Here is a 114,727-nt window from a genome sequence, read left to right on the forward strand (position 1 = left end):
TCGGAAGAGCAACCTCATCGAAGCCTCCGACCTTATGGAACAAATCAACCGGGACGGCGAGGAACGCTCCCGTCACGGCAGCAGCCCCCCTACGAGAGCTCCACCTCTCATCTGGTCCATGGTCAGATCTAGGCGAAAACAAACCTTCATGTTTCGGGGCGCCGTTGTCGAATCCCAAAACAATTCCTGCATGCTGTTGCTGATCATCGGGATACCAAAGGCGCGCACCAACGACCCCCACTTTTTGATCGGAGAAATCATGCCTTAGCTGATCGTCCCATCCATCGGACAACATTACAGTATCATTGTTGCAAAACACGACAATGCCTTCTTGCACTCCCGCGCAAGCCGTGTTGTTTAGCAGAGACCAGTTAAACCCTGCGTCGTCCCTTATCGTCCTGATGCCATGGATGCGCTCCATTCGGTCAATCGCGACCTGTGTCTCTTGGAGTTCGCTTCTATTGTCGACTACAATGACGTCAAGGCGATCCTGACATCTGCTGCGGGCATGAAGACTCTCTATACACTCAACTAGCATAGCGGACTGGTCTTTCGTCGGTATTATCACCGTCACCAGATCTTTTGATAAGTCCTTATGCTTCAACATTTGCGTCGGGGTTACTTTCTCCGAGTCATCCATTAACGATGCCGCGTCAGGTAGCATTAGTCGGCTAGCTAAAGTCAGCGGTATGTGGGGAACTGGACAAACTCCTATCCGGCTTTGGAGGAGCTTGTAGTGAACGGCGTTAATGTCTGATAAAACGCCCTCAGTAGGGCTCACATATGACAATGCCAACTCTCTAAATATTACAAAGCTGCCTGCTAGGAGCACGGGCATCTGAGATCTAGAATCTATCAGTATCGGATCTGCCATTCCGTATAACGTAGGATCACTAAATATACGCCCACCAGACCACTGCTCTTTCAGACGGTCATGATCACAATACAATAGCTCGGCTCTGGTTTGGGTAAGACCCCAGCCGACCCAAGACAAAGCTCTGTCATCAAGAATAATACCTGCGGCCAGTGATACGATTACGTCATAGCTTTTTGCTTCGACAGATTCCAATAGGCTGGCGGCGTCCTCCTTAAAATCAATACGCTCATCCGTACGTTGAAATGACGTGACGCTGTGAGAAATATTTGGCATTCCCACGACGATTGCTTTCCAACTAGCAACCGATTGATCGATCAAACTCAAAAGTGTGCGCCGTAAGAGGGCAGGGTGCCCGATACTCGCGTTTACGATTATCAAGTATTTTTTCGCAGCAACTGACGGTGCTTCAGTTATCGGAAAGTCTCGCTTGAAAGCGTCCCAAGCACCTCTTGGATAAGTCGAATCGGCGTTCCATTGGTGCAATGCTGACTTAACGCTCTGAAGGCTGGTTTCAAGCCTTAAGAGGTCGGAATGCACGACATCCGGGCCGGCGAGAGTCTTTGTAACTCGTCCGTTAGCGCCCATTATCAGCAACATATAGCGTGCTTCGCGCGAATTCTCGTCGAGCTCTAATGCCTGAGCAAAGCTTTCTATGGCATCAGCAGACTTACCGGCCTGTCGGAGCGCATGACCAAGATGTATTAGAATGCTGGCTTTGGGGCCATTTTTAGCAATAATCTCACGATACCGAGCAATTGCATCTTCCGTCGCTCCCAAATCCTTCAGAGCGTTTGCGAGCTTTAGCGCGGGCCCCGCTCTTGCAGAGTCAAGCGTGCTTGCCATTTGATACGCGGCGATTGCAAGAGCCATGTCTCCTTCAGATGCCGCACGGTTTCCAATTCGCAAGGCGACATCAGCTTGTTTACGATCACCTCGGCGCGAGAGCCTGCTAAATCTCAAAATGGCTTTGCGTAGCTTGTCGATGGGGGTCACGCTGATGTACCATTCATATCCAAGGTCGCTTGGGGCTCGCTCGCATCAAGACTCTTCGATTTATCCAGCGCCTGAATCTTTGAACCTGCCATCGCGGCCCTTTTCTCGCTCGGCGCTGCCTTTCTAAGTTTAGGCTAGCTTCATGCGCCTGTGATTGTTCAGCTAAAGAACCAAGCACTCGATCCCGCGTGTGTACCAAGCCCTCTGCATAGCCGTTCAGAACGTTCGCCGCTGCTCTAAACTCTTCGACATCCAAGGGATTGTTAACCAAGCTTCGCGCAAGTGTTGACTTTAGCCAACCCGGTTCTAGTTCGGGCACATCATAATCAAGCTGGCTTGCCCTCAGTTCGAAAAAATGTGAAACTTCATGATGGCGATGAATAACAGCCATTCTGGCCGAATAGAACTCGGCCCGCGCTGTTATCGATGAATGGTCAGATTTTTTCAAAAAGTCATAACCATCCGGCTTCCTGGCGACCACCACGAAACTCGCGGCTAAAGCTCGCCTAGCGTACTCCGTCATATATTGATCAGGACACCCATCGTGATCGGACAGATGCGCAAGAAATTCGGTGACTGACCCAGTCTTGAGTGCAGTCGCCAATGAGGGAGGCAAGAAACCTAAATATCGCTCAACCTGAGTGTGTATAGCGTTAGATGGACCCGCATATTTTGGTACTTGCGAGTCTTCGAGAATGAAATCGTCGCAAAGAATAGTCTCAACTGCCTGGGGCGTTAGATTAAAGTAATGGCTAGGGAATCCATGGTACCCCTGCATAAAAGCCGTGTCGATAACAAGCCTGCCCCTATCCTTCAAGACTCTTCTTGCTTCTTTTACAGATTTTATTGGGTCACGTAAGTGCTCAAAAACCGCGCCAGAGACAACGAAATCTATGACTCCATCAGCAAAAGGCAGCGCTTCGGCTTCAGCGACGATATCAACATTCTCGTTTGGTAGGACGTCCATCGATATCACTCGGCGATCAGATGCCGGTACATTTCCCGAACCTAGGTGAAGACATACACCATCAGATGGAAGCCATTCAGGTGGATAGTAACTGTCAATATTTTGCGATATTACTTGTGCCGATGGCGCAGCCAGGTGAAACGGCTTAACGTCTCTGACAAGGATTGGACGGCCAGCGACGACGGGATAACGGTGATCGCCGCTAACCAACCAGTCGCCTTCGATCTTCAATTCACCTTTAGTGATAGGACAACGAAGTATTGGCAACATCTCTCCCAGACTTTTAGCCATCGGCTGTAACCTCTCTAAAAGTCTAAGATAGTTTCTTGGTGATACACAAAGTTAGCGAGTTCGGCACCGCTCACGCCACGTCTTCTCAATTCCTTGATCAAAATTGACCTTAGCGCTCCATCCCAAATGCGCGTGCGCCAGAGAGCAATCAAGGACATTTATAGGCACATCAGATTTTCGAGACGACTTGTAGATGACGTTAGCCTTTATTCCCGACACATTCTCAATCGCTAAGATGACTTCGTTTAACGTGCGGCCAATACCAGATCCAATATTGTAAGTTTCATAGTCACCGCTATCGTCCAAACATGTCGATATAGCCTCGACTACGTCATCTATGAATATGAAGTCTCTCACTATGCTACCGTCACCCCAAATCTCGATCGGCTCCCCGTTGCGGATGCGGTCAATGAATATGGGAATCACCCCCTGCGCCTTAGCGGTTGCTTGCGAAGGGCCAAAGGGATTAGCGAGGCGAAGGATCCGATGCTGTAAACCGAACTGATATTTATACACGGCGAGATAGCCCTCCAAAGAGGCTTTAACCGCACTGTACGCCGTCGTTGGACGAGGTAGCGCAGTCTCGGGCGTCGGCAGCAGATCAGGCGCTCCATAGATTGTTCCGCCAGATGACGTAAATATCACACGCTTAACAGACGCTTCGACGCACTTCTGAAAAAGCGCGACGCCGCCACGGAGATTCAGTTCCAGGTCGGCCAACACATCCCCATTGGAGCTTGCTGGTCCGCTGGATGACGCGAGATGGACGCAAACATCAGCATCTTTGACTAGGGCAGAGATGGCGTCGGACTCCTGAAGCGTCCCGACCAACACCTCGGCACCTTCGATGAATAATCCTGGCGCTCTTCGTAGACAGATGAGCGTATGGCCGTCGGCTATGAGACGGCGGCACAGCGCTTTCCCAATAAATCCTCCACCACCAGTCACTGCGATCCGCATGGTTAGGCGCTCGCCGTTCTAACGGGCATCGCCAAAGCCGTATCAAGCCTTTTGGCGAAGCTATCGACTGTGAACTTCTTGAGAAAGACTTTCCTTCCCGCTTTTCCGATCCGCGAACACGCTTCGTTGTCGGCCAGCAAACTCGTCAGCGCAGCGGCGATATCTTGGGGCGAGTTATGTTCTAGGATCACCGCAGATACGCCGTCCTTAAGGTATGCCGACGTTCCCGTTTGGCGGCTTACGACAAGCGTCTTTGCGAAGGACAAGGCGTCTAGAGAGACCAAAGGCAGCGTGTCATCTCGTGATGGCACCAGAACGACATCACACTCGCGCAGTGAGGCTAGATACTCGCCGTATGATAACTCACCCTTCAAAGCGACCGTGGCCAAGCCCTGCGCCTTCTTCCCAATTGCATCTCGGAACCCCGCGTCCAAGGTCCGCCCGTATGCAACGAAGTGAATTCTCGACTGAACTTCAGGAGGCAGCAGCAGCATAGCTTCGACAGCGAGATCCTGCCCCTTTCTTGGCTCGTACGAACCGAACAGTCCCACCCTGATTTTTACTTGTGCCAAAGCATCAGACGCATCTTCCACGCCATACTCAAGGACAAGAGGGTCCGCGCCGTAGGGCTCGAGCGCTTCAGCGGCTAGGCGGCTGCCGGACCAAATTGCGGCCGGCTTGAGCAGTGCCTCCTTGAAGCCAGGCTCGGCGGCAAAATGATCGACTAGGGCCGTCTCATGAGTGTACCAATATACAGGCACCAAATCGCTGATCGCACTAACCGTACGCCAACACACGATCGTGTTCGCAATCACGATGTCGAAGTGAGATAGCGGCGCGGTCGCTGCATCGTGCCCGGTTAAGATCAATTCATCCACGACAACCGCAATACCAGCATCAAGCAGGCGTTGCCGCATCGGCCCGTCAGTCGGAGAAAACACCACAACGAACATCCCACTGGACTTAAGCGTGACGGCCAAATCGAGCGCTACTTTTGGAGCTCCGCTTCCAGTCAAATCATGCGAAATGATCGCCACAGATCTCGAATCAGAAGAATCATACGGCTCATCGTCAGGGAGAAGGAGATCGAATTCTTCCTGAGAATCAATATAGATTAAGTCTCGCATAGCTGGAGTAAAGAACGGATCTCTTGCGATAAACTGGCTCCAACGCCGCAATAAAAATACATCGGCTGTATCTTTTTTCTTCGGCGTTTTGACGTAGCTCTCATCTCCAATAGACATATGACCAATATGCACCAACGTTGCGTGAGGGTTATAGACGCAGCTATAGCCAGCCTCTCGCGCCCTAAAGCATAGATCGACATCTGAGTGGTTTATCGGCGTGTTAAGGGCGTCATAACCGCCTATCTCGTTGAAGACATTGGCAGGCATCGCAAGCAACGCACCGATTATAACTGACACTTCCCTCACGCATTGCGCCATATTGAAGTGGGCTGAAGTGTTGGAAGGATATGTATGAAACGCCGTCCCCGTGAATCGCCGAACACCGGTGACTATGCCTGCATGTTGGATGGAGCCGTCCTCATACAGAAGCTTCGGCCCCACAACTCCCACACCAGGCAAAGCCAAATACTCTATGTGGCACTCAATCCAGTCAGGGGTTATGACACGGACGTCGTCGTTGAAAAATATCAGGTAGTCGCCAGAAGAGCTCGCTGCTCCGGCATTGCACTTCCCGGAAAAATTATAGGGCAAATCGTAAGCACACCATTTAACCGCAGCATTTGAAATCTCGCGCCTCAACTGATCGATAGTTTCCGACCTGGTGACAATGACTATTTCATAGTTCTTGTACGTGGACTTGCTCGTAATGGAGTCGATCGTGGTCTTGATGTTTTCAATGTTGTCAGATGGGATTATTATCGACACTAGCGGGTGATCAATTTCAGAGCGGACCAACCGATTGCATGTCGGAAGCCCGACCGCTTCTCCTCCCCACCCCCTTCTATCGGCAGCATCCTGCAGGGCCGCCAAATTGCTAATGCGGGCATGAGGCTTCCCACCGGCCGCGCCCGACCCTTCGATTGCACGCCACCCATAAAGATAGCGCTCGACGTGAGCCACCTTAAGGTCCATCTCCGCCATGCGCAGTGCCAGATCGTAGTCTTGCGAAAAGTCATACTGAGAACGGAAACCGCCAGCTTTCAAAACTGCCGAGCGCCGATAAAGCGTCAGGTGACCAGTATACATATAGTTCAAAAGAAACAGCGGCGACCAATCCGGCTTTGCAAAAAGCTCAGAAGGAACATTGTTCTCATCGACCTTAAATTCGTCGCTGTATAGCCAGTCTGGGTCAGTTCTGTTTATCTCACGAACCATCTCTTCGAGAGCGTCAGACGTTAGAATGTCATCGTTATCGACTAATGCGACATATCTTCCAGATGACATGGCCAATGCGTCATTAGATGCAGCCGATATCCCCCCGTTGTTTTGTCGCAACAGCACCTTGATACGTGGGTCGTGAGCTCCCAAACGCACCACAGCGTCTCTAGTCGATGCATTTGTGGAGCCGTCATCGACTAGACAAAGCTCCCAGTTTGCATACGTCTGGCGAAGAATTGAGTCCGCCATTTCAATAAGCCAACGCTCTTCAACGTTGTAGACGGGTGTCAAGATTGATATCAGCGGCCCGGTAAGGTCCACTGGCGGCATGTTGGCTAGCCTTGCCGAAATATCGGACATCTGCCGCGCCCGCTTTCGCTCCATCGGAGTCGCGTATACTGGCGCGGCAACGATGGCCGAGAGAGCCGCGGTATCAATTGCCTGCTCCGGCAAACTCGGTTGCGATTGATCCGGCTGATCTGCAGGAAGGATCGCGCGCGCCACATCGGCCGCAGCAAGAAGCGAACTAAGTTCGACATTTGCGTGCGTAGTTGCCCCGCTCTGGTGGGCCATCAAATAAAATTTTGAGGCCTGCGGCAGGTCTCCTGCTCTTTTTGCTAGGTGACCGCGTGACATCATTAGATCAGGATCGTCCGATCTCAGTTCGGCTGCTTTGGCATACGCAGAACTCGCCGGGCCGATCCGACCCGCTTCCTTGAGCATATGCCCGAGCTGCACCCAGATTGCGTAGTCGCGCGGCCTGCGAAGAAGATGGCGCTGGTAATGAGAAGCAGCAGCTAGCCAATTTTTTTCTCCGCGTGCGAGATCGCCCTTTCGTCGCGCGCTGCGCCCAATAGTTCCGCCGCTCAGACGAGAGATTAGCCTGCGACCACGCGGCGGGATGACGTTCAAGTTCATAAGTCTGTTTCTCCAGAGCGCACACAGCGCCGCGCACTCTGTGAAGGCTCTGCCATACACATTGACGCCGAAGTCGCATTTCGTTTATGCCGTTGCAACCGACTTTATATCAATTGCGAGCGTATATGCCCTGCCATATCAATAGCGAGCGTTTATGCCCTGCCGCGTAATTTTTCTTCAGCCTCGCCGGTTTGGTGACGAACGGGGATGGTTTATGGAAACTTACTCTGAAAGGTCTGCGGTTGCGGCGGGTATTGATTCTCGCTTCGTGCAAGACAACCAGTCGTTTTCTGCCGCCGAAGGCACGATACGGGGCCTGCATTTTCAACGACCCCCATACGCCCAAGCCAAGCTTGTTCGCTGCGTGCGGGGGTCAATCATGGACTACGCCGTGGATGTGCGGCGCGGGTCGCCTACCTACGGGCAGTACGTCGCCGCAAAACTGACCGCAGAGGGCGGAGAGCAGTTGTTCGTTCCCATTGGGTTCGCGCATGGCTTCGTCACGCTCCAACAGGATGTCGAAATCGCCTACAAGGTGTCTAACGTCTATGCGCCGGACTGCGATGGAGGCATCGTCTGGAACGATCCGACAGTCGGCATCGATTGGCCGTTGCCGGATTCGGGCGCAGTCTTGTCTGACAAGGACAAGATCCTCCCCACCCTGGCTGAATTCGACAGCCCCTTTGAGTATGACGGCTGGCCGCTTGAGCCGCTGCCCACACTCTAACAGAAAGATCCCCAATGCGTATTCTGGTCACCGGCGGCGCCGGCTTCATTGGCTCGGCCCTCGTTCGGCGCTTGATCGAACACACGGATCACCAAGTTCTAGTGTTCGACAAGCTGACCTATGCTGGCGTGCTGAGTTCGCTTCAGACGGCGGCGTCCAGCGAACGCTATTCCTTTGTTCAAGCCGACATCTGCGACGCCGAGGCCGTGTCAAAGGCCCTGCGTGAGTTCAAGCCCAATGTGGTCGCGCACCTGGCGGCCGAGAGCCATGTCGATCGTTCGATCGACGGCCCTGGCGAGTTCATCCAGACCAATATGGTCGGCACCTTTGTGATGCTAAACCAAACTCTCGGATACTGGCGAGAACTGGATGAAACGGGCAAGGCGGCATTCCGTTTCCACCATATATCGACTGATGAAGTATTCGGCTCTCTGAGCGAGGACGGCTTCTTCACAGAGACCACGCCCTATGATCCCCGATCACCCTATTCTGCATCCAAGGCAGGGTCAGACCATTTGGTGCGCGCTTGGGGTCATACCTACGGCTTGCCGGTATTGGTAACCAACTGCTCTAACAACTACGGCCCCTATCACTTCCCTGAAAAGCTGATCCCGCTGATCATCATCCGGGCCTTGAACGGGGAGCCCCTGCCGGTCTATGGTGACGGATCGAACGTGCGCGACTGGTTGTTCGTCGATGACCACGCCCGAGCACTGCAAGCCGTGTTTGAGACCGGCACTCCAGGCGAGACCTACAATGTCGGCGGAAACGCAGAGAAAAAGAACATCGATGTAGTCACAACCATCTGCTCCATCTTGGACCGGCTGCGGCCCAAGGCGGATGGTAAATACATCGACCAGATCACTTACGTGACGGACCGTCCAGGCCACGATCAGCGCTACGCTATCGACGCCTCGAAGATCCGATCAGAGCTTAACTGGACGCCGTCGGTGACCTTCGAGCAGGGTATCGAACAAACGGTAGCTTGGTACCTAGAGAACCAAGCCTGGTGGCAAGACATTCTGGACGCCCGCTATTCGACACAGCGTCTAGGCGTAGCCAATGCCTGATCCTGTACACATCCTAATCACAGGCGGCGCCGGCCAGGTGGGGCTCGAACTGCAGAGTGCCGACTGGCCTCAGGATGTGGTCCTCCACGCGCCGTCACGGGCCGAACTGGACTTGGGTGATGCCGGCTTAGTCCGCGCCGTTCTCGCCGCCACCCCATTCGCCGCCGTGATTAACTCCGGCGCTCACACCGCCGTAGATAAAGCCGAGACAGAGGTGGCGGTCACCTTCGCGGCCAACGCCATGGGGCCCGCCGTGCTGGCCGACGCGACGCGTGAGGCGGGCATCCCGTTGATCCAGGTCTCGACGGACTATGTTTTCGATGGGTCCAAGGATGGCCCGTATGTCGAGACGGATCCGGTGGGCCCGCTAGGCGTTTATGGCGCGTCCAAGTTGGCGGGCGAACTTGCAGTCCTCCAAGGCAATCCTCGGTCGGTCGTGTTGCGCACGGCTTGGGTTCTGAGCGTCCACAGAGCCAATTTCTTAAAAACCATGCTGCGCCTCGCTGCAGATCGGTCCGTATTGCGTGTCGTTGGCGACCAACACGGCTGCCCTACCTCGGCGCGCGACATTGCCGACGCCCTGAAGGCCGTCACATTAAAAATGATCGCTGACCCGCATGCGCCAACGGGAGTCTACCACTTCGTTAACAACGGCGATACGACCTGGGCGGGGCTAGCCTCTGAGATTTTTGCGCTCAGCGAAGCATCCGGCGGACCATCCGCGACCGTCGAAGCGATCGCCTCGCGCGAATACCCCACCCCGGCCAAGCGCCCGGCCAATTCGCGCTTGGCGACAGATAAATTGACCCGAGACTTCGCGATCACGCCTCGATCTTGGCAGGACGCCGTCGCAGAGATCGTCACCGAACTACACGCTGAAAGGACCTTGTCATGAAGGGAATCATCCTGGCCGGAGGTTCGGGCACGCGCCTGCACCCCATGACCTTGGTTACGTCAAAGCAGCTGATGCCGGTCTACGATAAGCCGATGATCTACTATCCGCTGTCAACCTTGATGCTGGCAGGCATCCGAGAGGTGCTCATTATCTCTACCCCCCGAGACATCCCTAGCTTCAAGACATTGCTCGGTGACGGATCGCAGTGGGGAATGGAAATTCAGTACGCCGTTCAGCCCAGCCCAGATGGGCTGGCCCAAGCTTACCTCATCGGCGCGGATTTCGTCGGAGCCAATCCCTCGGCGCTCATCTTGGGCGACAACATTTTCTACGGCCACGGCATAAATGACCTCTTCACCAGCGCCATGGATCGGCCTGATGGGGCTACGGTGTTCGCGTATCACGTCAATGATCCGGAACGCTACGGAGTGGTCGAGTTCGACGAACATATGCGCGCCCTGTCCATCGAAGAGAAGCCGGCCGCTCCGCGTTCTAGCTGGGCTGTTACCGGTCTCTACTTCTATGATTCCGACGTGGTGAACGTCGTTCGAGACATCAAACCTTCACCGCGCGGTGAACTGGAGATTACCGACGTCAATCGCGTCTACCTCGAACATGGCAAGCTGTCGGTCGAGATTATGGGACGCGGCTACGCTTGGCTCGATACAGGAACGCCGGACAGTCTTCTCGAAGCCGCTGAATTCGTACGGGTCTTGGAGAAACGCCAAGGCTTCAAGATCGCCTGTCCCGAAGAGGTGGCCTTCGAGAAAGGCTTCATCACTCAATCTGAGCTTGAGAAGATAGCCAATTTGGCTGGAAAAGGAACCTACGGCGAATACTTGAGAGCTTTGGTGTATCGCTGATTGCCGTTGACAGAAAAGACCACTCTACGTCCACCTTTTACTTTACTTAGAGTTGGGAGGACTCCTGATATAGCATCCGGCAAACACAACTTTGCCCTCGAATGCCGGATGCGTCAGAATTCTAAATTGTGCAGCGCCAATATTAGACCATTCCTTCCGTAACTTAACGTCATACCAACCTCGTTTTTTTATGACGCCACTCCACGAGACGATATCCACGCCCCCGACGCCCCAGTCAACTATCAGGTTAGCCTGAGAATTAAACGGGTCCACGAATATTTTTGCGTGAACTTCCCAGTATCCGGGTGGAAGATCTATATGTGGCCCATGGATTAGCCAGCGGCTGCGTCCTGTGAGATCAAACGCGACGCTGTTATCCAAGCGCTGGGCTGAGGAGTCAGTCTCAAATAGACTCACAGGCCACATAGTCTCCCCAGCAAACCCGGGTACATACATCGACAAAACGTCACAGCTTTGATTGGGCTCATCATTACGTTTTGGTTCAAACGTAAAACTTTCGAAGCCGTCAAGATATATAATGTCTTTTCGAACATCAAAACATGGCGCACCTAAAGACGACAGTAATGAAGATGCGGCGTGTTCGCTCGCCGTCCGCTGGATCGCTTCTTTTAAAGAGAGCCCATTTCTCTCAAAAAAGCCGACACCATTACCCGGGTCGTCGGAAACAACCATCCAAGGCGCTGGAGCAAAGGCATCTGCTGCATTCAAAAGATTGCAAATTAAAAAGTCAGGCCGCTCATCCTCGAAATCCGATTTATTGAGCGAGGTATTTAATCTTGTGTCTAAAACGTTGCACCCTGCTCCATTGGCCTTGGAGATGAACTCGTCTACCCAAGAATCAGTGAGGCCTGAGCTAACAATAAATATATTCATTAATTCTATGCTCGAAGCCAACTATAAACGTCAATCGCTTCGTCAATATCGTTAAACATTTTGGCTTGGCCGTTCTCAACGATCAACGCTCTGCTACAAAGGTTCCGAACCATAATCATGTCATGGGATGCCATTATAAATGCACGATTAGATCGGGTGTGAAAAAGCTCAGCATTACACTTGGCCTGAAACCGCGCATCACCAACGGAGACTAGCTCATCGATCAAGTAACAATCAAACTCGATGGCTAAGGATAAGCCGAATGCAAGCCTTGCCCTCATACCAGATGAGTAATGCTTCACGGGTTGCCGCAGGGCAGTTCCTAGCTCTGCAAAATCATCAACTCGGTCTCTAAGTTCGCTATATTCCCGGTCGTAAACTCGCGCCAAAAAGCGAATGTTGTCTAGGCCGGACAAACTGCCTTGGAATCCCCCTCCGAATCCGATCGGCCAAGATGAGGTCATGGACCAATCTACTCGGCCCTCGTCCGGATCCAATATGCCGCCCAAAATCCGAATGAGCGTCGACTTGCCTTGGCCGTTACGGCCCAGCAGCGCCAATCGTTCGCTTTTCTTGACCGTAAAGCTGAGCTTTTGGAAAACAGGACTGCCTTTTTTCCCCGCGAAAGAGTGGCTCAGTCCAGCAACCGCCAAGCCGACCTCATCGTCTCGAAGCATCAACTCTGTCCATGCTCGCGCACTCCCGCCCACACCAACCAGCCCACGCCGTAAGTTATCAGACACGATGCAAAAATGGTCAGCAGCCTGAGCCATCTCTTTGGCAGAGAGGGTTCATCGGGAAGATTTGGATTTACTACGCGCTCAAGGTAAAGCTTCTTTCTAGTGGAATCGAGCTGAGCGGTATTAAGCGCAATACTAGCAGCGGACAGCTCTCGCTCTGCGAGCTCCCTTTCCAAGACCAGGCTTTCGTACTCACTAATCTTCCCTGATAGTGATGAATTGTTGCCCGCAATTCGTCGCCGCTCTTCACTAACCTGCCCCTCAAACGCTGCAATTCGTCGATCTAGAGATGGCAACTGCGGGCTGTTGGGCGCTTCTTCGGCCAACTGCGATCGTTCTGCACGCAGGTTCGCCAGTGAAACCAGCAGTTCGCCAATAAGGTCTCCTCCCGCGAGTGCCTCACGCTGCGGATCTATAATTTGCTCGCGGTTCCGAAAGGCGCTCAGTTGAGTTTGCGCCGAGGTCAATCTATCACGCGCTTGCGCCTGCGCATCGACAGCGTTCGCGACTGCGTCCGTCCCTGCACGCGCATTAAGCCTATTTACTAAACCCTCACCACCCACGAGGAGCTGAGTGGCTGCCGCTCTAGCATCTTGAGGATTAAAGGCTCTTACCCGAATTGTGCTTATCCCAGTTGTGGAGTCGTAACCTACAGTCACAAAGCGTTGAAATGCCTCAAATGTCCCTTCTTTAGTGCGCTCCTCCCAAGGCGATGGATACCTCGAGATGAAATCGGCACCTCTTCTGGACAGAAACCCATCCACATCCACTACCTTCGATAACTCTGCTACTCCGTCCCGAGATCGAATGTACTCATGCACTGCGAATGCATCAGTTTGGGTCGATGACAAACCCACACCCTGAAGAGCCACCCCGAGGGAAGACGGTTGGGCTTGGTTCGACGATCGAACAATGAACCTTCCCTCAGAGACATAGATCGGGCTGGCGATGAGGAAATAGTAGAACGCTCCGAGCGCAGTGGGGGCAACGACCACCGATGCAAAGGCCCAAGGGAACCGTCGCCTTTGACGCCGGCTATCCGTTGATGAACTCAGCGAATCCATGTCGCCAGCATAGGTGACCTGCGAGCCGCTCTGAATTTGATCGTGGTCGTGACGGTTAGGCATCTACTCGATATCCACCAATCGCTTCGCGCGTGCTAGCAATAAAAGGCCTACGAGATTGAGGAGCGTTCCCCAGGCCAAGGGATACCACCATGTGTAATAGGTTTTCACAAACTCACCGAACACGCCCGCACGCACCATCTCCACAGTATGTGGGATCGGCACCCACAACAGTACTTCCCTGTATCCAGAAGGAATAAAAGAAAGCATAAAGAATGCTCCGGACAGCGGTATTAGGATATAAGTGATAACCGGGACTAGTCGCTCCACCACATCAGAATAAAGCGCCATACCGCTTAGCGTCAATGCCAGCCCCATGGAAAGCCAAGCCAGCGAGAACCAGCCAGCGTAAAGTATCATTGGGTCTGACGGCAGATGAACCTGACCCATACCAAACAGTATGACATAAACTATTATGAACGCGACTGTAGTACCTGCAAATTCTAATATATTACGAGAAAGATATATATGCAGTATGCGGACATTTCTATGATGAAGAAGACCTATGTTGGCTTGGAGCGCAGTTAAACTCATCGAAATGGCATGTCTAAGTAATAACAAACAAACGTACCCTGTCATTACAAATGGCCCGACACGTATTCCATGTTCGTATTCCGGCTTGATCGCCGACCAAAGAACGAGAACACCAATACAGAACAATAGGGGCTCGCCGACCAGCCAAAGAAATCCGATGCCCTCGCGACCATACCGGGTCACAATTTCGCGCATCATAAGCGCCCCGATAATACGCGCGTGGTTGGAAAGGGATTTAAACAGGTTCAAATCTCGCACTAGGGCAAAGAGATCGGCGCGTCTCCACAGGCGACGGCGCTGGCTAGGCTATTCCTGTTGCTTGTGCAACAGGCGATATTATGGCGCAGACTGAGCCGTGAACCGCAGCGTTAGCTATAGGTTCAGCAGCGCCGGATCCCCACCCTGCGCGGCGATGTTCACGCTGATCGCTTTTTCGGCCGCGTAGCGGATCAGGCTGTTAGGCCCGCCGGCCTTCGGCCCCGTGCCCGACAGGCCTTCCCCCCCAAAAGGCTGAACCCCGACAACCGCGCCGGTGATCGAGCGGTTGACGTAGACGTTGCCGGCGGGGACCAGATCGACGACTTCAGCGGCGAAGGCTTCGATACGGCTGTGGACGCCCAGGGTCAGGCCGTAGCCGCGGGCGGCCAGTTTGCCGGCGACCGACTTCAGGTCGGACGGGGCGTAGCGGTAGATGTGCAGGATCGGGCCGAAGACCTCGCGTTCGAGAAAGTCGGGCGTCGGGATTTCGGCGATGGTGGGGGCGAACAAATCCCCTTTGTCGGCACACATCGGCAGGTCGGCGCGGGCGATGATCTTCGCTTCCTTCGACAGGCGCTCGACATGGGCTTCGAGGGCCCGGCGGGATTCGGGATCGATAACCGGACCGATGTCGGTCTTTGGATCGGCGGGGTCGGCGACGGTCTGGACGGCCAAGGCGCCCTTCAGGCCCTCGATCAGAGCGTCGGCCGAATCCTTCGGCACATAGAGGACGCGAAGGGCCGAGCAGCGCTGACCGGCCGAGCCGAAGGCCGACAGGATCACGTCGTCGATGACCTGTTCCTTCAGCGCCGTCGTGTCGATGAACATGCCGTTCAGGCCGCCGGTCTCGGCGATGAAGGGGATGATGGCGCCGGGGCGGGCGGCGATGGAGCGGTTGATGGCGGCGGCCGTGTCGGTGCCGCCGGTGAAGGCGACGCCGTCGATGCCCAGATGGGTGACCAGGGCCGCGCCGACAGTCTCGCCACGCCCAGGGAACAAGGCCAACAGGTCAGGGTTCAGGCCGGCCTTGTGGTAGAGGCGGACGGCCTCGGCGGCGATCAACGGCGTCTGTTCGGCGGGCTTGGCCAGGACGGCGTTGCCGGCGGCGAGGGCGGCGGCGATCTGGCCGGTGAAGATGGCCAGGGGGAAGTTCCACGGCGAGATGCAGGCGAAGACGCCGCGTCCGTGCAGGAACAGCTGATTGGTCTCGCCGGTCGGGCCCTTCAGCGTTTCCGGGGCGGTGAAGTCGCGCTCGGCCAGTAGGGCGTAATAGCGGCAGAAGTCGGCGGCCTCGCGCACCTCGGCGACGCCATCGTTCAGGGTCTTGCCCGCCTCGCGGCTGAGCAGGGCGACCAACCGATCCAGATCGGCCTCCAGCGCATCAGCCATGGCGCGCAGGACGATGGCGCGCTTGGCGCCACCTTGGCGGTCCCATTTGACCTGAGCCTCGGCGGCGGCTTGGACGGCGGCGTCGATGTCAGCCGTCTCGGCTTCCGAGACATGGCCCAGCACCTGTGATCGATCGAAGGGATTGGTCACGTCCTGAGCGTTGATACCGGCGCGCAGCTTGCCGCCGATGATCGGACCGCTGGTCAACTTCTCGCGGTCGACCAGTTCCAGCGCCTTGGCGTGGGCTTCACGGTCGGCAGCCTGAGAGTAATCGCGGCCGAGGGAGTTCTGACGATCGCCGTACATGTCTTTCGGAACCGGAATCTTGGGGTGACGGTCGGGCTGGGCCTCGACCAGGGAAATGGGATCGGCCGCGACGGCCGAGGCGGGCACGCGCTCGTCCAGCAGGGCGTGGACGAAGGAGGAGTTGGCGCCGTTTTCAAGCAGGCGACGCACCAGATAGGGCAGCAGTTCCTCGTGCCCGCCAACGGGGGCGTAGGCGCGGACGATGACGGTTTCATCGGCCCAGGCTTCTTGAGCGGCGTCATAAAGCGCCTCGCCCATGCCGTGCAGCCGCTGGTGCTCGACCGTAACGCCGTGATCACGCGCCATACGCCGCACGGCCGCCAGGGTGTGGGCGTTGTGGCTGGCGAACTGGGAATAGATGGCCGGCGCGGCCTCGATCATGGCCTTGGCGCAGACCAGATAGTTCAGATCGGTCGCTGCCTTGGTCGTATAGACGGGATAGTCGGCGCGGCCGAACACCTGGGCGCGCTTGATCTCGGTGTCCCAATAGGCGCCCTTGACAAGGCGCACCATCAGACGACGGCCCGAGCGGCGGGCCAGATCGGCGACGCGTTCGATCGTCTCCAGACCGCGCTTCTGATAGGCCTGAACCGCCAGACCGAGGCCCGTCCAGCCGCCCAGCGACGGCTCGTGCGCCAGTCGGTCCAGCAGCTTCAGCGACAGGGCCAGACGGTCCGCCTCCTCGGCGTCCATCGTATAGTTGATCTCGTATTTCGCCGCGATCTGAGCCAGGCGCAGGATGCGGGGATACAGGGTCGCCCAGACGTCATCCTCATGCGTCGCCTCATAGCGGGGCGACAGGGCCGACAGTTTCACCGAGACGCCGTGGCCGTGTTCCGGCCCCTGGCCCTTGGACGTCTTGCCCACCGCCTCGATGGCGTCGGCGTAGATCTTCTCATAGCGGTCGGCGTCGGCCATGGTCCGGGCGCCCTCGCCCAGCATGTCGAAGCTGCACAGCCAGCCTTCCTTGTTCGACCGTTTGAGCGCGCCCTGAATGGTGCGGCCGACCACGAACTGCTCGCCCATGATCTTGACCGCCGTGGCCACGGCCTGGCGAATGACCGGCTCGCCCAGTCGACCGGCGATCCGCTTCAGGAAACCGGGCAGGTCGCTGCGCGCCTCGTCGTCCACATCGACCAGCTTGCCGGTCAGCATCAGGCCCCAGGTCGAGGCGTTGACGAACAGGCTGTCGGACTGACCCAGGTGGGCGGCCCAGTCTGCCGAGCCGATCTTCTCGGCAATCAACCGGTCGCGCGTCTCTTCGTCCGGCACGCGCAGCAGCGCCTCGGCCAGACACATCAGGGCCAGACCCTCGCGGGTGCCCAGCGAGAACTGCTGCAGGAAGCTTTCGACGACCCCCTGTTTTTTCTGACTGCGGCGGGCGTGTTCAACCAGGGCCGTCGCCTCGGCGACCACATCGTCCCGTTCGGTCGCATCCAGAGGCATGCGCGCCAGATTGGCGGCGACGGCCTCACGCTCGTCGCGGAACTTGTGCGTATCCAGACCGTCCCAGGCGGCCAGGCTCGAAGGCATGAAGGCGGGCGAGGTCATCGGCGACAAATCCTGTGGATTTCAGCCGTATATGCCGGAGTTCATTGAAGGTGCTTCGTATGATACAGGACTGAGCCGAAGATCATTCGGTGTGAGGCCGTGATTTCCGATGATCGATATCGACGCCATCGACCGCCGCATCCTGCGGGTGCTTCAGACCGAAGCCCGCATTTCCAACGCCGAACTGGCGCGGCGCTGCAACCTGTCGCCCGCCGCCTGTTTCGAACGGGTCAAACGGCTGCGCGAAAAAAAGATCATCACCGGCTACGCCGCCATGATCGACCCGGCTCAGGTCGGCCGAGACCTGCTGATCTTTGTCGAGGTCCTGCTGGACCGCACCACCGGCGACGTCTTCGAAGCCTTCGCCGCCGCCGTTCGCAGTCAGCCGGAGGTGTTGGAGTGCCACATGGTCGCCGGCGGCTTCGACTATCTGATCAAGGCCCGCGTCGGCGACATGGACGCCTACCGCGCTTTCCTGGGCGACGTTCTGGTGCGGATGCCGGGCGTGCGCGAAACTCGCACCTATGCGGTGCTGGAAGAGGTAAAATCGACGACGGTGCTGCCTCTATGAGACTAAGGAATACTTTTGATTGCGGTCTATCTACCTAGAGCTTTGCGGCAGGTGACGGACGCTCTCAGTTACCCTATGCCTGCACGCACAACAACAAGGTACGACGCCGTCGCCAATGCCGGTTATTTTCCCTGTCATCATGTGCGGCGGTTCCGGCACGCGTTTGTGGCCCGCGTCGCGACCGTCGCGCCCAAAGCAGTTCATTCCATTGTCAGGCAACCGGTCCCTGTTTCAGGAGACCGTCGAGCGCGTCATCGATTTGTCCGGCTCGGAGGGCAGGCTGATCGTCATTGGCGGCGCTGCGCATCGACAGGCGATTTGCGAACAGTTGAAAGAGCTGGGACGCGACGCAATCGTCCTTCTGGAACCTGAAGCACGCGAATCCGCCGCCGCCATGGCCGCCGCCGCTATCTGGACCAAACGACAGCATCCTGATGCGGTGAATTTGTTTGTCGCGTCCGATCACCACATCCCAGACGGCGACGCGTTTCGTGCCGCAGTTCTCATGGCAAGCGAGGCCGCACACGCCGGCCGCATCGTTACGTTTGGCGTCGTGCCCTCCGGCCCCTCGTCGGCCTATGGATATATTGCCCCCCGCGGCGAGGGGTTGGCGGAGGTTCAGGCCTTCGTCGAAAAGCCCGACCTCGTCACCGCGGAACGCTACATCGCCGAGGGATATCTGTGGAACAGCGGCAACTTCGTCGTCCGCGCCGATGTCCTTCAAGACGAACTGCGCCAGACCACCGCAGGCCTGATCGAGGCCGTTTCTGATGCGCTCGACTCTTCGCTCTCGGACGGCGGCGCGATCCTCTTGGGCCGCAGGTTCGGCGATGCGCCCAAGATCTCCATCGATTACGCCGTCATGGAAAAGACTCGGCGCGCCGCAGTCCTTCCGGTCGCGTTTGATTGGTCGGACCTCGGCGCCTGGGACTCCGTTCACCGGTCGGGAGAGGGCGACGTCGGCCTGCATGTATTCGAGGACGCAGAGAACTGCCTGGTTCGGGCCTGCGACGGCGTTCTGGTCGCCGCCGTCGGCGTGTCCGATCTTGCCATCGTGGTCGAACGGGACGCGGTATTGGTCACCGATCTGGCGCGAAGCCAGGACGTACGAAAGATCGTAAGTCGATTGGAAGGGCTGTCGCCGCGCCATCTCGACTTCCCCCAGACGCCTCAGGAGACACTTGAGCAGGCCGCGACGCGCTTCGCGGCGTGGATGCGGCAGACGGCGCTGCCGACCTGGTGCACCTTGGGTCAGAACGCCGAGGGCGGCTTCGAGGAGTTGCTGGCCCAGGACGGGCGGCGACTTCCGGCCTCACGACGCGCCGTCGTGCAGGCGCGCCAGCTCCAGGTCTATTCAGAGGCAGGCCGTCTTGGCTGGTCCGGGCCTTGGAGTGCTGCAGTCATATCGGGCCTGGCTTGGACTGAGCAGCGCCTCATGAAGGCTGACGGGCGGATGCGGACTCGGTTGTCTTTCTCCGGCGCGCCCGAAGAGGACACGACGACCATCTACGATCAGGCCTTCCTTCTCTTCGCCCTGGCCGACATTTCGGTCGCCATGCCTGCGGCGGGCGTCGAGGATCAGGCGGCCCAAATCCGCGATCAGGTGCTAGCTTCCATGGACGCTGATGGCGGCGTCGTGGAAACTGGCGACCATCCCTATCAAGCTAATGCGCACATGCATCTGCTAGAAGCGACGCTCGCGTGGGAGGACGCAGGAGGCGACTCGTCCTGGGCAGGGCTTTCGGATCGGATCGTCGCCTTGGCGCGCAAACGGTTCATCGATGCCGACACCGGCATGATCCGAGAATTCTTCTCTTCCGACTGGTCTCCGGCAGCCGGGGGCGACGGTTCGCTGATAGAGCCCGGGCATCAGTTTGAATGGGCTTGGCTTCTGGCTCGTTACGCCAGAGCCCGCCCCGACGCTGAGACACTCGAGGTGGCATGGCGTTTGTTTGAGGCTGGCCTGAAAGGTGTCGATCCCTCGCGGGGCGTGGCGATCGATGCGATGGACATCGACGGCTCAATCCGGAGCGCGCGCGCGCGCCTCTGGCCGCAGACGGAATGGCTGAAAGCCGCTCTCGTCCTGGCGTCGTCTCCAGACGACGGTCGACGCGATCTGTGCCTGATGGAGGCTGCCAAAGCCCAGCGCGCCCTCTGGCGTTATCTGACGCCCGTCGGTCTGTGGCGTGACAAAATGCTGGAGAGCGGCGATTTCATCGACGAGCCAGCGCCTGCCAGTTCCCTCTACCACATCATGGCCGCCTACAGTCAGGTAAGGGCCACGCTCGGCGCCCTGCGCCCCCATCTCGCCTCGGCGCTGGATTTATAAGGCTGCCGACATCCGTCTCGCCTTCGTCATTCTAACCGTCTAGAAGTTCGCCCCTTACTCAACGGCTCAGGGTCCGCCCGCCTCAATGCGCATCGTTCTGGCCACCGACGCCTGGGAACCCCAGGTCAATGGCGTCGTCCGCACCCTGACGCGCACCGTCGCGGAATGCCGCGGCATGGGCCATGAGGTCGAGGTCATCGAACCCAGCCTATTCAAGACCATCCCCTGCCCCACCTATCCAGAAATCCGGCTGGCGCTCGGAGCCGAGGAAGAAATCCGCGAGATGCTGCGGGCCTTCGAACCCGAGGCCGTCCATATCGCAACCGAGGGACCAATCGGCATCGCCACGCGCCGCATCTGCGTCGAGTGGAAGCTGCCGTTTACGACAAGCTACCACACAAAATTCCCCGAATATGTCTCGGCCCGTTTCCCGATCCCGGTCCAGGTCGGCTACGCCTATATGAAATGGTTCCATAAGCCGTCCGGACGGCTAATGGTGGCGACGCCAACCCTGCGCGACGAGCTGGTCGAGCATGGTTTCAAGAACGTCTCGCCTTGGTCGCGGGGCGTGGACACGGATGTTTTCAATCCCGACCTGGAGCGCATCTACGACCAGCTTGGCGGCAAGGACTGGCCGCGGCCCTTCTTCCTGAACGTCGGCCGTGTGGCGGTCGAGAAGAACATTGAGGCCTTCCTGCAACTGGACCTGCCCGGCACCAAGATTGTCGTCGGCGATGGCCCGGCCCGCGCCGAACTCGAAGAGAAATATCCGGACGCCAAATTCCTCGGCGCCAAGTTCGGCGACGACCTGGCCCGCTGTTTCCGCGACGCCGACGTCTTCGTCTTCCCCAGCTGGACCGACACCTTCGGCCTGGTGATTCTGGAAGCCATGGCCGCCGGAACGCCGGTCGCGGCCTATCCGGCTCACGGCCCGATCGACATCATTCCGGGATCGAACGCAGGCGCAATCGACAAGGACCTCAAGACCGCCTGCCTGCAGTGCCTTGAACTCGATCGCAAGGCTGTGCGCGCCTATGCGGAAAAGTTCAGCTGGCGCGCTTCGGCCGAGCAGTTTGTCGAGAACCTGCAACCCTACCCGGAACCCGAGCGCGGCCGCTTCTGGCGTCGCCTGCGGCGCATCGCTCGCATTCGCAAACGCGCCGCCGCCTGAGCCAATCAGAATGCTCAAGCCCAGGCAGGATCTGAAGCCAAACACCGCCGATTACGAAAACCTGGCCTTTATGAAACCGACAGGCTTTCGCGAATACGACGCGCGCTGGATCCTGGAAAAAGAGATCAACCTTCTTGGCATTCAGGCGCTGGGCCTTGGCCTGGCCACCTATGTCCACGAGATCGGCGTCGCGCCCAAGATCGTCACCGGCCATGACTTTCGTGGCTACAGCCTCAGCGTCAAACAGGCCCTGATCCTGGGGCTGCTGGAAGGCGGGATGGAGGTTCTGGATGTGGGCCTGGCCTTGTCGCCGATGGCCTATTTCGGCCAGTTCGAACTGGATGCGCCGTGCGTCGCCATGGTCACGGCCAGCCACAACGAGAATGGCTGGACCGGGGTGAAGATGGGGGCGAACAAGCCCCTGACCTTCGGCCCCGACGAGATGGGCCGCCTGAAAGAGATCGTTCTGAACGACGAGGGCGTGGCCCGCCCCGGCGGCAAGCTGGTGCGCGTCGATGACTTCCGCGAAACCTATGTCGCCGACGTGGCCTCCAAGGTGCAGATCAAGCGACCGCTGAAGGTCGTCTGCGCCTGCGGCAACGGCACAGCCGGCGCCTTCGCCCCCGACGCTCTGCGCCGGATGGGCGTCGAGGTGATCGAGATGGACACCGACCTCGACTACACCTTCCCGAAATACAATCCGAACCCGGAAGATCACGCCATGCTGGTGCAGATGACCCAACGGGTGCGTGAGACGGGCGCCGATCTGGCCCTTGGCTTCGACGGCGACGGCGACCGTTGCGGCGTGGTGGACGACACGGGCGAGGAAATCTTCGCCGACAAGATCGGCCTGATGCTGGCCCGCGACCTGTCCAAGGTCTATCCGGACAGCACCTTTGTCGTCGATGTGAAGTCGACCGGCCTCTACAAGACCGACGAGGTCCTGAAAGCCAATGGCGCCGAGGTCGTCTATTGGAAGACGGGCCACTCCTACATCAAGCGCAAGACCGCCGAACTGGGCGCCCTGGCCGGCTTCGAGAAGTCGGGCCACTTCTTCATGGCGGGCGATCTGGGCCACGGCTACGACGACGGTCTGGTCGCGGCCGGCGCAGTGCTGGCCATGCTGGATCGCAATCCGGACAAGAAGCTCAGCGAGCTGAAGACTGCCCTGCCGGACGCCTGGACCAGCCTGACCATGTCGCCCCATTGCGATGACGAGCTGAAATACGGCGTGCTGGAGCGGATCGTGAAAGAATATTCCGATCTGGCCGCAGCGGGCGGCGAAATCCTTGGCCGCAAGATCGTCGAGGCCATCACCGTCAACGGCGTCCGTGTGCACTTGGACGACGGCTCATGGGTCCTGGTCCGCGCCTCGTCCAACAAGCCGGAGTTGGTTGTGGTGGTCGAGAGCATGCGATCCGAAGACGACATGCGCGACCTCTTCCGCAAAGAGATCAAGCCGCGCCTCGCCGCCTATCCCGAAATCGGCGCCTTCAACCAGGAAATTTGAAACATCACAGCGGACTGAACCAATCGCGCCCGTGACCGCTTCCCTCTCGACTGAGGCCAGGAGGGAAGATTGCCGCGCTACTTTTTCCATACCCAGAACGGAGATTGCATCCGTGACGATCAGGGCGAGGAACTGAGGAGCGTTGATGCGGCCCGCGAGGAGGCCGTTGCCGTGCTGGGCGAAATCCTGCGCTATCGGGGCGCATCGTTCTGGACGACCCGCGCCTTCAGCGTCATCGTCACGGACACCGAGGGTCGAACGGTCGTCAGCGTCACGGCGGCTGCGTCTGATCAGGCGCCCGAGGGCTGGACATTGGCGGGGGACGCGTGATGACCAAGGCTGGCAGCGTCTCAAAGATCACCACGCTGGTCGACAAATTGTCGCTTCGAGACCGGCTCAATCCCGAAGAGATCGAGGCGTTAAGCGCTGTCCTCGATGCGCCCAAAACAGTCTCTGCCGGATCCGACATCGTGCGCGAGCACACCCGCCCGCTGCACAGCACCCTTCTAGTCTCGGGCTTTTCGGCACGTTACTCCACGCTGGAAGACGGCGGGCGCCAGATCACCGAAATCAATGTGTCGGGCGACTTCATCGACCTGCACAGCCTGCTGATGAAGCAGATGGATCATGGAGTCGTCGCCCTGACCGACTGCGTGATCGCAGAGGCGCCGCACAGCGGCTTGATCGACATCACCGAGCGACATCCACACCTGAGCCGACTGCTTTGGCTGGACACCATCATCGACGCCGCCATCCATCGACAATGGCTGGTGGCCATGGGCCGACGTAGCGGTCTGGGCCATCTGGCGCATCTGGTCTGCGAGCTTTACCTGCGCCTTCAGGCCGTCGGCCAGACGGGCGACCTGACCTTCGAACTCCCGCTGACGCAAACGACGCTGGGTGATGCGCTGGGCCTCTCGACCGTCCACGTCAGCCGCCTGATTTCCGAGCTCCGCAGCGAGGGTGTCGTCGCCTGGGCGGGCGGGCGGATCGATATCCTCGATTGGCGTCGCTTGGCCGAAATCGCCGAGTTCGACCCCACCTATCTGCGCCTGCAATCCGAGCCGGTCTGATCGCTTAACGCATGTTATCGCACCAAACGGCGATCGGCCGTCTAGACGAGGCATGTCCCAGCCGAACCTCGCGCACGCCCTATTGTCCGCCCTTGCGGTGCAGGGCCTGGACGAAGGCGACGCCTGCTTCGCCGAGGCTGGCGCGCGAACCTCAGCCACACGGAATGGCGAGGCTGTCGTCACGCTGATCTTGTCCGGTGTTCTGGCGCGGATCGGGCTCAACGGCGCTCTGTCGCATGGGCTGGCGTCCAGCGACGACGTGATCAGCTTCGACGCTGTATTGGGCGGCGGTGAGCCAGAGTCGGCCGTTTGGTTGACGGCCGGACGATACCTGACCGTCTCCGCTCGCAAGCTGGCGCAAAAGATCGATCGCGATAGTCTGGTCGAGATGGCGTTGATTGATCTTCGTCGACGCAACATCGCCCTTCAGGCTGAGCTTTCGCGCCACGCCACATTGAAAGTCAGCCAGCGTCTGGCCGCCCTATTGCTCGACGTTCACGACCGAAGGGGAGGCGACGTCCTTGCTCTGCGTCAAACCGAGCTGTCGCATCTGATGGCTGTGCGACGCGCCAGCATATCGACCGCCTGCACCGAACTGTGCGGCGCCGGCGCCGTGCGGCTGCGACGCGGCGCCATCCAGATCACCGATGCGGAAGCGCTGCGCCGGATGACGGACGAGGCCTATTCGACCGTGACGGACTTGGCCAGATTGCGGGGCTGATCCACATCGGTCCCCTTCTGAACGGCGGTGTAATAGGCCAAGAGCTGCACCGGCACGGCATAGACCAAGGGTGCGATCAGAGGGTGGCAGTCGGGGGCATGGATGCGGCGAATGCCGGCGCCGTGCGGATCGGGGGCCTTTTCCGGCGCGATCATGATGACCGGGCCGCCCCGCGCTGCGACTTCCTGCAGGTTGGACGCGGTCTTTTCGAACACATCGTCGAGCGGAGCCAGGGCGATGGTCGGGGTCTCTTCGTCGATCAGGGCGATGGGGCCGTGTTTCAACTCTCCGGCTGCATAGCCCTCGGCGTGGATATAGCTGATCTCCTTCAGCTTCAGCGCACCCTCCATCGCCAGCGGGAACATGGCGCCACGCCCCAGGAACAGGACGTCGTCCGCCTTTGACAGATCGTGGGTCACGGCGCGGATGCTGTCGCCCATCGTCAGGGCCTCGGCGATCAGGCGCGGGCTTTCGAACAGAGCCTTGACCAGTTCGGCCTCGGTCGCAGCATCGATCCGGCCGCGCGCCACGCCCGCCGCCACGGCCAAGGCCAACAGGGCCGCGACCTGGGCGGTGAAGGCCTTGGTCGAGGCGACGCCGATCTCGGGTCCGGCATGGGTGGGCCACAAGACGGCGGCCTCACGCGCCATCGACGACGAGTGGACGTTGACGACGGCGGCGGTCTGTAACCCCTGCGCCTTGCACCAGGTCAGGCTGGCCAGGGTGTCGGCGGTCTCGCCCGACTGGCTGACGGCGACGGCCAGGGTCGACTTCGATACGGCCGGCGAGCGATAGCGGAACTCCGACGCGATCTCGACGTCGCAGGGCAGGCCGGCCAGTTTCTCGAACGCGTAACGACCGATCTGACCGGCGTAAAAGGCGGTGCCGCAGGCGACGATCTGGATGCGATCAATGGCGGCGAAATCGACGGGATTGGTCTTGGCCTTGCCGGTCACCAGGTCGAGATATTCCGACAGGGTGTGCTGGACGCTGTCGGGCTGCTCATGGATTTCCTTTTCCATGAAGTGGCGATATTCGCCCTTCTCGACCATGGCCGAGGAGGCCGAAACCTGGACTACGGCGCGGTCGACCGGCTTGCCCGCCACGTCGAACATCTGGGCGCCGGCCTTGGTCACGGCGACGTAATCGCCCTCTTCCAGATAGGAAATCTTCTGCGTGAACGGACCGACCGCCAGCGCGTCCGAGCCCAGATACATCTCGTCCTCGCCCCAGCCGACCACCAAGGGGCTGCCGCGTCGCGCGCCCAAGATCAGGTCGTCCGTCCCGTCGATCAGCACCGCCAGCGCATAGGCGCCCGTCAGCCGGTCTAGGGTGATCTTGAAGGCCTCCAGCGGGCTGCGGCCCGTGTTCAGTTCGGCGTCCAGCAGGTGAGCGATGACCTCGGTGTCGGTCTGGCTTTCGAAGACATGGCCCTCGGCGGCCAGTTCGGCCTTCAACTCGGCGAAGTTCTCGATGATACCGTTGTGAACCAGGGTGACGCGACCGGCCTTGTGCGGGTGGGCGTTCTCCGTGGTCGGGGCGCCGTGAGTGGCCCAGCGCGTATGTCCGATGCCGACCGTCGCCGTCATCGGATCCTCGGCCAGGACGGCTTCCAGATTGCGGATCTTGCCCTTGGCGCGGCGGCGCTCGACCGACCCGTTCACGACTGCGGCGACGCCGGCGGAATCATAGCCGCGGTACTCCAGCCGTTTCAGGCTGTCGATCAGCCGGGGAACGACAGGACCATTGCCGGTGACGCCGATGATGCCGCACATGAGCGAAGGCTCCGAGAAGTCAGGAAAAGGGCGCCGCTTTGCACTGGCAGCGATCCGGGGCTAAGCCACACATCAAGCCCCATCGGCCGTCTATGCAATCTTAAGGCGGGCCGCATCAAAAAAGGGGTTTCGGAACGTTACCCGAAACAGAGGACCAAGCCTTGGGCGACAGAAAATATTTTGGCACCGACGGCATTCGCGGACGCGCCAACACCTATCCGATGACGGCCGAGGTCGCGTTGCGCGTGGGTCTGGCCGCCGGGAAACTGTTCCGCACCGACGACGATCGCCGCCATCTGGTGGTGATCGGCAAGGATACGCGCCTGTCGGGCTATACGATCGAGCCGGCCCTGGTCGCCGGCTTCGCCTCGGTCGGAATGGACGTGCGCACCTTCGGACCCGTGCCGACGCCGGGTGTGGCCATGCTGACCCGGTCGATGCGCGCCGATCTGGGCGTGATGATCTCGGCCTCGCACAACGACTATGCCGACAACGGGATCAAGCTGTTCGGGCCGGACGGCTACAAGCTGTCGGACGAGATCGAGCTGAAGATCGAGGCCATGATGGACCAAGGCCTGGACCAGGGCCTGGCGCCGTCGCACAAGCTGGGCCGGGTCAAGCGGATCGACGACGCCCAGGCCCGCTATATTGAGATCGCCAAACAGGCCTTCCCTAAACGGCTGACGCTGCAAGGCCTGCGCATCGCCGTCGATTGCGCCAACGGCGCCGGCTACAAGGTCGCGCCCACCACCCTGTTCGAACTGGGCGCCGAAGTCTTCCCCGTGGGCGTGACCCCGAACGGCACCAACATCAACGCCGAGTGCGGCTCGACCCATCCGGCGACCCTGGCCGATGCGGTCAAACGCTACCGCGCCGATATCGGCATCGCCCTGGACGGCGACGCCGACCGACTGATCATCTGCGACGAGACGGGTCGGGTCGTGGATGGCGATCAGATTATGGCCTTGGTCGGGCTGGACTGGGCCAGGCGCGGCCTCCTGACCGGAGGTGGCGTGGTGGCCACCGTCATGTCCAATCTGGGGCTGGAGCGTAAACTGAAAGCCGAAGGCCTGACGCTGGAGCGGACAACGGTCGGCGACCGCTATGTCATGGAACGGATGCGCGAAGGCGGTTTCAACATCGGCGGCGAGCAGTCGGGGCACATCATCCTGCACGACCACGCCACGACCGGCGACGGCCTGATGGCGGCGCTGCAGGTGTTGGCCGTCTTGGTCGAATCCGGCAAGCCGATGAGCGAACTGGCCCGCCAGTTCGATCCCGTTCCGCAAAAGCTGGAGAACGTCCGCTTCACCGCCGACAGGCCGCTGGAGACCGACACGGTCAAGGCCGCCATCGCCGAGGCCGAAGCGGCCCTGAGCGGTCAGGGACGGCTGCTGGTGCGTCCCTCGGGCACGGAAAAGCTGATCCGCGTCATGGCCGAGGGCGACGACGAGGCGCTGGTCAAGCGGGTGGTGGCCGATGTCGCGGGCGCGGTGCGCTCAGCCTAGGGCTTGCACGCCGCCGGCGGGTCGCCGTCGCGTTCCCACAGCTTGCAGGACCGATCGATCTCCCCCTGGATCAGGTCGCAAGGATTGGCGGCGTTGCAGGGCGGTCGGGTCGCCGGGCTGACCTGGATGCAGCGCTCAACCAGCCGGGCCGAGGCGGCGGCGCCGATGGCGTCGCGGCAGGGGACCTCGCTGACCGGCACCGGCTGAGCGGGCATGTCCGGTCCTTCGGGAATGCTGGCCTCGACGTCCTCGGCCGGTTTGGTCGCTTCCTTCTCCGCGGCCGCCGGCTTGGCGGGCGCGGCAGGCGGCGGAGCGTCCGGCGCCAATGGAACCGCGTCGATGACGTCGCTGCGTGCCGCAGTGTCTCCGGACGCAGGCTGATCGGCTGGATCAGCGCGCTGACATCCGGCCATCAGCAGAACGCAGGCGGCCATCGAAAGCCAGGGGGATCGACGCATCGACTTGTCTCCGGTCAGGACTGACACGACGAGGATGCCCGTCCGCGCCCCTAGGTGAAACCCCCTATCGCTTCACCGCCGCCAGGGCCGCCTTCTGCAAGGCGAACAGTTCGGTGCAGCCGGTCTCGGCCAGGGAGAAGAGCCGGTCGAACTCGGCGCGTGAGAAGCCGCGCTTCTCGCCGGTGGCCTGGACCTCTACGATCTGGCCCGAGCCGGTCAGGACGAAGTTCGAATCCGCCTCGGCCTCAGAATCCTCTTCGTAATCCAGGTCCAGCACCGGCACGCCGTCGCAGACGCCGCACGACACGGCCGCCACCTGATCCGTGATCGGGTCGGCCTTCAGCACGCCCTCGTCGCGCAGATAGTTCAGCGCCAAACTCATGGCGACCCAGGCGCCGGTGATCGACGCCGTGCGGGTGCCGCCGTCGGCCTGGATGACATCGCAGTCGATCAACACCTGGCGTTCCCCCAAGGCCTTGAGGTCCACCACGGCGCGCAGGGAGCGGCCGATCAATCGCTGGATCTCTTGTGTGCGGCCCGACTGTTTGCCGGCGGCGGCTTCACGACGGCCGCGCGTGTGGGTGGCGCGGGGCAGCATCCCGTATTCGGCGGTCACCCATCCCTGCCCCGAGTTGCGCATCCAGCCCGGCACCTTGTCCTCGATCGAGGCGGTCACCAGCACCTTGGTGTTGCCGAAGCTGATCAGGCAGGAACCCTCGGCATAGCGATTGACGCCGGTCTCGATGGCGACGGGACGCAGTTGATCGTCTGTGCGTTGCGAATGGCGCATGGGAGGGATCCTTGGAAGTCTGACCTTGGAAGCTGTGGCGGCGGTGCTTATCCTGAAACCGTGAGCCTGTATGCCCCGAAAAACCCGCCGTTCGACGCCGGCCAGTCCCTCGCGGGTCTGGCGGGGCTGGATGCACGGGCGCGCGACATCTTCCGTCGCATCGTGGAATCCTATCTGGAGACCGGCGAGCCGGTAGGGTCACGGACCCTGTCGTTAGGCGGCATCGCCCTGTCGCCCGCCTCGATCCGCAACACCATGCAGGATCTGACCCTCGCGGGCCTGCTGGCGGCGCCCCACACCTCGGCCGGGCGGATTCCCACCCACGCGGGCCTGCGCCTGTTCGTCGACGGCCTGCTGGAGGTCGGCGACCTGACCAAGGAAGAGCGTCGCGAGATCGACGGGCGGCTCGCCGGGCGCGGCCGGAACTTCGAGTCCGCCTTGGACGAGGCCTCCAACCTGCTGTCGGGCCTGGCCGGCGGCGCCGGCGTTGTCTCTACCCCAGTGCGCGATTCCGGCGTCAAACATGTCGAGTTTGTCGCCCTGGGCGGCGATCAGGCCCTGGCGGTCATCGTCGCTGACGACGGCACGGTCGAAAACCGTATCATGACCCTGTCGGCCGGCGTCACGCCTTCGACTCTTGTCGAGGCCTCCAACTTTCTGAACGCCCGCCTGCGCGGCCGCCCCTTCGCCGACGCCAAGCGGGAGATGACCCAGGAGCTGGAAATCGCATGGCGCGAACTGGACCAGACCGCCGCCCGCCTGGTCGAGGATGGTTTCGCTGCATGGTCAGGCGGGCACGATCGCGATCGCGCCCTGATCGTGCGGGGTCGCGCCAACCTGCTTCAGGACCGGGAAGGCCTGGCCGATCTGGAGCGGGTCCGCGTCCTGTTCGACGATCTGGAGCAGAAGGAACAGCTGATCGGCCTGCTGGACGGCGTCGATGCGGCCCAAGGCGTGCGCATTTTCATCGGCGCGGAGACACGGTTGTTTTCACTTTCGGGTTCCGCCGTGATCGCGGCGCCCTATATGAGCGGCCGACAGCGGGTTCTGGGCGCCATCGGCGTGATAGGCCCCGCAAGACTGAACTACGCCCGTGTCATTCCGTTGGTGGACTATACCGCCCGGGTGCTGGGCCGGATGCTGGACGGGAACGACAAGTGAGCGACAAGCCCCTTAACGACGAACTGAACGCCGTGGACGCCGACATGGCCGAAACCAACGCCGAACACGGCCTGGACGCCCATCCGTCAGACGATCTGGCGCCGCTGGACGCCGTGATCGCCGAGCGTGACGAATGGAAGGACCGCGCCTTGCGCGTCGCCGCCGAGATGGAGAACCTGAAGCGCCGTTCGGAGACGCAGCAGAACGACGCCCGCGCCTTCGCCATCCAGCGCTTCGCCAAGGACTTGCTGGGCGTCGCCGATAACCTAGAACGCGCCCTGATGGCTGCGCCCAAAGACGCCGAGGGCGCAACGGCCGGTCTGGTGACCGGGCTGGAGCTGACGCAGAAGGCCCTGCTGCAAGCCTTCGACGCCAACGGCCTGAAGCGCGTCGCGCCCCAGGCCGGCGAAGCCTTCAACCCGCACCTGCACCAAGCGATGATGGAACAGCCGTCCGAGACCGTGCCCGGCGGATCGGTGATCCAGACCATGCAGTCCGGTTTTGAACTGTTCGGCCGCACCGTCCGCCCCGCCATGGTGGTCGTCGCCGCCAAGGGATCCGGCGCCCAGGCTCCCAACCCCTACGGCGCCGCCCCCGCCGCCGACGGTCAGGCCTTCGACGGCAAGGCCTGATCCGCGGTCGTCAGGCGGCGTCGGTCAGAACTGACGCCGCCAGGCTCCGATCAAGGCGAACTCCGGCGGCGCGTCTGCGACATGGCGCGGCTCGCGGCTGGCGACGGCTTGCAGCGTCATGCTGGACCCGTCCCACAGCCGACGTTCGCCACCGAGGATGAAGTCGATCTGGCGGCCGCTGGGCGTCGCCGAGAAGCTGCGGCGCGAATAGGTCAGCGGATCGAAATATTCGACCGGAACGTCCGCCAGCAGAGCCGAGAAGGTGCCGCGCTCGATCCTGAGCGGCTGAGCCAGGGTGAAGCTGATCCGGTCGCAGATCATCGAACAGCCCGTCAGCAGGCCCAGCCGCCAGTTCGAACTGATCGCCGCCTGATCCATCGACAGGAACCGACCTTCGATCCGGGTCGACCCCATGCCCGCCTCGCCGATCAGGCGCAGGCCCGGCCGCAGGGTCCAGTCGCCGCCCAGCGCATAGAAGCTGGTCCGTGACGGCAGGGCGAAGTCGGACCCGCCCGGCAGGAAGGCGCCCAAGGGCCCAAGACGCTCATCCAAGGCGCCGACGCTGAACGAAAGACCGCCCTCCGCTCCGCGCCATCCGATCGCCGCGCGACTATAGGTCGAAGCGTCCTGCTCGACGCGACGCAGCGGCATCCGGCGATCGCCGCCGCCGCTCTCGCCAGAGACCGTCACCGCGCCGAACCGCATGGAGCCGCGCACGGCGTGGTCGGACTGGGCCAAGGCGGCGAAACCATCGCCCGCCGCACCGTTGAAAGGCGATGTCGCCCCGCCCTTTCCTTGCCAGACCGAGAAGTTCATCCGGCCCGTGGCGACGTCAAGCATCGCCTCCTGACGCGGCTCTTCCCCCATCCAGGGCGCATCGTACAGATCGTGACGAGGCGCGATCGGGCCGGGTCGAGCGCTGGGTTGGGCCGCAATCAGGTTCAATCGACCACCGCCCGGCAGGGCCAGGGTGGTGGTCGCCGTGGTGTTCTGCTCGAACGGCGCCGCCTGATAGGATCGGCTGGGCGCAGTCGGATAGGCGCCGCCGAGTTGGACGGCGAACATCCGATCGTAAGCGTCGTAAAGCACCGTGTTCAGCGCCGTCTGCCGGCCGAAAGCGTCCCCGAACGCCGCGCCGACGAAGCTGCCCGGTTCGCTCATGCTGACGATGGAGCTCCCGTCAGCCATCGGCGTCGACGTCGTTCCGACCGGTCTGAACGCGCCGGCCATGTCCAGCAGGCCGCGCCCATAGACGATGTCCGTGCCGGGATCGCCCGCATCGCGCGCGGTCGTCAGCAAGATATTTAGAGCCGCTCGCGCCGTCAGATTGGGAAAGGCCTGCATCAGCAAAGCGAGTGCCCCAGACACATGCGGCGCTGAGAAGGATGTGCCGTTGACGCGCCAGCACGACGTGCCCTCGCACCCTGTGATCACATCCTCGCCCGGCGCAGAAATATAGCCGGCCGCCGTATCCCCTGCCCGGTTCGAGAAGCTGGACATCACGTCGGTCGCGCCGTGCGATCCGACCGCGATGACGCTGCCGGCGAACCGGGGGTCGATGGCGTAACGCGCGGGCCAGCCCGGATTGGCGTTTCCGTCATTACCCGACGAGGCCACGATCACGGCGCCCGAGTTGACGGCGCGCAGCAGCGCCGCCTCGAACGCCGAGCCCAACCGCCCATCGCCGCCCAGCGACATGTTGATGATCTTGACGCCATTGGCGACGGCGTAGTCCAGCGCGCGCACCAGATCCGAACTGCTGAAACAGACCTCGGTATTCTTGTCCGTGCAGTCAGAGATATCGGTGCGGATCGACAGGATGGTCGAGTTGTACGCCACCCCAATCGTACCGAACCCGTTGAAGTTCGAGGCGATCACGCCCGACACGCGCGTGCCGTGGCTGCTTGACGCCACATAGGGTGTGTTGCGTCCGACGACCACATCAGTCGAGGCGCTGGAAATACGCCCGTCCAACTCGGGCAAGGTATTGGCGATGCCGGAATCGACGACGGCGACGGTGACGCCGGCTCCGGTCGCCCCGGCCTGCCAGGCGGATTGGACCTTCATGTTGGCCAGGCCGTAGTTCCGCAAATACTCGCTCGACGTGACCGAAGGAGGGGGCGGAGGCGGAGGCGGGGGAGGCGGCGGGGGCGGTGGGGGCGGTGGGGGCGGTGGGGGCGGAGGAACGGGGGGCGTGATCGTTCCGCCGCCGCCACCGCCTCCACCACCCCCGCCGCAACCTGCCAGAGGCAGGAACAGCAGACCTATACCCAGGACGATCGCCCCGCGAAGCCGCAACCCGTTCACGCCCTACTCTCCCATACTCGAGACTGCTCCCCGCAGCCTTCGCACCAGTAACGCCCTAATTCTTTAACGCTTTATCGAACGTCGCCAGCAGCTTGGACCAGCCGTCCTTTGCGTCCGCCTCCGAATAGCTGGCGCGGTAGTCTGCGTGGAAGCCATGCTGGGCGTCGGGATAGACGATGATCTGGCTGCCGGTCTGGCCGGCGCGCGCCAGGGCTTCGCGCATCCGTTCGACGCTGGCCAATGGGATGCCCTGATCCTTGCCGCCGTACAGGCCGAGCACCGGCGCCTTCAGATCGTCGGCGATGTCGACCGGCCAGGGTTGGCCCGATGAGATCTGAACCGGTGTGGCGTCTGCGGCGGGGGCCAGACGGCCGTACCAGGCCACGCCGGCGCCGATGGCGGCGAAGCGGGCCGCCGCCTGCCACACCACCTTGCCGCCCCAGCAGTAGCCGGTGATGCCGACCTTGCCGTCCTTGGACCACGACTGCTGGCTGGCCCATTCCAGGGTCGCCGACAGGTCGCCCATCACCTGCTCATAGTTGGCCGCCCCGACGATCTGCATGATCCGCTGCATGTCCGACAGCGGCGCGGGATCCTCGACCCGGACGAAAAAGGCCGGTGCAATGGCGGCGTATCCCTGCTTGGCCAGACGGCGGCAGATGTCGCGGATATATTCGTGGACGCCGAAGATCTCGGACACCACCACCACGACCGGGAACGGGCCGTCGCCAGCCGGCCGGGCGACATAGGCCGGAAGCTGGAACCCGTCCGGCGCGGCATAGGTCACGGTCTCGGTGGACAGACCCTCGGCGTCAGTCGTGATGGGCTTGGCTTCCTTGGCCAGGGCCGCGACCGCATGGCCGGAAAACAGCAAGCCCCCCAAGGCGCCCAGGGTTCGGCGGCTCAGTTTCAAATCGTCGGCGGTCTGGCCTTCGGGGCGGATCAGCACGGTCATGGGACGCTCCAACGCGGGAAAGACGTGAGAGCATCACGGCCGACGGCAGTCGTCCAGTCACGATAAGGCGCGCTACAAAACGGGAAGAAGGGCGCTCAGGCAGCGAGACGCCGCGCGTCGAGCGTTAGCGCCCTTCGTTTCAGGATTAGTGCCTGAAGACCCGCACGCCGGTGAAGGCCATGGCGATGCCCTTTTCGTCGGCGGCGGCGATGACCTCGGCGTCGCGCATGGAGCCGCCCGGCTGGATCACCGCCGTGGCGCCGGCCGCAACCGCTTCCAAGAGGCCGTCGGCAAAGGGGAAGAAGGCTTCCGAGGCGCAGGCCGAACCCTCGGCGAGCGACTGGGTCAGACCCTTGGCCTCTCCAGCTTCCTTGGCGCGGATGGCGGCGATGCGGGCGCTGTCGCGACGGTTCATCTGGCCGGCGCCGATGCCGGCGGTCTGGCCGTCCTTGGCGTAGACGATGGCGTTGGACTTGACGTGCTTGGCCACGGTGAAGGCGAACAGCATGTCCTGGATCTCGGTCGGCGTCGGCTGGCGCTTGGTGACGATCTTCAGGTCCGACGGCTTGATCAGCGACCGGTCGCGCGACTGGACCAAGAAACCGCCGGCTACCGAGCGGAACACCTCGCCCGGACCGTGGGGGTCGGGCAGGCCGTCTGTGATCAGCAGACGCAGGTTCTTCTTGGCCGCGAAGACGGCCTTGGCCTCGTCATCGGCGCCGGGGGCGATGACGACCTCGGTGAAGATGCCGGTGATGGCGCGGGCGTCATCGCCGTTCAGCGGGCGGTTGACCGCGATGACGCCGCCGAAGGCCGAGACGGCGTCGCATTCCAGGGCGCGAGCGTAGGCTTCGGACAGATCCTTGCCCACGGCCACGCCGCACGGGTTGGCGTGTTTGACGATGACCACGGCCGGCTGTTCGAATTCGGCCACCAGCTCATAGGCGGCGTCGGCGTCGGCGATATTGTTGTAACCCAGTTCCTTGCCCTGAACCTGTTCGGCATAGGCCACGCCCGGACGACGCTCGCCGGTACGGTAGAAGGCGCCGGTCTGGTGCGGGTTCTCGCCGTAACGCAGGGTCTGGGCCAGCGCGCCTGCGATCGACTTGCGGGCCGGCGCGGCATCCTCGATCTGAACGGCGAACCAGCCGGAGACGGCGCCGTCATAGGCGGCGGTGCGGGCGAACGCGCGGGCGGCCAGGCGCTTGCGCAGGGCCAGATCGGTCGAGCCTTCGGCCTTCAGCGCCTCAAGGATCAGACCGATGCTCTCGCCGTCGACGGCGACGGCGACATAGCCGTGGTTCTTGGAGCCCGAGCGGATCATGGCCGGGCCGCCGATGTCGATGTTCTCGACCGCCGCCTCGAACGCGCCGCCGGCCGCGACGGTGCTTTCGAACGGATAGAGGTCGATCCAGACGATATCGATGGCGCCGATCCCATGGACCGCCATGGCCTGGGCATGATCGGCCGCGTCACGCACGCCCAACAGGCCGCCGTGGACGATGGGGTGCAGGGTCTTGACCCTGCCGTCCATCATCTCGGGGAAGCCCGTCAGATCAGCCACGTCCTTGACCGGCAGGCCCAGCTTCTCAATCGCCGCGCGCGTGCCGCCAGTCGAGACCAGTTCGACGCCCAGATCGTGCAGGGTGCGGGCCGCGTCCTCCAGCCCGGCCTTGTCGGACAGAGAGATCAGGGCGCGTTGCGGCTTGACCCGGTCGGGGGCTGGGGGGAAGTCGGGAGCGGCGGGCATGGCGGCGTCCGTGAAGGCTGGGGGAGGATGGCGGGCGTCTAGCACCGGGGCGCCATTACGTCACCTTGCGAGCATCCAAAGCTTATCGCGATATTGAGGAAATTTGCGTGACGACCTCCAAGCTCAAGTAGAACACATGGTCCTGAATTAGAGCGGGATCGCTGATCGCGATTTTTTGCCGCTCGACGGCGCGGGTCAAGCTGCGCCCGAAGCCTCCATCCTTGGGCGACTCCGCTTCAATTACACAATCCACAGGCCTCATTTCGCGCCCGACAATGCAACTGACATCGGCCCGTGCGTTCCCTGGCCGGGAGCCGAGCTGCAGCCCTCTCAGCCAATGTTCGTCAAGCAGAGTTCCATCCACCCTTGGTATGGTGTCACGACGTTCGACTAAGGGACGATCACAGGCTGTCAAAACCCTGTCCACGTTTTTAGACGCCGTAGGAAGATCAAGCTCCATCCGCATGCGATCCGCATCACCTTCGCGGGAACGAACCGTCAGAACTCCGCCGCCCTTAAAGAAGCGCGCGTCGCGAGCGGCGGCAGTACTGCGAAGAGCCGTATTGGGGGAAGAGACCTGCCAGCGCCCCGCGTCGCTCCGCCCATCGGCTCGGTGCAAATCCAATGTTCTAAATGTTGCTGTTGTCTGAGGGACGCCAAGCAGAACAACGCTTAGGGCTCCCGCACGGCACTGGATCACAATAGCCTGTCCTCCAGAGAACTCCACCATGGCGGCTGCGGTCCTGCTTGCAGCATCCTCGCCATACTCCCAGTCATCAACAGAGAGCTCCTGAGCCTGCGCGGCAGCGCCCAAGACGGCGAGACCGACGAAAGCGAAAATTGCTGAAAAAACGGAAATAAGGAGTTTCATTGGTTCATCGCGAGCTGGCGTATCATTGGTCATGGAGCATGACAGAGCTACGAACTTACGCGAGCTGAAATTTAGATAGGATCGCTGCTCGCGCCCGCAGGGCTCAGTTTCCAGCGGATCTTGGTCTCGCTGTCGGTGCGGGCCGAGCCACGCACCACGATCTGCAGCGAGCGCCGCGTCAGGCCGGCGTCGATATGGACGCTGGGCTCGATGGCCACGTCCGGTCCGTCGGTCCTGAACCACCAGCCCCGACCCGAGGCGCCGCGCAACAGGATCGAACGGCGATCGCGCGCCAGAGAGGCCTGCACCCCCGGCTCCAGATGGAAGCGGATGGCGTAGGGCGCCGCGATCTGGCGCACCATTTCCTTGCGGCCGGGCGTGGGGAAGAGCTTTTCTTCGGCCCGCAGTTCGTCCAGGCGCTGGTCCAGATAGAGCCGGCGCTGATGGTTCAGGCCGAACAACTCATTCCAGCCGTCGTGTTCCATCTCCAGCCAGACGGCGCCGTCTCCGTCGCGCAGGTCGGTGGTCACATGGATCGGCGGTCCGACCAGGCGCGGGCCCAAGAGCTCGCCCTTCCAGCCGCCCAGCGGTTCGTTCAGCGATCGCTCGCCCAAGGTCAGGGTCGAATGGGCCGGCGTCAGGCGCAGGGCTTGGCGGTCGGTCGAGGCCGGCGTCCACCCCGAGCCGGTCACCAGACGATCCTTGCCGCAGGCGATCTCCAGCGCCAGCGGCTGGGCGCAGGCGGCCGCCCCCCAGGCGTCGCGCGCCGGCGGGGCGGTGTCGGCGATGATGGTGAGCAGGGGGCTGGCGACGCGCGTCAGGCCGGCGACCGCACCGGTCGCCGCCGGGGCGTCGTCGCTGCTGGCCATCGCTTCGTCGTCGTGGGCGCGGGCGGCCGCAACGCGTTCAATGGTGGAGGGGCCGCCGCCCTGGAAGCTGGCCAGACGACCATCGGGCAAGGTCAGCAGGCGCAGGCCCTGCGTCAGCCGGGCGATGGCGGCCGAGACGCTTTCAGGCGTCGGTTCGGACAGTTGCGACAGGGCGTCGTCCAGCGTCAGGAGGTCGAGCAGCAGTTCGAGGGCCGCCTCGGGACTGCGCGAAGCGTGGCCGCCGTCGGCCTGAACCGTGGTCTTAAGGGCGCCGTCCAGCCGCGACAACGCGCGGCGGCGCATGGCCTGCCCAGGCGCCCCCGCCAGCACGCAGCCGCCGATGGCCGCCGCCGTCAACCGCTCGGCCCGGCTGGCCTGACCGCCGGGCGGACGCAGCAGCTGTCGGGTCTGGCGCGCCAGACTATCGGCCAGTTTCAGCCGCTCGGCCTCGGTCGCGACGGCGCCCATCCGCCGTGCGCCGCACGCCAGATTGACGACCCGCCGCGCCAGGATTTCCGGTCCCCAGGCGAAGGGCGACCATCGTGTGAAGGCGTCGGCCCAGGACAGTGTCAGACGCAGCGCCTCGCGCGCGCCTCGGTCGCCCTGGGCCATCAGCCCCGGCAGCCAGGCGAAGGCGTGAAGCTCGACCGCAAAGGGCCGCGAGGGGCTGGGCCTGTTCCACGGATCGGACGGGGGCTCGACCTCCATCGAGGCGCCGGCCAGCATGAAACGCCCGGCCAGGACATTGCGCCCCGGCGCCGGATCATGAGGGCGGAAATCGCGCGGCGTGGCGGCGAACGCCGTCACCTTGCCCCAGCCCAGCGGCGCCGCCAGCGTCAGGCCGTAGCCGGGCAGGCCGTAAAGCTCGATCCACAGCTGCCGCGTCGCCAGTCGGCCGGCGATGGCGGCCCACAGGCCGGGTCCGGCGATCGTGTCGCCCGACCGCACCGGCGTGCGCACCGGGGCGCCAGGCAGGCCGGGGATCTGACCCGAGGCGACATCCAGCGTCGTTTCAGGGCCCCGCGGGGCGAAGGGGCCGAGCGGGCTCACGCGAAGCTCTGACCAGCCGGCGCAGCCTTCAGGGCGGCGATATTGGTCGCGTAATCGCCCTTGAACACGAACGAGCCGGCGACCAGCGCATCGGCGCCGGCGGCGACGCAGGCTGCGGCGTTGGCGGAGGTCACGCCGCCGTCCACCTGAAGGTGAGCCGACGAGCCGGCACGGTCGAGAATGGCCCGCGCGCCCACGATCTTCTTCAGCGAACTGTCGATGAACTTCTGACCGCCGAAGCCCGGATTGACCGACATGATCAGCACCAGATCGACCAGATCGACCACCTCTTCCAGGATCGACAGCGGCGTCGCCGGATTGAAAACGACGCCCGCCTTGGCGCCTAGCTGGCGAATGCGACCAAGGGTGCGATGCAGGTGCGGACCGCTTTCAGGATGAACGGTCAGGACGTCGGCGCCCGCATCGCGGAACGCCTCCAGCCAAGGATCCACCGGCGCGACCATCAGGTGCACGTCGAACGGCAGGGTCGTGTGCGGTCGGATCGCCTTTACGATGTCGGGGCCGAGCGTGATGTTCGGAACGAAATGCCCGTCCATCACATCGACGTGGATCCAGTCGGCGCCCGCCGCCTCCAGCGCGCGGACTTCTTCACCCAGCCGCGCGAAATCGCTGGCGAGGATCGACGGGCAGATCAGAGGGGTAACGGCCATGGCCTTCCGGATAAGGCGGGTTGCGGGCAGGAGCAAGGCGCTCCCGCTCAGGAAACCCGTTCCAGCCTGGCGGCGAAGAAGCCGTCCAGTCCGCCGTGTTCGGCCCACATGGAGGGCAGGATGCGCAGCCAACCTTCGGGCGTCAGCGCCTCAGGCGGGGCGCCGACCGCGGCCGGATCGGCGGCGACCGTGCGGAAGGCAGGGTTGCGACGCAGGAAGGCGATGATCTGGGTTTCGCCCTCCTCGCGCTCCAGCGAGCAGGTGCAATAGACCAGACGGCCGCCCGGTTTGACGCGTTCGGCGGCGGCGTCGAGCAGTCGGTGCTGAACGTCGGCCAGCTTCGCGACCTCTGCCGGTTTGGTAGCGCGCAGCACCTCCGGATTGCGACGGAAGGTGCCCGTCGCGGTGCAGGGCGCATCCAGCAGGACGGCGTCGAAGGTGCGGGCGTCCTCCCAGTCCTCGGCCGGAACAGCGACGACCTCGGCGGTCAGGCCGGTCCGCTCAAGATTCTGCGTCAGGCGCTTCAGGCGCGGGGCAGAACGGTCGAGCGCGACGACCGAGGCGCGGGCGGCCGCCAGTTGCAGCGTCTTGCCTCCAGGCGCAGCGCACATGTCGAGCGCCGTCTCGCCGGGCTTCACGTCCAGCAGGCGGCCGGGCACGGCGGCGGCCGCGTCCTGGACCCACCAGCCGCCATCCTCGAAACCGGGCCAGCCGGCCACATCGCCGCGACGGCCGGTGCGAACCGTGCCCCCAGGCAAGGCTTCGCCCTCGACAGCGGCAGCCACGGCGGCGGGATCGACGCCTGGTTTCAGGCTAAGATCGGTCGCGGGTTCTTCGCGCGCGGCCAAGGCCAGACCCGCCAGGGCGGCCTCGCCATAGGTCGCCTTCCAGCGCGCCGCGATCCAGTCCGGCAGATTGCTCTCGGCCGTCGTCAGACCGGGGCCTTCGCGCCCCACGCCGCGCAGCACCGCGTTGACCAAGTTCTTGTAGGGCCGCGTCTTGGGATCGCGCTCGGCCAGTTTCACCGCCGTCGAGACGGCGGCGAAGGCGGGCGTTTCCAGCACCAGAGTCTGGGCCAGGGCGATGCGCATCAGGGTGCGGACGGCCTCGGGCGGCGACTTCTTCAGGCGGCGATCCAGGATCTGGTCGATCTCGCCAAGGCGACGCAGGGCCGCCATGGCCACGGCGCGAGCGAAGGCGCGATCCACCGGCTCCAGCGCGCGGGCGGCAGGCTGAGACAGGGCTTCGTCCAGTCCGTTGCGCTTCTCCAGCGCGGCGTTCAGCAGGATGCCGGCGACGACGCGAGCCTCGACGCCGATGTCATCCTGCGACGGACCTTGATCGGCCTCGGCCGGGGCCGGGCGCGGGCGGCCCTTGGTGGCCATGCGACGCCCGCGCGCCTGCGAGCTCTGCCCGCCCCGTCCCTCGGTGCTCATACCGCCACCTGCGCGCCAAGCTCGACCACGCGGCCGGGCGGGATGTGGAAGAAGTCGGTCGGATTGGCGGCGTTGCGCATCAGGAAGATGAACAGCTTGTCCTGCCACAGCGGCATGCCCTGACGCGCCGACGGGATCAGCGAACGGCGACCCAGGAAGAAGCTGGTCGACATGATGTCGAACTTCAGCCCCTGCTTGCGGCAAAGGCCCAGGGCGCGCGGCACGTTCGGCGTCTCCATGAAGCCGTAGGTGACCGTGACCTTCTTGAAGTCGTCGTTGATTGGCTCCATCCGCACACGGTCGGCTTCCTTGACGCGCGGGCGCTCGGAGGTGCGCACGGTCAGGATGACGTTCTTCTCGTGCAACACCTTGTTGTGCTTGAGATTGTGCATCAGAGCGACCGGCGCGACGTCGGGATCCGAGGTCAGGAAGATAGCCATGCCCGGCGCACGATGCGGCGGACGGGCCTGAAGCATCTCGATCAGATCGTTCAGCGGCAGGCTGTCCTTGCGCGTCTTGGTCGTCAGAATCTGCGTCCCCCGCACCCAGGTCCACATCACCACGACCAGCAGGGCGCCCAGCACCAGCGGCATCCAGGCCCCGTCCGGAATCTTCAGCAGATTGGAAGTCAGGAAGACGCTGTCGATGAAGGCGAACGGAATGAGGGTCCCCGCCACCGCCCACATCGGCCACTTCCAGCCCTTGCGTATAACCGAATAGGCCATCAGCGTATTGACCAGCATGGTGCCGGTCACCGCCACGCCATAGGCGGCCGTTAGGTTATGCGAGCTTTGGAACACGACCAGCAGCACCAGCACCCCGACCATCAGGAAGGTGTTGACCGCCGGCACGAAGATCTGTCCGGCCTGGGTCTCAGAGGTATTCTTGATATCGATGCGCGGCAGAAGGCCCAACTGAACCGCCTGCTGCGTCACCGAGAAGGCGCCGGTGATCACCGCCTGTGAGGCGATGACGGTCGCGGCGGTCGCCAGGATCAGCATCGGCCAATAGGCGAACTGCGGCACCATGTTCCAGAACGGGTTCTCGGACGCGGCCGGATTGTCCAGGATCAGGGCGCCCTGACCCAGGTAGTTCAGCGTCAGGCACGGCAGGACGAAGGCCAGCCAGCCCATGCGGATCGGCGCCTTTCCGAAATGGCCCATGTCGGCATAGAGGGCCTCGGCCCCCGTGACGGCCAGGAAGACGCTGCCCAGGATAACGAAGCCTAGGAAGCCGTCGTTGAGCAGAAGCATGACGCCATAGTGGGGCGACAGGGCCCGCAGCACGCTGACGTCGTCGAAGATATGATACAGCCCCAGCGCCCCCAGGCTCAGGAACCAGACGGCGGTGATCGGGCCGAAATATTTGGCCAGGCTGGCCGTGCCGCGCGACTGGACCAGGAACAGGGCGATCAGGATGCCGGCCGAGATCGGCACGATGAAGGAGTCCAGCCGCCCGGCCAGACCCGGCGCATCCTGCAGGCCCTCGACTGCGGACAGGACCGAGATGGCGGGCGTGATGATGCCGTCCCCATAGAACAGGGCCGCGCCGCAGACGCCGAGAATGAAAATCCACGCACTGCGCCGACCGACCGCGAACTGGGCCAGGGCCATCAGCGACAGGGTGCCGCCCTCGCCCTTGTTGTCGGCGCGCATCAGGAAGAAGACGTATTTGAACGTCACCACCACCATCAGCGCCCAGAAGGCCAGCGAAACCACGCCGATCACGGCCAGATCGCCGCCGACGCCGGAGCGCGCATGGTCGATCGCCTCGCGCAGGGCGTAAAGCGGGCTGGTGCCGATGTCGCCGAACACCACGCCGATCGCGCCGATGGTCAGGGCCCAAAAGCCACCGTGCTTGGCGGCCTGGCCGCCCGGGATGTGGGATTCCGGACCCGTGGCGTGGGTGGGCTTGTCCGGCGTGTTCGACGCGGGCGAGGGAGCGCTCGCGTCGTGGGGAGTGTCCCCGGCCATGCGTATCCTCCGGGTCTCCGACGCGGCGTCGGTCCCTTCAAAGCGGCGAGCCTTTAGGCTCATTCCACGCGGTCTTCAATCGCGCCGCAGCGGATTCGGTTTCGGCGTTCTGCGGCGCGATTTGTGATTCGGCTCCTGAACGCCTATTTTCGCATCAGGAACAGAACCATGTCAGACAGCCAACGCTTCCCCGTCGCCGCCCACGCCCTGGCCTATATGGCCCACAAGGGCGCGTTCGGGCCTGCGCAGGCGATGCCCAGCGGCGTGCTGGCGTCCTCGATTCCAACCAATCCCGTCGTGGTGCGCCGCGTGACCGCCCTTCTGGCCAAGGCTGGTCTGATCGCCACCCGTCCGGGCGCGACCGGCGGCTCCTGGCTGTTGCGTCAGCCCGAGGACATTCGGCTGGATCAGGTGCTGAAGGCGGTGAACGGCTGCGCCCACATCGGTTCGCCCCCCGCCGGCGCCAAGGGTTGCCCGATCAGCGAACACATCCCGCGCCAAGTCGCCAAGGCCCTGACCGCCGCCGACGAGGCCGCGACCGAAGCCCTGTCCAAGATCACCATCGCCGACCTTTTGGCCGAAAACCCGATCTCGCTGGCGGCCTTCGCGCCGCACAAATCCTGCCCCGTCGCGGCCTGATCGCGCCGTGAATCGGACCGTTCTGATCACCGGCGCCTCAGCCGGCATCGGCGCGGCCCTGGCTCGGACCTATGCGGCCGAGGGCTGGAATGTGATCCTGACAGCGCGTCGCCAAGGCCCGTTGCAGGCTCTGGCTGACGAACTGACCGCCGCCAAGGGCGTGACCGCGACTGTCATTTCCGAAGACCTGTCCGACCCCGTAGCGCCCGAGCGGCTGGTCGCGACCATCGCGGCCCGCGGCCTGACCGTCGACGGCCTGGTCAACAATGCGGGTTTCAGCCGGGTCACCGGATTTCTGGACACGGACCTAAGCGCCCACCGCGCCATGATCCAGGTGATGCTGACCGCGCCGGTCGAGCTGTCGCGCCTGTTGCTGCCCGGCATGATCCAGCGCGGCTTCGGCCGGGTGCTGAACGTCGCCTCGCTGGCCGGCCAGATGCCCGCGACGGGCGGCGACACCCTGTACGGGCCGATCAAGAGCTTCCTGATCAAGGCGTCGCAGGGCTTGTATCTTGAGACGCTGGGAACCGGCGTTCACGTGACGGTGCTGAACCCCGGCTACACCCTGACCGAGTTCCATGACGTCAACGGCTCGCGCGAGCAGGTCTCCAGCGCCTATCCGACCTGGATGTGGATGGACGCCGTGCGCGTGGCGCGCATCGGCCATGACGCCTGCGAGGCCAACCGTCCCAGCGTCACCCCCGGCGTCATGAACAACGTCATGGCCGGACTGGCCCGCTTCCTGCCCGATGGCCTGGCGCTCCGCATGGTGGCGAACCATGCGAAGCGGCTGGACCGGATCTGATCAGATGTGGATGGCGTGCCCGAGGGCGCGCAGGCTGGCCTCGTGGAAGGCCTCGCCCAGCGTCGGGTGGACGTGAATCGTCCCGGCGACGTCTTCCAGCACTGCGCCCATCTCCAGCATCTGGGCGAAGCTGTTGGACAGTTCCGACACATGCTGGCCCACCGCCTGGATGCCCAGGATGCGATGATCGCCCTTGTTCGCGATCACCCGCACGAAGCCGCCGTCCTCGCCCGCCTCGATGGCCAGGGCTCGGCCGATGGCGGCGAAGGGGAAGACCGACTGGATCACATCGTCGCGGCCCGCGACCTCCTTGGGACCAAGGCCTGCGGAGACGATCTCCGGCTCGGTGAAACAGACGGCGGCGATGGTGACGGGATCGAACACCCGGTCATGACCCGCGATAATCTCGGCGACCACTTCCCCTTGCGCCGAGCCCTTGTGGGCCAGCATGGGTTCGCCCGTCAGGTCGCCGACAGCCCAGACGTTCTTCATGCTGGTGGCGCAGCGCTGGTCAATCTTCACGAACGGGCCGGCCATGGCCACGCCCATGTTTTCCAGGCCCCAGCCTTGCGTGCGCGGACGCCGGCCGACCGTGACCAGCACCTTGTCGGCGTCAAGTTGCAGCGGCTCGCCGTCCTTCGTCGTGATCGACAGCTTTCCGTCGCCGAAGCCCCCGGCGCGTGCGCCCAGATGCAGCTCGACGCCATGCTTCTCCAGCCACTTGGCGACCGGATCGGTCAGGGCCTTGTCGTAGAGCGGCAGGATGCGCTCAGCCATTTCGACGACGGCCACCTCGGCGCCCAGCTTGCGATAGGCGATGCCCAGTTCCAGCCCGATATAGCCGCCGCCTACGACGACCAGCTTCTTGGGGACCTCCGATAGGCTCAGTGCCTCGGTCGAGGAGATGACGTCGCCGCCGAACGGCAGGAAGGGCAGTTCGACCGGCTCGGACCCCGTCGCCAGGATGACGTGTTCGGCGGTGATGCGGATGTCGCCTTCGTCGGTCTTCACCACGCAGGTCTTGGCGTCGGCGAACTCGGCCCAGCCCTTGATGACCTTGACCTTGGCCTTCTTCAACAGGGCCGCGACCCCGGCGTTCAGCTTACGGACGATGCCGTCCTTCCACGCGACCGTCTGCGACATGTCGATGGCGGGCGCCGCCGCCGTAATGCCCAGCGTCCCGCCGCCGGCCGCCTTGGCAACCGTCTCGAACTTGCCCGCCGCATGGATGATGGCCTTTGACGGAATACAGCCGACGTTCAGGCAGGTCCCCCCCAGCCCATCGCCGCCGTCCACCAGCACGGTGTCCAGCCCCAACTGGCCGCAACGGATGCCCGCGACATAGCCGCCGGTGCCCGCGCCGATGATCAAGACTTTGGTTTTGAGCTGCTGCATCGTCTTTTCCGTCTCATCCTGCCGACCCTCTCCCGGCGGGAGAGGGCTTGAGCGCGCGACGCCCCCGGCGTCGTTCTTGCGCGAAAGGGTGAGGGTCGGACGGTGCGGACTGGCCCACCGGCAGAACCCTCATCCGGCCCTTTGGGGCCACCTTCTCCCGACGGGGAAGGGCGTCGTCTAGACCATCCACAAGGTCGCCGGATGCTCCAGCAGCCCCTTGATCCGCTGGACGAAGACCGCCGCGTCATGCCCGTCCACGATCCGGTGATCGAAGCTCGACGACAGGTTCATCATCTTGCGCACGACCATCTGGCCGTCGCGGACGACGACCCGTTCGGCGATCTTGTTGGGGCCGACGATGGCGACCTCGGGGTGGTTGATGATCGGGGTGTGGACCACCCCGCCCAGGGTTCCCAGCGAGGTGATGGTGATGGTCGAGCCCGACAGCTCATCGCGCTTGGCCGAACCGTCCTTGGCCGCGCCCGACACACGCGCGATCTCCAGCGCCGTGTCATAGGGACCGCGCGCCTCGGCATGGCGGACCACCGGCACCATCAGGCCGTTCGGCGTCTGGGCGGCGATGCCCAGATGGACCGGGGCGTGCTGGGTCAGAACGCCGGCTTCATCGTCATAGGTGGCGTTGATCTGAGGCTGGTCGCGCAGGGCAACCACGATGGCGCGGGCGATGAAGGGCAGGACGTTCAGCTTGGGCTGATCCTTGGACTTCGTCGCGTTCAGGTGGGCGCGCAGCTCCTCCACCGCCGTCATGTCGATTTCCTCGACATAGGTGATGTGGGGAATGCGGCGCACGCTCTCGGCCATCTTCTCCGCAATCTTGCGGCGCAGGCCGATGATCTTGACCTCGGTCGTCCCTTGCGCCTTCGCATAGGTCGAGCCGCCGCCGGACGGCGCCGACGCGGGTTGCGAACCGCCGCGCGCGATGAAGCCGTCCAGATCCTCGTGCGTGATCCGACCCGCCGGGCCGGAACCGGGCACGAAGGTCAGATCGACGCCCAGGTCCCGCGCGCGATTGCGCACGGCTGGCGAGGCCGACGGGCGTTCGCCGGGCGCGCGGCCGGTAAGGGCGGGAACGGGCTTGGAGGGCGCGGTCGCTGAAGTCGCGTTTCGGGTCTTCGAAATCGCGGCGGAAACCGTCGTCGCATTCTCGGCCGACTTCGGGGCCTGTTTCGGCGCTGAGACGGGCGTCGAGACATTGCCCCGACCCTCGACATCGAACGCGACCAGCGGCCCCCCGACCGGCACCGACTTGCCCGCTTCGCCGTACAGGGCGACGACCGTTCCGGCGACCGGCGAAGTGATCTCGACCGTGGCTTTGTCGGTCATGATGTCGGCGATGATCTGGTCTTCCTCGACCGCATCCCCGACCTTGACGTGCCAGCCGACCAGTTCGGCTTCGGCCGTGCCTTCGCCGACGTCGGGTAGTTTGAAGACATAGTTGCCGGATGTCGGCGCGTCGGCAGCAGGAACCGCCGGTGTCTCGACCTTCGGCGCCTCGGCGACCACGGGCGCGGGGTCCGGCTTGGTGGGGGCGACGGGCGTTGCGGCACCATCGGCATTGCCCGCCCCCTCGACCTCAAACTCCACCAAGGGACCGCGCACCGGCACCATGGCGCCGGGTTCGCCGTGCAGGGCGAGGACCTTGCCGCTGACCGGGGCGGTGATCTCGACCGTGGCCTTGTCGGTCATGACGTCGGCGACGATTTGGTCCTCGGCGACGGTGTCGCCGACCTTGACGTGCCATCCGACCAGTTCAGCCTCGGCGGTGCCTTCGCCCACGTCGGGCAGTTTGAAGACGAAACGACCCATCTTATCGACCTCCCGTCATGACGCTCTTCAAGGCGTCTGCGACCCTTTGCGGTCCGGGGAAATATTCCCATTCGAAAGCGTGCGGATAGGGCGTGTCCCAACCGGTGACGCGCGCGATCGGCGCCTCCAGGGAATAGAAGCAGCGCTCCTGCACGAGAGCCGACAGCTCCCCGCCGAAGCCCGAGGTCTTGGGCGCCTCATGCACGATGACGCAGCGGCCGGTCTTCTTCACCGAGGCCTCGATGGCTTCGATGTCCAGCGGCACGAGCGAGCGCAGGTCGATGACCTCGGCGTCCACGCCCGCGTGTTCCGCGCCGGCCAGGGCGACCCAGACCATTGTGCCATAGGCCAGGATGGTGACGTCGTTTCCTTCGCGCATCACGCGCGCCTTGCCGATGGGCTCGACATATTTGCCGGTCGGGACCTGGGCCAGATCCTGGGCCTTCCACGGGCTGACCGGCTTCTCGTGCCAGCCGTCGAACGGCCCATTGTAGAGGCGCTTCGGCTCGAAGAAGACGACCGGATCGTCATCCTCGATGGCGGCGGTCAGCAGGCCCTTGGCGTCATAGGGGTTGGACGGAATAACGACCTTCAGACCCGCGATGTGGGTGAACAGGCTTTCGGGCGACTGGCTGTGGGTCTGGCCGCCGAAGATGCCGCCGCCATAGGGGCTGCGCACAGTGATCGGCGAGGTGAACTGACCGCCCGAGCGGTAGCGCATCTTGGCCGCTTCCGAGACGATCTGGTCGTAGGCCGGGTAGATGTAGTCGGCGAACTGAATCTCGACGACCGGACGCAGGCCATAGGCGCCCATGCCGATCGCGGCGGCGACGATGCCGCATTCCGAAATCGGGGCATCGAAGCTGCGGGTCAGGCCGTGCTTCTGCTGCAACTTGTCGGTGACGCGGAAGACGCCGCCGAAATAGCCGGCGTCCTCGCCGAACGACAGGACGTTGGCGTCTTCGGCCATCTTGACGTCGATGGCCGAGTTCAGCGCCTGGATCATGTTCATGGGGACCACGCCCGCGCCCGTCGCTTCCGAGGCGGGGGCGGCGTTCTGGTCGACCATGTCCGGTTCGACGCCGTCGTTGCGGTCGGCGTCGGTGAAGGTGGTTTGCTCGCTCATGGTCAGACCCCCACCTCGCGGCGCTGTTCGATCAGGCGCCAGTCTTCGGTCGCATAGACCTCTTCGAACATCGTCTTCACGCTGGGACGCGACTGGCCCAGGGTGCCGATGGCTTCGGATTCCTTGCCGGCGGCGCGGACCTGCTCGACGGCGTCCTTCAGCGCGGCGGCGTGACGCTCGTCGTCCCATTCGCCGATGACGGTCAGATGCTGGCGCAGACGTTCGATCGGATCGCCCAGCGGCCATTTCTCATGCTCGTCGCCCGGGCGATAGCGGCTGGGGTCGTCGGAGGTCGAGTGCGGGGCGCCGCGATAGGTGAACAGCTCAATCACCGTCGCCCCTTGGTTCGACCGGGCGCGCTCCTCGGCCCACTGGGTCGCCGCCCAGACCGCCAGGAAGTCGTTGCCGTCCACCCGCAGGGCCGGCAAGCCATAGCCGATGGCCTTGGAGGCAAAGGTCGTTTCAAGCCCGCCGGCGATGCCCTGGAAGGAGCTGATGGCCCACTGATTGTTGACGACGTTCAGGATGACCGGAGCGCGATACACCGAGGCGAAGGTCAGGGCGTTGTGGAAGTCCCCTTCTGCCGTGGCGCCGTCGCCGATCCAGCTGATGGCGATCTTGTCGTCGCCCTTGTAGGCGCTGGCCATGGCCCAACCGACCGCTTGCGGCACTTGGGTGCCCAGATTGCCGCTGATGGTGAAGAAGCCATAGTCCTTGGCCGAATACATGATCGGCAGCTGGCGGCCTTTTATCGGATCTTCGGCGTTCGAATAGATCTGGTTCATCATCGCGACCAGCGGGTAACCGCGCGCGATCAGAAGCCCCTGCTGGCGATAGGTGGGGAAGCCCATGTCCTCGCGGCTCAGGATCATGCCCTGCGCGACTGCGATGGCCTCTTCGCCGGTGCACTTCATATAGAAGCTGGTCTTGCCCTGGCGGTGGGCGCGGTGCATTCGGTCGTCGAAGGCGCGCGTCAGGATCATGGCCTTCAGGCCGCGACGCATCGTCTCGGGATCCAGGCGTGGGTTCCACGGACCGACCGCGGCGCCCTCATCATCCAGCACCCGAATCAGGCGGAAGGCGAGATCGCGCATCTGATAGGGCGTCGATCCGACCTCGGGCCGTTCGACGACACCGGCAGGGTCCATCTGCAAATGGCTGAAGTCCGGCGCATCGCCGGGACGGCCGGACGGCTCCGGTACGCGCAAGGACAGGGGCTGGCTGTTCTTTTTGTTCATTTTGTCGTTCATGCGGGCGTCCATATCCGTTCTGGGGTCCGTCCGTGTTTCCTCTGGACGTGTGATAACACGCCGCTTAAGCAGGTGCTCGCTCAATTTGACCTTGCGCAATCCCGATATCGGGTATTTTATTTCGCGATAATCATAATCGGAGAAACGCATTGGCCGACGAACTCGACCCCATCGACGCCCGCATCCTGGATATCCTGCAACAAGACGCCGGGCTGTCGGTCGCAGAGGTCGCCGATCGCGTCGGACTGTCGGCCTCGCCCTGCTGGCGGCGGATCAAGCGGCTGGAAGACTCCGGCCTGATCACCAAGCGCGTCACCCTGCTGAACGCGCAGCTGCTGGGCCTGGACTTCGAGGTCTACGCCATCGTCAAACTGATGCTGCCTTCGGCGGACAATCTCAATGTCTTCGAGGCCGCCGTGGCCAAGTGGCCCGAAGTGGTCCAGTGCGCCACCATCACGGGGCGCGAGGACTATGTGCTGCGCATCATCACCTCGGACATGCACGCCTTCGATCTGTTCCTGCGCGAGAAGCTGCTGGCCCTTGGCATCGTCTCGGATTGCGAAAGCCACATCGTGACGCGCGGCGTGAAGAATGTGACCGCCCTGCCTCTTGGCATCATTACGCCTCACGTCGGATAACGTCGCTCAGGTGGGCCGATCCGCCTGAGGATGACGACCATGATCGAACTGGTGATCGACGCACGCCGCAAGGACCTGGGCGGGTTCGAGGTCGGGCGCGTCCTGCCCTTCCATTCGCGCCGAATGGTCGGGCCCTTCATCTTCCTGGACCAGATGGGACCGGCGGAGTTCGCGCCGGGCGCCACGGCCATCGACGTGCGCCCCCACCCGCATATCGGCCTGTCGACCCTGACCTATCTGTTCGAGGGCGAAATCATGCACCACGACAATCTCGGCTACGATCAGGCGATCCGGCCGGGCGAGGTCAACTGGATGACCGCCGGCAAGGGCATCGTCCATTCCGAGCGCACCGATCCGCTGAAGAAGAGCAAGGGCGGGCCGATGCACGGCATGCAGGCCTGGGTCGCCCTGCCCGACGAGGCCGAAGAGATGGACCCGGCCTTCCATCACCTGGGCGAGGACGCCCAGCCGGCCTACGAGAACGGCGGCCTATTCGCGCGGTTGGTCGCTGGTGAGGCCTACGGCGCCAAGGCGGCCGTCCCGGTGTCGTCGCCGCTGTTCTATATCCATTGGGAGCTTCAGCCCGGCGTGCGAACCGCCCCGCCGTCCGGCAAGGGCGCCGGAGGCATGAGCGAGCGCGCGCTCTATGTGGCCAAGGGCTCCATCGAGGTCGGCGATCGCACCTTCCACGAGGGCCAGATGATCGTGCTGGAGCCGACGGCCGAGCCGACGGTCAAGGCCCTGACCCAGTCGACCGTCATGGTCCTGGGCGGCGAGCCGGTGGGTGAACGGCTGATCTGGTGGAACTTCGTCGCCTCCAGCCAGGCCCGCATCGATCAGGCCAAGGCCGATTGGAAGGCGGGTCGGATGACGCTGCCAAACGCCGACGATCTGGAATTCATCCCCCTGCCCGACGAACCCGCAAAGGCCCAAGCCGAGCCGGCGCCAGTGACGCCCAAGCCGACCGATCCGGTCTAGCGGGCAGGCAGAAGGTGACGCGACGAGGTCGGATCGCTACATGCGGCCTATGAACTTCGATTTCGACGCCCAGGTCACCGCCGCCCTGTTCGACAACACCGGCGCCGTCTTCGCCCTTGGCGACGGCTCGGTCCGGTTCGAGGACCGGACGCGGGTGGAGGCGCACGACGGCGCCGTGCTGTGCGCCTGCGTTCATCCGTCCGGCGACGGGATCGTCACGGGCGGCGATGACGGCAAGGTCGTCTGGACCCGTCGCGACGAAGACCCGGTCGTTCTGGCCACGGCCAAGAACCAGTGGATCGACGCCATCGACGCCTCGCCGGCCTCGGGCCTGATCGCCTTTTCCTTCGGTCGCACCCTGTCGGTGATCGACCCCAAGGAGGTCGGCTTCCGACGCGACTTCCAGCACGAGCGCACCGTCTCCGGCGTCGCCTTTGAGCCCAAGGGCCGGCGCATCGCCACCTCGACCTATGGCGGAGCGGCGCTGTGGTATGCGCGGATCGAAAAGCAGCAGCCCGTGAAACTGGCCTGGGCCGGATCGCACACCGGCGTCGCCTTCTCGCCCGACGGCGCCTTCGTCGTCACGACGATGCAGGACAATCAGATGCACGGCTGGCGCATCAAGGACGCCAAGAATCTGCGCATGGGCGGCTATCCGGGCAAGGTGCGGTCGATGGCCTTTTTGGCCAATGGTCAGCTGATGGCGACCTCGGGCGCGCAGGGCGCGGTCCTGTGGCCTTTCATCGGATCGAACGGGCCGATGGGGCGCGAGGCGACCGAGATCGGCTATGACGACACGACCTTGGTCAATCTGGTCTCGGCCCGCGCCGATCAGGGCCTGCTGGCCGCCGGCCTGACCGACGGTCGGGTCTGGGTCGCGCATCCGGCGGCCCAGGGTCTGAATTTCGTCAAGGCCGAGAAGGGGCCGGCCATCGTCGCCTTGTCGCTTAGCCCCGCCGTCGACAAGGTGGCCTGGGCCGACGAAGACGGTGCCGCCGGGGTGTTGATCCTCTGATGGCGACGGGCCGCAAGAACTGGCGTCGCGTGGTGCTGACCGCGCTTTTGATCCTGGCCCTGATCCCGGTCGCGGGCGTGCTGATCGTCGCCATCGTCCCGCCGCCGCCCACCATACTGATGCTGCGCCAACTCGCGAGGGGCGACGGCATGGACTATCAGTGGCGCGGTCTGAACCAGATCTCGCCCAATCTGGTCAATGCGGCCATCGCCGCCGAGGACGCCCGGTTCTGCAGCCACCATGGCTTCGACATGGAGGCGATCCAGAAGGCCCTGGACCACAACGCCGAAGGCGGGCGTCTGCGCGGTGGATCGACCATCAGCCAGCAGACGGCCAAGAACGTCTTCCTCTGGCCCGGCCGCGACTGGATCCGAAAAGGTCTGGAAGCGGGCTACACCGTCCTGATCGAGGCCGTGTGGTCCAAGCGCCGGATCATGGAGGTCTATCTGAACGTGGTGGAATGGGCGCCCGGCGTCTATGGCGCCCAGGCCGCGTCGCGCCACTGGTTCGGCAAGGACGCCCGCGACCTGAGCCCGCGTGAGGCGGCGCGTCTGGCCGCCATCCTGCCGGCCCCGCGCCGTTACGAAGCCGCCGCGCCCGGCCCCTATGTGCGTCGGCGCGCTGCGCGCGTTCAGGCGGCCATGGGCACGGTGCGCAACGAGGGTCTGAACACCTGCATCGTCGGCCGCTGAACCGTCACGCTTGACGGGCGACCGGGCCTGTCCTCTCCTGCCCGCGCTGTTCAGGAGATCCATCATGAAGCGTCAGATGATGACCGCCGTCGCGGTCTGCGCCCTCGCCTTCGCCGCCGGCTGCGCCAGCACCAGCGAACCCGCCGCCGGCGCGCCAGGCGTCGAACAAACGGCCTCGACCACGCCCGCACCCGCCGTCAGCGGCATGCGCGCCGACTATCCGATCACCGCCGAGGGCGCGACCGCCTTCATCGCCGACGCCGAAACCAAATGGGCCGAGGTCAGCGAATATGTCGCCCGCATCCAGTGGGCGCGCGCCACCAACATCACCTTCGACACGATGTGGCTGGAGTCCAAGGCCAACGCCGAAGCGACCGAGCTTCAGGTCCAGCTGGCCAATCAGGCGGCCAAGTTCAACGACGTCCAGGTCGATCCGGTCGTACGCCGCAAGCTGAACCTGCTGCGGCTCAGCCTGGTCCTGCCCGCCCCCAACCGTCCCGGCGCAGCCGAGGAGTTGGCCCAGATCACCACGCGGCTGGACTCGACCTATTCAACCGGAAAGTTCGACTTCAAGGGCAAGCCGATCACGCTGGACGAGGCCTCGCTGATCCTGGCCGACAGCCGCGATCCCGCCGAGACCAAGGCGCTGTATGAAGGCTGGCGCACCATCTCGCCGGTCATGCGCGACGACTACGCCCGCATGGTCGAGATCGCCAATGAAGGCTCGCGCGAACTGGGTTTCGCCGACACCGGCGCCCTGTGGCGGTCAGGCTACGACATGCCCGCCGACGACTTCGCCGCCGAGACCGACCGGCTGTGGGCCCAGGTGAAGCCCTTCTACGAGAATCTGCACTGCTATGTGCGCGCCCGGCTGAACGCCAAATACGGCGATGCGGTCCAGCCTGATCACGGCCCGATCCGCGCCGATCTCTTGGGCAATATGTGGTCGCAGCAGTGGGGCAATATCTATGACGTGGTCGCCTCGTCCAGCGGCGGCGCCTCCAGCTATGATCTCACCGAACTGCTGAAGGCCGCCGATTACGACGCGACGAAAATGGTCAAGACGGGCGAGGGCTTCTACGTCTCGCTGGGCCTTGATCCGCTGCCTCAGACCTTCTGGGAACGAAGTCAGATCACCCGCCCCCGCGACCGGGAAGTCGTCTGTCACGCCTCGGCCTGGGACCTGGACAATGCCGACGACATTCGCATCAAGATGTGCACCAACGTCAACGGCGACGACTTCTACACCGTCCACCACGAGCTGGGTCACAACTACTATCAGCGCGCCTACAAGAACCAACCGATGCTGTTCCGGAACGGCGCCAACGACGGCTTCCACGAGGCCATCGGCGACTTCGTCGGCCTTTCGGCCCTAACCCCCACCTATCTGAACCAGATCGGCCTGCTTAAGACCACGCCGGGCGCAGAGGAGGACATTCCCTTCCTGCTCAAGATGGCCTTGGACAAGATCGCCTTCCTGCCGTTCGGCCTGATGGTCGACCGCTGGCGCTGGGACGTCTTCTCGGGCGAGACGGCGCCGGCCGCCTACAACACAGCCTGGACCGCCGACATGCTGCAGTACCAGGGTCTGGTGCCACCGAGCCCGCGTCCGGCCAACGCCTTCGATCCGGGCGCCAAATACCATGTGCCCGGCAACACGCCCTATACCCGCTACTTCCTGGCGGCGATCTATCAGTTCCAGTTCCAGCGCGCGGCCTGCAAACAGGCCGGTTGGACCGGGCCGCTGCATCGTTGCTCCGTCTATGGCAACAAGGAGGTCGGCGCCCGCTTCAACGCCATGCTGCAGATGGGCCAGTCGCGGCCGTGGCAGGAGGCGATGAAGGCCTTCACCGGCGACGACGGCAACGACGCCTCGGCCATCGCCGACTATTTCGCCCCATTGAACGTTTGGCTCCAGGAACAGAACCGGGGTCACCAGTGCGGATGGAGCGCCGCCTGATTACGCGGCGGCGTTAACCGTCCCCTTCACAATTCCCTTAACCGCCCGATGGCAAACTGAGCGCTAATCGGGCGGTCCGCGTCCTTTGGGATGGGCATGGTGAAGGTTTCCAATCGGATCGGCAGAGCGGTGAAGGCTCTGCGCATGTTCACGTCGCGCCTCTCGTCGGATCGCGGCGGCAATGTCGTGATGATCTTCGCCCTGGTGATGCCGGCGCTGATGATGCTGACCCTGGGCGGCATCGACATCAACCGCGTGACGACGGCCAAGGCGCGCGTGCAGGACGCGCTGGACGCCGCCGCCCTGGCTGCGGCGCGCTCGTCCTATACTGATCCGAAAGACCTGAAGACCGTCGCCCTGGTGGCGCTGAGAGCCAATCTGCGCAACGCCTCTGTGGAGCCGTTCGCCGACGACGCCGTCAAGATCGAGCTGACGAAAGACCAGATCGTCATCGCCGACATCCAGGTCCAGGTGAAGACGCTGATCGCCAATGTGGTCCTGCCGCCCTATGGCAAGATCCTCGACGACACTTTGCCCGTCAGCGTCCACTCCGAGGTGAACCGATCGTCCAAGGACATCGAGGTCTCGCTGGTGCTGGACATCACCGGCTCCATGGCCAGCAATAACCGGATCGGCGATCTGAAGAACGCCGCGAACCAGCTGATCAAACTGGTCGTTCAGCCGGCCGCAAAACAGACGCCCTACTATTCACGCATGGCGATCGTGCCCTATTCGATCGGCGTGAACCTGGGCGCTCGCGCCGACGCCGCGCGCGGCGCTTCGATCGGCTCGACCAGCATCACCGGCGCCGCATGGGCGGCGGCGGCGGCCAAGTCGATCTCCGGCATCACGCGCGCTTCGCCGGGGGTCGTGACCGCCAACGGCCACGGGCTGTCGACCGATGACTACGTCTGGATCAGCGGCGTCAGCGGCATGACTCAGATCAACAACCGCGCCTACAAGGTCGTGCGGATCGACGCCAATCGGGTGTCTCTACAATATCAATCGGGCGCGAACTGGTACGCGCTGAACACCACCAGCGGTAACGGCTACAGCAGCTACAGCTCGGGCGGTCAGATCCGTAAATGCATGCGCTCCGACTGCTTCGTCACTGTTACGTCCACCGACCATGGCTTGTCCGCGGACGAGGGCGTTCAGATCACCGGCGTGACCGGCATGACCGCGCTGAACAACAATAGCGGCCTTTTCGAAGTCTATGAGCGCACATCCAAGGACGCCTTCGTCGTGCCGGTCGGGGGCGCGGCCTACGCCGACTATTCCAACGGCGGCGCCGTTCAATGCGGCCGTGACGGATGCGCCAAACGCGTCTTCCGCGATCCGCAGTACAATCGTCTGAACGTGTTCGACAACACCACCTGCGTCAGTGAGCGGACAGGTTCCTCAGCCTATACCGACACGGCCCCCGGTTCCGCCTACGTCGGCCGAAACTACGCGTCTCCACGCAATCCCTGTCCAGCGGCGACGATCCAGCCCCTGACGTCCAACATTGACACTCTGACCAACCTTGTGAACGGTCTGTCGGTCACGGGATCGACCGCCGGTCAGATCGGCCTCGCCTGGGGGTGGTACACGGTATCCAACCAGTTCAATGCGCTGTGGACATCGAATACGGCCGCCGCCTATGCGCCGACCAAGGTGCTGAAGGCTGTCATTCTGATGACCGACGGTGAGTTCAACACCCCTTATTGCGGCGGCGTGATCGCTCGAAACGCCGGGTCTGGGTCAGGCAGTCTCTACGATAAGATCGCCTGCGACGCGACGAACGGCGACCCGTTCGATCAGGCCGCAAAGCTCTGCACCGGCATGAAGAACAAGAACGTGATCGTTTACACGGTCGGCTTCTCAATCACCCCAGGCAGCGACGCGGCCAAGATTCTGAGCAGTTGCGCCACCGACAAGGACAAGGCCTTCCTGCCGCAGTCGGGCGCGGACCTGTCCAACGACTTCCAAGCCATCGGACGCGACATCACCCGACTACGGATTTCCCGCTAACGGCCTAGAGCAGGCGGATTTCGCGCAGGCGTTCACTCAGATAATCCTCGGCCAGGATGGTCTTGCCCGCGTAGCGATCAGGGTTATCCGGCGTGATGGCGCTGGGCAGGGTCTCGATCGGGAAGTCCGGGTTGAAGTGCAGGAAGAAGGGCGTCGAATAGCGAGCGAAGCCGCGACGCTCGGGCGCCGGATTGACCACGCGGTGGGTCGTTGACGGCAGGACATGGTTGGTCAGCCGCTGCAGCATGTCGCCGATATTAACGACCAGGGCGCCGGGCGGCGGCGCGATGTCAAGCCAGCTGCCGTCCTTGTCCTTCAGCTGAAGACCGGCTTCCTCGGCGCCGAGCAACAGGGTGATGACATTGATGTCCTCATGCGCCCCGGCGCGCACGCCCGGCGCATCGGCCGGAACCGGCGGATAGTGCAGCATGCGCAGGACGCTGTTGCCCATCTCCACCTTGTCGGCGAAGAAGTCGTCGCCCAGCTCCAGATAGCGGGCGATGGCGCGCAGGATCTTGGCGCCCAGCGCATCCAGGTCCTCGAACATGCCATACAGGTGCTGGCGGAAGCCATCGACCTCGGTCGGCCAGACGTTGTCGCGCATATAGCGGCGATAGGGATGGCCTTCGGGCAGTTCACGACCGACGTGCCAGAACTCTTTCAGATCCACCGTCTTGGCGTCCTTGGCCGCCTCGACTCCGAAGGGGGTAAGGCCGCGCGCGCCGCCCGTACCGGGGTGATGGTATTGGCGCTTGACCTCTTCCGGCAGAGCAAAGAAGGCCTTGGCGTCGTCGATGGCCGCGGTGATGCGCGCCTCGTCCAGACCATGGTCGGCGACCACTGCGAAGCCATAGCGGGAAAAGGACGCGCCCAATGCGTCGCTGAACGCCTGAAAATCGGCGTCGTACTGCGTCATCGAAACCGGCTGAATGGCGCGGTCGGTCGTGTTGTCCGTCTGGGTCACGCTCACGGCGTCGTCCTCGTTCTGGGGATGTGCGGCGGTCCCCATACGCCTAATCAGCGGGCTTGTCAGGGCCATGGCGAGTGCGGACATGGCAGGTGTTCATGAACGGTACAGTTTGGAACCTCCACAGTAAGCGCACGTTTCCGCGCCAGATCGCTAAGAAAAAGGACCATTCCATGCGCGCCAAGTTCATCGTCGCCAGCGTTTCCATCGCCGCCATGCTGGGGACCGCCGCCTGCACCACCACTGACCCCTATCGTTCGGGTCCGGTCCGTAACAACACCGGGACCGGCGCCATCGCCGGTGCTCTGGGTGGCGCGGTTCTCGGTTATCTGACCAACACCTCGAACGGCGAACAGGGCCGCAAGAACGCTCTGATCGGCGCCGGCATCGGCGCGCTGGGCGGCGCGGCCGTCGGCCAATATATGGATCGTCAGCAACGCGCGATGGAGGCTGAACTGTCCGGCTCCGGCGTCGGTGTGGCGCGCCAAGGCGACCTGCTCGTGTTGCGGATGCCGTCGGACGTGACCTTCGCCACGAACCAGTCGTCCATCGATCCGCGCTTCCTGCCAGTGCTGGACGACGTTGCTCGCGTTTTGCAGCAGTACGACCAGTCGACCGTGGACGTGATCGGTCACACCGACTCGTCGGGCGGCGACGCGATCAATCAGCCTCTGTCGGAGCGCCGCGCCAGCAGCGTCGCCTCTGAACTGGTTCGCCGTGGCGTTCTGGCCCAACGCCTCTATGTCGCCGGCAACAGCTCACGCAACCCGGTGGCCTCGAACGCCACCGCCGAGGGCAAGGCACAGAACCGCCGGGTCGAAATCCTGATCCGTCCGTTCACCGGCTGATCGGCGTCAAAATCAGAATGTATGAGGGCGGCGTCGCGAGGCGTCGCCCTTTTCTCTGCGTGGACGCATCACGCACAAGGTGAGACGGCGCGAAGAAAAACGCCGCCTCCTTTCGGAAGCGGCGTTCTGTCTTTCGACGACGTCTAAGCTCGAAGCCGACCTGGACGAACCGGTCGGCTCCGAAAGTCTTAGAAGTTGATGTCGATGGTCGCGCGGCGGTTGAGCGGTTCGCGCACACCGTCGGCGGTCGGCTTGGCCAGGTTAGTCTCGCCCTTGCCGTCGAGGGCGATGACGCCGCCGTTGACGCCCGAGGCGACCAGCGCGTCCGCGACGGTGCGCGAACGACGGTTGGACAGACCCAGGTTATAGGCGGCCGAACCCGAGGTGTCGGTGTAGCCGACGATCAGGACGCGCGTCGGGCGACCCGACTTGGCGTAGTTGGCGGCCTGCGTCACCACCGAACGGGCTTCCGCGGTCAGGTCCGAACGATCCCAGTCGAAGTAGACGACGAACTGGCGAGCGACCGGGGTCTGAGCGACCGGCGCCGGCGGAGGCGGCGGGGGCGGAGGAGGCGGCGGCGGCGGGGGCGGAGGAGGCGGCGGGGGCGGAGCATCTTCCGCACCGAAGCTGTAGCGCAGACCCAGGGTCACGGTGTGCGACTGGTCGTAGTCGCCGTCCCATTCGCCGAACTGCGTGGCGCCTGCGCCCGTGCCGGCCGTCGTCGAGGCGAAGTTGGCGTCGCCCGTCAGATAGCGGTAGGTCAGGTCGATGTTGGCGCGGTCGCCGATGGCCCAGGCCAGACCGGCGATCGCCTGAGCGGCGAACTTGGTCGAGGTGTCGTCGGCGGCGAAGGTGGCCGCACGGTTGGCGCGCAGCGCACCGATCGTGTTGGTGTCGACGCGGTTCACACCGGCGCCGAGACCGACGAACGGACGAACGCCCCAGTATTCGAAGCCGAAGTCATAGATGACGTTGGCCATCAGGGTGGCGGATTCGATGTCGCCCTCGGGCGAGAAGCAGCCGCCCGTCGCCGGGGTCAGGTTGCACAGGCCTTGCGTGCCGGTGACGGCGCGCACGGTGCCGATGTCGCCCGAGCGGTAGCCGCCTTCCAGTTCAACGCGCCAGTTCGGGTTGAAGCGATAGCCGAGGCGAGCGAACGCCGCCCAACCGTCGTTCACTTCCCAGTTCCAGCTAGCGCCGGTCGTGGACGATTCAGCATTGATATCGTCGATCATGTGGTAGCCGGCGTCGATGGCGCCGTACCAACCATTGGGTTCCGCCGATGCAGCACCAGCCGACAGGGCCAGGGCGGCCGCTGCGCTGGAGGCCAGCACGAAAGTCTTCATACGCATAGGGGGGTATCCCTCCGCCTCTGTTATAGTAGGGGGCGGGTCTACCGCCTACGCGGGTCTTACCAGCCTTGCCTTATGAGGTCGAGGCGGAAACGTGACGACGTTTATCAGCGAAGCCGATACCGTGGCCTTGATGATACAGATAAATTTGGCGCCGAGGCGCAGAATAGTTAATCTCTGGCCGTTGATGTGTCACAATCTTCGGCAGCCCAACGCTATAACCTATGCGAGCGTCATGGCTCGTTTTTTGAGCCGACCATCTGCATCCCGAGCCACTCCGCGATCAGCGCCGGCTTGTCAGCCCCGTCGATCTCGACCGTCAGTTCGTGTTTCAGCAGCCAGCGTCCGCCGCCCTTGTCGTCCGCCGACAACAGTTTGAAGCGGCCGCGAATGCGTGACCCTGCCGGCACCGGCGTCAGAAACCGCAGCTTGTCGAAGCCGTAGTTCACGCCCATCACGACGCCCTCCAGCGGCGCCACCGCGTCATAGCTCATGGCCGAAGCGAGGCTCAGGGTCAGGAAGCCGTGCGCGATGGTTCCGCCGAACGGCGTGGCCTTGGCCGCCTCCGGATCGACATGGATGAACTGGTGGTCTTCGGTGCAATCGGCGAAGGCGTCGATCCGGGCCTGAGTGACGTCGAACCATTTCGACACCCCGACCTCCTGGCCGATCAACGTCTGAAGTTCGCTGGCCTTGGTCATTGTGCGTTTCCTCAGTTCATTTCAGGTGAGGTTGGCCGACCCTTGTCACGAAGGAAAGACCCTCAGCCGCAGAAGCGCTCCTCAATGATCTCGGCGTACAGCGTCGGATCGACGTTGGCACCTGAAAGGACAATGGCTGTCGTCAGTCCCTTCGTCCCGATCTTTCCGGCAAGCAGGGCCGCGAGCGACACGGCGCCTCCGGGTTCGAGGACGATCTTGAGATGGCGGAAGGCGAACCGCATCGCTTCCGCGACTTCCGCGTCCGAGACGGTGACCGCCCCCGCCAGCCGCCGGTTGATCGGCCAGGTCAGCGCACCCGGCATCGGCGACATCAGGGCGTCGCAGATCGAGGGCGCGCCCTGTGGATGACCGACCCGCTCTCCGGCCGCCAGGGATCGCGCGGTGTCGTCGAACGCTTCGGGCTCGACCACGAAGACCTTCGTCGCGGGACTGCGTTCGGCCATGACCAGATTGATCCCGGCCATCAACCCGCCGCCGGACGCCCCGCATAGCAACTGGTCGAACGGCGCATCCGCCTGATCCAGCATTTCCAGCGCCGTCGTCCCCTGGCCCTCGATAATGAAGGGATCATCGAACGGCGGAACCAGGATCGAGCCGCGCTCGGCGGCGATGGCCGCGCCGATCGCCTCGCGGCTTTCAGTCCAGCGGTCGTAGAAGCGCACCTCGCCGCCGAAGCCGATCACGCCCTCGACCTTCACCCTGGGCGAATCCGACGGCATGACGATGACCGCCGGCGTCCCGACCATGGCTGCGGCAGCGGCCACCCCCTGCGCATGATTTCCGGACGAGAAGGCGACCACGCCGCGCGCCTTCTCCTCGTCGGTCAGCCGGCTGATGCGATTATAGGCGCCCCTAAACTTGAAGGCTCCGGCGCGCTGCAGGCTTTCCGCCTTCATCAGAACCCGCCCGGCGACCGCCGCGTTCAGAGCCGGGCTTTCGAGCAGGGGCGTGCGGACGGCGATCCCGTCGATCTGGCGGGCGGCGTCGAGGACGCCTTCATAGCTGGGCAGGTGCGTCGTCATATGCTCCCCTTACCCAAGACGCAGCCGGGAGAGAACCATGAGCCTGATCCTCGCCATCGACCAGGGCACGACCTCCACCCGCGCCATCGCCTTCGCGGTCGCGCCTCAAGCAGCGCGAAGCGCGGTAGGCGAAGAAAAAGGGGACCTGAGGCCCGTCGCGGTCAGCCAGATCGAGCTGGCCCAGCATTTTCCGAAGTCCGGCTGGGTCGAACATGACGCCGCCGAAATCTGGACCGCGACGCTCCAGACCTGTCGAGAGGTGGTGCGCAAGGCCGGAGGCGTCGCCCGCTTCAACGCCATCGGCATCACCAATCAGCGCGAAACGGCCGTGATCTGGGACGCGGCGACCGGCGAGCCGCTGCATCGCGCCATCGTCTGGCAGGATCGCCGCACTGCCGACGTCACCGCACGCCTGACCGCCCAAGGCCACGAGCCTCGGGTCCAGACCATGACCGGCCTGATCCTCGATCCCTATTTCTCGTCGACCAAGTTCGCTTGGCTCCTGGACGCTGTGCCCGGATCGCGCGAGCGGGCGGCGAAGGGCGAGGTCAAGCTGGGCACGATCGACGCCTGGCTGATCTGGAAGCTCACTGGCGGCCGGGTCCACGCCACCGATGCGACCAATGCATCACGCACGTCTCTGATGGATCTGAGGACGGTCAAATGGCGTGACGACCTGTGCGATGTGTTCGATGTGCCGCGCGAAGCCCTACCCGACATCGTCCCTTGCGCAGGTGTGATCGGCGAGAGCGATCCGGCGCTGTTCGGCCAGCCTCTGCCCATCGCCGGATCGGCGGGCGACCAGCAGGCGGCTCTGGTCGGGCACGGGGCGCTCAAGGCCGGGGACGCCAAGATCACCTATGGCACCGGCGCCTTCCTTGTCGCCAATGTCGGCGCGGAGCCCGTGGCCTCAACCCGGCGTCTGTTGGGCACGCTCGGCTATCAGGCCGGCGACCAGACCGCCTATGCGCTGGAGGGCTCGATCTTCTCGGCCGGCTCGGCGATCCAGTGGCTGAGGGACGGGGTCGGGCTGATCTCAGAGTCGCGTCAATCGGAGGCGATGGCGCAGACCCTCAAGGACAACGGCGGCGTCTATATGGTCCCCGGCTTCACGGGTCTGGGCGCACCATGGTGGGAACCAGAAGCGAGGGGAACCATCATCGGGCTGACACGGGATTCCGGTCCGGCCCATTTCGTGCGCGCCGCGCTGGAAGCCTTGGCCTATCAGACGCGCGATCTGCTGGACGCCCTGGCCGCCGACGGCGCCCCGTCTCTGAAGACGCTGAAGGTGGACGGCGGCGTCACCGCCAACAGTTTCGCCATGCAGTTCGTCGCCGACATCTGCGAGGTCCATGTGGAGCGTCCGGCCTTCCAGGAGATGACGGCTCTCGGCGCCGCGCGCCTGGCGGCCCTGGGCGTCGGCCTTTTGCCGGACTTGGAGGCGCGCCCGGCCGAGGCGCCGGCCTGCTGGAAACCTCGCATGAAGGCGGACGAGCGCGAGCGTCTGCTTTCCGGCTGGCGTCGCGCGGTGAAGGCCGCCATCATCGCCGCGCCGGACCGGGCGTGAGATCCGGACGGCTCAAGGAAACGACGAGGACCGCCGCATGACCGACGCCGCCCCGCTGGACGCCCAAAGCGCCTTTTCCGGCACGCGCGAGGTCGATCCGCGCTATCGCCTGGACGAGGCGGCGCTGGACGCCTGGATGCGCGCCCACGTCTCGGGATACGCCGGTCCTCTGACGGTGCGCCAGTTCAAGGGCGGCCAGTCGAACCCGACCTATGAACTGGTGACGCCCTCGGCCGCCTATGTGCTGCGCCGCAAGCCGCCCGGCGTCCTCCTGCCCAGCGCCCATGCCGTGGACCGCGAGTTTCAGGTCATCTCCGCCCTCGCCGCCCAAGGCTTCCCGGTCGCCAAGCCCCACGCCCTGTGCCTGGACGAAGCCGTCATCGGCTCGATCTTCTATGTGATGGACAAGGTCGAGGGCCGGATCTTCTGGGACCTGAAACTGCCCGGACTGACGCCTGCCGAACGCCGCGCCGTCTATGAGGCCCAGACGGACACCCTGGCCCGTCTGCACGCCTTCGACCCCGCCGCCATCGGCCTGGGCGACTACGGCAAGGCCGGCAACTATTTCGCGCGGCAAGTCGGCCGCTGGACCAAACAGTATCGCGCCTCGGAGACCGAACCCGTCGCCGCCATGGACCGGCTGATCGCCTTCCTGCCCGACAGCCTGCCGCCCGAGGGACCAAGCCGGATCGTCCACGGCGACTTCCGCCTCGACAACATGATCCTGGCGCCGGACCAAGCCCAGGTCCGCGCCGTGCTGGACTGGGAGCTGTCGACCCTGGGGGATCCGATGGCCGACTTCTCCTATCTGCTGATCGCCTGGGCCATTCCGGCCAGCCTGCGCAACGGCCTCGCCGGCGCCGATCTGGAGGCCCTGGGCATCCCGTCTGTCGAGGAGACGGTCGAACGCTATGCCGCCGCGACGGGCATGCGGCCCGCCAATCTGGACTGGCTCTACGCCTATAACCTGTTCCGCCTGGCGGCCATCTGCCAGGGCATCGCCGGCCGCGTCCGCGACGGCACCGCCGCCAGCGCCCACGCCAAGACCATGGCCGCCCAGGTGGGCCCGCTGAGCGACGCGGCCTGGGGTTTCGCTAAGAAGGCCGGCGCCTAGTCCCTGACGGCGGCGCCCAGGATGCGTTTGTCGGTCTTGCCTTGCACCAGCACCGCCACCGCCTCGCCGGGGCGGGCGGACGGCAGGGCGTAGAGCATCGGGCGACCGCGCCATTCGCCCAGGCGGGTCACGCCGCGCACGACGTTCATGTGCCGCATCGACTGGCCGCGATTTTCGCCCTGGCGAACCTCGACCACCTGGGGGCCGGGCGTATAGGTCACCGCCACCACCTCGGCGCCGCCGACGGGCGCGCGGCCGGAGCCGACGCCGACGCCGTTTCCGTTCTCGCGGAACTCGATCTGGGGCGGCCAGACCTGGCGCACGGCTTCCTGATCGATGGCGGTTTCAAGTTCGAGGCTGCGGGCGCCGGACACCTGGCGACGGCCGTCGATCACCACCTGGGGCGTCGAGACGCCACGTTGGCGCAGGGCGGCGCGATAGGCGCGCTGGCGCTGAACGAACTCCGGGCGGGCGAAGGTGTCGGTCCAGCCCAGATAGTCCCAGTAGTCCACGCCATAGGTCAGGGCGATGACGCCAGGCTGGGCCGCCGCCTTCTCGACCGCCGCATTGGCCTCGACACAGCCGCCGCAGCCCTGAGCGGTGAACAGTTCGACCACCACCGGCGGCCCGTCGGCTGTGGCGTGACGCGGCGCGAGCGGCGGACGGCCGGCAGCCGGCTGGGCCGCCGAGGCGACGGACAGCAGGGCGCCCGCCATGACCGTGCCCGCGATGATCCAGCCCTTGGTGTTCATGCCGTCGTTCTTAGTCCCCGCGACCCACCGCCGCGCCTCATAATCGCGTGACCCACGGGTTCAAGCCGCGCGCGGCGCGCGATAACCCAAGCAAGGACGGGCTCAAGCAGCGCCAAGCGCGGTAGCCCAAAGAAAAAGCGCTCAGTCCATCAGTTGTTGCGACAGATAGACATAGTGACGCGCCCAGCGACGGGCGTTGGCGACCGGGTCGGCGTCGTTGGAGTGACCGCCGGCCGTGTCCTCGTAGTAGAGATGATCGTGGCCCTGATCGCCGAGGCGAGCGGCGAACTTGCGCGCATGACCGGGGTGGACGCGGTCGTCGCGCGTGTTGGTGGTCAGATAGACGCGCGGATAGGTCACGTCGGGTCGCAGCTGCTGATAGGCCGAATATTGGGCGATCCAGGCGGCTTCTTCCGGGATGCGCGGGTCGCCGTATTCGCCGATCCACGAGGCGCCGGCCGGCAGCTCGTGATAGCGCAGCATGTCCACCAGCGGGCTCTCGATCACCGCCGCATTGAACAGTTCCGGGTGCTGGGTGATCGACACGCTGGTCAGGACGCCGCCGTTCGAGCGGCCGTAGATGCCCAGGCGACGCGGGCTGGTGACGCCGCGCTGTTCCAGGTCGCGCGCCACGGCGGCGAAGTCGTCAAAGGCCTTCTGACGATCGCCGTCCAAGGCCGCCTGGTGCCAGTCGGGGCCGAACTCGCCGCCGCCGCGGATATTGGCCTGGACGAAGACGCCGCCGCGCTCCAGCCACAGCTTGCCCATCTCGGGCTTGTAGGCCGGGTTCAGACTGACCTGGAAGCCGCCGTAGCCGAGCATGATGGTCGGGTTCGACCCGTCCAGCTTCATGTCGCGCGGACGGGTGATGAAATAGGGGATCTTGGTCCCGTCGGTCGAGGTCGCCTCGAACTGTTCTGTCACGTCGCGCGACGCGTCGAACTTGGCGGGCGCCGACTTCAGCGTGGTCAGGGTCGCGGCGTCCGCATCGGCCAGGCTGAGGGTCGGAGGGACTAGGAAGCCCTGAGTCGAAACGAACACTTCGCCGCGTGATTTGGACGAGTCGCCCAGACCGACAGCGAGGTTGTCAGGGACTGTGATGTCGGTCGCGCCCCAGAACGAATACTGTCCCTCAGTCCCCGTCCGCTGAAAGCGAACCAAACGTCCCGCAACATTATCCGAAATGACGGCGATGAGGGTGTTGTCGAGAACCGCCACACTCTGGAGAGATTGACGGGCATTCGGAACGAAGATCCCGACTGGATCGCGTCCGTCCGTCATCGGCGCCGGTGGGACGTTTGTGGGCGACGGAGCAGCGGACAATGCTCTTAAACCGACGACCAGAAGCGCTCCTGGCTTGTAGTCATGTGCGAGCCAACGCCACTGCTCGTCGTTTGAGAATACAAGCTGATCGCCAACTACGCCGAAGACGCTGACGCGGGCTGGCAGATTGAGCTTCGTCGCCTTGCCGTCGTGACCGAGGCTCCAGGTTTCCGACCGGAAGGTGTCCAGCGGACGGGTGATGATGACGGCCGTCACCTTGCCGTCCTTGGCGCGATAGACGGCGGGGCTCACGCCGTATCCGCCGTCGCCCTGTTCGCCGCGATAGACCTCGGTCGCCTGGGCCAGGGTCTGGCCGCGCTTCAGCGTCTTGACGATGAAGGGATAGCCGGACTCCGTCATGGTTCCGGCGCCGAAGTCGGTGGCGACCAGAAGCGTGTCGCGGTCCAGCCATTCGATGCGGTGCTTGCCCTCGGGCAGGTTGAAGCCGGTATCGACGAACTGCTTGGTGGTCAGGTCGAACTCGCGCACGACCACCGCGTCCTTGCCGCCGTCGGACAGATTGATCAGGCAGCGGGTGTCGTCCGGCGCCAGGCAGTCGGCGCCCTTGAACACCCAGTCCTTGCGCTCCGCCTTGGACAGGGCGTCGATGTCCAGCAGCGTCTCCCACTGCGGCGTCGCGGTCCGGTAGCTGTCCAGCGTCGTACGACGCCAGACGCCCTTGGGATTGGTCGCGTCCTGCCAGAAGTTGCCGATGCCGTCGCCCAGGAAGGACGGGCTGGGGATGCGGTCGGTGGCGGTCAGGATCGCCTGGGCCTCGGCGCGGAAGGTCTCGTAGCGCGGATCGCCGGTCAGGGCGGCCAGGGACTTGCGGTTCTCTTCGGCGACAAAGGCCATGGCCTCGGCCCCGTCCACCTGCTCCAGCGCCAGATGATCGTCCGCCGCCGCGACGCCCGCCGGGGTCAGGTCGCGGGGGAAGTGAGGCGGAGGGCTGTCGTTGGTCGAGACCACGATTTCGTCAACACCTCTGGCGACCGGCGTACTCGCGCAGGCGGCCACCAGAAGGGCCGGGATGGCGGCTGACAGGATCAGGTGACGCATGGCTTGAACTCCGCAAATCTGATCCTCCCCCGCGTCGCGGGGGAGGGGGACCGCCGTCAGGCGGTGGAGGGGGCGGAACCAGACACGGTGCGCGGGGTCGCCCCCTCTACCACTTCGTGGTCCCCCTCCCCCATTTCGCTGCGCGTCATGGGGGAGGATCGAAAAGCACCTATTCCTGCGCCGGCGTGTCCATCAGCCGGCGCGACAGATAGGTGTATTCCAGCGCCAGGCGACGCGCGGTTTCGCGCAGGTTCGCTCCGGCGGCGTGGCCGCCATCGACGTTTTCATAGAACAGCACCGGATAGCCCAGCTCCTCAAGCCGCGCCGCCGCCTTGCGGGCATGGCCCGGATGGACGCGGTCGTCCTTGGTCGAGGTGTGGATGAAGACTTCAGGATAGGGCTGGCCCGCGCGCAGGTTCTGGTAGGGGGAATACTGCTGAATCCAGGCGCGCTGCTCGGGAATGTCCGGGTTGCCGTATTCGCCGATCCACGAGGCGCCAGCCAGCAGCTTGTGGAAGCGCAGCATGTCGAACAGGGGCACCTGGATGACGGCGGCGTTGATCAGGTCCGGTCGCTGGGTCAGCATCGCGCCCATGAACAGCCCGCCTTGCGAACCGCCCATGATGCCCAGCTTGGGCTGGCTGGTGATGTCGCGGGCGATCAGGTCCAGGGCCACGGCCTGGAAATCCTCATGCGCGCGCTGGCGGTTCTGTTGCAGGGCCGCCTCGTGCCAGCGCGGGCCGAACTCGCCGCCACCGCGCGTATTGGCGATGACATAGACGCCGCCCCGCTCCAGCCACAGCTTGCCGACTGTCGCCGAATAGCCCGGCAGCAGCGAGCTTTCGAACCCGCCATAGCCGTACAGCAGGGTCGGGTTCGAGCCGTCCAGCGGCATGTCCGCCTTATGCACCACGAAATAGGGGATCATTGTCCCGTCGGCCGAACGGGCCTCGTGCTGATCGACCGTCATGCCGGCTGCGTCGAACTTGGCCGGCATCGACTTGACCTGATCGACCGCGCCGGTCGCCGCATCGGCCAGCCACAGGCTGGAGGGGTTTAGATAGCCGGTGACGCTGACAAAGACCTTGTCGTCCTTCTCCGAGGCCGAACCGACGCCGACCGAGACGTTCTGGGGCAGGTCCAGCGTCGTATGCGCCCATTCACCCTGACCGGGGGTATAGACCCGCACCGAGCCGCGCACATTGTCGTACAAGGCCACGACCAGCCTGTTGCGCGTGACGTTGACGCCCTCGATGGCCTGACGCTCGGTCGGGCGCAGCACCAGCTGGGCCGGCGTCGACTGCTCGGCCAGCCAGGCCTCGAGCGGCCAGGCGATCAGGTCGCCGGTCTTGAAATCCTGACCCGACGGCGCGGTCCAGTCCTGTTTCAGCGAGACCAGAAGCTGGCCCTGGACCAGGCCGGTGATGTCGGACTTGGCCGGCAGCTGAAGCTGGGTCAGGGCGCCGTCGTCACCCAGGCGCCAGGTCTCGGACGAATAGAAGTCCACCGAACGGTTGATCAGCGTCGCCTTCACCACTCCGTCGGCGTCGCGCAGTGTGTAGCCGGACACCGAAACGTCGGTCGGCTGGCCGGTGAATAGGGTCTCGGCCTGGTCCGGGGTCTGGCCGCGCTTCATCCGCTTGACGACCATCGGATAGCCCGAGTTGGTCAGGGTGCCGGGACCGAAGTCGCGCGAGATCAGCAGGGTGTCCTTGTCGATCCAGGATGCGCCGCCCTTGGATTCCGGCAGAGTGATGCCGCCGTCGACGAACTTGCGCTCGACGGTGTCGAACTCGCGCAGGGTCACGGCGTCCTTGCCGCCGTTCGACAGGCTGATCAGGCAGTAGCGCTCTTCGGGCTGCAGGCAGGTAGAGCCCTTGTAAACCCAGTTCTGGCCCTCGGCCGCCGCCAGGGCGTCGATGTCGATGATGGTCTGCCACTCCGGCGTGGCGGTGCGATAGCTGTCCAGCGTCGTGCGGCGCCACAGCCCGCGCACATGCTGGGCGTCCTGCCAGAAGTTGTCGATATGGCCGTCGTGGGTGAAGCCGGGCGAGGGGATGCGGTCCTGGGCCTGGACGATCTCCAGCGCCTGCTGATGCAGGGTTTCATAGCGGGGATCGCCCTGCAGGACGGCGAAGGTGCGTTCGTTGTGGGCCTTGACCCACTCCATCGCCCGCTCGCCCTCGACCTCTTCGAGCCACAGATAGGGGTCGGTCGCGTCGCTGGTCGCGAAACCGCCAGATGCGGGGGCGGGTGAGGAGGCGGGGGTCTGGGCCATGGATACCGAGGTCAGGCTGGTGGAGGCGAGAAGCGTCGCAAGCGCGACGGCGGAAGCACGGATCATGGACAGGTCCCCGAAAACGAAGCCGGCACCTTAACGACGCCTTCCCGTGCGGCAAGCCGTGCGACCTTACCGTTTTGTCACACCGGCGGGACGCGCCGCCTCATCCCTCGTCGGGAATGCAAAGCAGGTTGCCACACGCCTTGCAGTGGACGGCGTCGGGGTCATGGTTCTGCAGGCCGCAGCGGTCGCAGGGGAAATGCACCTTGTGCGGTCGGATCAGGGCCTGGGCCAGACGCAGGAACAGGGTGATGCCGACAAGCATGACGGCGATGGACAACAACCGCCCCCAAGGCCCGGGCAGGGTCACGTCGCCAAATCCGGTCGTCGTCAGAGTGGCCACTGTAAAATACAGCGCATCCACATAGCCGGCGATGCCGTCATGCCCCCTGAAGGTCGCATAGACGAAGCCGGTCGCCACGAAGACGAAGGTGATCAGATTGGCCAGGGCCCGCGCGATCCCCTCCACCCGCGTATCGTCGAACCGCGCCCCCACGGTGCGCCAGAAGAAATCCGAGTTCAGCAGAGTCCACAGTCGCAACATCCGCAGGAAGCCGAGATTGAACAGCCAGGCCGGAAACAGCAGGGTCGCCAGCACGAACAGGTCGACCCAGACGATCGGCCGCTTCAGCCAGTCCTTGATGTTGGCATAGGCATAGGCCCGCGCGGCCAGGTCCAGGGCCAGGATGGCGGCGATGAAATAGTCCAGCGCATAGAAGGCCCAGCCCATGTTCTTCAGAATGGGCGCCGCAAGGAAAAAGCCGATGATCGCCAGATCGATGACGATGACCATCAACCGGAACCGCACCGCCGGCGGTTGACTGCCGTGATACAGGTATCGCAGGCGGGCGCGCAGTCGCAGGCCGTTATCCTTGGGGTCGGTTTCGGTCTGGGACACGCTGGTTTCCGCGACGCTGGGTTGGGCCTATATGGCCTGCATGACCCGTCCTTTCGTCAAGATGAACGGCGCCGGCAATGACTTCGTCGTCGTCAATGCGCTGGAACAGCCGTTCGCTCCCAGCGAGGACCAGATTCGTGCGCTGGGCGACCGCCAGACGGGCGAGGGCTTCGATCAGCTGATCGCCATCGAACCGTCAGACACGGCCGACGCCTTCATGCGGGTGTGGAACGCCGATGGATCGATGGTCGAGACCTGCGGCAACGCCCTGCGCTGCGTCGGCTGGCTTTTGATGCAAGCCAACGCCTCGGACCGCGTGGTGATCGACACGGCGGGCGGCCCGACCACCGCCACCCGGGCCGGCGACCACCGGGTGACCGTGGACATGGGCAAGCCTCGCCTGACTTGGGACCAGGTGCCGCTGGCCGAAGAAATGGATACGCGAGGGATCGAACTACAGGTCGGGCCGATCGACGCGCCGCTCCTGCACACGCCCGGCGCCGTCTCCATGGGCAATCCTCACGTGGTCTTCTTCACCGACCGCCAGGACGACGGCTTCGTCACCGGATCCGGATCGCTGGTCGAGCATCACCCGCTGTTCCCGCAAGGGGTCAATGTCGGCTTCGCAAACGTTCTGGATCGGGACCACATCCGCCTGCGGGTTTGGGAGCGGGGCGCTGGCCTGACTAAGGCCTGCGGCACGGGCGCCTGCGCCGCCCTGGTCGCCACCGCGCGGCGCGGCCTGACCGAACGCAAGGCGACGGTCGTCGTCGATGGCGGCGAACTGGTCATCGACTGGGATGCGGAAACCGATCGCGTTCTGATGACCGGGCCAGTGGAGATCGAGCGGACGGGCATGCTGGCGATCTGAGACGGCGATTGCGGAAATCCGCACGAGAGCCGACGCCGCCATCACCTTTTCCGCACAGCGTCGGCGTCGGTGATGCGTCCGACGCCCTTGGCGTCCAGAGACGGCGGCACGCGGCGTGCGCGGTTGTCCCGCCACGCCCGGAGCATTAGGAACATAGCGAGACGATAAAATCGACGTGCCCGGAAACGCCCAAATCATGCCCGATCAGACCGAAAAGCAAACCTTCTCCGACGACGAAGCGCTGGACTTCCACCGCATCCCGACGCCCGGCAAGATTTCCATGGCGCCGACCAAGCCGATGGCGACCCAGCGCGATCTGTCGCTGGCCTATTCGCCGGGCGTAGCCGTGCCGGTCCTGGCCATCGCCGCCGATGCGGACAAGGCCTACGATTACACCTCCAAGGGCAATCTGGTCGCCGTCATCTCGAACGGCACCGCGATCCTGGGCCTGGGCAACCTGGGTCACATGGCCTCCAAGCCGGTGATGGAGGGCAAGTCGGTCCTGTTCAAACGGTTCGCCGACGTCGACAGCTTCGACGTCGAGGTGAAGGCCACCGACCCGGACGAGTTCATCACGGTCGTCAAGAACATCGGCGACACCTGGGGCGGCATCAATCTGGAGGACATCAAGTCCCCCGAATGCTTCGTTATCGAAAGCGAGCTTCAGGACCTGCTGGACATCCCCGTCTTCCATGACGACCAGCACGGCACCGCCATCATCTCGACCGCCGGCCTGATCAACGCCTGCCATGTCGCCGGCAAGAAGCTGGACGAGATCAAGGTCGTGCTGGCGGGCGCCGGGGCGGCGGGCCTGTCCTCAATCGCCCTGATGAAGGCCGCGGGCGTCAAGGCTGAGAACACCGTGATCTGCGACCGCGACGGCGTCGTCTACAAGGGTCGCGACCACGGCATGGACCAGTGGAAAGCCGCCCACGCCACCGACACGCCACTGCGCACCCTGGCCGAGGCCATGGTCGGCGCCGACGTGGTGCTGGGCCTGTCCGCCAAGGGCGCGATCACCAAGGAGATGGTGGCCTCAATGGCGCCCAATCCGATCATCTTCGCCATGGCCAACCCCGACCCTGAGATCACGCCCGAGGACGTCAAGTCGGTGCGCTCGGACGCCATTATCGCCACGGGCCGCTCGGACTATGTGAACCAGGTCAATAACGTCCTGGCCTTCCCCTATCTGTTCCGCGGCGCGCTGGACGTACGGGCGCGCCGCGTGAACCACGAGATGAAGATCGCCTGCGCCCAGGCCCTGGCCGCCCTGGCGCGCGAGGACGTGCCGGACGAGGTCGCCGCCGCCTATCGCGGACGCAAGCTGAAGTTCGGCCCAGACTACATCATCCCGACGCCCTTCGACCCGCGCCTGATCTGGTACATCCCGCCCTTCATCGCCCAGGCGGCGATGGACACCGGCGTGGCCCGCGTCCAGATCGAGGACATGGACGCCTATCGCCACGCGCTGCGCTCGCGCGTCGATCCCTCCGCCGCCCTGATGCAGAAGATCAGCTCGGCCGTGCGCGGCGGGCCGAACAAGCGTGTCGTCTTCGCCGAGGGCGAAGAACCCGCCGTCATTCGCGCGGCCTGGGGCTTCAAACAGGCCGATCTGGGCACGCCGATCCTGGTCGGCCGCGAGGATCTGATCCGTCAGAACGCCGGAGAGGCCGGTCTGAACTTCGACGAGCTGGGCATCGAGATCACCAACGCCCGCGTCTCCGACCACAATGTCGAGGACACCGACTGGCTGTACGAAAAGCTGCAGCGCCGGGGCTATCTGCGCCGCGACGTGCAGCGGATGATCAATCAGGACCGCAACTATTTCGCCGCCACCCTGGTCGCCAAGGGCCGGGCCGACGCCATGGTCGCAGGCGTGACCCGCAACTTCAACATGGCGCTGAAGGAGGTCCAGCGCGTGCTGGATGTGGACGACACCCTGATCGGCCTGTCGATCCTGCTGGCCAAGGGCCGCACCCTGTTCGTCGCCGACACCACCATCCACGAACTGCCGAACGCCGAGGAGTTGGCCGACATCGCCGTCAAGGCGGCCGATACGGTCAGGAAGCTGGGTCGCAATCCGCGCGTGGCCTTCCTGTCCTATTCCACCTTCGGCAACCCGCCCGGCGACCGCGCCGAGAAGGTGCGTGAGGCGATCCGCATCCTGGACAAGAAGGGCGTCGATTTCGAATACGAAGGCGAAATGCCGCCGGAAGTCGCGCTGGATCCCAAGGGGCATTCGGCCTACGCCTTCAACCGCCTGACCAAGCCGGCCAACGTCCTGGTCATGCCCGCCATTCATTCGGCCGCTATCTCGACCAAGCTGGTTCAGGCCCTGGGCGGCGCGACCGTGATCGGACCGTTGCTGGTCGGTCTGGAGAAGCCGGTGCAGATCGTCAGCTTGGGCGCCTCGGTCAGCGAGATCATCACCGCCGCCACCTTCGCCGCCTATGACGCCGGTCCCGCCTTCCAGGGCTCGGGCCTGACCTCGGCGCCGCGTCCCCCCGCAGCCGTGGTCGAGCGTTGAGCGAACCTTCGCCCTTTCCACCCGCCGCCCCGCCGCCCCGGCGGGTGGAGCCGGGCCTCTATCTGGTCGCCACCCCGATCGGCAACCTGCGCGACATGACGCTGAGGGCGCTGGACGTGCTGGCCGCCGCCGATCTGGTGCTGGCCGAGGACACCCGCGTCACCGCTAAACTTCTGAGCGCCTATGGTCTGAAGGCGAAGCTGGAACGGTGCGACGACCATGCGTCCGGTCGCGCCGCCGAACAGGCGATCGAACGGCTGCGTGAGGGTCAGGTGGTGGCCCTGGTTTCGGATGCGGGCACGCCTCTGGTCAGCGACCCCGGCTTCGTCGTCGCCCGCGCGGTGATCGCCGAAGGACTGCCCGTCCATCCGATCCCCGGCGCCTCAAGTCTGTTGGCCGCCCTGTGCATCGCCGGCCTGCCCGCCGACCGGGTGCTGTTCGCCGGCTTCCTGCCGCCCAAGACGGCCGGCCGCACCGCCGCGCTGGAAGCCTTGAAGAGCCAGCGCCAGACGTTGGTCTTCTTCGAAAGCGGGCCGCGCCTGAAAGACAGTTTGACCGACATGGCCGCCGTGCTGGGCCCGCGCCCCGCCGCCGTCGCCCGCGAACTGACCAAACTCTATGAAGAGTGCGTGCGCGGGACGCTGGACGACTTGGCCGTCGATCCCCGTCTGGACGCTCCCAAGGGCGAAATCGTCGTGGTCGTCGGCCCCGGCGAAGAGGTCCAGGCGACCGAGGCTGACGCCGACGCCGCCCTGATCGACGCTCTTCAGACACTGTCCACCGGCGACGCCGCCTCCGAGGTCGCCAAGGCCCTGGGGCTGAACCGAAAGACCCTGTATCGCCGGGCGCTGGAACTGAAGGGCAAGTGAAGCGCCTGTCTCGTCCCGCGCCGGTCCGTCGCCATAAGGCGGCGTGGCGTCAGGCGAAGGGCGGGACGGCGTTCAAGTCCGGTCACGCCGCCGAATGGATCGCGGCCTTCTGGCTCATCCTGCGCGGCTATCGCGTTCTCGGGTTTCGTCTCAACAGCCGGGCCGGCGAGATCGACCTGCTGGTTTGTCGCGGTCCGGTGCTGGCGGTGGTCGAGGTCAAACGCCGCGCGACGATGGAGGCGGCCCTGCTGGCGCTGAAGCCGGTCCAGTACGATCGACTGGTCGCAGCGGGCGAGGCGATCCGGCGCAATCGGCCGGGTCTGCAACGTCTGGATTTGAGAATTGATATGGTGGCGCTGGCTCCCTGGCGCGTTCCACGTCATCTTCGCGGCGTCGAGAGGCGCTGACGAGGGGATCGCATGACGCGCGAGGAGGCCGAAACCGTCCTGACCGCCGCCGGTCAGGCCGAAGACGACGCCTTCCCCCTGCTGGAGGCGGCGATCGCCTGCGCCATCCATGACCATCCGTTGCGCGATCCCGAGCCTGTTCGCGCCCTGGCTCGCAACGCCTGCGAGCGGCTGAAGGAACGGATCGGCGGCGAAGGTCCCGACGAGGCCTTGGCCGAAACCCTGTGCGCCGACCTGCGACTGAACGGCGACCTGATCCATTACGACCATCCCGACAACACCGACATCATCGCGGTCGCCGAGCGTCGGCGCGGCCTGTCCGCCGTTCTGGCGGTCTTCTATCTGCACGCGGCGCGCGCGGCCGGCATCACGGCGGCGGGCGTCGATTTTCCCGGCCATTTCATGGTTCGCGTCGAGACGCCGGAAGGTCCCGTAGCCCTGGATCCGTTCAGCCAGGGGCGGCTGATCCTGCCCAGCGAACTGACTCGCCGCGCCCTTCGCGCCGGTCTGATGCCGCACGTCGCGGATCGGCTGGACATCCTGATGGCGCCGGTGACGGATCGTCAGTCTCTGATCCGGCTGCAAAACGTGCTGTTCAGCCGCGCCATTCGCGGTCGGGACTATGAAGGCGCCGAGCGGTCGGCCCTGCGTCGCGCCCTGCTGGACCCCGAGGACCACCGGCCGTGGCTCGACGTCGCCACGGCGCGCGAGAAGCAGGGGGCGCTCGCCGGCTCGCTGCAAGCCCTGGCGCGCGCCCAAGGTCTGGACGGCGTCGAAGAGGCGCGGCGTTTCACGACCTTCGAGCGCGTGCGGATGCAGTTGAACTAGACGACGGCCTCGCCACGCAGCAGCCGGGGCAGGTCGCCTGTCGCGCCGCCCGCCTCCTGCATGAAGGCGCGGCGTAGAGGGCCGATGCGATTGACGGCGGCCATGCCCAGGTCGCGCGCCAGACGCACCGGCGCGATGTCGTTGGAGAACAGGCGTACGAAGGCGTCGAAACCCGCCGCCAAGGCCGCGTTGTCGAACCGGCGCCAGCGGGCGTAACGCTCCAGAACGGTTTCCGACCCGATGTCCTCGCCCAGGCGCGCGGCCTCGGCCAGCACCTCGGCCAGAGCGGCCGCATCCTTCAGCCCCATGTTCAGACCCTGGCCGGCGACCGGATGCACTCCGTGTGCGGCGTCCCCGATCAGGGCGATGCGCGGCGCGATCAGTTTCTCCGCCAGGCTGAGCGACAGCGGATAGACGAAGCGCGGGCCCTCGACCGTCGCACCATCGAGAAACTCTCCGAACCGCCGCATCAGATGGGCGTGGAAGGCATCGTCCGAGGCTTCGCGCAGCGCCTCGCCCCGTCGCGTCGTCTCGGTCCAGACCAGGCTGGCGCGCTGATCCGTTAGGGGCAGGATGGCGAAGGGGCCGCTGGGCAGGAAATATTCGTGCGCGACATTGCCGTGGTCGCGACCCAGCCGCACCGTGGCCACCACGCCGCTTTGGCCATAGCCCCAGCCAACGGTCTCGATCCCGGCCGCGCGACGCACGGCCGAACCTCGCCCTTCGGCGCCGACGACCAGGGGCGCGATCAGGGTCGATCCATCGGCCAGGGTCACGGTCGCCTTGCCCACATCGGTCGCGACGCTGGCGACGGTCGCCGGGGCCCGCACCGCGATCCCCGCGCGCGTCACCGCCTCGGCCAGGGCCGCACGGATGCGACGGTTCTCGACCATATAGCCCAGCGGCTCGCCGCCGGTGCGGCCGCCGATCTCGTCGGCGTCGAAGCGCAGGAAGGCGGGCGATGCGGACCGGCTGGCCGCGCCCGGCCGACGCCCGTCCGTCACCAGAATATGATCCATCCGGCAGGCGTGAGGACGCAGGGATTCGCCCAGGCCCAGCGCGTCCAGCATGCGGAAGGTCGAAAAGGCGACGGCGGTCGACCGTCCGTCGAAGGTCGGCGCCAACTGATCGCTGAACGGCTGCGGATCGACCATCACGACCTTCAACCCGCCTTGCGCCGCCGCCAGGGCGAAGGCCGCCCCGGTCAGCCCCGCGCCGGCGATGACGATGTCGTAGCGTTCAGTGTCAGCCATGAGGGGCTTGTCGCGCCGTCGCGGCCAAAGGTCCAGAGGACGGTTTGTCCATCGCCAAGGCCAAGCTGGTAAACAGCCCCTTAACCCTGTGAGTGCGACAAAGGGTACCGAACGTCAGCCGCCGGAAGGTTCGACCCTTCATGTCCACCGCCCTCGTCATCGGCCGTCAGGCCTGGATCAGCGCCCGCATCCTGTGGGACGCGCCCTTCGTGGTGCGGTTCAGGGGCGTCTTGCAGGCCCTGCTGGCGACCCTGCTGCTGGTCGCCCTGGTGTCGTGGAATCCGGCGGATGCCAGTCTGAATGCGGCCTCCAGCCTGCCGACGACCAACTGGCTGGGGGCCAACGGCGCCCTGTTCGCCGACCTGTTCATGCAGTCTCTAGGTCTGGCCACCTGGCCCGCAGCCCTACTCCTGGTCGCCTTCGGCCTGGCCCGCGCGGTCGGCGATGCGATCCAGCAAAGGCTCAAGCCCACGCCGTTGAAAGCTCTGGCCGCGACCGGCGGGGTGCTGCTGCTGTCCAGCGCACTCGCCGCCTTGGCCGCGCCCGCCGCCTGGCCGCTCGCCGCCGGTCTGGGCGGTCTGTGGGGCGATGCGGTGACAGGCCTGGCGGCGCGCGGTCTCGGCGCCCTGCATATCCCCGGCGGCCGCATCATTGCGGGCCTCGTCTTCCTGGTCGCCGGGCTGTGGCTGCTCGGCTTCGCCATCGGCCTGCGCGCCATGGATTTCCTGGACGCCCTGCACTGGGGCAAGTCGTTGCGCGCACCCGCGCCGCCTCAGCCGAAGCCCCAGGCCGCCCGCGAAAAGGCGCCCGCCAAGGCCCGAGCGCCCCGCGCCGCGCCACCGGAAGAGGCGCCGCTGGCCCCCACCTATGCCGAAGAGCCGCCTCAGACCGCCTATGACGACCTGCCGCCGTGGGAGGATGACGCCGTCCAGCCCGCGCCACGCCCCTCGGCCGCCCGTCCGGTCGAGCCGCGCGTCGCTGCGGTCAAGGCGCCCAAGGCCCGCAAGGATGACGTGGACCAACAGGCCTTCGACTTCGTGCGGCCGGAAGGCGATTTCGACCTGCCGCCGCTCGGCATCCTGACCAAGCCGGCCCAGCGCGTCGGTTCGGTGGACGAGGACTCGCTCAAGCAGAACGCCAAGATGCTGGAAGGCGTGCTGCAGGAGTTCGGCGTGCGCGGCGTGATCGACCAGATCCGCCCCGGCCCGGTCGTGACCCTGTACGAACTAGTCCCGGCGCCGGGCGTGAAGCACGGCCGCGTGGTCGCCCTGGCCGACGACATCGCCCGGTCGATGTCCGCGCGCGCCTGTCGTATTTCCGTGGTTCAGGGCCGTAACGCCATCGGCATCGAACTGCCCAACGCCAAGCGCGAGACCGTCTATCTGCGCGACCTGCTGGCGAGCGCCGAATACGACAAGAAGGGCCATCTGCTGCCCCTGGCCCTGGGCGAGACCATCGGCGGCGAGCCCTATGTCGCCGACCTGGCGCGCATGCCCCACCTGCTGATCGCGGGCACCACCGGCTCGGGCAAGTCGGTGGGGGTCAACGCCATGATCCTGTCGATCCTGTATCGCCACAGCCCAGCCGAATGCCGCTTCATCATGATCGACCCCAAGATGCTGGAGCTGTCAGTTTATGACGGCATCCCGCACCTGCTGGCGCCGGTGGTGACCGATCCGAAGAAGGCCGTCGTCGCCTTGAAATGGACGGTGCGCGAGATGGAGGATCGCTATCGCCGCATGTCCAAGCTGGGCGTGCGCAACATCGCCAGCTACAATGAGCGCGCCCGCGAGGCCCAGGCCAAGGGCGAGCATTTCGAACGCACGGTCCAGACCGGCTTCGACGAACAGGGCCGCCCGGTCTATGAGTCCGAGAAGATCCGCCCCGAACCCCTGCCCTTCCTGGTCGTGGTCATGGACGAAATGGCCGACCTGATGCTAGTCGCCGGCAAGGACGTCGAGGGCGCGGTCCAGCGTCTGGCCCAGATGGCCCGCGCCGCCGGCATCCACCTGATCATGGCCACCCAGCGCCCGTCGGTGGACGTCATCACCGGCACCATCAAGGCCAACTTCCCGACCCGCATCTCCTTCCAGGTCACGTCCAAGATCGACAGCCGCACCATCCTGGGCGAACAGGGGGGCGAACAACTGCTGGGCCAGGGCGACATGCTCTACATGGCCGGCGGCGGGCGCATCACCCGTCTGCACGGCCCGTTCGTCGACGACAAGGAAGTCGAGGACGTCTGCAAACACCTGAAGGCCCAGGCCGAGCCCGACTATCTGGATCTGATCACCGACGAGCCCGACGGCGACGGCGACAACGGCTATGACGAAGGCGGCGGCGGAGGCTCGGGCGACGACCTGTACGACCGCGCCGTCGCCGTGGTCACCCGCGACCGCAAGGCCTCGACCAGCTACGTGCAGCGTCGGCTCCAGATCGGCTACAACCGCGCCGCCTCCCTGATCGAGCGAATGGAGCAGGAAGGCGTGGTCAGCCCCGCCAACCATGCCGGCAAGCGCGACGTCCTGGCCGGCCCGCCACCGATGGTGTGACGAAAATCGAGGAACGGCTGCTGCTCGGAGCCGTTGTCTGACCCGCTATCGCGTCCAAGCTTCAGCATTTCGATGAACAGGGCTTCATCGCAGCGCCGGAATATGGTCAGGCTCGCGTCATTCCGACGCCAAGCCGACCGGGCAAGACGGCAGGATCGACAACCATCCCGAACGGGAGACGAACTTCATGACCTCGCGCGCCAAGACCGTGGCTATGGCCACCCCCGACCTGCACCGCCGCAGCCTGCTGCTGGGCGCCGGCCTGACGACCGGCCTGATCGCGTTGGGCGCCTTCGACGCCGCCCACGCCCAGTCGAACCTGTCGGCCGAGGATCGCGCCGTGGTTCAACAGGCGCAGGGCTATCTTCAGGCCCTGACCTCGGCACAAGGCACCTTCACCGAAACGGGCCCGAACGGACAGACCCGCCAGGGCCGCTTCTATCTGCAGCGTCCGGGCAAGATGCGGTTCGAATACACCAACCCGGCCGGTCTGCTGGTGGTGTCGGACGGCTACAACGTCAAACGCTACGACCCGCGCCTGAACAGCTTCCAGCAGGTGCCGCTGGGTCGCACCCCGCTGTCCACCTTCCTGGCGCGCAATGTGCGGCTGGACCAGGGCGTCCGCATCGAGCGCGTGACGCGCATGGCCTCGGGCGCCTTCGCCATCACGGCGCGGGATTCCAACCGCCCGAACGACGGTCAGGTCGTGCTGGCCTTCGCCGGCAATCCGATGCGTCTGCAAGAGTGGACCATCACCGATCCGCAGGGCGCCCGGACCCGGACCCAGCTGACCTCGCTGCAACCGGCGTCCGGCCTGTCGGCGCGCCTGTTCCAGCTCAGCGATCCGACCCGTCGTCCCGGCCGCAACTAAGGGCGTTCAGTCTAGGGTGTTCTGGGGGCGGGTGACCATTCCTCAACCCCTGTTTCGCTAGACTGGCCGCATGAGCGCGACCGCCCCGCCATCCGGCGTCCCATCGCTGAAATGGATCGCGGCGGCCGGCGCGGGCGCCTTTGCTCTGTTCATGCTGGGCGCCCTGGTGGTCGAACCGGCTCTGAACCGCATGATCGCTCCGACCAAGGCCGCTGCCAGACCTCGCGCGTCCGGACAGGTCGAGGTCGGGGAGGTCGTGCTGTCCGGGCGCTACGTCGCGGCCAAGTCCGACATGGTGCTGGACGTGGACGGCGGCGCGCTGAGCACGACCACGGGCGGCCGCCTGACCTCGGCGCCGCATCGGCTGGTTCAGGCGGATCAGCCAGCCAGCGTCTCCAGAAGTTTCACCGACGCCATGGCCGTGCCGCCGACGGCCCAGATCGAGGTGCGGCGCGTCACGGCTGACGACGACACGCGACTGTGCGCCGGTCATGCCGTCGGATGGCTGGCCTTGGCCGTGCGGCGCGACGGTTTCGTCCTGATGCCGGTGCGACAGGGGCCGCCGCCGGGCGCCCTTCTGGCCGACGACCGCCTGTGCGCCGTCCTGGACCTCAGCCGATGATGCGAGCTCTGGTGCTCGCGGCGCTGGCCGGACTGGTCGCCGCACTTCTGACCTGGACCCGGCCGGGCGCGACGGATGGGACGGCGACAGACCCTGTCGTCATTCAGGTGCTCGACAACGGCTTTCACACCGATATCGCCGTGCCGCGCGCCGCGCTGGAGCGCCGCGGCGGTCCTCTGGCGCATGCAGTCCAATCCTTGGCGCCCGGCGACTGGATTTTGATCGGCTGGGGCGATGCGAAATTCTACGTCGATCAGCGCCCGATTTCGGATCGGCTGCCGGATGGCGCCCGCGCCTTCCTGCAGCCCGGCAATCGATCGGTGCTGATGCTGGCCCCTCGACGCGACGATCCGCGCCTGACCTATGGCGAAGACAGCGCCGCCCTGACCCTGAGCCGCTCTGCGTTCGAGCGTCTGGCCGCGCGGGTCGAGGCCTCGCTTGATCTGTCGAACGGCCGGCCGCACATCGCAGCCATGCGTCCCGGCGACGACGCGCGCTTCTTCGCCAGCCGCGAGACCTTCTCCATCCTGCATCTGTGCAATCACTGGACAGCCGGTGTCCTGAACGCCGGCGGCGTGGCGATCCGTCCGGTTCCGGCCATCACCTCGGGCGAGGTGATGCGCTCGGTTCGGGCCGCCGAACGGGCGCGAAAACTGGACAGACCCCCGCTGCGGGACTAGACCGCCCGACTTTCGCCTATCCGGCCGGGTCCGATCCCCAGCGGGCGAACAAGAAGGAGAGGCCGATGGCCCACAAGCAACACACCCGCAACGCCTCCGGCCCCGCCGGACCTAGCCAGCGCCAGCTGCGCGCCGGCGAGCTGATCCGTCACGCCCTGGTCGACATCCTGCGCGAGGAGGATATCCGCGACGAGGCCCTGGCCGGGGTGTCCATCACCGTGACCGAAGTACGCCTGTCGCCGGACCTGAAACACGCCACCTGTTTCGTCGAGCCCCTGGGCGCCGGCGTCGAGGCCGCGCCGACCAATGGCCATGAGAGCGAGATCATCAAGGCGCTGAACGTCCACGCCAAGTTCGTGCGCGGCCAGCTGGGCCGTCGCCTGGACATGAAGTTCACGCCCGACCTGAAGTTCCGGCACGACGAAAGCTTCGACGCCGCCAGCCACATCGACCGCCTGTTCGACGATCCCCGCGTCCGCGCCGACCTGGAGCGCCGCGACGAAGACGAGGGCGATCAGTGACCCTCCGGCCTCAAGTAGCGCGAAGCGCGGTAGGCCAAGCATAATGGCCCGCAAGAAGAAGGGCGACATCGTCGACGGCTGGGTTTGCCTGGACAAGCCGTTCGAGATGGGATCGACCGAGGCCGTCAGCCGCATTCGTCGCCTGTTCAACGCCCAGAAGGCCGGTCACGCCGGAACGCTTGACCCGCTGGCCAGCGGCATTCTGCCGATCGCCTTGGGCGAGGCGACCAAGACCGTGCCGATGATGATGGAGGCGCAGAAGGTCTATCGCTTCACCATCAACTGGGGCGTCTCGACCGACAGCGTGGACCGCGAGGGCGAGATCATCGGCCGCTCCGACGTGCGCCCCACGGTCGATCAGGTGAAGGCCGCCCTGCCCGCCTTCGTCGGCGAAATCGACCAGACGCCGCCCCGCTTTTCCGCGATCAAGGTGGACGGCGCCCGCGCCTACGACCTGGCCCGCGACGGTGTGGAGTTCGAGCTTCAGGCGCGCCGGGTGACGATCCATTCGGCCGAGGTGACGGATGCGCCCGACGCCGACCACGTGGAGTTGACCATCCGCACCGGCAAGGGCGTCTATGTCCGCTCGCTGGCCCGCGACCTGGCCGCAGCCCTCGGCGCCGAGGGTCATGTCAGCGCTCTGCGACGCGAGCGCGTCGGGCCGTTCAGCACCCAAAACGCCGTCACTCTGGATTCTCTGGAGGAAATGGTGCATAGGGGCGCCGCCTCGGAAGGCTTGCTTGCCGTCGCGACCGCTCTGGACGACATCCCGGAACTGGCCGTGAACGAACAGGACGCCTTCTCGCTTCGGCAGGGACGCCCGATCGTTCTGCTCCCCCGTCAGGTGGAAACCCTCAAGGATCGTCTTACCGGCGGTTCGCGTACGGTTTCAGCCTTTCAGGGCCAGACCCTCGTCGCGCTGTGTCAGTTGCGGGCCGGCCGGCTAGAACCCGACCGCGTTTTCAATCTTTCCTGATCGCCTGATCAGGGGACTCCAACCCGGCCTCAAGTAGCGCGAAAGCGCGGTAGGCCACCAAGGGAGAACTACGATGTCGGTTACTGCTGAACGCAAGCACGAGATCATCGCCGATAACGCCCGCTCCGCCGGCGACACCGGCTCGGCCGAGGTTCAGGTCGCGATCCTGTCGGAACGCATCGCCAACCTCACCGAACACTTCAAGACCCACAAGAAGGACAACCACTCGCGTCGTGGCCTTCTAAAGATGGTGTCGCAACGTCGCCGCCTGCTCGACCACCTGAACAAGGTCGACGCCGGTCGCTACCAGGCGCTCATCTCCAAACTGGGCCTGCGCCGCTAAGGCGTCGGATCAGTGTAGAATACGCTTTCGAGGCGCGGGCGGTCACGTCCGCGCCTCGTTGTGCAACTAAGCGCTTCCAGGCCAAGTGGCTGCCGGTTGGCCGCCCGGGAAGCGTGACGACAAAGACACGACCTGTGCGCCGCAGGACTTACCGGCGCAGCTGCGAGGGCCATGACGGTCCTCTCCCGGTCGTCGCGATGGCGCGGCGGCCTCTGGATCGAAGGACTGAACGCCGACGCATCCGCCCCATGATGGGACCCCGCACGGAATACGCCGTCCGGGATACGAAAGACGAAATATGTTCGACATCAAACGCAAGACGATCGACTGGGCCGGCCGCCCGCTGACCCTGGAAACGGGCCGCATCGCCCGCCAGGCCGACGGCGCCGTTCTGGCGACCTACGGCGAGACCGTGGTTCTGGCCACCGTCGTCTATGGCCGCGCGCCCAAGCCCGGCCTGGATTTCTTCCCCCTGACGGTCAACTATCAGGAAAAGACCTTCGCCGCCGGTAAGATCCCGGGCGGCTACTTCAAGCGTGAAGGCCGTCCGTCCGAGAAGGAAACCCTGGTTTCCCGCCTGATCGACCGGCCGATCCGCCCGCTGTTCGTCAAGGGCTTCAAGAACGAGACCCAGGTCGTCGTGACCGTGCTGCAGCACGACATGGAAAACGACCCCGACGTTCTGGGCATGGTCGCCGCCTCGGCCGCCCTGACCATTTCGGGCGTGCCCTTCATGGGCCCCATCGGCGCCGCGCGCGTCGGCCTGATCGACGGCGAACTGGTGCTGAACCCCGCCATCGACCTGATCCCGTCCTCGGACCTCGACCTGGTGGTCGCCGGCACGCAAGACGCCCTGATGATGGTCGAATCCGAAGCCAAGGAGCTGTCGGAAGAGAAGATGCTCGAGGCCCTGATGTTCGCACATGCGGGCATGCAGCCGGTGATCGACGCCATCATCGAACTGGCTGAACACGCCGCCAAGGAGCCCTTCGACTTCCAGGCCGAAGATCACTCCGACGTCGTCGCCTCGATCAAGTCGCTGGTCGGCGAAGACATCAAGAGCGCCTACACCCACGCCGGCAAATACGAGCGCCGTTCGGGCGTCGACGCCGCCAAGAAGGCCGCCGCCGCCAAGCTGGTGAAGACCGACGAGAACCCCGACGGCGTCGACGGTTCCAAGTTCTCGGCCGCCTTCAAGGAGTGCGAAGCCGAAGTCCTGCGTCGCGACATCATCGAGAACGCGCACCGCGTCGACGGCCGCGCCCTCGACAAGGTCCGCGCCATCGTGTCGGAAGTCGGCGTCCTGCCGCGCACCCACGGTTCGGCCCTGTTCACGCGTGGGGAAACCCAGGCCCTGGTCGTCGCCACCCTCGGCACCGGCGAGGACGAGCAGTACATCGACAGCCTGCAGGGCACCTACAAAGAGAACTTCCTGCTGCACTACAACTTCCCCCCCTATTCGGTGGGTGAAGCGGGCCGCATGGGTTCGCCCGGCCGTCGCGAAATCGGTCACGGCAAGCTGGCCTGGCGCGCGATCCGTCCGATGCTGCCGACCAAGGAAGACTTCCCCTACACCATCCGCCTGGTTTCCGAGATCACCGAGTCGAACGGCTCGTCCTCGATGGCCACGGTCTGCGGTTCGTCGCTGGCCCTGATGGACGCGGGCGTTCCGCTGATCCGTCCGGTCTCGGGCATCGCCATGGGCCTGATCCTGGAGCCGTCGGGCGAGTTCGCCATCCTGTCGGACATCTTGGGTGACGAAGACCACCTGGGCGACATGGACTTCAAGGTCGCCGGCACGTCGGAAGGCATCACCAGCCTTCAGATGGACATCAAGGTCGCCGGCATCACCAAGGAGATCATGAAGCAGGCCCTGACGCAGGCTTCGGCCGGTCGCCTGCACATCTTGGACGAGATGTCCAAGGCCATGGATGCGCCGCGCGCCGAACTGGGTGAACACGCGCCCAAGATCGAAACGGTCAAGATCCCCGTCGACAAGATCCGTGAAGTCATCGGTTCGGGCGGCAAGGTCATCCGCGAGATCGTCGAGAAGACCGGCGCCAAGATCGACATCGGCGATGACGGCACCATCAAGGTCGCCGCAAACGACCAGGAGAAGATCGACGCCGCCAAGGCCTGGATCCAGTCCATCGCCTCGGAGCCGGAAGTCGGAACCATCTACTCCGGCAAGGTCGTGAAGGTCGTCGATTTCGGCGCTTTCGTGAACTTCTTCGGCGCCAAGGATGGCCTGGTCCACGTGTCCCAGATCGCTCTGGAACGCGTCGCCAATCCGGCCGACGTCCTGTCGGAAGGCCAAGAGGTCAAGGTCAAGTTCCTGGGCTTCGACGATCGCGGCAAGACCAAGCTGTCGATGAAGGTCGTCGATCAGGCCACGGGTGAAGACCTGACGGCCAAGATCAACGCCGAGCGCGCCGAGCGCGGCGAAGAGCCCCTGTCGGAAGACACCGGCGGTCGTCCGAAACGGGACGGCGGTGATCGCGGTGGCGATCGCGGACGTCGTCGTCGCGACTAAGCCACTTCGCATCCAAAACTGATGAGGCCCGGCGGAGCGATCCGCCGGGCCTTTTTCTTTGGGCCCGCGCCACGGCTGTCCTCGATTTCACTTGCCGCTTCGGCCCATGCGGTTTCCATTACCGCATCCAGTTTCGAGGGGCCGTTCCATGTTCGATCGTCGTCGTCTTCTTCAGTCCGCCGCCCTGGGCGCCGGTCTCGTCGCCGTGGGCGGTCCCGCCTTGGCTCGTCAGGCCGGAGCATCGCAGGGCGACGCCGCCGCCCAGCTGAAGACCTTCATGGATGCCACGTTCGAGCAGACGCTGGACAAGAGCCCTGAGGTCGTCACCATGTTCGGCCTGGACAAGGGCGACCGCGCCGCCGCCAAGTCCAAACTGACCGTTCCGACACGCGCCGAGGAAGACGACCAGCGCGCCTTCACCCGTCGCCAACGCGCCGAACTGGCCCGCATCGACCGCTCTGAACTCGATGCACGCAACGCCAACTACTACGACAGCTTGACCCAGAATCTGGACGGGGTGATCGCCACCTACGACATCCCTTACGGCCAGGGCGGCTGGCCCAATCCGTACCGCGTCAGCCAGCAGGGCGGCGCCTATCAGTCCACGCCCGACTTCCTGGCCAACCAGCACACCATCGAGACGGCCGCCGACGCCGACGCCTATGTCGCCCGCGTCAACGCCTTCGCCGACGTGCTGCTGGCCGAGACGGATCGGCTGAAGGAAGACTATGCGCTGGGCGTCGTCCCGCCCGACTTCATCCTGGCCAAGGCGATCCGCCAGCAGGACGGCGTCCTGGCGACCCCCGCGGCGACCTCGCCCCTTACCCAATCGGTTGTCGACCGCGCCCGCGCCAAGGGCCTGACCGGCGACTGGGGAGCCCAGGTCGAACGGCTTGTGACCGAGCGGGTCTATCCAGCCCTGGCCGCCCAGAACGCCGTGCTGAAGGCGGCCCAGCCGAACGCCGTGCACGAGGCCTCGGTCCGCCGCCTGCCGCAGGGCGAGCAGTATTACGCCAACAGCCTGCGCTACATCACCACGACCCGGCTGACCGCCGACGAGATCCACCGCACCGGCGTCGAACAGATGGCCGATCTGACGGCGCGCGCCGATGTCCTGCTGAAGGCGCAAGGGTTGACGCAGGGCTCGGTCGCCGAGCGGATCAAGGCCCTGGGGGACGATCCGAAATACGTCTACGCCAACACCGACGCCGGCAAGGCCGAGCTGATCGCCAAGCTGAACGCCCAGATGGCCGACATGCAGGCCCGCCTGCCGAACGCCTTCGGTCGGTTGCCCAAGGCCAAGGTCGAGATCAAGCGCGTCCCGCCCGAGATCGAGGCCGGCGCGCCGATGGGCTACTACAACTCGCCCAGCCTGGATGGCACGCGGCCGGGCATCTACTGGATCAATCTGAAGGACACGGCGGAATGGCCGTCCTGGACCCTGCCGACCCTGACCTATCACGAGGCGACTCCGGGCCACCATCTGCAGATCAGCCTGCAGCAGGAAAGCGAGTCCGCGCCGCTGCTGATGAACCTGCTGGGCTTCTCGTCCTACGTCGAGGGCTGGGGGCTGTACGCCGAACAACTGGCCGACGAGATGGGCGCCTATGAGAACGATCCGGTGGGTCAGATCGGCTATCTGCAGTCGCTGATGTTCCGCGCCGCCCGCCTGGTGGTCGATACCGGCATCCATTCCAAGGGCTGGAGCCGCGAACAGGGCATCCGCTACATGATGGAGGCCTATGGCGATCAGGAAGGCGCGGCGACGTCGGAGGTCGAACGCTATTGCGGCTGGCCGGGCCAGGCCTGCGCCTACAAGGTCGGTCACAACGAATGGGTCCGCCTGCGCGAAAAGGCCAAGACCAGCCTAGGGTCTAAGTTCGACATCAAGGGCTTCCACGACACGGCGCTGGCCGCCGGCGGCGTACCCCTGTCGGTGCTGGAACGGATCGTCGACGGCTGGGCCGCGACCCAGGCCTGAGCCCCGCGGCCGCGCCGGGCCGACGAAGAGGATCGGGACGCGTCGGCGCGACGTGTCCCCTACGAGAGTTGCCGCATGATCGATCGTCGCCGACTTCTACTGACCGCCGCCGCCACGGCTGCGGTCGCGCCTTCCGTCGCGCAGGCCCAGGCCCAGACCCAGACGACCGCCGCCGATGCAGACGGGCGCCTGAACAGCCTTCTGGACGGCTGGTTCGAAGCGGACATCGAGGAAAACCCGGAGGGTGCGACCAACCTTGGCCTGGACCGCGGCGCGCGGGCGGGGCTTTCGGCAAAACTCAGCGAAGCCGGGCCGGCCGCCATCCGCAAGGATCGTCAGAAGGCCGTGAGCCGCTGGACGCAGTTGGACGCCTTCGACCAGAGCGGCCTGTCGCCCGCCGGGGCGCTGAACTACGCCATCGCGGCCTTCGGGGCCGAGACGGCCGCACAGACGGCGCGCTTCGACTACGGATCGGGACCGGGCCGGCCGTCGCCCTATATCGTGACCCAACTGTCGGGCGCCTATTTCAGCACGCCTGACTTCCTCGACAACCAGCACCGGATCGAAGACGCGGCGGGCGCCGACGCCTTCCTGTCGCGGCTGGAGGCCTTCTCCGGCGTGCTGGAGGGCGAGACGGCCAAGATCCAAGAAGATGCGGGTCTGGGCGTCATTCCGCCGGACTTCATCATCGACCGGATGCTGCCGCAGATTCGCACCCTGCACGACACGCCCGCCGCCGATCTCGCCATGCTGAAGTCTTTGGCGCGCAAGACCGCCGGGCTGAACCTGACCGGCTATGACGCCCGCGCCGCCGCTATCGTCGATCAGAAGGTCAAGCCGGCCCTGGCCGCCCAGATCGAAGCTTTGGAGGCCCTGCGCCCGCGCGCCACCCACGACGCCGGGGTCTGGCGCCTGCCGGACGGCGAGACCTTCTACGCCGCCGGGCTGAAGGCCAATACGACCACAACTTTGACGGCCAAGGAAATCCACGCGCTGGGTCGCGAACAGGTCGCCGAGATCAGCGCCGAGATCGACGCCATCCTGAAAGCGCAGGGCTATACGCGCGGCACGGTCGGCGAACGCATCCAGGCTCTGAACAAGGAACCGGCCCAACTGTTCGCCAATACAGATGCGGGCAAGGCCGAACTGCTGGCCTGGCTGAACACGCTGGTCGCCGATCTTGAGCCGAAGCTGCCGCAGGTGTTCGGCCGCCTGCCCAAGTCCCACGTCAAGATTCGGCGCGTGCCGGTCTCGATCCAGTCGGGCGCGCCGGGCGGTTACTATCAAGGACCGCCGCTGGATGGATCGCGGCCGGGCGCCTATTACATCAACCTGCGCGACACCGGAAACTGGCCGCGCTTCGCCTTGCCGACCCTGACCTATCATGAGGCGTCGCCGGGGCATCACCTTCAGGTCGCGCTGCAGCGCGAGTCCGGCGAACTGCCGCAATGGCGAAGGGCGGGGGGCTTCTCGGCCTATAATGAAGGCTGGGCCCTGTATGCCGAGGCGGTGGCGGCTGACGATCTGGACGTCTATGCCGGCAATCCATTGGGCCGGGTCGGCTTCCTGATGTCCTATTTGTTCCGCGCCGTGCGACTTGTGGTGGACACGGGCCTGCATTCCGAGCGCTGGAGCCGTGAACAGGCGGTCGACTATATGGCAGCCTCGGGCGCCAAGCCGTTGGATGCGTCCAACAGCGAGATCAACCGATACTGCGTCTGGCCCGGCCAGGCCTGCGCGTACAAGGTCGGCCACACCGTCATCGCGCGCCTGCGCGAAGAGGCCGAAGGCCGACCCGGCTTCGATCTACGGGCCTTCCACGACAAGGTGCTGGAGAACGGATCCTTGCCGCTGGCCGTCCTCGAACGCGTGGTCCGAGGGCAAGCCTAGTCGGCGACGGTCAGGCCGTCGGCCTGGCGCAGGCGGTTGTGGATATCGGTGGCGGCGACGGCGGCTTCGGCGGTTGCGACAGCGATCTGGTTGAGGCCGCGCACCACGTCTCCGGCGGCATACAGGCCCGGCACGCTGGTGGCCTGGTGCAGATCGACCTCCAACCGCCCGTCGTGGGCCAGACGCGCGCCCATCCCCTGAGCGAGTTCGGCGTTCGGCGATGTGCCCAGCGCCGAATAGACCAGGTCGAAGGCGCGGCGCTGGCCGGCGTAGCTCAGGGCCGTCACGCGATCGTTCTCGATGTCGATCGCGTCCAGCGGCGCCAGGATCAGTTCGACGCCCAGCCGTTCCAGTTCGTCACGCCGGCTGAGCGCGTCGGGCGCGCCGATATGGATCAGGGTCACGCGGTCGGAATAGGTGCGCATGAAGGCGGCCTCGCGCGCGCCCTTGTCGCTCTGGCCGATGATGGCGACGGCCTTGTCGGTCGCCTCATAGCCGTCGCAGATAGGACAGATGCGGACCAGCGCCTTGCGCACCGCGTCCTCGACGCCCGGCAGATCCGGATGGTGATCGACGACCCCGGTCGCCAGCAGGACGGCGCGGGTGCGGATGGTGCGGCCATCCATCTCAGCGACGAAGCCGTCGCCGTCCTGGCTCAGGCGCCGGACGCGACCCGGTTCGACGACCGCGCCATATTCCTCGGCCTGTTCGCGCATCCGCTTCAGGATGTCCGCGCCGGTGACGCCAGCGGGAAAGCCCGGCATATTGTGACTGAGCGGGATCCAGCAGGCGCGGGGCGCGCCGCCATCCACCACCAGGGTCCGCCGGCGAAAGCGCCCCAGATAGGTCGCCGCCGTCAGGCCGGCCGGGCCCGCGCCGATGATCAAAACCTCCGGATCGGTCATTGCGTACGCCAGCTGACGGGCCAGAGGTCTGACGGCACGCCGGCGCATTCGCCCATGATGCTTTCCTGCGTGAGGGTGAAGCCCTGTCCTGTCCAGGCCCAGGTCTGCGCCGCGCCGCAATCGCCGATGCCCCGCGCCTTGGCGAAGGCCGACAGGGTGCGGGTCTTGGGATCATAGGCGCCGTTGACGGTCGCATTGTCCGGCATGACGGGATCGGAGCCCGGCCCTTCCGACCCGGCGAGGACCGCGGGCCGAGGATCGCGACCGCCCGGGCCCGTCAGATACCAGTTGTGGGTGACGTTATAGGCGCCCGATCCGCAGGGCACGGCCCACAGCTCGGTGCGGGCGTCCAGCCTGGCGGACATGACCATGTCGCTGACAGCCGGCATGGCCGACTCCTTCAGGCAGTCGCCCACTTCTGTTCGAGCGCGCAGCGCGGCGGGCAGGCGCTGGTTCTGATCGCCGAACCCGGCCTGGTCGACGGCCGGGGCGGGCGTCACCGTCGGCAGCGACGGCGCAATCGGCACGAGGGCGGCCGGGCGGTCGCCGCGTCGGATCAGGGCGGTTGGCGTATCCAGACGTCCCTGCTTCTCCTCGATCCACAACAGGGCGGCGGCGGCGCCGTGCAGCGAGACCTCCTGGGTCGAGACGCCGCGAATGATCATGACCTTGCCCTGGACCAAGGCGTCGAGGGCGGCGCGGGCGCCGTCGAGGATTTCACCAACGGGCGCTTCGGCGTCGCTCGCCGCGCCCAACACGGCCGGGTAGGCGCGGCCGTCGATCGTCAGGTTGAGGGGGCCGGCGCTCTTGGCGTCGCCGTCGGGCCAATAGCCGAAGAGGATCTGCGGCTGGGCGTCCGGACCGGGCGCCAGGGTGATGCGGACCCAGCCGGCGGCGAACTCGGGCGCGAAGCCGAAGGCCCAGCATGTCCCGTCATTGCCGCAGGTGGCGCTCCAGTCGCGGAAGGTCTTGGTCTCTGGGCGGATCTGAAGCACCGGCGCGGCGGCAGCGGGCGCATCTGGGCCGGCGCCCTTGCTCGCGGCAGGCGCCTTGGCCGCATCCCTGTCGCCGCACCCGGTGACGACCAGCGCCGACAGGGCAAGAGCGAAAAGGCCTGGGGCAGATCGGGCGACGCCGCGCCACAGGCCGTTCGGGGTCATGCCTTCTTCAACTCCGACGGCTTGTGCGCCGCGCGTGCGCCGGTCTTGGCGCTTTCCACGATATACTCCGGATTATCCTTTGAGGCCGCAACCTTGTGGCCCTTGATCTTGGTTTCCGACGTGACCTTCTTGACCACCTTGCCGGTCGTCGTGCCCTGGCTGTGGTCCCATTTCACCTTGTCGCCGGCCTTGAACGTCTTTTCTGACATGACGATGCTTCCTGCTGTGTCGCTTCCTGTTCAGCGATCAGCCTGCGCATCAGTTCCGCGTCGATCACGGGCGGCGCCTCGCAGAAGGTGACGATCCAACGATCCATCAGCTGGCGCTCTTCTTCCGTCATCCTGCCGTCCGTCTCTGTTGGTGGGCCCAAGAGAAGTCAGAGCGGGGCAAAGAGTTCAAGGCCGATCTGCGTTATTCCGGGCGGCGACGACGGGCGGCGGGGTTTGCGCGGGCGCGCGGCCTCGCTATACCGCCGCCACGACATTCCCTTCCCCACAGTCACAGGCGGACCGCACGCATGGCCAAGATCAAGGTCGAAAACCCCATCGTCGACATCGACGGCGACGAAATGACCCGCATCATCTGGCAGATGATCAAGGACAAGCTGGTCTTCCCGTTCCTGGATCTCGAGCTGGACTACTACGACCTGGGCATGGAGCACCGCGACGCCACCGACGACCAGGTGACGATCGACGCGGCCCACGCGATCCAGAAGCACGGCGTCGGCGTGAAGTGCGCCACCATCACCCCGGACGAAGCCCGCGTGCAGGAGTTCGGCCTGAAGAAGATGTGGAAGTCGCCGAACGGCACCATCCGCAACATCCTGGGCGGCGTGGTCTTCCGCGAGCCGATCATCTGCTCGAATGTGCCGCGCCTGGTTCCGGGCTGGACCCAGCCGATCGTCGTCGGCCGCCACGCCTTCGGCGACCAGTACAAGGCCACCGACTTCCTGATGCCCGGCCCCGGCACCCTGACGATCAAGTTCGTCGGCGAGGACGGCGAAGTGATCGAGCACGAGGTCTACAAGGCCCCGGGCGCCGGCGTGGCCATGGCCATGTACAACCAGGACGCCTCGATCCGCGAGTTCGCCCACGCCAGCTTCGCCTATGGCCTGCAGCGCAACTATCCGGTCTATCTGTCGACCAAGAACACGATCCTCAAAGCCTATGACGGCCGCTTCAAGGACCTGTTCCAGGAAGTGTTCGACGAACACTACGCCGCCGAGTTCAAGGCGCGCGGCCTGACCTATGAGCACCGCCTGATCGACGACATGGTCGCGGCCGCGATGAAGTGGTCGGGCGGCTTCGTCTGGGCGTGCAAGAACTATGACGGCGACGTGCAGTCGGACGTCGTGGCGCAGGGCTTCGGCTCGCTGGGCCTGATGACCTCGGTCCTGATGACGCCGGACGGCAAGGTGCTGGAGACGGAAGCCGCCCACGGCACCGTGACCCGCCACTATCGCCAGCACCAGAAGGGCGAGGCCACCTCGACCAACTCGATCGCCTCGATCTTCGCCTGGACGCGCGGCTTCAAGCACCGCGCCAAGCTGGACGGCAACGCCGCCCTGGACCAGTTCGCCGACACCTTGGAGAAGGTGGTCGTGGACACCGTCGAGGCCGGCTTCATGACCAAGGACCTGGCGCTGCTGGTCGGCGATCAGCAGGGCTGGCTCACCACCGAGGGCTTCCTCGACAAGGTCGCCGAGAACCTGAAGGGCGCTCTGCCGGACGTGGGCTAAGACTAGGCGGCGGGCGTCCGTGCGGCGTCCGCCCCCTCCACCACGCTGCGCGTGGGCCCCCTCCCCCGCTTCGCTGGGGAGGAATGTCCTCAAGCAGCGCAAAGCGCGGTAGGACAGACAAGACGTCCTCAAGCAGCGCGGAGCGCGGTAGGACAAGAACAATGAGCCCCGTCGGAGCGATCCGGCGGGGCTTTTCGTTGTGTGATCGGCCGGGGCGTGCATGATCGGCGGTAATGAGGATGCGTTCGTGAAGCGGCTGTTTGGAAACCTGGTGCTGGCGGCGGTGGTCGTGGCGGTGCTGTCCTTCTTTGCGGCCCCTGCGGTGGCCTTCTTCGCCATTCGGTCGGCGGCCGAGGCGAACGACGTGGCGGGGCTGGCGCGGCTGATCGACTTCAACGCCGTGCGTCAGTCGTTGCGGCCGCAGCTGGCGGGACGGCCCGAGGCGATGGCCCCAGCGCCGTCCTTCCTGGAAGACCCCATCGGCGCCTTCCGGCGTCAGATCGAGCAGAACCCGATCCTGCGCCAGCCGGACGTCGACGCCTATCTGACGCCCGCCGCCCTCACCGCCCTTCTGAAGGGCGAGGGCCGATACGCCAGCCAGCGCACGTCGGCGGGCGTGGCGCCGGCCTCGGAGCGCAGCCGCAAGCCCTGGCCCAGCCCCGCCTACTGGAGCGTCAACCGGGCGCGCATGGCGGTGACGGATCAGGGCGGGTCGCGCACCCTGTTCACCTTCGAGCGGCGCGGGCCGTTCGAGTGGAAGCTGGTTCACATCGGCCTGCCCGACGGAACGGCCCCGGCGGCGCCCGCCGTCACCGTCACCCCGCGATAAACCGGCAACCGACGCCGCCCAGCCTGCGTTGGCGTTCCAAGGAGACGACATGAGCCGCAAGATCATCACCGGAGCCCTGATCGCCGTCGTCATCGGCGTAGTCGTCGCCCTGTTCGTCTCGCCCTTCATCGCCGCCCAGGCGCTGGTGCGGGCGGCGCGCACGGGAGATGCGGCCGGGCTGGAGCGGCAGGTGGACTTCCCGGCGTTCCGCACCAGCCTGAAGAGCGAGCTGAACGCGCGCGCGGCCCTGGAAATCCGCAACCGGACCAAGGGCGACACCGGCCTGGCGGCGCTGGGCATGCTGCTGGCCCCGTCGCTGGTCGAAGGCGCGGTCGACAACTTCGTCACGCCGCAAGGCATCGCCGCCATGGTCCGCTCCGGCGAGACGCCCGAACCGGAACGGCCCGTGCCCGCCGACGACACGCCGGCGGTGGACAAGGACAAGATCCGCCAATCCTGGGCCTATCGCGGGCTCAACACCTTCGCCGTCACCCTGACGCGCGACGATCGGCCGGACGATGCGCTGGTGCTGATCATGGAACGCCGCACGCCCTTCACCTGGAAGCTGGCCGGGGTCGATCTGACGCCCGACCCGATGGGTTGAGACGGTCGGGGACAAAAACACCGTCTAAAGTGTCTAATTCGTCTGATTGGACGGCGGGGCGCCGATCAAAAATGGAGTGCAATAGGTGCACTTGTCTTGGGTGCGCGGCCTCCTCTGTGGTGAGCGGAGAGTATAGGCCGTCCCTGCGGCACGCTCAGGAAACGGACGCTCCGGGACCTGAAGCCGTTGAATAGCAAGGCTGTCAGGTTCGAAAGTGCGATGGATTACCCTCTCCCATTGGAAGAGGGCTTGAGCGGACGAACGCTCAGCGATCGTTCTTGCGCAAAAGGGTGCGGGTCGGGCGGTGCGACATGGCCCACCCGCCGACCCTCATCCGGCCCTGCGGGCCACCTTCTCCCACTGGGAGAAGGGCATCGTCATTTAGGCCAGCGCCGCGCGCACCGCCGCCAGGCCGTCTTCGGCCTTGGAGCCGTCGGGGGCGCCGCCTTGGGCGAAGTCGGGTTTGCCGCCGGCGCCCTGGCCGCCCATGGCGATGACGGCGGCGCGGGCCAGGTCGGCGGCGTTGACGCGGTCGGTCAGGTCGGAGGTCACGGCGACGGTGACCGCCGCCTTGCCCTCGGTGACGCCGATCAGGGCGACGACGCCGGTTCCGACCTGTTTCCTGAAGTCTTCGGCGACGCCGCGCAGACCCTTGCCGTCCACGCCGTCCAGCACGCGGGCCATGAGCTTGACGCCGTTGATCTCTTCAGGCGCGGACGACGCGCCCGAGCCGCCGCCCAGGGCCAGCTGCTTCTTCAGCTCGGCGACCTGTTTCTCCAGCGTCTTGACCGAGGCGGTCAGGCTGTCGACGCGGGCGGGGACGTCGGCGGTCTGGATCTTGAAGCTCTGGGCCAGCGAACGGGCGACGCCGGCCTGGGCCAGCAGATACTGACGCGCGGCCTCGCCGGTCAGGGCCTCGATGCGGCGCACCCCGGCGGCGACGCCGGTTTCCTGAACGATCTTGAACAGGGCGATGTCGCCGGTGCGGGCAACGTGGGTGCCGCCGCACAGTTCGACCGAATAGGGGGCGTTGTCGCCGACGAGCGAACGGCCGAGCGTCAGGACGCGGACCTCGTCGCCGTATTTCTCGCCGAACAAGGCGATGGCGCCGGCCTCGATGGCCTCCTGCGGGGCCATCAGCTTGGTTTCCGCCGGGACGTTCTGGCGGATCACGGCGTTGACCTCGGCCTCGATGGCGGCCAGCTCGTCCTCGGTCACGGGGGCCCCGTGGCTGAAGTCGAAGCGGGCGCGCTCGGCGTCGACCAGCTGACCCTTCTGGGCGACCGCCGGGCCGAGCACATTCTTCAGCGCCGTATGCAGCAGGTGGGCGGCGGAGTGGTTGGCGCGGCTGGTGCGGCGCTTCTCGGCGTCCACCAGCTGGGCGGCGCGGGTTCCGATCTCCAGCTTGCCGGACGTGACCTGGGCCACCAGGACGTGCAGATCGCCGGCGTGTTTGCGCACGTCGATGACCTCGGCCTCTCCGCCCGGCCATTCCAGGGCGCCATGGTCGCCAGCCTGGCCGCCGCTTTCGGCATAGAAGGGGGTGGTGTCGAACAACACTTCGACGATGTCGCCGGCCTCGGCCGTCTCGACGGGCGCGCCGGCGTTCATGATGGCCAGGACCTCGCCCGAGCCTTCGATAGTGTCATAGCCGGTGAAGACGGTCGGCCCCATCCGGTCGCGGATCGCCAGCCATTCGTTGGTGTTGGCGGTCTGGCCCGAGCCCTTCCAGTTCTCGCGCGAACGCTGGCGCTGTTCGGCCATGGCGGCCTCGAAGCCGTCGATGTTGACCGAGAAACCGCGACGACGGGCCTCGTCCTGGGTCAGGTCCAGCGGGAAGCCGTAAGTGTCCGACAGGGTGAAGGCCGTCTGGCCGTCCAGCATGTCGCCGGGCCGGAAGCCCTGAACCGCCGTGTCAAACAGGGCCATGCCGCGGCCGAGCGTGGTGCGGAAGCGGACCTCTTCCTGCTTCAGCGTGTCCTCGATGAAGGGCTGGGCGCGGGCCAGTTCGGGATAGGCGTCGCCCATCTGGGCCACCAGGGTCGGGACCAGACGGTGCATCAGCGGATCGGCGGCGCCCAGCAGGTGGGCGTGGCGCATGGCGCGGCGCATGATGCGGCGCAGCACATAGCCCCGGCCTTCGTTCGACGGGGTCACGCCGTCGGCGATCAGGAAGGACGACGAGCGCAGGTGGTCGGCGATGACGCGGTGGCTGGCGGCCTGGTCGCCGTCCGACTTGGTCGAGGTGGCGTCTTCGGACGCGGCGATCAGCGTCTTGAACAGGTCGGTTTCGAAGACCGAATGCACGCCCTGGAGCACGGTAGTCATCCGCTCCAGACCCATGCCGGTGTCCACGCTGGGCTTGGGAAGGTTGCGAACGATCTGATCGTTCTCCTTCTCATACTGCATGAAGACGTTGTTCCAGATTTCGACGTAGCGGTCGCCGTCCTCGTCCGGCGAACCGGGAGGGCCGCCGGCGATCTTGTCGCCGTGGTCCCAGAAGATCTCGGTGCAGGGGCCGCACGGACCCGAGTCGCCCATGGCCCAGAAGTTGTCCGAGCCGGCGATGCGGATGATCTTGTCGTCGGAGAAGCCGGTGACCTTCTTCCAGATCGCGGCGGCCTCATCGTCATCGATATAGACGGTGACCAAGAGGCGTTTGGGATCCAGGTCGAAGTCCTGGGTGACCAGGTTCCACGCCTTCTCGATGGCGTGTTCCTTGAAGTAGTCGCCGAACGAGAAGTTGCCCAGCATCTCGAAGAAGGTCAGGTGGCGGGCGGTATAGCCGACGTTGTCCAGGTCGTTGTGCTTGCCCCCGGCGCGCACGCATTTCTGCGAGCTGGTCGCGCGCGGATAGGGCGGCTTGGCGGCGCCGGTGAAATAGTCCTTGAACGGCACCATGCCCGCGTTGACGAAGAGCAGCGACGGGTCGTTCTGCGGCACCAGCGGGGCCGAATGGACCTTGGCGTGGCCGTCCGCCGCGAAATAGTCGAGGTAGGTGGCGCGGATCTCGTTCAGGCTGGGCATTCGGCGTGTCTTCGGCTGGGGCGGTCGCTAGGAACCGGCGTCTTATAGGGTTTTGGCGGGGAGCGCATCATCTGGGGGGGGCGGACAGCCTTAGTCGCTGAAGGGCTTCTGGGACATGGTCATGTGAAGCAGGCATCCGGATCATTATCGAATGCGACAGGCTCGGTCTGTTTCATCGGTTGCTGGCTTGGCGGCAATCAAGCAACATCATTCGATGTGGCGCATGATGATCAAGAGCTTGGTTTCTCTGGCCGTCCTGGAGACACTTGTTTCGTGCTCGCCAAGCACGCGGGTTTCACTGCGAAATGAGACTGGCGTGGACGTAACCACGCAGATCAACGGAGAAGTCGTACGGCTGTCGCCGGGCGAAACCAGCAGGCCCTTCATTCTGGCATGGGGGCCTCAACAACACTGGACAAAGGAAATCCGGGGCGGTGATTGCGCCTATCGATATTTGTATGATGCCTATGAGCAGGGTTTGAACCTACCAAAGCCTGCGTTGACGCGAAGCCCGACCATTCTGGTGCTTGATCAGCACTTCCGCTTGACGGCGACAGATGCAGACGGCGTCGGTCTCGGCTCGGTGAACGCCGAGCGACGCTGCTCCTGAGCCACCCCAAATTCGAAGACGCGACATGATTGTCGGCGCTTGCCCGCCTCATACCTTCGGCGGCGGGCCGAACTTGCCGGACTGGTAGTCCTGGATCGCCTGGATGATCTCGTCGCGGGTGTTCATGACAAAGGGGCCGTGGCTGAAGACCGGCTCGCCGATGGGGTCGGCATGGCCTAGCAGCACCACGGCGTCGGTGGTCGCCGTGATCTGGACCGCATCGCCATCGGACAAAGCGGCGAGGTTCCATTGCGGCACGGGGGCGACAGCGACGGCGATCTCGCCCTTGACGCCATAGAGGAAGACGTTGCGGCCGGGGGCGATGGGCGTCTCGAACGTCGCGCCGGCGGGCAGGCGCACGACCGCCAGATGAATGTCGATCAGGGACTGGATCGGCGCCTTCACGCCCAGCCAGTCGCCGGAGACGGGCTCGACCGTGACGCCGGCGTCGGTGGTGAAGGTCGGGATGTCGGACTTCTGCAGGCCGATATAGTCCGGCTTGGTCATCTTCAGCCGCGAGGGCAGGTTCACCCACAGCTGCAGGATCTCCATCGGCCCGCCGTCGCGCTTGAAGTCGGCCGGAGACAGTTCGGCGTGGATCAGGCCCGAGCCGGCGGTCATCCACTGGATGCCGCCCGCCTTGATGATGCTCTCGCCGCCGCCGGAGTCGTTGTGGGCCAGTTCGCCGTCCAGAATGAAGGTGACGGTCTCGAACCCCCTGTGCGGGTGCGGGCCGAACGGCAGCCCGGCGTTGCCCGGCGCATAGGTCTGGGGCCCGTGGTGGTTCAGGAACAGGAAGGGATCGATCTGATCCACACCGGGGCCGGGCACCGGACGGCGGGTGGTCAGGTCGCCGATGTCGTCGCGATGGGCGGGGTGCAGGCTAAGGACGGAACGGGGCTGGGTCATTCGCTACATATAGGGTGGCGGATCGGCGCTGGCGAGATAAGGGGTGGCGAGATCAGCCTGGGCGGGTCGCCGTGATGGAACGGGCGCGGCCGTCCCGGATCCATTCGCCAGCCCAGCCGTCCGCCGCCGCATGCAGACGCAGTTCGCCTTCGGACAGGGGAATGACGACGACCTCGCCCTGGGTCGAGACCGGGCCGGCGAAGCCCGTTTGTTCGACCCCGGCGGGAGCATCCAGACTTCGCCAGGCGCCCTCGACCCGACGGCCCTCGCCTCGGTCAGTCAGGGATAGCGACAGCAAGGGCTTTCCGTCCGGCTGGGCGATGCGCCAGCGGCCGTCCAGCGGGCCCATCGCGGCTTCGGCGTCGATCGCGGCCTGGGCCACGCCCTGATCATAGGTCGTTTGGCTGTCGGAGGGGCTGAACTCATAGTCGCCGGCGTAGTCGTCGACCGCAACCGGGGCCGTCAGGGGACGGCGATGCAGGTCGGTCGCGGCGTCCCCCTCGGCCGTTTCGCGCCCGAAACGGGACGGCGACTGATAGGGGCGAACGGCCGGCGCGCGATAGGTCTCCGGCGTCGCGTCAAGAAGCCCGGTCGTCTGAATGGCGGGCTCCAGAGCGACGGCGGACATCAAGGCGAGCAGCAACATGAGCCCACCCTGCCAAATCGCCCGGCGCGTCGCCTAGCCATCGAACGGGCGCTGAACGCAATCGTGATCCGTCGTGATGGAACCGACGTAAACCGTACAATCGGTCGATCTGGGGGTCTGTGCGTTGACACCGGCCCCACAGGGTCACAAAAGCCTTCGCAACCGCACACGGCGATTGAATTCATTCGCTTTTGAGAACCATTCGCATGAACCAGCCCAACCCGACGCCGGGTGGCGCCTCAAGCGACCGGACGGGTCGCTTCGTCACTCAACCGAACGGACATATCGCGCCGCTTTCGCCCCACATGGGCGTCTGGCGCTGGCACGTCACCATGACGGCCTCCATTCTATTCCGCGCGACGATCATCGCCGCCACGGTCGGCGTGCTGTTCGTCCTGGCCTGGCTGGGCGCGCTGGCGTTCGGGCCCGAGGCGTTCCAGAGCGCGCTCGATCTGGCCGGATCGCCGCTGGGCCTGCTGGTCTTCTTCGGTCTGACGGTCGTGCTGTTCTCCTTCATCCTGAACGGTGCGCGTCACACCTACAATGACACCGGCAACGGTCTGACGGTGAAGTCGGCGACCGCGCTGTCGAACATCGCGGTGTGGGGGCCGATCCCGCTGGCCGTGCTGTTCTGGGTCGTGCTGTTCGCCACGGGGAGGGTTTCGCTGTGAGCGGTCAAACCAAAGTGAACGGGGCAAAGTTCAAGAACAACGTCAAGATTTCCGAGCGCCATGGCGCCGGCGAATGGCTGATCGAGCGCATCCTGCTGGTGGCGCTGCTGCCGCTGGGTCTGTGGGTCGCCTCGACCGGCTTCACCCTGGCGGGCGCCGGCTATGACGCGGCGATGGCCTGGTTCGCCAACCCGCTGAACGCCGCCCTGATGGCGATCACCGCGGTGATCTTCTTCGGCTACGTCAGCCTGGCCTGGAAAGTCATTCTGGAAGACTACGTGCCCAACGTTGGAACGCGCGGCCTTCTGGTCCTGCTGCTGAACGTCGTCTTCTTGGTGCTGGCCGCCGCCAGCGTCTTCTTCATCGTGCGGCTGGCGCTGGGTTCGGCGCCGCTGCCCGCTGGTTTCGGAGCCTGATTAACTGATGGCCGCTTACGAACTGATCGATCACGAATACGACGTCGTCGTCGTCGGCGCCGGGGGCTCGGGCCTTCGCGCTGCGCTCGGCGCCGCCCAGCAGGGGCTGAAGGTCGCCTGCGTGACCAAGGTCTTCCCCACCCGCTCGCACACCGTCGCGGCCCAGGGCGGCATCTCCGCCTCGCTCGGCAACATGGGCGAGGACAGCTGGCAATGGCACATGTACGACACCGTCAAGGGGTCGGACTGGCTGGGCGACCAGGACTCGATCGAATATCTGGTCCGCAACGCGCCCAAGGCCGTCTATGAACTGGAACACTGGGGCGTGCCCTTCTCGCGCACCGAGGAAGGCAAGATCTATCAGCGCGCCTTCGGCGGCATGACCCGCAACTTCGGCGAAGGCCCGGTGCAGCGCACCTGCGCCGCCGCCGACCGCACCGGCCACGCCATCCTGCACACCCTGTACGGCCAGTCAGTGCGTCGGGAAGTGAAGTTCTTCGTCGAATATTTCGCGCTGGACCTGATCATGCAGGACGGCGCCTGCACGGGCGTGACCGCACTTCAGCTCGACAACGGCCAACTGCACCAGTTCCGCGCCAAGATGGTGGTTCTGGCGACCGGCGGATACGGCCGCGCCTATTTCAGCGCCACCTCGGCCCACACCTGCACCGGCGACGGCAATGCGATGGTGCTGCGCGCCGGCCTGCCGTTGCAGGACATGGAGTTCGTGCAGTTCCACCCGACCGGCATCTATGGCGCCGGCTGCCTGATCACCGAGGGCGCACGGGGCGAGGGCGGTTATCTGACCAACTCGGAAGGCGAGCGCTTCATGGAGCGCTATGCGCCGACCGTGAAGGACCTGGCCCCGCGCGACATGGTCTCGCGCTCCATGACCATCGAAATCCGTGAAGGTCGCGGCGTGGGTCCGAACAAGGACCACATCTTCCTGCACCTGGACCACCTGGATCCGAAGATCCTGCACCAGCGCCTGCCGGGCATTTCGGAGTCGGCCAAGATCTTCGCCGGCGTGGATGTGACCAAGGAGCCGATCCCGGTCCTGCCGACCGTCCACTACAACATGGGCGGCATCCCCACGAACTATCACGGCGAAGTCCTGACGCTGCGCGACGGCAACCCCGACAGCGTGGTTCCGGGCCTGATGGCCGTGGGCGAGGCGGCATGCGTTTCGGTGCACGGCGCCAACCGCCTGGGCTCCAACTCCCTGACCGACCTGGTGGTGTTCGGCCGCGCCGTCGGCTTGCGCTGCGGTGAAGTCGTCGACAAGGCCTCGGCCGTGCCGTCGGCCTCCAAGAGCCAGACCGACCAGCACCTGGCCCGCCTGGACCGATTCCGCTACGCCGACGGCTCGACCCCGACCGCCGAGCTGCGTCTGTCGATGCAGCGCGCGATGCAGGCCGATGCGGCGGTGTTCCGCACCGGCGAGACCCTGCAGCAGGGCACCGACAAGCTGCGCGCCATCGAGGCGGCCGGCGCCGACATCAAGACCACCGATCGCGGCCTGATCTGGAATACGGACCTGGTCGAGACTCTGGAATACGACAACCTGATCGCCCAGGCGATGGTGACGATCGAGGGCGGCCTAAACCGCACGGAATCGCGCGGCGCCCACGCCCGCGAAGACTATCCCGATCGCGACGACGTCAACTGGATGAAGCACACCCTGGCGTGGAAGCGTCCGGGCGAGCAGGTCCAGATCGATTATCGTCCGGTCCACAACTACACCATGTCCGACGACATCGCGTATATCGAACCGAAGGCGCGGGTTTACTAAGATGGTCCAGCTTACTCTCCCCAGAGGCTCCAAGCCGACGACCGGCAAGGTCCACAAGGCCGCGCCGGGTTCCAAGGACGTCAAGACCTACAAGGTCTATCGCTACGATCCGGAGACCGACGCCGATCCGCGATGGGACACCTATGAGGTGCCGACCGGCGACCACGGCCCGATGCTGCTGGACGCCCTGATCCACATCAAGAACACCATCGATCCGACCCTGTCGTTCCGGCGCTCGTGCCGCGAGGGCATCTGCGGCTCGTGCTCGATGAACATCGACGGGCGCAACGCCTTGGCCTGCACCAAGGGCTGGGACGAATGCGCGTCCAACAACATCACCATCTCCCCCCTGCCCCACCAGCCGGTGGTCAAGGACCTGGTGACGGACCTGAGCCTGTTCTACGCCCAGTACGACTCGATCCAGCCGTATCTGCAATCGGACGAACCGGATCCCGAGAAGGAACGTCTGCAGACCCCGGCCGAGCGCGAGAAGCTGGACGGCCTGTATGAGTGCATCCTGTGCGCCTGCTGCTCGACCTCGTGCCCCAGCTACTGGTGGAACCAGGAAGAGTACCTGGGCCCGGCGGCGCTGCTGCAATCCTATCGCTGGATTTCCGACAGCCGCGACGACGCGACCCAGAAGCGTCTGGACGACCTGGAAGACCCGTTCAAACTGTATCGCTGCCACACGATCATGAACTGCGCCCAGGTCTGCCCCAAGGGTCTGAACCCGGCCAAGGCCATCGCCGAGACCAAGAAGCTGATGGTCGCGCCGAGCCGCAAGAAGGCGGCCTGATTTAGAAACCCCCGGAGCACCGCTCCGGGGGTCTTTTTGTTGTCGTCTAATCGGCCAGCTTGAGCCCGCAGTGGGCGGCGAAATGACGAAAGTCGGAATCGCCGGAGATCAACGGAATTCCCGCATCAATGCAGGACTGGGCGATCAGGGCGTCGGCCAACCGCGCCTTGAGACCGCGCATCGCGAGCGCGCGGCGATTGAGCGCCGCCCTTTCCCAATAGCCGTCGATCACCGGCACGAGCGGCGCCGCGCCCAACAGCGCGTCGAGATCGCTTTCAGGCGACGGGGCGGACAGCAGTTCCGTCAGAACCAGCGGCGGCAGCACCAGCCGCTCGTCGCGAAGGGCGCGGCGAACCGCCGGTCGTGCGGGTCCATCGAAGCCGTGCAGAAAATGCAGGACCGCGCTGGTGTCGGCGGCGATCAAACCGACCGATCCGATCCATCCAGCAACCGATCCTGGCGCAGGTCGTCGAGATCGACCTCCAATGGCGCGCGGCCTTCCAGGGCCAGCATGCGACGGCTCCAGTCCGAATGCGCCAGGGTTTCGAGCGCCCGACGCAGGGTTTCCGTCACGCCCTGGCCCGTCGCATCCTGAGCCGCCGCCAGGAGGCGGGCGGGCAGGATGGCGGTGATCTTGCGCATGTCGTTCATGCGTCGATAATGCCATATTCAGATGCTGGCGCCAACTTACGGCCTTGCGCCCGCGCGCCGGCTTGATATGAGCGGGCCATGGCCAGCATCACCTATATCGAGCATGACGGAACCGAGCACGTCGTCGACGTGAAGCCGGGGCTGAGCGTCATGGAAGGCGCGATCCGCAACAATGTGCCGGGCATCGACGCGGATTGCGGCGGGGCCTGCGCCTGCGCCACCTGCCATGTCTATGTCGATGAAGCCTGGCGCGAAGCGACGGGCAAGCCCAGCGCCATGGAAGAGTCGATGCTGGACTTCGCCGAAGAGGTCGAGCCAAACAGCCGCCTGTCGTGCCAGATCCGGGTCTCGGATGCGCTGAGCGGCCTGGTCGTGCGGTTGCCGCAGAACCAGCACTGAAATGGGCGATCCGGGGCTGATCGAGAGGATCGGCCGCTGGATTGACCATTGGATCGGGGAGGCCGACCCGGCCGGACCGCCGCCGATCCTGGGGATCGCGGGGTCGCAAGGGTGTGGGAAATCCACCCTGGCGCATGAGGTCGCCCAGCGGTTCGGCGGGGCGACCCTGTCTCTGGACGACGTCTATCTGACCAAGGCGGAACGGGCCGATCTGGCGGGGCGGGTGCATCCGCTGTTCGCCACGCGCGGGTCGCCTGGCACGCATGACCTGGGTTTGCTGCATCGGCTTTTGGACCGGCTTTCGCGTGCGGGTCCGGACGACCGGACGCCGCTGCCCCGTTTCGACAAGCTGGCCGACGACCGGGCGCCCGAGGCGGACTGGACCGTCGTGCAGGGGCGGCCGAGCGTGATCGTGCTGGAGGGGTGGTGCCTGGGGGCGACGGCGCAGGCGGCGACAGCCCTGGTCACGCCGATCAATGCGCTGGAAGCCGCGCAGGATGCGGATGGCCTGTGGCGGGGCGCGGTCAACGCGGCACTGGCGCGGGACTATGGGCCGCTGCACGCGTGGCTCGACGCCCTGATCTTCCTGAAGGCGCCGTCGTTCGATGTCGTGCTGGACTGGCGCTGCGAACAGGAGGCGGGGCTGATGAAGCGCGACGCCGTACCGCCTGAGCGACGCGCGGCCCTGGCGGTCTTCGTCCAGCACTATGAGCGACTGACCCGGCACATGATCGAAGGCGGCGTCGCCGCCGATCTGATCGTCGATCTGGACCGGGATCGTCGGATTGTGGGTCTGGAGGGCGCGGATTTCCTCGCGGCGACAGGGGGCGTGGCGCCGGAGCCGGCCTCGCGCGTTATGCAACCATGAGCCTGTTTGGATCAAAGCCCGCCGCCACGGACGACAGACGGTCGGCGACGCGTCGGCCGGCCAATGCGCGCGGCGTCGTCTGCGCGCCCGGCGTGGAGACGGCCTGCCTGATCATCGATCTGTCAGAAGGCGGCATGAAGGTTTGGCTGGACCGCGGGGCCGCCCTGCCGCGCGAGGTGGTGGTGGTCGATGTCGAGCAAGCCGTGGCCTATCCTGCGACCGTCGTTTGGCAGAGGACGAACGAGGCGGGCTTGAGACAGACCGGCGCCAAATCCCTGCGCGGCCTGGCGCCCGCCCGGCTGGTCGGAGCGCGCGAGGCCTGGCTGAGGGCCGGGGGTCGCTAGAGCCCGGCTGGCATGGATCCGGCGTTGATGGCGATGCGGCCCACCAGACCCTTGACGATCAGGTCGAGCGCCGAACCCTCGCGGTAGTCGGCGGCGGCGACGAAGTTCACCCGGTCCTCGGAGATCAGGGAATAGACCTTCTTCTGATCCTTCTCGTTCGAGCGTGGATCATAGACGGCGATGGAGAAGCCGCCCTTGGTGTGCATCATCTTCATGGTCGGCACGTCGGTGTCGCCGTCGCCGATGAAGATCATCCGATCAAAGGGCACGGCGCGCTCGTCGTCGGGGATGAAGTGGTTGATCCGCTCGTGCTCCCAGTGGTTCTTCACCCCCTTGTTGATGCGGAACAGATACTGGGTCTTGGTGGTGTAGTTGACGCCGACGGCCGGCCAGGCCGCCTCGCCCTTGTCGTCATAGACATAGTGGGAGGCGAAGACGTGGGTCAGGGCGGGGCGGATCGGCGTGCCGTCGATCATCTCCTCCAGCCCGGCGGAGATGATGTAATGCTCGATCTCCAGCCCGTATTTGGCCCCGAAGGCGTTCATCCGGTCGAACCAGCTGAGGTCCTTCAGCCCCTCGAACAGGGCCACCGCCTCGCCGTGCTGGCGCAGGGTCTCGCGCGTCACCGGGGCGCCGTTCTGACGCGCGTGATGCAGCATCAGCTGCATATACATCAGGATGCCGTCGCCGTCGGCGTCCTTGGTCAGGCGCTCGGCCTCTTCCCAGAAGGCGCCGATACCCATGCCGACGGAGGGGATGAAGGACACCTCCTGCATATTGCCGCGCGCCAGGGTGCCGTCGAAATCATAGATCAGGGCAGTCTTCAGCAGCGGGGTCTTGGGTTCGGCCGTATCGGACATGGGGACGAGATCCTTGGTGGAACCCGCCCTCTATATCAGCCCGCCGCGCCCGTCGATTGGCGTCGCTGGCCGAAGGTGGGCGCCGCCGCCTTCTGCTCGGCCCAATAGTCGGCGCCCGTCGTCGGCTTGAACATGGTGCGCGGCGACCCGTTGCGGGCCACCACGGCGAAGGTGTTGGTCGAGGCCTGATAGATCAGGGTGTCGCCGTTGGGCCGTTTGACGGTCTCGGCGTCGCGCGGAGGCTTTGTCGTGAAAGCCGTGACCTTGGTCAGATAATCCTCGGCCGAGCGTGCGCCGAAGTCTGCGCCGTTGCGGTCGTAGAGACGCGCGACCTTGGCGTCGACGGTTTCGCGCCGATTGGCGGTCAGGACGGGTTTCTCCTGAGGCGTCGCAGCCTCTTCGCTTGCCGTCGGCATGGACGTCAGGGCGACGGGTTCGGCGCTCGCCGTCCTTTCCCGCGTCTCAACCGCCGAGCTGTTGTCGCAGCCGCCAAGTCCCAGCAGACCGCTCAGGACCAGCGCGGCCCCTCCCCTCGTCAGCATTCTCATTCTTCCCTCCAGATACCCGCTGTACGCGACGAAAGCACAACTTTATTGTTCGTGCAATGTTCTCGTCTCGACGGCGTCACGCGCGGCGGCTAGACCGTGGGCATGGACACTCGCCCCCTTTCGAACCGCAAGATCCTGCTGATCGTGGGCGGCGGCATCGCGGCCTATAAGGCGCTGGAGCTGGTGAGGCTGATCGCTAAGGCGGGCGGGCAGACGCGGGTGATCCTGACGGAGTCAGGAGCCGAATTCGTCACGCCCCTGTCGCTGGCGGCGCTGAGCGGTCATCCGGTGCGGTCGGGCCTGTTCCACCCGGACGACGAGACCAGCATGGGCCATATCGAGCTGTCGCGCTGGGCCGATCTTGTGGTGGTGGCGCCGGCGACGGCGGGGCTGATCGCCAAGGCGGCGAACGGGCTGGCCGACGACCTGGCCTCGACCACCCTGATCGCCACGGACAAGCGGGTGCTGTTGGCGCCGGCGATGAATGTGCGGATGTGGGAGCATCCGGCGGTGCAGGCCAATATGGAGCGATTGAAGGCCTTTCCGGGCTTCCACGGCGTGGCGGTGGTGGGGCCGGACGACGGCGAGATGGCCTGCGGCGAATACGGACCGGGGCGCATGGCGGAACCCGCCGCGATCCTGGAGGCCATTGAAGGTCTGCTGGCGGGTGTGGCGGGGCGACCGCTGGCCGGGCGTAAGGCGGTGGTCACCGCCGGGCCGACCTTCGAACCGATCGACCCGGTGCGGGGCTTGACCAATCGCTCCAGCGGCAAACAGGGCTACGCCATCGCCGCCGCCCTGGCCGAACTGGGGGCCGAGGTGACGCTGGTGTCGGGGCCGACGGCGTTGGCCGCCCCGATCGGCGTGACGCGGATCGATGTGGAGAGCGCGCTGGAGATGCAAGCGGCGACGCAGAGCGCCCTTCCCGCCGACATCGCCGTGCTGTCGGCCGCCGTCGCCGACTGGCGCGTCGACACCATCGCCGGCGGCAAGATCAAGAAGGGACCGGGCGGCCCGCCGACCCTGGCCCTGATCGAGAACCCCGACATCCTGGCCGGCGTCGCCGCGCCCGGTCCGAACCGCCCGGCCCTGGTCATCGGTTTCGCCGCCGAGACGACGGACCTGGAGGCCAATGCGCGCGCCAAGCTGTCGCGAAAGGGCTGCGACTGGATCCTGGGCAACGACGTGTCCGACGACGTGTTCGGATCGGACGGCAACGCCGTGCTGCTGGTCACCGCCGATCGGACCGAGACCTGGCCGCGCCAGTCCAAGACCGCCATCGCCCGGGCCGTCGCCGTCCGCATCGCCGATCATTTCAAGGCCCCCGAATGACCGAGACCCCGATCCAGATCCTGCGCCTGCCGCATTCCGAAGGCCTTCCCCTCCCCGCCTATGAGACGGCCGGGTCGGCGGGCATGGACCTGCGCGCCGCCGTGCCCGAGGATCAGCCTATGACCCTGGCGCCGGGTCAGCGGGCCCTTGTGCCCACTGGGCTGAAGATCGCCCTGCCGCTGGGGTATGAGGCCCAGGTGCGGGCGCGCTCGGGACTGGCTTTGAAACACGGCATCATCTGCCCCAATGCGCCGGGCACCATCGACAGCGACTATCGCGGCGAGTGCGGCGTGATCCTGGCCAACATCGGCGCCGAACCCTTCGTCATCCGCCGCGGCGAGCGCATCGCCCAGTTGGTGATCGCCCGACATGAGCGGGCGGACTGGGTTGAGGTCGAGACGCTGGACGAGACCGCACGCGGGACCGGCGGTTTCGGATCGACGGGGCGCTGACGCCCTAAACCAGCGGCGCGGTCGGCTGGATGAGGCTGGCCTTTCGGCGGATGTGTTCGCGCCAGGCGGTGTAGAGGCCGCTGGAGGCGATCAGGGCGGCGCCGGCCAGGGTGGTGAGAGTGGGCGTCGCGGCCATCAGCCACCAGCCGAAGACGATGGCGCCGACGATCTGGAGATAGTCGAAGGGCGCGACCACGGCGACCGGGGCCTTTTGCAGCGAGGCGGTCATGAACAGCTGGGCCAGGCCGCCGGCGATGCCCGATCCGATCAGCAGGCCGAAGGTGCCGAGCGCGTGCCAATGGCCGACGAAGGGGAGCAGGATCGCCCCCACGACCGAACAGGCGGCGAAGAACCAGAAGACGATGGCGGCGACGTGTTCGGTGTCGCGCAGCTGGCGCAGGGTGATGGTGACGCCGGCCGTCAGCACCGCCCCGATCAAGGCGAAGGCCACGCCCGCCAGCGGCACCGAATGGCCGACGCCCGGCCGCATGACGACGATCACGCCGATGAAGCCGACAGCGACGGCGGCCCAGCGGCGCGGGCCGACCGCCTCCTTCAGCACGAAGAAGGACAGGATGGTGGCGAAGATCGGAGCGGTGAAGCTGAGGGTCGTCGCGTCGGCGAGAGGCAGCAGCGTCAGCGTCTGGAACAGGCACAGGATGGCCGCGACGCCCAGGGCGCTGCGTCCCAGATGAGCCAGGGGGCGGCGCGTCGACAGGGCCGAGAGGCCGCCCGGCTGGGTCAGCACCCAGGCCAGCACCACCGGCAGGCCGAAGAAGGCGCGGTAGAACAGCATTTCCAGCGCCGCGACGCCATCCTGCGACGCCACCTTCAACGTCGCCGTCATGATCGAAAAACAGCCGGCGGCGGCGATGCGCAGAAGAATGCCGCGGACGACATCCTCGCCCGCGGCTTTCGATGGATCAGGCGAAGGCCGCGCGGCGGCGACCATGTCGCGCGCTTAGGCCTGGCCGGTTTCGACCGGCTGCTGGGCGATCTGCTGCTGGCGCGCGATGTAGATGGCGGCGAAGTCGATGGGGTCCAGCTGGAACGGGGGGTAGAAGCCGCCGTCGGCCGTGGCGCCCGAGATGATCTCGCGCGCAAACGGGAACAGGTAGCGCGGGCATTCGATCAGCAGCAGTGGCTCGATGTCCTGCTCCTGGACATTGGCCAGCTGGAACAGGCCGCCGTAAACCAGTTCGACGTGGAAGACGGGCTGGTTCTCGTGCGTCGCCTTGATCGACAGCTTCAGGTCCAGTTCGAACAGGCCGTCGGGGCGGCCCTGGGCGGCCATTTCGACGCCGAGGTCGATCGAGGGCTTGCCGTCGATGCGCAGGGATTCCGGGGCGCGCGGGTTCTCGAACGAGAAGTCGCGAACGTATTGCGCCAGGATGCGGAAGCCGGGACCAGCGGGCTGACCCTGTTGGGCGTCGCCTTGCTGGGGCTGTTCGGCGGGAGGAGCGGCGTCGGTCATGAAACGGTCTTTGGCGCAGTTTGGGGCCGATGAGGCCGGAATGAGGCGCGCCGACTACCATGCCGGGACGCTTGGCCGCAACGTCGCGCGCGCGATTGGGGGCGCGCTTCGCCTTGCCTCGCCCTATATGAGCCCGTAATCACGCCAGACTAAGTGTTTGGCGCGCCCGTCGTTCGCTACAGGAATCTCCCCTTGAACATGCCGGTTCAGTTCCAGGTCGTCGTCTTCGCCTTCATCGCAGCCTTCGTGCTGTTCCAGCTCTACAATGTGCTGGGCAAGCGTGTGGGCCGTCAGCCGCAGGAAGACGCCAAGATCGCGCCGCCCGGCCCGACCCAGGCCGAGACGCCCAAAATCCCGGCGATCGACCCGGCGACCCTGGCCTCCATCGCCAGCCTGAAGGCGCGCGATCCGGCCTTCGATCCGGCCCGTTTCCTGGACGGGGCGCGTCAGGCCTATGAGACCATCGTTCGCGGCTACGCCGCCGGCGACCGGGCCGCGCTGAAGCCGTTGCTGAAGCCCAATGTCTTCGCCTCGTTCGAGACCGGAATCGCAGCGCGCGAGACGCGTGGCGAGACCGAGACGGTCGAGTTCCTGTATCCGCCCCGGGCCGATCTGGAGGGCGCGGTCGCCGAAGGCGACAAGGCCGTGGCCAAGGTGCGTTTCCTGGCCGAACTGCGCAGTCGGGTGACCAAGGCTTCTGGCGAAACGGCGGACGCGACGACGGGCGAGCCGCTGGTCGAGGAACGCCGCACGGCCGAACACTGGACCTTCGAACGCACCCTGGGCGCGACGGACCCGAACTGGGTCCTGGCGCGCGTCGAGCCGGCCAACGCCTGATGGCGGTTCGCGGCTGGTCGGGCGGACTGGCGACGCTGACGGCCGCCCTGGCTGCCGCCGCCTGTTCGACCGGGCCGATGACGCCGACGGGGACGACAGGGCCGCAGACGGGGCCGGTTCCCTATACGCCCTCGCCCAATCCGACCCCGCCTCCCGCGCCGTCCGACGCCCTGAGCCCCGCCGTGCTGCCGGGCTGGAGCCAGGAGGACCATCTGGCCGCCTTCCGGGCCTATGTGGACGGGTGCGGCGCGGCGCTTGACGAGGCCGCCCGCCGGGTCTGCGGACGCGCCAAGGCCATGGCGACGACAATGACGATCACGCCGTCGCAGGCGCGCGCCTTTTTCGAGGCCAGCTTCAGCGCGATCCCGGCTCGGACGCCGGACGGGCGACCGGGCCTGCTGACCTCCTACTTTGCGCCCGAATATCCGGCGCGGCGACGGCCGGACGCCGAGTTCTCGGCCCCCGTCCTGCCCAAGCCCGCCAATCCACGCGCCGCCGGCGACCGGGCCTATATCGAATCCGCCGCGCGGCCGGAGCAGGCCCTGGCCTGGATGCGGGCCGAGGACCTGTTCTTTCTGCAGATCCAGGGGTCGGGTTATCTGACGTTCGAGGACGGCACGCGGGGCCGCGCCGCCTATGCCGCCGACAACGGAAAGCCGTTCGTGGGCATCGCCCGACCGATGGCGCAGCAGGGGCTGCTGCCCCAGAACGGCACGTCCGGCGATGCGATCCGGGACTGGCTGGCCAGCCATAGGGGTTATGAGGCGCAGGCGGTGATGGCGCTGAACCCACGCTACATCTTCTTCCGGCTGGACCCCGACGATGACGGCCATCCGGCGGGGGCGGCGGGCGTGCCCCTGACCGAGCGGCGGGCGATCGCGGTCGACCCGGCCCACTGGCGCTATGGCGAACTGGTCTGGCTGGAGGCCGACGGCGGCAATCTGCGCGGCGCCACGGCTAGCTATCGCGGTCTGGCCATGGCGCTGGACACGGGATCGGCCATTCGCGGACCGGTGCGCGCCGACCTTTATATGGGGCGCGGTGACCGCGCGGGGGCCGAGGCCGGGACGGTGCGCCATCCGTTGCGGATGTGGCGGCTGGTCCCGAGGGGTTAGGCCCCCTGCCCGGCTAGGCCAGGTCTTCGATCTCGTCTTCGGTCAGTTCGCCGGGGACGATGGTGACGGGCAGTTTGCGGCCGCCGATCTGCGCGCCCTGTTTGATGATGGCCGAGACCAGCGGGCCGGGGCCGCGCGAGCTGGTTCCGGCGGCCAGGACGAGGATCTTGATCTCAGGATCGGCGGCGACGACCTTCTTGATCGCGGCCTGGGCCTCGCCCTTTTCGATCAGGAAGACCGGCGCGGCGCCAGAGCGGGTCTGCGCCTCCTCGCCCAGGCGGTTCAGCAGGATTTCCGCCTCCTGGCGCTGCTGGCGTTCGATTTCCTCGCGCACGCCCGACCAGTGGGCGTCGCTGTCGGTCCGCAGGACGCGCAGCATGACCACGCGCCCGCCCGTCGATTTCGCCCGGCGCGAGGCGAACCGCAGGGCGGCC

Annotated in this window: 101 protein-coding genes (2 of these 101 only partly in view); 55 read left to right on the plus strand and 46 right to left on the minus strand. The window is 65.1% G+C overall.

The annotated features are described in order from the left end of the window. The 4 genes in view from HNP47_RS13190 to HNP47_RS13205 are tightly spaced (at most 51 nt apart) and all read right to left on the minus strand, a layout consistent with a single transcriptional unit that may run on beyond the window. Window positions 1-1,870, minus strand: partial view of a glycosyltransferase gene (locus HNP47_RS13190; protein ID WP_184279880.1) — the 5' portion only. 371 nt of this gene lie to the left of the window's left edge; only the first 1,870 of its 2,241 coding nucleotides appear in the window; it begins with the start codon at window positions 1,868-1,870; its stop codon lies beyond the left edge, outside the window. 13 nt (window positions 1,871-1,883) lie between these two features. Next, window positions 1,884-3,128: a class I SAM-dependent methyltransferase gene (locus tag HNP47_RS13195; protein WP_184279881.1), complete on the minus strand. Its 1,245-nt coding sequence runs from the start codon at window positions 3,126-3,128 to the stop codon at window positions 1,884-1,886. 51 nt (window positions 3,129-3,179) lie between these two features. After that, window positions 3,180-4,088, minus strand: coding sequence for an NAD-dependent epimerase/dehydratase family protein (locus tag HNP47_RS13200; protein WP_184279882.1), 909 nt, complete (start codon window positions 4,086-4,088; stop codon window positions 3,180-3,182). Between the two features lie 2 nt (window positions 4,089-4,090). Then, a complete protein-coding gene (locus tag HNP47_RS13205; protein WP_184279883.1) occupies window positions 4,091-7,351 on the minus strand; it encodes a glycosyltransferase in 3,261 nt (1,086 codons plus the stop codon). A 154-nt stretch (window positions 7,352-7,505) separates the two neighbouring features. Between HNP47_RS13205 and rfbC the strand changes: the two genes are divergently transcribed. The 4 genes from rfbC to rfbA are packed head-to-tail and all read left to right on the plus strand — an operon-like array spanning window position 7,506 to window position 10,906. After that, window positions 7,506-8,078, plus strand: a complete 573-nt coding sequence (gene rfbC / locus HNP47_RS13210; protein WP_184279884.1) for a dTDP-4-dehydrorhamnose 3,5-epimerase — start codon at window positions 7,506-7,508, stop codon at window positions 8,076-8,078. 14 nt (window positions 8,079-8,092) lie between these two features. After that, window positions 8,093-9,148: a dTDP-glucose 4,6-dehydratase gene (gene rfbB / locus HNP47_RS13215; protein WP_184279885.1), complete on the plus strand. Its 1,056-nt coding sequence runs from the start codon at window positions 8,093-8,095 to the stop codon at window positions 9,146-9,148. Beyond that, window positions 9,141-10,043 (plus strand): dTDP-4-dehydrorhamnose reductase, encoded by a 903-nt coding sequence (rfbD, locus tag HNP47_RS13220; protein WP_184279886.1) that lies wholly within the window; start codon window positions 9,141-9,143, stop codon window positions 10,041-10,043. The genes rfbB and rfbD overlap by 8 nt, the downstream gene beginning before the upstream one ends. Beyond that, window positions 10,040-10,906: a glucose-1-phosphate thymidylyltransferase RfbA gene (gene rfbA, locus HNP47_RS13225; RefSeq protein WP_184279887.1), complete on the plus strand. Its 867-nt coding sequence runs from the start codon at window positions 10,040-10,042 to the stop codon at window positions 10,904-10,906. Before rfbD ends, rfbA begins: the two co-directional genes overlap by 4 nt. A 42-nt stretch (window positions 10,907-10,948) precedes the next feature. On the opposite strand, the gene HNP47_RS13230 is transcribed toward rfbA, so the two are convergent. The 5 genes from HNP47_RS13230 to putA form a co-directional block, all read right to left on the minus strand. Beyond that, the gene (locus HNP47_RS13230; protein WP_184279888.1) at window positions 10,949-11,800 is read right to left on the minus strand and encodes a hypothetical protein; all 852 of its coding nucleotides are present in this window, start codon (window positions 11,798-11,800) and stop codon (window positions 10,949-10,951) included. A gap of 5 nt (window positions 11,801-11,805) precedes the next feature. After that, on the minus strand, window positions 11,806-12,477 hold the full coding sequence (locus HNP47_RS13235; protein WP_184279889.1) for an ABC transporter ATP-binding protein: 672 nt from the start codon (window positions 12,475-12,477) through the stop codon (window positions 11,806-11,808). Further along, entirely contained in the window at window positions 12,477-13,667 is a 1,191-nt protein-coding gene (locus HNP47_RS13240; protein WP_184279890.1) for a chain-length determining protein, read from the minus strand. The genes HNP47_RS13235 and HNP47_RS13240 overlap by 1 nt, the downstream gene beginning before the upstream one ends. Further along, on the minus strand, window positions 13,668-14,447 hold the full coding sequence (locus tag HNP47_RS13245) for an ABC transporter permease (RefSeq protein WP_260394855.1): 780 nt from the start codon (window positions 14,445-14,447) through the stop codon (window positions 13,668-13,670). Window positions 14,448-14,570: 123 nt separating this feature from the next. Next, window positions 14,571-17,702 (minus strand): bifunctional proline dehydrogenase/L-glutamate gamma-semialdehyde dehydrogenase PutA, encoded by a 3,132-nt coding sequence (putA, locus tag HNP47_RS13250; protein WP_184279891.1) that lies wholly within the window; start codon window positions 17,700-17,702, stop codon window positions 14,571-14,573. Between the two features lie 109 nt (window positions 17,703-17,811). Here putA and HNP47_RS13255 point away from each other — a divergent pair, with 109 nt between their 5' ends. The 7 genes from HNP47_RS13255 (at window position 17,812) to HNP47_RS13285 (ending at window position 25,077) form a co-directional block, all read left to right on the plus strand. Further along, complete coding sequence (locus tag HNP47_RS13255; protein ID WP_184279892.1) at window positions 17,812-18,273, plus strand: Lrp/AsnC ligand binding domain-containing protein; 462 nt, start codon at window positions 17,812-17,814, stop codon at window positions 18,271-18,273. A 115-nt stretch (window positions 18,274-18,388) separates the two neighbouring features. Continuing rightward, window positions 18,389-20,602, plus strand: a complete 2,214-nt coding sequence (locus HNP47_RS13260; protein ID WP_260394856.1) for an AGE family epimerase/isomerase — start codon at window positions 18,389-18,391, stop codon at window positions 20,600-20,602. An 85-nt stretch (window positions 20,603-20,687) separates the two neighbouring features. Beyond that, window positions 20,688-21,773 carry a glycosyltransferase family 1 protein gene (locus tag HNP47_RS13265; RefSeq protein WP_184279893.1) on the plus strand — a complete coding sequence of 362 codons (1,086 nt, stop codon included), beginning with the start codon at window positions 20,688-20,690 and terminating at the stop codon, window positions 21,771-21,773. Window positions 21,774-21,783: 10 nt separating this feature from the next. Further along, entirely contained in the window at window positions 21,784-23,283 is a 1,500-nt protein-coding gene (locus HNP47_RS13270; protein WP_184279894.1) for a phosphomannomutase/phosphoglucomutase, read from the plus strand. A gap of 69 nt (window positions 23,284-23,352) precedes the next feature. Beyond that, window positions 23,353-23,613, plus strand: a complete 261-nt coding sequence (locus HNP47_RS13275) for a DUF6894 family protein (RefSeq protein ID WP_112863138.1) — start codon at window positions 23,353-23,355, stop codon at window positions 23,611-23,613. After that, window positions 23,613-24,356: a Crp/Fnr family transcriptional regulator gene (locus HNP47_RS13280; RefSeq protein WP_184279895.1), complete on the plus strand. Its 744-nt coding sequence runs from the start codon at window positions 23,613-23,615 to the stop codon at window positions 24,354-24,356. The genes HNP47_RS13275 and HNP47_RS13280 overlap by 1 nt, the downstream gene beginning before the upstream one ends. 52 nt (window positions 24,357-24,408) lie before the next feature. Continuing rightward, window positions 24,409-25,077: a Crp/Fnr family transcriptional regulator gene (locus HNP47_RS13285; RefSeq protein WP_184279896.1), complete on the plus strand. Its 669-nt coding sequence runs from the start codon at window positions 24,409-24,411 to the stop codon at window positions 25,075-25,077. On the opposite strand, the gene glmS is transcribed toward HNP47_RS13285, so the two are convergent. Beyond that, window positions 25,038-26,852, minus strand: a complete 1,815-nt coding sequence (gene glmS, locus HNP47_RS13290) for a glutamine--fructose-6-phosphate transaminase (isomerizing) (RefSeq protein ID WP_184279897.1) — start codon at window positions 26,850-26,852, stop codon at window positions 25,038-25,040. The two genes, HNP47_RS13285 and glmS, sit on opposite strands and share 40 nt — an antisense overlap. 161 nt (window positions 26,853-27,013) lie before the next feature. On the opposite strand from glmS, the gene glmM reads away from it, so the two are divergent. Further along, window positions 27,014-28,360: a phosphoglucosamine mutase gene (gene glmM, locus HNP47_RS13295; RefSeq protein WP_184279898.1), complete on the plus strand. Its 1,347-nt coding sequence runs from the start codon at window positions 27,014-27,016 to the stop codon at window positions 28,358-28,360. Here the strand turns inward: glmM and HNP47_RS13300 are convergent. Both HNP47_RS13300 and rph read right to left on the minus strand, forming a co-directional pair. Then, window positions 28,357-28,818: a hypothetical protein gene (locus HNP47_RS13300; RefSeq protein WP_174086762.1), complete on the minus strand. Its 462-nt coding sequence runs from the start codon at window positions 28,816-28,818 to the stop codon at window positions 28,357-28,359. The two genes, glmM and HNP47_RS13300, sit on opposite strands and share 4 nt — an antisense overlap. Window positions 28,819-28,882: 64 nt before the next feature. Beyond that, window positions 28,883-29,608, minus strand: a complete 726-nt coding sequence (gene rph / locus HNP47_RS13305) for a ribonuclease PH (protein WP_184279899.1) — start codon at window positions 29,606-29,608, stop codon at window positions 28,883-28,885. 66 nt (window positions 29,609-29,674) lie between these two features. On the opposite strand from rph, the gene hrcA reads away from it, so the two are divergent. Both hrcA and grpE read left to right on the plus strand, forming a co-directional pair. Continuing rightward, window positions 29,675-30,769 carry a heat-inducible transcriptional repressor HrcA gene (hrcA, locus tag HNP47_RS13310; RefSeq protein WP_184280024.1) on the plus strand — a complete coding sequence of 365 codons (1,095 nt, stop codon included), beginning with the start codon at window positions 29,675-29,677 and terminating at the stop codon, window positions 30,767-30,769. A 44-nt stretch (window positions 30,770-30,813) separates the two neighbouring features. After that, on the plus strand, window positions 30,814-31,401 hold the full coding sequence (gene grpE, locus HNP47_RS13315) for a nucleotide exchange factor GrpE (protein ID WP_153924513.1): 588 nt from the start codon (window positions 30,814-30,816) through the stop codon (window positions 31,399-31,401). Window positions 31,402-31,425: 24 nt separating this feature from the next. Here the strand turns inward: grpE and HNP47_RS13320 are convergent, their stop codons facing one another. From HNP47_RS13320 to HNP47_RS13355, 8 genes are all read right to left on the minus strand, one after another. Continuing rightward, complete coding sequence (locus tag HNP47_RS13320; RefSeq protein ID WP_184279900.1) at window positions 31,426-33,468, minus strand: S8 family peptidase; 2,043 nt, start codon at window positions 33,466-33,468, stop codon at window positions 31,426-31,428. Between the two features lie 295 nt (window positions 33,469-33,763). Further along, complete coding sequence (locus HNP47_RS13325; protein ID WP_184279901.1) at window positions 33,764-34,663, minus strand: dienelactone hydrolase family protein; 900 nt, start codon at window positions 34,661-34,663, stop codon at window positions 33,764-33,766. Between the two features lie 145 nt (window positions 34,664-34,808). After that, window positions 34,809-36,413 carry a bifunctional phosphoribosylaminoimidazolecarboxamide formyltransferase/IMP cyclohydrolase gene (gene purH / locus HNP47_RS13330; RefSeq protein ID WP_184279902.1) on the minus strand — a complete coding sequence of 535 codons (1,605 nt, stop codon included), beginning with the start codon at window positions 36,411-36,413 and terminating at the stop codon, window positions 34,809-34,811. 82 nt (window positions 36,414-36,495) lie between these two features. Next, a complete protein-coding gene (locus HNP47_RS13335; protein WP_184279903.1) occupies window positions 36,496-37,284 on the minus strand; it encodes a hypothetical protein in 789 nt (262 codons plus the stop codon). Window positions 37,285-37,355: 71 nt separating this feature from the next. Then, entirely contained in the window at window positions 37,356-39,203 is a 1,848-nt protein-coding gene (locus HNP47_RS13340; protein WP_184279904.1) for a heparinase II/III family protein, read from the minus strand. Beyond that, complete coding sequence (gene rpe / locus HNP47_RS13345) at window positions 39,200-39,874, minus strand: ribulose-phosphate 3-epimerase (protein ID WP_184279905.1); 675 nt, start codon at window positions 39,872-39,874, stop codon at window positions 39,200-39,202. The genes HNP47_RS13340 and rpe overlap by 4 nt, the downstream gene beginning before the upstream one ends. 47 nt (window positions 39,875-39,921) lie before the next feature. Next, window positions 39,922-41,310, minus strand: a complete 1,389-nt coding sequence (locus HNP47_RS13350) for an RsmB/NOP family class I SAM-dependent RNA methyltransferase (protein ID WP_409360159.1) — start codon at window positions 41,308-41,310, stop codon at window positions 39,922-39,924. Beyond that, entirely contained in the window at window positions 41,307-43,283 is a 1,977-nt protein-coding gene (locus HNP47_RS13355) for a potassium transporter Kup (protein WP_055807067.1), read from the minus strand. The genes HNP47_RS13350 and HNP47_RS13355 overlap by 4 nt, the downstream gene beginning before the upstream one ends. Before the next feature lie 168 nt (window positions 43,284-43,451). On the opposite strand from HNP47_RS13355, the gene HNP47_RS13360 reads away from it, so the two are divergent. Continuing rightward, entirely contained in the window at window positions 43,452-43,922 is a 471-nt protein-coding gene (locus HNP47_RS13360; RefSeq protein ID WP_066628979.1) for an Rrf2 family transcriptional regulator, read from the plus strand. 7 nt (window positions 43,923-43,929) lie between these two features. Continuing rightward, window positions 43,930-44,727 (plus strand): SDR family oxidoreductase, encoded by a 798-nt coding sequence (locus HNP47_RS13365; RefSeq protein WP_184279906.1) that lies wholly within the window; start codon window positions 43,930-43,932, stop codon window positions 44,725-44,727. On the opposite strand, the gene lpdA is transcribed toward HNP47_RS13365, so the two are convergent. The 4 genes from lpdA to HNP47_RS13385 all read right to left on the minus strand — a co-directional run bounded on the left by lpdA (window position 44,728) and on the right by HNP47_RS13385 (window position 50,325). Continuing rightward, window positions 44,728-46,122 (minus strand): dihydrolipoyl dehydrogenase, encoded by a 1,395-nt coding sequence (lpdA, locus tag HNP47_RS13370; protein WP_184279907.1) that lies wholly within the window; start codon window positions 46,120-46,122, stop codon window positions 44,728-44,730. 177 nt (window positions 46,123-46,299) lie between these two features. Beyond that, on the minus strand, window positions 46,300-47,949 hold the full coding sequence (locus HNP47_RS13375; RefSeq protein WP_184279908.1) for a 2-oxo acid dehydrogenase subunit E2: 1,650 nt from the start codon (window positions 47,947-47,949) through the stop codon (window positions 46,300-46,302). A gap of 1 nt (window position 47,950) precedes the next feature. Next, a complete protein-coding gene (locus tag HNP47_RS13380) occupies window positions 47,951-49,018 on the minus strand; it encodes an alpha-ketoacid dehydrogenase subunit beta (protein WP_081600497.1) in 1,068 nt (355 codons plus the stop codon). A 59-nt stretch (window positions 49,019-49,077) separates the two neighbouring features. Then, window positions 49,078-50,325, minus strand: a complete 1,248-nt coding sequence (locus HNP47_RS13385) for a 3-methyl-2-oxobutanoate dehydrogenase (2-methylpropanoyl-transferring) subunit alpha (RefSeq protein ID WP_260394858.1) — start codon at window positions 50,323-50,325, stop codon at window positions 49,078-49,080. 149 nt (window positions 50,326-50,474) lie between these two features. Between HNP47_RS13385 and HNP47_RS13390 the strand changes: the two genes are divergently transcribed. From HNP47_RS13390 to HNP47_RS13415, 6 genes are all read left to right on the plus strand, one after another. Then, window positions 50,475-50,963, plus strand: a complete 489-nt coding sequence (locus HNP47_RS13390) for an Lrp/AsnC family transcriptional regulator (protein ID WP_055754211.1) — start codon at window positions 50,475-50,477, stop codon at window positions 50,961-50,963. Between the two features lie 39 nt (window positions 50,964-51,002). After that, window positions 51,003-51,941 (plus strand): pirin family protein, encoded by a 939-nt coding sequence (locus HNP47_RS13395; RefSeq protein ID WP_184279910.1) that lies wholly within the window; start codon window positions 51,003-51,005, stop codon window positions 51,939-51,941. Between the two features lie 49 nt (window positions 51,942-51,990). Beyond that, a complete protein-coding gene (locus tag HNP47_RS13400; protein WP_184280026.1) occupies window positions 51,991-52,956 on the plus strand; it encodes a WD40 repeat domain-containing protein in 966 nt (321 codons plus the stop codon). After that, window positions 52,956-53,648, plus strand: a complete 693-nt coding sequence (mtgA, locus tag HNP47_RS13405) for a monofunctional biosynthetic peptidoglycan transglycosylase (protein ID WP_184279911.1) — start codon at window positions 52,956-52,958, stop codon at window positions 53,646-53,648. The genes HNP47_RS13400 and mtgA overlap by 1 nt, the downstream gene beginning before the upstream one ends. Window positions 53,649-53,712: 64 nt before the next feature. After that, window positions 53,713-55,608 carry a M2 family metallopeptidase gene (locus HNP47_RS13410; RefSeq protein ID WP_184279912.1) on the plus strand — a complete coding sequence of 632 codons (1,896 nt, stop codon included), beginning with the start codon at window positions 53,713-53,715 and terminating at the stop codon, window positions 55,606-55,608. 144 nt (window positions 55,609-55,752) lie between these two features. Further along, window positions 55,753-57,621 (plus strand): TadE/TadG family type IV pilus assembly protein, encoded by a 1,869-nt coding sequence (locus tag HNP47_RS13415; protein WP_184279913.1) that lies wholly within the window; start codon window positions 55,753-55,755, stop codon window positions 57,619-57,621. Window positions 57,622-57,625: 4 nt separating this feature from the next. Here HNP47_RS13415 and HNP47_RS13420 read toward each other — a convergent pair whose 3' ends face one another. After that, complete coding sequence (locus tag HNP47_RS13420) at window positions 57,626-58,537, minus strand: isopenicillin N synthase family oxygenase (protein ID WP_184280027.1); 912 nt, start codon at window positions 58,535-58,537, stop codon at window positions 57,626-57,628. Window positions 58,538-58,761: 224 nt separating this feature from the next. Here HNP47_RS13420 and HNP47_RS13425 point away from each other — a divergent pair, with 224 nt between their 5' ends. Continuing rightward, window positions 58,762-59,436 carry an OmpA family protein gene (locus HNP47_RS13425; RefSeq protein WP_184279914.1) on the plus strand — a complete coding sequence of 225 codons (675 nt, stop codon included), beginning with the start codon at window positions 58,762-58,764 and terminating at the stop codon, window positions 59,434-59,436. A 188-nt stretch (window positions 59,437-59,624) separates the two neighbouring features. Here the strand turns inward: HNP47_RS13425 and HNP47_RS13430 are convergent, their stop codons facing one another. The 3 genes from HNP47_RS13430 to HNP47_RS13440 form a co-directional block, all read right to left on the minus strand. Next, complete coding sequence (locus tag HNP47_RS13430; RefSeq protein WP_184280028.1) at window positions 59,625-60,782, minus strand: OmpA family protein; 1,158 nt, start codon at window positions 60,780-60,782, stop codon at window positions 59,625-59,627. Window positions 60,783-61,021: 239 nt separating this feature from the next. Then, window positions 61,022-61,489 (minus strand): MaoC family dehydratase, encoded by a 468-nt coding sequence (locus tag HNP47_RS13435; RefSeq protein WP_184279915.1) that lies wholly within the window; start codon window positions 61,487-61,489, stop codon window positions 61,022-61,024. 62 nt (window positions 61,490-61,551) lie between these two features. Continuing rightward, the gene (locus HNP47_RS13440; RefSeq protein ID WP_184279916.1) at window positions 61,552-62,532 is read right to left on the minus strand and encodes a threonine/serine dehydratase; all 981 of its coding nucleotides are present in this window, start codon (window positions 62,530-62,532) and stop codon (window positions 61,552-61,554) included. 37 nt (window positions 62,533-62,569) lie between these two features. Here HNP47_RS13440 and glpK point away from each other — a divergent pair, with 37 nt between their 5' ends. Both glpK and HNP47_RS13450 read left to right on the plus strand, forming a co-directional pair. Further along, window positions 62,570-64,099 (plus strand): glycerol kinase GlpK, encoded by a 1,530-nt coding sequence (glpK, locus tag HNP47_RS13445; protein ID WP_184279917.1) that lies wholly within the window; start codon window positions 62,570-62,572, stop codon window positions 64,097-64,099. Window positions 64,100-64,136: 37 nt separating this feature from the next. After that, the gene (locus tag HNP47_RS13450) at window positions 64,137-65,213 is read left to right on the plus strand and encodes a phosphotransferase family protein (RefSeq protein WP_184279918.1); all 1,077 of its coding nucleotides are present in this window, start codon (window positions 64,137-64,139) and stop codon (window positions 65,211-65,213) included. Here HNP47_RS13450 and HNP47_RS13455 read toward each other — a convergent pair. From HNP47_RS13455 to HNP47_RS13470, 4 genes are all read right to left on the minus strand, one after another. Continuing rightward, window positions 65,210-65,965, minus strand: a complete 756-nt coding sequence (locus HNP47_RS13455; RefSeq protein ID WP_184279919.1) for a DUF1223 domain-containing protein — start codon at window positions 65,963-65,965, stop codon at window positions 65,210-65,212. The genes HNP47_RS13450 and HNP47_RS13455 overlap by 4 nt on opposite strands. A 141-nt stretch (window positions 65,966-66,106) precedes the next feature. Continuing rightward, a complete protein-coding gene (locus tag HNP47_RS13460) occupies window positions 66,107-68,347 on the minus strand; it encodes a prolyl oligopeptidase family protein (protein WP_184279920.1) in 2,241 nt (746 codons plus the stop codon). 169 nt (window positions 68,348-68,516) lie between these two features. Next, a complete protein-coding gene (locus tag HNP47_RS13465) occupies window positions 68,517-70,691 on the minus strand; it encodes a prolyl oligopeptidase family protein (protein ID WP_184279921.1) in 2,175 nt (724 codons plus the stop codon). 100 nt (window positions 70,692-70,791) lie between these two features. Next, the gene (locus HNP47_RS13470; protein WP_184279922.1) at window positions 70,792-71,586 is read right to left on the minus strand and encodes a potassium channel family protein; all 795 of its coding nucleotides are present in this window, start codon (window positions 71,584-71,586) and stop codon (window positions 70,792-70,794) included. Window positions 71,587-71,626: 40 nt separating this feature from the next. On the opposite strand from HNP47_RS13470, the gene dapF reads away from it, so the two are divergent. From dapF to HNP47_RS13495, 5 genes are all read left to right on the plus strand, one after another. Continuing rightward, window positions 71,627-72,457 (plus strand): diaminopimelate epimerase, encoded by an 831-nt coding sequence (gene dapF, locus HNP47_RS13475; protein ID WP_184279923.1) that lies wholly within the window; start codon window positions 71,627-71,629, stop codon window positions 72,455-72,457. Window positions 72,458-72,653: 196 nt separating this feature from the next. After that, window positions 72,654-74,984, plus strand: a complete 2,331-nt coding sequence (locus HNP47_RS13480; protein ID WP_184279924.1) for an NADP-dependent malic enzyme — start codon at window positions 72,654-72,656, stop codon at window positions 74,982-74,984. Further along, complete coding sequence (rsmI, locus tag HNP47_RS13485) at window positions 74,981-75,853, plus strand: 16S rRNA (cytidine(1402)-2'-O)-methyltransferase (protein WP_184279925.1); 873 nt, start codon at window positions 74,981-74,983, stop codon at window positions 75,851-75,853. The genes HNP47_RS13480 and rsmI overlap by 4 nt, the downstream gene beginning before the upstream one ends. 5 nt (window positions 75,854-75,858) lie before the next feature. After that, the gene (locus HNP47_RS13490) at window positions 75,859-76,260 is read left to right on the plus strand and encodes a YraN family protein (RefSeq protein WP_221415143.1); all 402 of its coding nucleotides are present in this window, start codon (window positions 75,859-75,861) and stop codon (window positions 76,258-76,260) included. 12 nt (window positions 76,261-76,272) lie between these two features. After that, entirely contained in the window at window positions 76,273-77,088 is an 816-nt protein-coding gene (locus HNP47_RS13495) for a transglutaminase family protein (protein ID WP_184279927.1), read from the plus strand. Here HNP47_RS13495 and HNP47_RS13500 read toward each other — a convergent pair. Beyond that, window positions 77,085-78,341 (minus strand): UbiH/UbiF/VisC/COQ6 family ubiquinone biosynthesis hydroxylase, encoded by a 1,257-nt coding sequence (locus HNP47_RS13500; protein ID WP_184279928.1) that lies wholly within the window; start codon window positions 78,339-78,341, stop codon window positions 77,085-77,087. The two genes, HNP47_RS13495 and HNP47_RS13500, sit on opposite strands and share 4 nt — an antisense overlap. Before the next feature lie 140 nt (window positions 78,342-78,481). Here HNP47_RS13500 and HNP47_RS13505 point away from each other — a divergent pair, with 140 nt between their 5' ends. From HNP47_RS13505 to HNP47_RS13550, 10 genes are all read left to right on the plus strand, one after another. Beyond that, window positions 78,482-80,893: a DNA translocase FtsK 4TM domain-containing protein gene (locus tag HNP47_RS13505; RefSeq protein WP_184279929.1), complete on the plus strand. Its 2,412-nt coding sequence runs from the start codon at window positions 78,482-78,484 to the stop codon at window positions 80,891-80,893. Window positions 80,894-81,080: 187 nt separating this feature from the next. Then, on the plus strand, window positions 81,081-81,764 hold the full coding sequence (locus HNP47_RS13510; protein WP_017506682.1) for an outer membrane lipoprotein carrier protein LolA: 684 nt from the start codon (window positions 81,081-81,083) through the stop codon (window positions 81,762-81,764). Window positions 81,765-81,834: 70 nt separating this feature from the next. Then, complete coding sequence (locus tag HNP47_RS13515; RefSeq protein WP_174086853.1) at window positions 81,835-82,386, plus strand: hypothetical protein; 552 nt, start codon at window positions 81,835-81,837, stop codon at window positions 82,384-82,386. Next, window positions 82,383-83,066 carry a DUF2459 domain-containing protein gene (locus HNP47_RS13520; RefSeq protein ID WP_184279930.1) on the plus strand — a complete coding sequence of 228 codons (684 nt, stop codon included), beginning with the start codon at window positions 82,383-82,385 and terminating at the stop codon, window positions 83,064-83,066. The genes HNP47_RS13515 and HNP47_RS13520 overlap by 4 nt, the downstream gene beginning before the upstream one ends. A 65-nt stretch (window positions 83,067-83,131) precedes the next feature. Continuing rightward, the gene (gene rbfA, locus HNP47_RS13525; RefSeq protein WP_184279931.1) at window positions 83,132-83,587 is read left to right on the plus strand and encodes a 30S ribosome-binding factor RbfA; all 456 of its coding nucleotides are present in this window, start codon (window positions 83,132-83,134) and stop codon (window positions 83,585-83,587) included. A 43-nt stretch (window positions 83,588-83,630) separates the two neighbouring features. Next, entirely contained in the window at window positions 83,631-84,563 is a 933-nt protein-coding gene (truB, locus tag HNP47_RS13530) for a tRNA pseudouridine(55) synthase TruB (protein ID WP_184279932.1), read from the plus strand. A gap of 73 nt (window positions 84,564-84,636) precedes the next feature. Continuing rightward, a complete protein-coding gene (gene rpsO / locus HNP47_RS13535; protein ID WP_017506665.1) occupies window positions 84,637-84,906 on the plus strand; it encodes a 30S ribosomal protein S15 in 270 nt (89 codons plus the stop codon). A gap of 298 nt (window positions 84,907-85,204) precedes the next feature. After that, window positions 85,205-87,439, plus strand: coding sequence for a polyribonucleotide nucleotidyltransferase (gene pnp / locus HNP47_RS13540; protein WP_055755128.1), 2,235 nt, complete (start codon window positions 85,205-85,207; stop codon window positions 87,437-87,439). A gap of 148 nt (window positions 87,440-87,587) precedes the next feature. Further along, window positions 87,588-89,420: a DUF885 family protein gene (locus tag HNP47_RS13545; protein ID WP_184279933.1), complete on the plus strand. Its 1,833-nt coding sequence runs from the start codon at window positions 87,588-87,590 to the stop codon at window positions 89,418-89,420. 75 nt (window positions 89,421-89,495) lie between these two features. Further along, window positions 89,496-91,310 (plus strand): DUF885 family protein, encoded by a 1,815-nt coding sequence (locus tag HNP47_RS13550; RefSeq protein ID WP_184279934.1) that lies wholly within the window; start codon window positions 89,496-89,498, stop codon window positions 91,308-91,310. Here the strand turns inward: HNP47_RS13550 and HNP47_RS13555 are convergent. The 3 genes from HNP47_RS13555 to HNP47_RS13565 are packed head-to-tail and all read right to left on the minus strand — an operon-like array spanning window position 91,307 to window position 93,584. Then, a complete protein-coding gene (locus HNP47_RS13555; RefSeq protein WP_221415122.1) occupies window positions 91,307-92,215 on the minus strand; it encodes an NAD(P)/FAD-dependent oxidoreductase in 909 nt (302 codons plus the stop codon). The two genes, HNP47_RS13550 and HNP47_RS13555, sit on opposite strands and share 4 nt — an antisense overlap. Continuing rightward, a complete protein-coding gene (locus tag HNP47_RS13560) occupies window positions 92,212-93,375 on the minus strand; it encodes a DUF1176 domain-containing protein (protein WP_184279936.1) in 1,164 nt (387 codons plus the stop codon). The genes HNP47_RS13555 and HNP47_RS13560 overlap by 4 nt, the downstream gene beginning before the upstream one ends. Next, window positions 93,372-93,584, minus strand: a complete 213-nt coding sequence (locus tag HNP47_RS13565; RefSeq protein ID WP_017506660.1) for a DUF2945 domain-containing protein — start codon at window positions 93,582-93,584, stop codon at window positions 93,372-93,374. The genes HNP47_RS13560 and HNP47_RS13565 overlap by 4 nt, the downstream gene beginning before the upstream one ends. A gap of 308 nt (window positions 93,585-93,892) precedes the next feature. On the opposite strand from HNP47_RS13565, the gene HNP47_RS13570 reads away from it, so the two are divergent. From HNP47_RS13570 to HNP47_RS13580, 3 genes are all read left to right on the plus strand, one after another. Continuing rightward, window positions 93,893-95,113, plus strand: coding sequence for an NADP-dependent isocitrate dehydrogenase (locus HNP47_RS13570; RefSeq protein WP_184279937.1), 1,221 nt, complete (start codon window positions 93,893-93,895; stop codon window positions 95,111-95,113). A 247-nt stretch (window positions 95,114-95,360) separates the two neighbouring features. Beyond that, complete coding sequence (locus tag HNP47_RS13575) at window positions 95,361-95,942, plus strand: DUF2939 domain-containing protein (protein ID WP_311770078.1); 582 nt, start codon at window positions 95,361-95,363, stop codon at window positions 95,940-95,942. Window positions 95,943-95,991: 49 nt separating this feature from the next. Then, window positions 95,992-96,546, plus strand: coding sequence for a DUF2939 domain-containing protein (locus tag HNP47_RS13580; RefSeq protein WP_017506657.1), 555 nt, complete (start codon window positions 95,992-95,994; stop codon window positions 96,544-96,546). A 381-nt stretch (window positions 96,547-96,927) separates the two neighbouring features. Here HNP47_RS13580 and alaS read toward each other — a convergent pair whose 3' ends face one another. Next, window positions 96,928-99,573 carry an alanine--tRNA ligase gene (alaS, locus tag HNP47_RS13585; RefSeq protein WP_184279939.1) on the minus strand — a complete coding sequence of 882 codons (2,646 nt, stop codon included), beginning with the start codon at window positions 99,571-99,573 and terminating at the stop codon, window positions 96,928-96,930. 187 nt (window positions 99,574-99,760) lie between these two features. Here alaS and HNP47_RS13590 point away from each other — a divergent pair, with 187 nt between their 5' ends. Next, window positions 99,761-100,183, plus strand: coding sequence for a hypothetical protein (locus tag HNP47_RS13590; RefSeq protein WP_184279940.1), 423 nt, complete (start codon window positions 99,761-99,763; stop codon window positions 100,181-100,183). A gap of 48 nt (window positions 100,184-100,231) precedes the next feature. On the opposite strand, the gene HNP47_RS13595 is transcribed toward HNP47_RS13590, so the two are convergent. Then, entirely contained in the window at window positions 100,232-101,092 is an 861-nt protein-coding gene (locus tag HNP47_RS13595; RefSeq protein WP_184279941.1) for a pirin family protein, read from the minus strand. A gap of 52 nt (window positions 101,093-101,144) precedes the next feature. After that, complete coding sequence (locus tag HNP47_RS13600) at window positions 101,145-101,738, minus strand: hypothetical protein (RefSeq protein ID WP_184279942.1); 594 nt, start codon at window positions 101,736-101,738, stop codon at window positions 101,145-101,147. 206 nt (window positions 101,739-101,944) lie between these two features. Here HNP47_RS13600 and sdhC point away from each other — a divergent pair, with 206 nt between their 5' ends. The 4 genes from sdhC to HNP47_RS13620 are packed head-to-tail and all read left to right on the plus strand — an operon-like array spanning window position 101,945 to window position 105,413. Further along, complete coding sequence (gene sdhC / locus HNP47_RS13605; protein ID WP_017506653.1) at window positions 101,945-102,409, plus strand: succinate dehydrogenase, cytochrome b556 subunit; 465 nt, start codon at window positions 101,945-101,947, stop codon at window positions 102,407-102,409. After that, entirely contained in the window at window positions 102,406-102,825 is a 420-nt protein-coding gene (gene sdhD, locus HNP47_RS13610) for a succinate dehydrogenase, hydrophobic membrane anchor protein (protein WP_311770079.1), read from the plus strand. Before sdhC ends, sdhD begins: the two co-directional genes overlap by 4 nt. 7 nt (window positions 102,826-102,832) lie before the next feature. After that, the gene (gene sdhA / locus HNP47_RS13615) at window positions 102,833-104,617 is read left to right on the plus strand and encodes a succinate dehydrogenase flavoprotein subunit (RefSeq protein WP_055809722.1); all 1,785 of its coding nucleotides are present in this window, start codon (window positions 102,833-102,835) and stop codon (window positions 104,615-104,617) included. 1 nt (window position 104,618) lies between these two features. Next, entirely contained in the window at window positions 104,619-105,413 is a 795-nt protein-coding gene (locus HNP47_RS13620) for a succinate dehydrogenase iron-sulfur subunit (RefSeq protein ID WP_055755116.1), read from the plus strand. 46 nt (window positions 105,414-105,459) lie between these two features. On the opposite strand, the gene HNP47_RS13625 is transcribed toward HNP47_RS13620, so the two are convergent. Continuing rightward, window positions 105,460-105,837, minus strand: a complete 378-nt coding sequence (locus tag HNP47_RS13625; protein ID WP_184279943.1) for a PIN domain-containing protein — start codon at window positions 105,835-105,837, stop codon at window positions 105,460-105,462. Further along, a complete protein-coding gene (locus HNP47_RS13630; protein ID WP_184279944.1) occupies window positions 105,834-106,055 on the minus strand; it encodes a hypothetical protein in 222 nt (73 codons plus the stop codon). The genes HNP47_RS13625 and HNP47_RS13630 overlap by 4 nt, the downstream gene beginning before the upstream one ends. Window positions 106,056-106,142: 87 nt before the next feature. Here HNP47_RS13630 and HNP47_RS13635 point away from each other — a divergent pair, with 87 nt between their 5' ends. Genes HNP47_RS13635 through HNP47_RS13645 form a run of 3 tightly spaced genes read left to right on the plus strand, consistent with a single transcriptional unit; the run spans window position 106,143 to window position 107,675 of the window. Further along, a complete protein-coding gene (locus tag HNP47_RS13635) occupies window positions 106,143-106,463 on the plus strand; it encodes a 2Fe-2S iron-sulfur cluster-binding protein (RefSeq protein WP_135194274.1) in 321 nt (106 codons plus the stop codon). 1 nt (window position 106,464) lies between these two features. Beyond that, the gene (locus tag HNP47_RS13640) at window positions 106,465-107,331 is read left to right on the plus strand and encodes a kinase (protein WP_184279945.1); all 867 of its coding nucleotides are present in this window, start codon (window positions 106,465-106,467) and stop codon (window positions 107,329-107,331) included. Beyond that, on the plus strand, window positions 107,328-107,675 hold the full coding sequence (locus tag HNP47_RS13645; RefSeq protein WP_184279946.1) for a PilZ domain-containing protein: 348 nt from the start codon (window positions 107,328-107,330) through the stop codon (window positions 107,673-107,675). Before HNP47_RS13640 ends, HNP47_RS13645 begins: the two co-directional genes overlap by 4 nt. Here HNP47_RS13645 and HNP47_RS13650 read toward each other — a convergent pair. After that, a complete protein-coding gene (locus tag HNP47_RS13650; protein ID WP_184279947.1) occupies window positions 107,672-108,535 on the minus strand; it encodes an HAD family hydrolase in 864 nt (287 codons plus the stop codon). The two genes, HNP47_RS13645 and HNP47_RS13650, sit on opposite strands and share 4 nt — an antisense overlap. A gap of 35 nt (window positions 108,536-108,570) precedes the next feature. Continuing rightward, window positions 108,571-109,077 (minus strand): S-type pyocin family protein, encoded by a 507-nt coding sequence (locus HNP47_RS13655; protein ID WP_221415123.1) that lies wholly within the window; start codon window positions 109,075-109,077, stop codon window positions 108,571-108,573. A 108-nt stretch (window positions 109,078-109,185) separates the two neighbouring features. Between HNP47_RS13655 and coaBC the strand changes: the two genes are divergently transcribed. Then, window positions 109,186-110,415: a bifunctional phosphopantothenoylcysteine decarboxylase/phosphopantothenate--cysteine ligase CoaBC gene (coaBC, locus tag HNP47_RS13660; RefSeq protein WP_184279949.1), complete on the plus strand. Its 1,230-nt coding sequence runs from the start codon at window positions 109,186-109,188 to the stop codon at window positions 110,413-110,415. After that, on the plus strand, window positions 110,412-110,867 hold the full coding sequence (gene dut / locus HNP47_RS13665; RefSeq protein WP_174086830.1) for a dUTP diphosphatase: 456 nt from the start codon (window positions 110,412-110,414) through the stop codon (window positions 110,865-110,867). The genes coaBC and dut overlap by 4 nt, the downstream gene beginning before the upstream one ends. Window positions 110,868-110,871: 4 nt before the next feature. On the opposite strand, the gene HNP47_RS13670 is transcribed toward dut, so the two are convergent. Further along, window positions 110,872-111,819, minus strand: coding sequence for a DMT family transporter (locus tag HNP47_RS13670; protein ID WP_184279950.1), 948 nt, complete (start codon window positions 111,817-111,819; stop codon window positions 110,872-110,874). Window positions 111,820-111,828: 9 nt separating this feature from the next. After that, on the minus strand, window positions 111,829-112,341 hold the full coding sequence (gene secB / locus HNP47_RS13675) for a protein-export chaperone SecB (protein WP_184279951.1): 513 nt from the start codon (window positions 112,339-112,341) through the stop codon (window positions 111,829-111,831). Between the two features lie 198 nt (window positions 112,342-112,539). Here secB and timA point away from each other — a divergent pair, with 198 nt between their 5' ends. Together timA and HNP47_RS13685 are read left to right on the plus strand one after the other, a co-directional pair. After that, window positions 112,540-113,178, plus strand: coding sequence for a TIM44-related membrane protein TimA (gene timA / locus HNP47_RS13680; RefSeq protein WP_184280030.1), 639 nt, complete (start codon window positions 112,540-112,542; stop codon window positions 113,176-113,178). After that, on the plus strand, window positions 113,178-114,293 hold the full coding sequence (locus HNP47_RS13685; RefSeq protein WP_184279952.1) for an MltA domain-containing protein: 1,116 nt from the start codon (window positions 113,178-113,180) through the stop codon (window positions 114,291-114,293). Before timA ends, HNP47_RS13685 begins: the two co-directional genes overlap by 1 nt. A 13-nt stretch (window positions 114,294-114,306) precedes the next feature. On the opposite strand, the gene HNP47_RS13690 is transcribed toward HNP47_RS13685, so the two are convergent. Next, on the minus strand, window positions 114,307-114,727 hold the 3' portion of the coding sequence (locus tag HNP47_RS13690) for a universal stress protein (protein WP_184279953.1). 47 nt of this gene lie beyond the right edge of the window; 421 of the gene's 468 nt are visible here — the last part of the coding sequence; its start codon lies beyond the right edge, outside the window; it ends in the stop codon at window positions 114,307-114,309.

The organism is Brevundimonas vesicularis (assembly GCF_014204545.1).
Lineage (GTDB): Bacteria > Pseudomonadota > Alphaproteobacteria > Caulobacterales > Caulobacteraceae > Brevundimonas > Brevundimonas vesicularis_B.

Excerpts from the sequence above, each read along its gene's own strand:
- HNP47_RS13455 (WP_184279919.1), bottom strand. The coding sequence starts at position 65,965 with ATGAACACCAAGGGCTGGATCATCGCGGGCACGGTCATGGCGGGCGCC.
- glpK (WP_184279917.1), top strand. The coding sequence starts at position 62,570 with ATGAGCCTGATCCTCGCCATCGACCAGGGCACGACCTCCACCCGCGCC.
- HNP47_RS13400 (WP_184280026.1), top strand. The coding sequence starts at position 51,991 with ATGAACTTCGATTTCGACGCCCAGGTCACCGCCGCCCTGTTCGACAAC.
- putA (WP_184279891.1), bottom strand. The coding sequence starts at position 17,702 with ATGACCTCGCCCGCCTTCATGCCTTCGAGCCTGGCCGCCTGGGACGGT.
- HNP47_RS13195 (WP_184279881.1), bottom strand. The coding sequence starts at position 3,128 with ATGGCTAAAAGTCTGGGAGAGATGTTGCCAATACTTCGTTGTCCTATC.
- HNP47_RS13505 (WP_184279929.1), top strand. The coding sequence starts at position 78,482 with ATGTCCACCGCCCTCGTCATCGGCCGTCAGGCCTGGATCAGCGCCCGC.
- HNP47_RS13565 (WP_017506660.1), bottom strand. The coding sequence starts at position 93,584 with ATGTCAGAAAAGACGTTCAAGGCCGGCGACAAGGTGAAATGGGACCAC.
- HNP47_RS13640 (WP_184279945.1), top strand. The coding sequence starts at position 106,465 with ATGGGCGATCCGGGGCTGATCGAGAGGATCGGCCGCTGGATTGACCAT.
- HNP47_RS13270 (WP_184279894.1), top strand. The coding sequence starts at position 21,784 with ATGCTCAAGCCCAGGCAGGATCTGAAGCCAAACACCGCCGATTACGAA.
- rfbD (WP_184279886.1), top strand. The coding sequence starts at position 9,141 with ATGCCTGATCCTGTACACATCCTAATCACAGGCGGCGCCGGCCAGGTG.
- HNP47_RS13350 (WP_409360159.1), bottom strand. The coding sequence starts at position 41,310 with ATGAGCACCGAGGGACGGGGCGGGCAGAGCTCGCAGGCGCGCGGGCGT.
- secB (WP_184279951.1), bottom strand. The coding sequence starts at position 112,341 with ATGACCGACGCCGCTCCTCCCGCCGAACAGCCCCAGCAAGGCGACGCC.
- rbfA (WP_184279931.1), top strand. The coding sequence starts at position 83,132 with ATGGCCCACAAGCAACACACCCGCAACGCCTCCGGCCCCGCCGGACCT.
- truB (WP_184279932.1), top strand. The coding sequence starts at position 83,631 with ATGGCCCGCAAGAAGAAGGGCGACATCGTCGACGGCTGGGTTTGCCTG.
- HNP47_RS13600 (WP_184279942.1), bottom strand. The coding sequence starts at position 101,738 with ATGTTGCTGCTCGCCTTGATGTCCGCCGTCGCTCTGGAGCCCGCCATT.
- rfbB (WP_184279885.1), top strand. The coding sequence starts at position 8,093 with ATGCGTATTCTGGTCACCGGCGGCGCCGGCTTCATTGGCTCGGCCCTC.
- HNP47_RS13360 (WP_066628979.1), top strand. The coding sequence starts at position 43,452 with ATGTCAGACAGCCAACGCTTCCCCGTCGCCGCCCACGCCCTGGCCTAT.
- HNP47_RS13650 (WP_184279947.1), bottom strand. The coding sequence starts at position 108,535 with ATGTCCGATACGGCCGAACCCAAGACCCCGCTGCTGAAGACTGCCCTG.
- HNP47_RS13235 (WP_184279889.1), bottom strand. The coding sequence starts at position 12,477 with ATGCTTCGAGACGATGAGGTCGGCTTGGCGGTTGCTGGACTGAGCCAC.
- HNP47_RS13515 (WP_174086853.1), top strand. The coding sequence starts at position 81,835 with ATGAGCGCGACCGCCCCGCCATCCGGCGTCCCATCGCTGAAATGGATC.
- HNP47_RS13545 (WP_184279933.1), top strand. The coding sequence starts at position 87,588 with ATGTTCGATCGTCGTCGTCTTCTTCAGTCCGCCGCCCTGGGCGCCGGT.
- HNP47_RS13415 (WP_184279913.1), top strand. The coding sequence starts at position 55,753 with ATGTTCACGTCGCGCCTCTCGTCGGATCGCGGCGGCAATGTCGTGATG.
- HNP47_RS13420 (WP_184280027.1), bottom strand. The coding sequence starts at position 58,537 with ATGACGCAGTACGACGCCGATTTTCAGGCGTTCAGCGACGCATTGGGC.
- HNP47_RS13595 (WP_184279941.1), bottom strand. The coding sequence starts at position 101,092 with ATGACCCAGCCCCGTTCCGTCCTTAGCCTGCACCCCGCCCATCGCGAC.
- HNP47_RS13410 (WP_184279912.1), top strand. The coding sequence starts at position 53,713 with ATGAAGCGTCAGATGATGACCGCCGTCGCGGTCTGCGCCCTCGCCTTC.
- HNP47_RS13240 (WP_184279890.1), bottom strand. The coding sequence starts at position 13,667 with ATGCCTAACCGTCACGACCACGATCAAATTCAGAGCGGCTCGCAGGTC.
- HNP47_RS13570 (WP_184279937.1), top strand. The coding sequence starts at position 93,893 with ATGGCCAAGATCAAGGTCGAAAACCCCATCGTCGACATCGACGGCGAC.
- HNP47_RS13285 (WP_184279896.1), top strand. The coding sequence starts at position 24,409 with ATGTCCCAGCCGAACCTCGCGCACGCCCTATTGTCCGCCCTTGCGGTG.
- HNP47_RS13670 (WP_184279950.1), bottom strand. The coding sequence starts at position 111,819 with ATGGTCGCCGCCGCGCGGCCTTCGCCTGATCCATCGAAAGCCGCGGGC.
- HNP47_RS13440 (WP_184279916.1), bottom strand. The coding sequence starts at position 62,532 with ATGACGACGCACCTGCCCAGCTATGAAGGCGTCCTCGACGCCGCCCGC.
- HNP47_RS13520 (WP_184279930.1), top strand. The coding sequence starts at position 82,383 with ATGATGCGAGCTCTGGTGCTCGCGGCGCTGGCCGGACTGGTCGCCGCA.
- lpdA (WP_184279907.1), bottom strand. The coding sequence starts at position 46,122 with ATGCAGCAGCTCAAAACCAAAGTCTTGATCATCGGCGCGGGCACCGGC.
- HNP47_RS13460 (WP_184279920.1), bottom strand. The coding sequence starts at position 68,347 with ATGCGTCACCTGATCCTGTCAGCCGCCATCCCGGCCCTTCTGGTGGCC.
- mtgA (WP_184279911.1), top strand. The coding sequence starts at position 52,956 with ATGGCGACGGGCCGCAAGAACTGGCGTCGCGTGGTGCTGACCGCGCTT.
- HNP47_RS13385 (WP_260394858.1), bottom strand. The coding sequence starts at position 50,325 with ATGAACGACAAAATGAACAAAAAGAACAGCCAGCCCCTGTCCTTGCGC.
- HNP47_RS13375 (WP_184279908.1), bottom strand. The coding sequence starts at position 47,949 with ATGGGTCGTTTCGTCTTCAAACTGCCCGACGTGGGCGAAGGCACCGCC.
- HNP47_RS13580 (WP_017506657.1), top strand. The coding sequence starts at position 95,992 with ATGAGCCGCAAGATCATCACCGGAGCCCTGATCGCCGTCGTCATCGGC.
- HNP47_RS13495 (WP_184279927.1), top strand. The coding sequence starts at position 76,273 with ATGACGCGCGAGGAGGCCGAAACCGTCCTGACCGCCGCCGGTCAGGCC.
- HNP47_RS13335 (WP_184279903.1), bottom strand. The coding sequence starts at position 37,284 with ATGAAACTCCTTATTTCCGTTTTTTCAGCAATTTTCGCTTTCGTCGGT.
- sdhC (WP_017506653.1), top strand. The coding sequence starts at position 101,945 with ATGAACCAGCCCAACCCGACGCCGGGTGGCGCCTCAAGCGACCGGACG.
- HNP47_RS13355 (WP_055807067.1), bottom strand. The coding sequence starts at position 43,283 with ATGGCCGGGGACACTCCCCACGACGCGAGCGCTCCCTCGCCCGCGTCG.
- HNP47_RS13450 (WP_184279918.1), top strand. The coding sequence starts at position 64,137 with ATGACCGACGCCGCCCCGCTGGACGCCCAAAGCGCCTTTTCCGGCACG.
- HNP47_RS13435 (WP_184279915.1), bottom strand. The coding sequence starts at position 61,489 with ATGACCAAGGCCAGCGAACTTCAGACGTTGATCGGCCAGGAGGTCGGG.
- HNP47_RS13635 (WP_135194274.1), top strand. The coding sequence starts at position 106,143 with ATGGCCAGCATCACCTATATCGAGCATGACGGAACCGAGCACGTCGTC.
- HNP47_RS13465 (WP_184279921.1), bottom strand. The coding sequence starts at position 70,691 with ATGATCCGTGCTTCCGCCGTCGCGCTTGCGACGCTTCTCGCCTCCACC.
- HNP47_RS13430 (WP_184280028.1), bottom strand. The coding sequence starts at position 60,782 with ATGAAGACTTTCGTGCTGGCCTCCAGCGCAGCGGCCGCCCTGGCCCTG.
- HNP47_RS13205 (WP_184279883.1), bottom strand. The coding sequence starts at position 7,351 with ATGAACTTGAACGTCATCCCGCCGCGTGGTCGCAGGCTAATCTCTCGT.
- HNP47_RS13320 (WP_184279900.1), bottom strand. The coding sequence starts at position 33,468 with ATGAAGGTCCAATCCGCCTGGCAGGCCGGGGCGACCGGAGCCGGCGTC.
- coaBC (WP_184279949.1), top strand. The coding sequence starts at position 109,186 with ATGGACACTCGCCCCCTTTCGAACCGCAAGATCCTGCTGATCGTGGGC.
- dapF (WP_184279923.1), top strand. The coding sequence starts at position 71,627 with ATGACCCGTCCTTTCGTCAAGATGAACGGCGCCGGCAATGACTTCGTC.
- HNP47_RS13480 (WP_184279924.1), top strand. The coding sequence starts at position 72,654 with ATGCCCGATCAGACCGAAAAGCAAACCTTCTCCGACGACGAAGCGCTG.
- rpsO (WP_017506665.1), top strand. The coding sequence starts at position 84,637 with ATGTCGGTTACTGCTGAACGCAAGCACGAGATCATCGCCGATAACGCC.
- rpe (WP_184279905.1), bottom strand. The coding sequence starts at position 39,874 with ATGGCCGTTACCCCTCTGATCTGCCCGTCGATCCTCGCCAGCGATTTC.
- HNP47_RS13325 (WP_184279901.1), bottom strand. The coding sequence starts at position 34,663 with ATGACCGTGCTGATCCGCCCCGAAGGCCAGACCGCCGACGATTTGAAA.
- HNP47_RS13280 (WP_184279895.1), top strand. The coding sequence starts at position 23,613 with ATGACCAAGGCTGGCAGCGTCTCAAAGATCACCACGCTGGTCGACAAA.
- HNP47_RS13510 (WP_017506682.1), top strand. The coding sequence starts at position 81,081 with ATGACCTCGCGCGCCAAGACCGTGGCTATGGCCACCCCCGACCTGCAC.
- HNP47_RS13395 (WP_184279910.1), top strand. The coding sequence starts at position 51,003 with ATGATCGAACTGGTGATCGACGCACGCCGCAAGGACCTGGGCGGGTTC.
- HNP47_RS13655 (WP_221415123.1), bottom strand. The coding sequence starts at position 109,077 with ATGCTGACGAGGGGAGGGGCCGCGCTGGTCCTGAGCGGTCTGCTGGGA.
- HNP47_RS13560 (WP_184279936.1), bottom strand. The coding sequence starts at position 93,375 with ATGACCCCGAACGGCCTGTGGCGCGGCGTCGCCCGATCTGCCCCAGGC.
- HNP47_RS13630 (WP_184279944.1), bottom strand. The coding sequence starts at position 106,055 with ATGCGCAAGATCACCGCCATCCTGCCCGCCCGCCTCCTGGCGGCGGCT.
- rfbA (WP_184279887.1), top strand. The coding sequence starts at position 10,040 with ATGAAGGGAATCATCCTGGCCGGAGGTTCGGGCACGCGCCTGCACCCC.
- HNP47_RS13645 (WP_184279946.1), top strand. The coding sequence starts at position 107,328 with ATGAGCCTGTTTGGATCAAAGCCCGCCGCCACGGACGACAGACGGTCG.
- HNP47_RS13230 (WP_184279888.1), bottom strand. The coding sequence starts at position 11,800 with ATGAATATATTTATTGTTAGCTCAGGCCTCACTGATTCTTGGGTAGAC.
- HNP47_RS13685 (WP_184279952.1), top strand. The coding sequence starts at position 113,178 with ATGGCGGTTCGCGGCTGGTCGGGCGGACTGGCGACGCTGACGGCCGCC.
- HNP47_RS13255 (WP_184279892.1), top strand. The coding sequence starts at position 17,812 with ATGATCGATATCGACGCCATCGACCGCCGCATCCTGCGGGTGCTTCAG.
- HNP47_RS13380 (WP_081600497.1), bottom strand. The coding sequence starts at position 49,018 with ATGGTCGACCAGAACGCCGCCCCCGCCTCGGAAGCGACGGGCGCGGGC.
- glmS (WP_184279897.1), bottom strand. The coding sequence starts at position 26,852 with ATGTGCGGCATCATCGGCGTCACCGGCAATGGTCCTGTCGTTCCCCGG.
- pnp (WP_055755128.1), top strand. The coding sequence starts at position 85,205 with ATGTTCGACATCAAACGCAAGACGATCGACTGGGCCGGCCGCCCGCTG.
- HNP47_RS13300 (WP_174086762.1), bottom strand. The coding sequence starts at position 28,818 with ATGCGTCGATCCCCCTGGCTTTCGATGGCCGCCTGCGTTCTGCTGATG.
- HNP47_RS13550 (WP_184279934.1), top strand. The coding sequence starts at position 89,496 with ATGATCGATCGTCGCCGACTTCTACTGACCGCCGCCGCCACGGCTGCG.
- HNP47_RS13200 (WP_184279882.1), bottom strand. The coding sequence starts at position 4,088 with ATGCGGATCGCAGTGACTGGTGGTGGAGGATTTATTGGGAAAGCGCTG.
- HNP47_RS13425 (WP_184279914.1), top strand. The coding sequence starts at position 58,762 with ATGCGCGCCAAGTTCATCGTCGCCAGCGTTTCCATCGCCGCCATGCTG.
- alaS (WP_184279939.1), bottom strand. The coding sequence starts at position 99,573 with ATGCCCAGCCTGAACGAGATCCGCGCCACCTACCTCGACTATTTCGCG.
- rfbC (WP_184279884.1), top strand. The coding sequence starts at position 7,506 with ATGCCCTGCCGCGTAATTTTTCTTCAGCCTCGCCGGTTTGGTGACGAA.
- purH (WP_184279902.1), bottom strand. The coding sequence starts at position 36,413 with ATGCCCGCCGCTCCCGACTTCCCCCCAGCCCCCGACCGGGTCAAGCCG.
- sdhA (WP_055809722.1), top strand. The coding sequence starts at position 102,833 with ATGGCCGCTTACGAACTGATCGATCACGAATACGACGTCGTCGTCGTC.
- HNP47_RS13500 (WP_184279928.1), bottom strand. The coding sequence starts at position 78,341 with ATGGCTGACACTGAACGCTACGACATCGTCATCGCCGGCGCGGGGCTG.
- HNP47_RS13265 (WP_184279893.1), top strand. The coding sequence starts at position 20,688 with ATGCGCATCGTTCTGGCCACCGACGCCTGGGAACCCCAGGTCAATGGC.
- HNP47_RS13555 (WP_221415122.1), bottom strand. The coding sequence starts at position 92,215 with ATGACCGATCCGGAGGTTTTGATCATCGGCGCGGGCCCGGCCGGCCTG.
- grpE (WP_153924513.1), top strand. The coding sequence starts at position 30,814 with ATGGCCGAAACCAACGCCGAACACGGCCTGGACGCCCATCCGTCAGAC.
- HNP47_RS13260 (WP_260394856.1), top strand. The coding sequence starts at position 18,389 with ATGCCGGTTATTTTCCCTGTCATCATGTGCGGCGGTTCCGGCACGCGT.
- timA (WP_184280030.1), top strand. The coding sequence starts at position 112,540 with ATGCCGGTTCAGTTCCAGGTCGTCGTCTTCGCCTTCATCGCAGCCTTC.
- rph (WP_184279899.1), bottom strand. The coding sequence starts at position 29,608 with ATGCGCCATTCGCAACGCACAGACGATCAACTGCGTCCCGTCGCCATC.
- HNP47_RS13620 (WP_055755116.1), top strand. The coding sequence starts at position 104,619 with ATGGTCCAGCTTACTCTCCCCAGAGGCTCCAAGCCGACGACCGGCAAG.
- dut (WP_174086830.1), top strand. The coding sequence starts at position 110,412 with ATGACCGAGACCCCGATCCAGATCCTGCGCCTGCCGCATTCCGAAGGC.